The organism is Pseudomonas sp. NPDC088429 (genome assembly GCF_044753305.1).
Lineage (GTDB): Bacteria > Pseudomonadota > Gammaproteobacteria > Pseudomonadales > Pseudomonadaceae > Aquipseudomonas > Aquipseudomonas rustica.
In genome coordinates this window covers 115,029-228,312 of sequence record NZ_JBIVMX010000004.1, presented here as the reverse complement: position 1 = coordinate 228,312, position 113,284 = coordinate 115,029, and the positions used below count along the sequence as shown (strand labels likewise).

The window sequence follows — 113,284 nt, the reverse complement described above, 5'->3', positions numbered from 1 at the left end:
CCTGTTCAAGTCGGATGCTATCCATTGATCGAGATTGGCCGCGGTGCAATCAGCAAAATGTCGGCGCGCCTCGACGGGCCGAACGTGCAATACGCGTTTCGTCTGGATGACGTCGAGGTGCCGGTCAATCCCATGATCGGCACCACGGTGCGCCTGGAGTACCTGGGGGCGATCCACTGCACCCATTGCGGGCGCAAGACTAAAACCAGTTTCAGTCAGGGCTATTGCTACCCGTGCATGACCAAACTGGCGCAATGCGACCTGTGCATCATGAGCCCGGAGCGTTGCCACTATGACGCCGGCACCTGCCGCGATCCAGCGTGGGGCGAGCAGTTCTGCATGACCGATCACGTCGTGTATTTGTCCAATTCGTCGGGCATCAAGGTGGGCATCACCCGCGCGACGCAACTGCCAACGCGCTGGATCGATCAGGGCGCGTGTCAGGCGTTGCCGATCATGCGCGTGTCGACGCGGCAGCAGTCGGGCTTCGTGGAGGACTTGTTCCGCAGCCAGGTCGCAGACAAAACCAACTGGCGCGCGTTGCTCAAGGGCGATGCGGCAACGGTGGATCTGGCGCAGGTGCGCGATCAGCTATTTGAAAGCTGCGCCGAAGGCCTGCAGGGTTTGCAGGAGCGATTCGGCCTACAAGCTATTCAGACGATTGCCGATGTAGAACCTCTCGAAATCCGCTATCCGGTCGAGCAATACCCGGCCAAAATCGTCAGCTTCAACCTGGACAAGAACCCGATTGCCGAAGGCACGTTGTTGGGCATCAAAGGCCAGTACCTGATCTTCGATACCGGCGTGATCAATATTCGCAAGTACACGGCTTATCAGCTCGCCGTGCATCAATAAGGACTCCAGCATGCGCACCGAACAACCGAAGATGATTTACCTCAAGGACTATCAGGCACCCGAGTACCTGATCGACGAAACACACCTGACCTTCGAGTTGTTCGAGGATCACAGCCTGGTGCACGCGCAGTTGGTCATGCGCCGCAACCCGGCGCGTGGCCCGGGCCTGCCGCCGCTGGTGCTCGATGGCCAGCAACTGGAACTGCTCTCGGTGACCCTGGCCGATAAAGAGCTGGGCGCTGCTGACTATCAATTGTCCGAAAACCATCTGACCCTGCAGCCGACCGCCGAAACCTTCACCGTCGACACCAGCGTCAAGATCCACCCGGAAACCAACACCGCACTGGAAGGCTTGTACAAGTCCGGCACGATGTTCTGCACCCAGTGCGAGGCCGAGGGTTTCCGCAAGATCACTTATTACCTCGACCGCCCGGACGTGATGAGCAAGTTCACCACCACCGTGGTCGCCGAACAGCACAGCTATCCGGTGCTGCTCTCCAACGGCAACCCGATTGCCTCGGGCCCGGGCGAAGACGGCCGGCACTGGGCAACGTGGGAAGACCCGTTCATGAAACCGGCGTACCTGTTCGCGCTGGTGGCCGGTGATTTGTGGTGCGTTGAAGACACCTTCACCACCATGACTGATCGCACCGTCGCGCTGCGCATTTACGTCGAGCCGGAAAATATCGACAAGTGCCAGCACGCGATGAACAGCTTGAAGAAGTCGATGCGCTGGGACGAAGAGGTTTACGGTCGCGAGTACGATCTGGACATCTTCATGATCGTCGCCGTCAACGACTTCAACATGGGCGCGATGGAGAACAAGGGCCTCAACATCTTCAACTCCAGCGCCGTGCTCGCTCGCGCCGAAACTGCGACCGATGCTGCGCATCAGCGCGTTGAAGCGATCGTCGCTCACGAATACTTCCACAACTGGTCGGGCAACCGCGTGACCTGCCGCGACTGGTTCCAGTTGTCGCTGAAAGAAGGCTTCACCGTGTTCCGCGATTCCGGCTTCTCCGCCGACATGAACTCGGCCACGGTCAAACGTATTCAGGACGTGGCTTACCTGCGAACCCACCAGTTCGCCGAAGATGCCGGCCCGATGGCTCACGCCGTGCGCCCGGACAGCTTCATCGAAATCTCCAACTTCTACACCCTGACCGTGTACGAAAAGGGCTCGGAAGTGGTCGGCATGATCCACACCCTGCTCGGCGCCGAAGGCTTCCGTAAGGGCAGTGATCTGTACTTCGATCGCCATGACGGCCAAGCCGTGACCTGCGACGACTTCATCAAAGCGATGGAAGATGCCAACGGCGTCGACCTGACTCAGTTCAAGCGCTGGTACAGCCAGGCCGGCACGCCGCGTCTGGCGGTGAGCGAGTCGTACGACGCCGCCGAGAAAACCTACAGCCTGACCTTCCGCCAGAGCTGCCCGGAAACCCCGGACAAAGTTGAAAAACTGCCGTTCGTGATTCCGGTCGAACTCGGCCTGCTCGACAGCAAAGGCAACGAAATTGCCCTGCGTCTGAGCGGCGAAGCGGCGGCGCAAGGCACCACTCGCGTGATCTCGGTGACCGAAGCTGAACAGACTTTCACCTTCGTCGACATCGCTGAACAGCCGCTGCCATCGCTGCTACGCGGTTTCTCGGCGCCGGTGAAACTGAGCTTCCCGTACAACCGCGATCAACTGATGTTCCTGATGCAGCACGACAGCGACGGTTTCAACCGCTGGGATGCCGGTCAGCAACTGTCGGTGCAAGTGCTGCAAGAACTGATTGGCCAACAGCAGAAGGGCGAAAGCCTCAAGCTCGACCCGCGTCTGGTGTCGGCGCTGCGTACCGTGCTGTCGGACGAATCGCTGGATCAGGCAATGGTCGCCGAAATGCTTTCGCTGCCGGGTGAGGCTTACCTCACTGAAATCAGCGAAGTGGCGGATGTCGATGCGATCCATATCGCCCGTGAGTTCGCGCGCAAGCAATTGGCCGAAGGCTTGTTCGAGGCGCTGTGGCTGCGTTATCAGGCCAACCGCGACCTGTCGAAGAAGACCCCGTACGTCGCCGAAGCCGAGCACTTCGCCCGTCGCGCGCTGCAGAACATTGCCCTGTCTTATCTGATGCTCAGCGGCAAGCCGGAAGTATTGGCGGCGGCACTGGAGCAGTTTGAAAACGCCGACAACATGACCGAGCGCCTGACTGCGCTGGCGGTGTTGGTCAACTCGCCGTTCGAAGAGCAGAAAACGCTGGCGCTGGCGAGTTTTGCCGAGCACTTCAAGGACAACCCGCTGGTTATGGATCAGTGGTTCAGCGTGCAGGCGGGCAGCACCTTGCCGGGCGGTCTGGAGCGCGTGAAGGCGCTGATGCAGCATCCGGCGTTCAACATCAAAAACCCGAACAAGGTGCGTGCGCTGGTCGGCGCGTTCGCCGGGCAGAACCTGATCAACTTCCATGCGGCGGATGGTTCCGGTTATCGCTTCCTCGCGGATCTGGTGATTGAGCTGAACGGCTTCAACCCGCAGATCGCTTCTCGCCAATTGGCACCGCTGACGCGCTGGCGCAAATACGACGATGCGCGCCAGGCGCTGATGAAAGGCGAGCTGGAGCGGATTCGGGCGTCGGGCCAGTTGTCGAGTGATGTGTTTGAGGTGGTGAGCAAAAGCCTGGCGTAACGCCGATCCCTGTAGGAGCTGCCGAAGGCTGCGATCTTTTGATCTTTAACATCAAGATCAAAGATCGCAGCCTTCGGCAGCTCCTACAGGGTTTAGATGGCCTGCGCGATAAAATGTGGGAACGGCCTTGCTCCCACATTTTTTTGCGTTCTGTAGGAGCTGACGAGTGAAACGAGGCTGCGATCTTTTGATCTTTAACATCAAGGTCAAAAGATCGCAGCGTGCCGCAGCTCCTACATATTTCAGTTTTTCAGGTCGAAACGGTCGAGGTTGGTGACTTTCGTCCAGGCTGCGACGAAGTCTTTGACGAACTGCTCCTTGGCATCCGAACTGGCATACACCTCAGCCAATGCCCGCAACTGCGCATTGGAACCAAACACCAGATCCACACGCGTCGCCGTCCACTTCACATTGCCGGTCTTGCGATCGCGCCCTTCAAACTCATCCGCATCCCGCGATGTCGGCTTCCACTCCACGCCCATGTCCAGCAGGTTGGTGAAGAAGTCATTGGTCAGCGCTTCAGTCTGCGCCGTAAACACCCCATGACGGCTCTGCCCGACGTTGGTGTTCAACACCCGCAAACCACCCAGCAACACGGTCATTTCCGGCGCGGTCAACGTCAGCAGTTGCGCCTTGTCGATCAACAGCGCCTCCGCCGATACCGTGTATTTGCCCTTGCTGTAGTTGCGGAAACCATCGGCAATCGGCTCAAGGAAACCAAACGACTCGACGTCGGTTTGCTCCTGCGTGGCATCGGTACGCCCCGGATGGAACGGCACGCTGACCGAGTGACCAGCGTTTTTCGCCGCTTGTTCGATGCCCGCATTGCCTGCCAGCACGATCAGATCCGCCAGCGAGACTTGCTTGCCGGCTGCGCCGCCGTTGAACTGGTTTTGAATCCCTTCAAGGGTGCTCAGCACTTTATCCAGTTGCTCGGGCTGGTTGGCCTGCCAGAACTTTTGCGGTGCCAGACGCAGACGACCACCGTTGGCGCCACCGCGTTTGTCCGAACCACGGAACGTCGACAGTGCCGCCCAAGCCGTCGAGACCAGTTGCGAAACCGATAGGCCCGACTCCAGGATTTTGCTTTTCAGTGCTGCGGCGTCGCCATCGTCGATCAGCGGGTGCGTGACATCTGGAATCGGATCCTGCCAAAGCAGTTCTTCGCTCGGCAGTTCCGGGCCGAGGTAGCGCGACAGCGGGCCCATGTCGCGGTGGATCAGTTTGTACCAGGCGCGGGCGAAGGCGTCGGCCAGTTGCTCAGGATTGGCGAGGAAGCGCCGGGAGATTTGCTCGTAGGCCGGATCGAAACGCAGCGCCAGGTCAGACGTCAGCATGGTCGGCGAAAGTTTTTTGCTCGGGTCATGGGCATGTGGAACCGTGCCGGCACCGGCGCCGTTTTTCGGGATCCACTGGTGCGCACCGGCGGGGCTTTTACTCAGCTCCCACTCGAAGCCGAACAGGTTTTCCAGATAGTTGTTGCTCCACTTGGTCGGCGTGGTCGTCCAGGTCACTTCGAGGCCGCTGGTGATGGTGTCGGCGCCTTTGCCGGTGCCGAAAGCGTTGCGCCAACCGAGGCCTTGCTCTTCCAGCCCGGCCGCTTCCGGTTCCGGCCCGACATTGTCGGCAGGGCCGGCGCCGTGGGTTTTACCGAAGGCGTGACCGCCGGCGATCAGCGCCACGGTTTCTTCGTCGTTCATGGCCATGCGGCCGAAGGTTTCGCGGATATCGTGGGCGGAGGCGACGGGATCAGGATTGCCTTCAGGGCCTTCCGGGTTCACGTAGATCAACCCCATCTGCACGGCGGCGAGGGGATTTTCCAGATTGCGTTCGCCCTGATCGGTACGGCTTTCCTCTTTACCGTGCAAATCCGGCTCCGCCACCAGCGTGCCATCACCGGGCTCCTGCATCGGTGCGTTGTCTTTGCCATAGCGACTGTCGCCGCCGAGCCATTCGTGTTCCGAACCCCAGTAAACGTCCTCGTCCGGTTCCCAGACATCGGCGCGGCCACCGGAATAGCCGAAAGTTTTGAAGCCCATCGATTCCAGCGCGACATTTCCGGTGAGGACAATCAGATCCGCCCAGGAAATTTTGCGCCCGTATTTCTGTTTGATCGGCCATAGCAAGCGGCGGGCCTTGTCGAGGCTGACGTTGTCCGGCCAACTGTTGAGCGGGGCAAAACGCTGTTGACCCGAGCCAGCGCCACCACGGCCATCCGCGGTTCGATAGGTGCCCGCGCTGTGCCAGGCCATGCGCACAAAGAGCGGGCCGTAATGGCCGAAGTCTGCCGGCCACCAGTCCTGGGAGTCGGTCATCAGCGCGGTGAGGTCTTGTTTCAGGGCTTGAAAATCGAGGCTATTGAAGGCGCTGGCGTAGTCGAAGTCCTTGCCCAACGGATCGGACTTGGGCGAGTGCTGACTCAGAATTTTCAGGTTGAGTTGATTCGGCCACCAGTCACGGTTCGTCGTACCACCACCGGCGGCGTGGTTGAACGGGCATTTCGATTCGTTTGCCATGTTCGAGTCCTTATCAGGTCTGCTACGGCCGGCTCGTGCCGACTTCGGACTAGTAAGGCTAGACCCGACTGGGCAAGTCAGCTAATAGGCCGACTGATGGACACTAATAGGCAAAGTCTTTTATTGCCCTGCACATGTAGGAGCTGCCGAAGGCTGCGATCTTTTGATCTTTCCTCTAAAAGATCAGGATCAAAAGATCGCAGCCTTCGGCAGCTCCTGCATTGGCATTGAGACGAAAAATATTCAGGTGGATTGGGCGGTGTCGTCCTCTGGCACTTCGTCCAAGAGGTCTTCCTGGCCCGGCAGTTCAGTAATCACGCTGAAATCCGTGACCTCAACCGCGCCTTCCCCATATCCCAGCAGATGAAAAGAAAACGCCTTTCGCTGCTGCGGGTTATCAAAGCTGAAATCCATCTCCAGCGGTTGATCCGCCGTGGCGACCATTTCCGACGGCAGACCCAACTGCACGTCTTTCTCGAATTCCTTGGCCTTGAGCTGAATAAAAGCCGTTTGCTGCGGATCAACCGCACGCACGGTCAGGCGCACGCGGGTGTAAGAACCTTTGGGCATTTCCAGGTATTGCGCGCCGATCAGGTTGTCAGCCCAGTCGTCCTTGATCTGCGCTTGCAGCGGGATGACGTTGGTGCTGCCGAACTGATAGCGCTGATTGAGTGGGGTGCGCAGCAGTGACAGGTCGAGTGCGTTGGCACGCGCAGCGATTTGCCGGGCAGGGTGGCCGCTGTATTTACCTTTGTACGTGGCGCTTTCGGCAATGAACCCGGCGCTTTCGTAGTAGCGGCAGCGGCGCGGCATATCGCATTCGGAGAAGATGCCTTGGCCATTGTGGTAACGCAGTTTGCCGTTGGTGAAGGACATGATTTCGCGACCGGAATCGTAGTCGCGGAACAGCGAACGACCGCTGAGTGCCGTGGGTACCGGCAGGTCGAAATAGTCGAGGATCGACGTGCTCAGATCAACGTGGCCATAAACCCCTTTGTTCAGCCTTGGCAGTTGCGATTGCTCGGGCGCGAGGGTGAGATTGAATCCCCAAGAGGAGGCCAGGCGTACACCGTCGATGCCATGGGATTCATCCGAAGTAATCACTACCAGCGTATCTTTCAACACGCCTTGGCGTTCGAGACCGCTGAGGAACTGCTCCAGCGCGTCATCGAGATAACCAACGGCGGCTTGTTTGGGCGTTTCATAACGCTCCAGATATTCCTCCGGGGCGGAGTAGGGCTGGTGCGTGCCAACGGTCAGTAGCGTGAGCATCCACGGCTGTTTCTGCTTCTTTAATTCACCGACATAGTCCAGCGCGCCCTCGAAGAAAGCCTTGTCGTCCTTGCCCCAGGGGAATTCCAGGTAGTTGCTGTTGGTGAACCATTCCAGACCATGGGTCGCATCGAAACCGATGTGCGGCATGATCTTGTCTTTGGCCATGAAGCGCAGCCCGGCGCCTTGCAGGTAATGCGTGCTGAAACCGTGCTGGCGCAGTTGCGCCGGCAGACAGGCTTGATTGCGTTCGTTAAGGGTGAGCATTTCCACGCCTTTGGGCGTGCCGTTGTTGAGCTTGTCGTAATCGCCGCAGAGCATCGCGTACAGGCCGCGAATGGTCTGGTGCGTGTGCAGCACGTAATCCGGAGTGTTCATGCCGCGCTCGGCCCAGCGGCTGAGGTTGGGCATCAGGTCTTCCTGATAATGGCTGCCAATGGCTTCGCGGTTAGCGCGGAGGTAGGCGCCGGGAATGCCTTCCAGCGCGATGATCAGCACGTTGCGCGCCTGGCCCGGCGCGGCCAGCAATTTGTGGCCATTGAGGTCGACGTCGGTGAGCCCGGCCATCGCCGGCGCGGGTTCTTCAATATCGCCGTCGAGCCATTCTTCGCCCTGAATCTGCAGATCGGCGACTTCGCTGGCGAGCAGTTGGTGCGGCAAGTTGTACAGCCGCCACGGATCAGCTTCGTTCGGCCATAGATTCTGTGCGCCCCAATGCGCGGCGAACAACACCAGTGGCACGCTCCACACAGCGCGGGGCAGGGCTGGGCGAGGGTTGCCACGCCCGAGATACCGGGTCAGCAGCCAGACCATCAGCGCCAACAGCAAAACAATGCCCACCGCCGGATGCGCCAAACCGCCGCCGGTGGAGTTTTCGACAAATTGCGGATCGATCAGGTAATGAATGTCGGAAGGGGTCGGCAGGCGGCCGACTGCGCTCACCAGCTCAGCAGTCGCCACCGCCAGCAGGCCCCAGAACAACAGCACCGGCAGCGCCAGCCACCAGGCGCGGCGATGCAGCAAAACCACCAGCGAACTGCCAATGGCCAGATCCGACAGATACCCCAGCGGTGACGACCAGCCCAATACCGCACGCAGGCACACCGGCACGATCAGCACCAGAATGATCAACGAGACGAGGCGGGCATGCGGATGCCGCAAACGGTGAAAAAGAGCGCTCACAAAAAAAAGACCTTACCGTCATTAAAACGTCAAAAAAGTGTGGGCGATGATACCAAGGGTGGGCGGACTGATCGCCCTTTTAAACTATTGGGCGATCTGCTTTGGGCAGGTGCTGAATGGCTTGAAGCCCACAGCGGCTCTACAGTTGCCCAACAATCGTCGATATTTCTATCGGCGTGTTTATTGTTTCAGCCTGTTTAATAACTCCAGAACCCAATCAATTCCCCTGTGGGAAAGGGGCAACCTTGCGGTGCCCCTTTTTTCGTTACGCTGCGTCTTCTTCGCGCTTCACCACCAAGGTCAAAATGTCATAGCTGGCCACCAGCTCACCGAGCTGGTTGGTGACTTCCACATCCCACGCCACAACGCCTTGCGGAATGCCTTGCGGGCTCTTCTTGCCTTGGTCGATCTTGCGTTTGCAGGTCAGGCGCGCCTGAATGGTGTCGCCGATACCGACCGGGTTGATGAAACGCAACGTGTCGAGGCCGTAGTTGGCCAGCACCGGGCCGGGCGCAGCGGAGACGAACAGGCCAGCGGCCGCCGACAGCACGAAATAGCCGTGGGCAATGCGTTTGCCGAACTGCGATTCCTTGGCGGCGATGTCGTCGAAGTGCATGTAGAAGTGGTCACCGGACAGACAGCCGAAGTTGACCAGATCCGCTTCGGTGACAGTGCGACGGTGAGTCAGCAGCGACTCGCCGATCTGCAGATCCTGGAAGTGTCGACGGAATGGATGCACTTCGGTCTCGATGACTTTTGCGCCGCGCACGTGTTCACCGGTGACGGCAGCGAGCATGGTCGGCGAGCCCTGCACGGCGGCGCGTTGTAGGTAATGTTTTACTGCACGCAAGCCACCCAACTCTTCACCACCACCAGCGCGACCCGGGCCGCCGTGTTTCAGTTGTGGCAGTGGCGAACCATGGCCGGTGGATTCGGCCGCGGATTCGCGATCCAGTACCAACAAACGGCCGTGCCAGGCCGCGGCAACCGGAATGGCTTTGGCGGCGATTTTCGGATCTTTGGTGACGAGGCTGGCAACCAGACTGCCCTTGCCGCGCGCGGCCAGCACCAGCGCTTCATCGAGATCGTCGTAGGCCATCAGTGTGCTGACCGGGCCGAAGGCTTCGATGTCATGCGCGCCACCTTCGGCGTGCGGATCACGGGCCAGCAACAGCGTTGGAGCGAAGAATGCGCCTTGGCTGACGTTTGCGCCGCGCGGTTCGAAACCGTCCTCAGCGCCGAACAGTTGATCGCAGCTTTGCAGCAAGCTTTGCAAGCGTTCGCCGACGTCCTTCTGCTGATCATGGGAAGCCAATGCGCCCATGCGCACGCCTTCCACGGATGGATCGCCGACGACGACTTTCGCCAAACGATCGCGCAGACGTGTGGCGACGGCGTCGATGTGTTGTTTGGGCACGATGGCGCGGCGAATCGCGGTGCATTTCTGCCCGGCCTTGGTGGTCATCTCGCGGGCGACTTCTTTGATGAACAGCTCGAACTCTTCGTCGTCCGGGGTTACGTCAGGGGCGAGGATCGCGCAGTTCAGTGAGTCGGCCTCGGCGTTGAACGGCACCGAGTTGCGGATCAGGTTCGGGTTGACGCGCAGCTTGGCGGCGGTGTCGGCGGAACCGGTGAACGTCACCACGTCCTGGCCTTGCATGCGGTCGAGCAGGTCGCCGGTGCTGCCGATTACCAATTGCAGGCTGCCGGTCGGCAACAGGCCCGAGGCATCCATCATGCGTACCACGGCTTCGGTCAGATAACTGGTGGCGCTGGCCGGTTTGACAATGCACGGCATGCCCGCGAGGAAGCACGGCGCGAATTTTTCCAGCATGCCCCAGATCGGGAAGTTGAACGCGTTGATGTGCACCGCGACGCCGCCGCGCGGCACCAGAATATGTGTGCCGGCAAAGGTGCCGAGTTTGCCCAAGGGCAGCGCCGGGCCTTCGTGGACGATGTTGCCCGACGGCAACTCACGCGCGCCGAGGCCGGCGTAGGTGAACAGCGTGCCGTTGCCACCCTCGATGTCGATCCAGCTGTCGGCGCGGGTGGCGCCGCTGTGGTGCGAGAGCGCGTAAAGCTCTTCCTTGCGTTCGCTGAGGTACAGCGCCAGGGCTTTGAGGCGTTGCGCGCGTTGCTGGAAGTCGAGCTTCATCAGTTCGGTGACGCCTTGGCGGCGACCGAAGTCGATAGCTTCGGCGAAGTCCGGGCGTTCTTCATGCGTGCGCGCCAGCTCGTGGCCGTCGATGGCGCTGCGCAGGATTTGCGCGCCGTGTTGGCCGATCCAGCGGCCGGCGAGGAAGCTTTGCAGGGTAGGGGCGTGGGACATGAAATAAGCTCCTGTGCTTGAAATTAGTGTTGGTTGGCGCCGGACGCGCCGATGCCGGTCATCGAACGGATGAACTGAGCAAGCCCGCTCCCACATCGGTTCGTGTTGAGGCCTGGCTCATTGAGCACCACCATTCCCCTGTAGGAGTGAGCCTGCTCGCGAAAGCGGTGTGTCAGGCAACTTCAGTGTTGAATTTGATGACGCCTTCGCGAGCAGGCTCACTCCCACATGGTTTTGTGTTGATGCCTGGTTCATTGAGCACCACCATTCCCCTGTGGGAGCGAGCCTGCTCGCGAAAGCGGTGTGTCAGGCAACTTCAGTGTTGAATTTGATGACGCCTTCGCGAGCAAGCCCGCTCCCACATGGTTTTGTGTTGATGCCTGGCGCTGTGAGCACCGCCATCCTCTGTGGGAGCGAGCCTGCTCGCGAAAGCGGTGTGTCAGGCGACTTCATGTTGAATTTGATGACCCCTTCGCGAGCAGGCTCGCTCCTACAGGGGATGGGTGTGAATCCTTTAGAACTGGTCGAAATCGAGGACGACTTTGTCGCTCACTGGGTACGCCTGGCACGACAGCACATAGCCCGCCGCGACTTCGTAATCTTCCAGCGCATGGTTGCTGTCCATGTCGACTTCGCCTTCGATGACTTTGCACTTGCAGGTCGAGCACACGCCGGCCTTGCACGAGTACGGCAGCTCCAGGCCTTGCGCGTTGCCGGCATCGAGCAGGCTCTGGCTGTTGCGTGGCAGTTCGAACGCCACAGCGCGGCCGTCGCTGATCACGGTGATCTGGCTGACCCCGGCGTCGAGCATCTGCGCGGCGTCGCGGGCTTCGCGTTTGTGCTGGCTGCCGGCCGCGGCGAACAGTTCGAAGTGAATGCGCTCGGCGCCCATGCCTTTGGCCTTGAGGCTGTCGCGCACGGTTTCGGTCATCTCCTGCGGGCCACAGATAAACGCTGCGTCGAGGGCTTTGACGTCGAGCCAGCGGCTGAACAGTTGCTCGCATTTCTGCGCGTCGATGCGACCGTTGTAGAGGTCAACGTCCTGTTGCTCACGGCTGAACACGAAGATCAGATTCAGACGTTGCAGGTAACGGTTTTTCAGGTCTTCCAGCTGTTCACGGAACAACGCACCGGAGCTGGAACGGTTGCCGTACAGCAACGTGACGCGGCTGTGCGGTTCGTTCTCCAGCGTGGTTTTGATGATCGACAGAATCGGCGTGATACCCGAACCCGCTGCCACGGCGAGATAATTACCGTGCCGCGCCGGATCCAGATCAACATGAAAATGCCCGGCCGGAGGCATCACTTCCAGCGTGTGCCCAGCCTGCAATTGCTCATTGGCAAACGCCGAGAACCGCCCGCCGGCCACGCGTTTGATCGCAATGCGCAGTTCGCCGTCATTCACCCCGGTGCAGATCGAATACGAGCGGCGCACTTCTTCGCCGTCCATCTGCGTGCGCATCACCAGGTGCTGGCCTTGGGTGAACTGAAAACTGTCCTGCAGGTGCTGCGGAATGTCGAAGGCGATGGACACGGCGTCGCGGGTTTCGCTGCGCACGTCCTTGATGGTCAGGCTGTGAAATTTGCTCATTATTGTTCTCCCGACACGGCGCTGTGCCGTTCAGATGCACTTGAAATAGTCGAAGGGCTCGCGGCAATCGCAGCAGCGGTACAAGGCTTTACACGCGGTCGAACCGAACTCGCTGAGCACTTCGGTGTGGGCGCTGCCGCACTGCGGGCAGAGCACCGTCGGGCTCTCGCCGAGCAGCGTGCGTTTGCTTGCGCTGCCATCGGGCGGGGCGATGCCGTAAGCGCGCAGGCGTTCGCGGCCATCGGCGGTGATCCAGTCGGTCGACCATGCCGGGGTCAATTTGCGCTCCAGTTTCGGCGCATTGAATCCGGCCTGTTCCAGCGCGGTGCGGATGTCATCCTCGATCACTTCGGTGGCCGGGCAACCGGAGTAGGTCGGCGTGACCACCACGTGCAGATGCCCGGCCTGCCAGTCGAGATCGCGGACGATGCCCAGATCGACCACGCTGACCACCGGCACCTCCGGATCCATGACTTCGGCGAGGGTCGCCCAGGCCTTGTCCAGATCACCGAGCAGCGCCGGCCGGGCGCCGCGATCGCTGGTGATCAACTCACCAGGTTGCATCGGGATACGCTCGGGGCAGGAACTGCATTTCTGCGAGCAAAATGCCCAGGTGTTCGCTGTGCAGACCGCGACGGGCATTCAGATAGAAGTAGCTCGGCGCTGCCGGGACGGGCAGGGTGGCGCGGGCGAATACCTCGTTAACCGTGGCTTGCCATTGCGCAGCGACGCTGGCGATGTCCGGGGAAATACCGGCCGCGCACAGACGTTGTTCGCTGTCGTCAGCGGCGATCAGTTCGACGGTAAAACGCCAGACTTCCGGAATCGCCGCGAGCATGCGCCGATGGCTTTCTTCGGTGCCGTCGCCCAAGCGTTCGATCCACTCGCCGGAGCGGCGCAGGTGATAGGTGACTTCCTTGACCGCTTTGGCGGCGATCCCGGCAATGCGTTCGTCGCTCGACTGGCTCAGGCCCTGCAACACCGGCAGGTGCCAGGCGTCGTAGAGGAATTGCTTGAGCATGGTCACGGCGTAATCGCCATTCGGTTGCTCGACCAGCAGCAGATTGCGGTAGGCGCGCTCGTCGCGGCGGAAGGCCAGATCATCGGCATCGCGGCCGTCATCCAGCAACTCGGCAGCGTATTCCAGCCAGTGCCGCGCCTGGCCGACGAGGTCGAGGCCGACGTTCATCAGCGCCAGTTCTTCTTCCAGCGCCGGCGCCTTGCCGCACCATTGGCACAGACGCTGGCCCTGAATCAGGGCGCTGTCACCGAGGCGCAGCAGGTATTCGATCAGATCGGTTTTATCGTTCATGGTCGACCTCACATGTGCCCGACTTCGGCCGGCAGTTCGTAGAAACTGGCGTGGCGATAAACTTTGTCGTCAGCCGGATCGAACAGCGGATCCTTTTCATCCGGCGACGAGGCGGTGATCAGCGCCGAAGGCACCACCCACAGGCTCACACCCTCGCTGCGACGGGTGTAGAGCTCGCGGGCGTTTTCGATGGCCATGGTGGTGTCGGCGGCATGCACGCTGCCGACGTGTTTGTGATTGAGGCCGTGCTTGCTGCGCACGAAAACTTCGAAAAGGGTCCATTGGGACATGTCATTCACTCCACATCAGTGCTTTGGAACTGGTCGGGGCGAAGATCAAAAGATCGCAGCCTCCGGCAGCTCCTACATGGGATTGCGGGCTCCTGTAGGAGCTGGCGCAGCCTGCGATCTTTTGATCTTTTGGCGGCATCGAAACCGCTAAAGATCAAAAGACCAGGATCAAAAGATCGCAGCCTTCGGCAGCTCCTACAGGTGGATAGTCGTGCCTTGGGTCAGGCGGCGTTTTTGTTGTTTTTTTTACGGGCATGAGCGACGGCGGCTTCGCGTACCCAGGCGCCGTCTTCAATGGCTTTGCGGCGGGTGGCGACGCGTTCCTGATTGCACGGGCCGTTGCCCTTGAGCACTTCGTAGAACTCGTTCCACTGGATTTCGCCAAAGTCGTAGTGGCCGCGCTCGGCGTTCCACTTCAAGTCAGGATCGGGGCAGGTGCAGCCGAGCAGTTCGAGCTGCGGGATGGTCTGGTCGATAAAGCGCTGGCGCAGTTCGTCATTGCTCTGGCGTTTGATCTTCCAGGCCATCGATTGCGCACTGTTCGGCGAGTGCTCATCGCTCGGGCCGAACATCATCAGCGACGGCCACCACAGGCGATTGATCGCGTCCTGCACCATGTCTTTTTGCGCCTGAGTGCCGTGACGCATCATGGTCAGGAGAATTTCGTAGCCCTGGCGCTGATGGAAACTCTCTTCCTTGCAGATGCGCACCATGGCCCGCGAGTAAGGGCCGTACGAAGTGCGCTGCAGCACCACCTGATTGACGATCGCGGCGCCGTCGACCAGCCAGCCCACCGCGCCCATGTCGGCCCAGTTCAGCGTCGGGTAATTGAAGATGCTCGAATACTTGGCTTTGCCGCTGTGCAGCTTGGCGATCTCTTCATCGCGGTCGGCGCCGAGGGTTTCCATCGCGCTGTAGAGGTACAGCCCGTGGCCAGCCTCGTCCTGAATCTTCGCCATCAATTGCAATTTGCGCTTGAGTGACGGTGCGCGAGTCACCCAGTTGCCTTCCGGAAGCATGCCGACGATTTCGGAGTGGGCGTGCTGGGAGATCTGCCGGATCAGCGTCTGGCGATACGCATCGGGCATCCAGTTCTTCGCTTCGATCTTGATTTCTGAATCGATTTTTTCCTGGAAGGCGCGTTCCTCTTCGGACATCTCCGAAAGGTCTTTGATGCGTTTGACGCCGGTTTCTACAAGCTGTGCGTACATTATTGTTCTCCTGCCTCAGGTTTTTCGAAGGCATGTTCGAGGGCATGGATAACTTTATAAGTGATACGGAAATTAATATCAAACACAAAATAACGTGTCGTATGTTTTTTCTGTATCGCTTCGGATGAATGGTGAGCGGTGCCCCGCATTTGCAAAGCGGAAAAACGCGCACGGCGATGCTCGGCAGAGCATCGCCGTGGTTTTGCAGGGGGAGGGAGGGATTGCAGCGAGCAGCGAAGGCCTTGCACCTTCGCCGCTGTTATTGCTTTTAAGCTTTCACGCGTTTGTCGATCACATGGCAAGCCTTGCCTTCCGAGCGTTTGATCGAAAACGGCGGCTGCAGCAGCACCCGTGAACTGATACCGATGTAGGTTTTGATGTGCTTGCTCAGCTCGCCGCACAGGGCTTTCTGCTGTTCATCACTCAAGCCTTGATGCTCGGCCTTCAGCTCGACGTGGACATCGACGCTGTCGAGATTGCCGTTGCGATACAGGTGAATCTCGTATGACTCCGACAGCTGTTTGACTTTCAGCACCTGCTCTTCGACCTGGGTCGGGAACACGTTGACGCCACGGATGATCAGCATGTCGTCGCTGCGGCCGGTGATCTTGTCGATACGGCGCATCGGGCGTGCGGTGCCCGGCAGCAGGCGAGTAAGGTCGCGGGTGCGGTAGCGGATCATCGGCAGGGCTTCTTTGCTCAGCGAGGTGAACACCAGTTCGCCCATCTGTCCGTCCGGCAGCACTTCGCCGGTGATCGGGTCGATGATTTCCGGGTAGAAATGGTCTTCCCAGATCGTTGGGCCGTCACGGCTTTCCGCGCATTCCATGGCCACGCCCGGGCCCATGATTTCCGACAAGCCATAGATGTCGAGCGCAGTGATGCCCAAGCGTGCCTCGATGGCGCTGCGCAGTTCGGCAGTCCACGGCTCGGCGCCGAAGATGCCCAGGCGCAGGGCCAGTTTGTGCGGGTCGATGCCCTGACGTTCGATCTCGTCGGCGATGTTGAGCATGTACGACGGCGTGACCATGATGATGTCGGGCTGGAAATCCTTGATCAGCTGCACTTGTTTTTCGGTCTGGCCGCCGGACATCGGGATCACTGTGCAACCGAGGCGTTCGGCACCGTAATGCGCGCCGAGGCCGCCGGTAAACAGGCCGTAACCGTAAGAGATGTGCACCTTGTCACCGCGGCGGCCGCCGCCGGCACGAATCGAACGGGCAACGATGTTGGCCCAGGTGTCGATGTCGTTCTGCGTGTAACCGACCACGGTCGGTTTGCCGGTGGTGCCGCTGGACGCGTGCAGGCGCACGACGTCATGCATTGGCACGGCAAACATGCCGTAGGGGTAGTTGTCGCGCAGGTCGGATTTGGTGGTGAACGGAAATTTCGCCAGATCGTCCAGCGAGCGAATGTCGTCCGGGTGCACACCCAGCGCATCGAAGCGTTGACGGTACAGCGGCACATTGTTGTAGGCGTGGTTGAGGCTCCAGCGCAGGCGCTCGAGTTGATGCTGACGCAACTGGTCGACGCTGGCGGTTTCCAGCGGATCCAGTTCTGGGTTGAGCACGGCTTGGGCAATTGGCATGTTCATGACTTCACTCGAATTATTTTTGTGTTTCCGCCCCGGTGGCGCAGGGCTCTGAGTGCATGCCCCAAGGATACCTGTCGGCACCTCGGGAATCGCGGTTCTTTAGTCGGATAAACGCTCGATCACCAGCGCGATGCCTTGACCGACACCGATGCACATGGTGCACAGCGCATAGCGGCCCTGACGCTCTTCCAATTCCTGCAGGGCGGTGGTGACCAGTCGCGCGCCGCTCATCCCCAGCGGATGGCCGAGGGCAATGGCGCCGCCGTTCGGGTTGACGCGTGGGTCGTCATCGCCGAGACCGAGTTCACGCAGCACCGCCAGGCCTTGCGCGGCGAAGGCTTCGTTGAGTTCGATGACGTCCATGTCGGCGAGGCTGAGGTTGGCCAGTTCCAGCACCTTGCGCGTGGCCGGCACCGGGCCGATGCCCATGATCCGTGGCTCGACGCCAGCGGTGGCCATCGCCACGACCCGGCCGCGAGCCTTCAAACCGTAACGCTGTGCGGTTTGCGCATTGGCCAGCAGCAAGGCGCAGGCGCCGTCATTCACGCCCGAAGCATTGCCGGCGGTGATGCTGCCGCCCTCGCGGAAGGGTGTGCCGAGTTTCTGCAGTTGCTCCAGCGTGGTGTCGGCGCGCGGGTGTTCGTCATGCTCGACGACTTTGGCCGGGCCTTTGCGCTGGGGGATTTCCACGGCAACAATTTCTTTCGCCAAGCGTCCGCTGGCCTGCGCGGCCGAGGCGCGTTGCTGGCTGCGCAGGGCGAAGGCGTCCTGGTCGGCGCGGGAAATGTTGAACTGTGCGGCGACGTTTTCTGCGGTCTCGGGCATCGAATCAATGCCGAAGGTTTTCTTCATCAGCGGATTGACGAAACGCCAGCCGATGGTGGTGTCGTGCATCTCTGAGGAACGGGAAAACGCCGTTTCAGCCTTGCCCATCACCAGCGGCGCCCGCGACATCGATTCGACGCCGCCGACCAGCATCAGCCCGGCCTCACCGCTGCGAATCGCCCGTGCGGCAGTGCCGATCGCATCCAGTCCCGAGCCGCACAAGCGGTTGAGCGTGGTGCCCGGCACGCTGACCGGCAGCCCGGCCAACAGCGCCGACATGCGCGCGACGTTGCGGTTGTCTTCACCGGCCTGATTGGCGCAGCCGTAGATCACGTCGTCGACCTGGCTCCAGTCGACTTGCGGGTGGCGGCGCAACAGTTCACGCAGCGGCACGGCGCCGAGGTCGTCGGCGCGCACGCTGCTCAAGGCTCCGGCGTAGCGGCCGATCGGGGTGCGCACGGCGTCGATGATCAGAGCGTCATTCATGGGGAGTCTCCGGCGTCAGCACGGTGCCGCGCACTTTGTAGGATTTGCCGTGGAACAGGGCGATCAACTGGCCCTGCTGGTTTTCAATGCGCACGTCGTAGTTGCCAGTGCGGCCCGAGCGCGATTGCTCGGTGCAGCGTGCGGTGAGCGTGTCGCCCAACTGCGCGGGCGCGATGTAATCGATGCTGCAACCGATAGCCACGGTGGCGTCGTTGTAACTGTTGCAGGCAAAGGCAAACGCCGAGTCGGCGAGGGCGAAGAGGAAACCGCCGTGACAGGTGCCGTGGCCCTGAATCATGTCGGCGCGCACGCCCATGCCCAAGGTACAGCTGCCGGGCGCGGCGCTGATCAGGCGGATGCCCAAGCCTTGGGTGGCGGCATCGCGGTCAAACATGGTTTGCGCGCAACGGCTGGCGAGGCTCATGGCTTCAAGGCTGGTCATGGAATGTGCTCCCTTCGGCGACTTTGCGGCGCAACAGCAGCGATGGCCGATAGCGTTCTTCGCCGTAACTGGCTTGCAGGTGGTCGAGGACTTGGGTGATCTGCGCCAGGCCGATGCGCTCGGCCCAGGCCAATGGGCCTTGCGGATAATTGACCCCGGCGCGCATGGCCAGATCGATGTCCGCCGCCGAGGCAACGTCGTGCAGCACGGTGTCGGCGGCTTCGTTGGCGAGCATGGCAACGGTGCGCAGCACGGCCAGGCCCGGTGTGTCGCTGAGCAGGCTGACCTGCAGTCCGGCGCTTTGCAGCAGGGCGATGCCTTGTTCGCGGGCGTTAGTGCTGATGTCCGCCGAGCAACTGATGGCGATGCGTTTGGCGCTGGCGTAATCGAAAGCCAGGTCGATCAGGATCAGATTGCGCAGGCCATCTTCCTTCGCGCGTTGGCTGGCCATGCGCCCGTCGCTCAGGGCCAATACCGCGTCGCCGACCCTTAACAGGCCTTTGCCATCGCGCTTGATCACGCTGGTTTTCAGGCGTGGCAGCAAATCGTTGAGGACGCCGAGATCGCCTTCGACCACGCAGCTATCGAAGCTCGCATCGCTGCTGATCTGTTGCGGCTGCGGACGTTGCGCACCTTCGCTGTAATCGTAAAAACCACGACCGCTTTTGCGGCCGAAACGCCCGGCGTCGACCAGTTCTTTCTGGATCAGCGACGGCTGAAAACGGCTGTCGCCGTAATAGGCGTCGAACACCGAACAGGTCACTGCGTAATTCACATCGTGGCCGATCAGATCAGTGAGTTCGAAGGCGCCCATAGCGAAGCCGCCAGCCTCACGCATCAGCGCGTCGAGCGTCGCGCAATCGGCTGCGCCTTCTTGTAGCAGGCGCAGGCTTTCGGCGTAGAACGGCCGGGCCACGCGATTGACGATGAAACCCGGCGTCGAACGGGTGTGCACCGGTTGCTTGCCCCAGGCTTTGGCGGTGTCGAACAAGGTCTGGGCGAGGGCGGGATCGCTGGCCAGGCCGGAAACGATTTCCACCAGTGGCATCACCGGCGCCGGGTTGAAGAAGTGCAGCCCGAGCAGACGTTCCGGGCGTTGCAGCCCTGCAGCAATGCTGGTAATCGACAGTGAAGAAGTGTTGCTGGCGAGAATGCAGTCGTCGCCGCAAAGACTTTCCAGCTGTTTGAACAACCCGCGTTTGACTTCAAGGTTTTCGACAATCGCTTCGATGATCAACGTGCAGTCGGCCAGCGTTTCGATGGCTTCTACCGCGTGCAAGCGAGCGACGATGGCGCCGCGCTCATCCGCCGCGAGTTTGCCTTTCTCCACGCGTTTGCCGAGTTGGCGGTCGATACCGTCGATGGCTTGCGCGGCGGCGCCCGGACGATTATCCAGCAGCAACACCGAATGCCCGGCTTGCGCCGCGACTTGCGCAATGCCGGCGCCCATGGCGCCGGCACCGATCACGGCGATTTTTGCGTTGCGGTCGAGTGCGCTCATGTTCAGCGACCCTTGAACGCTGGGGTGCGTTTGTCCATGAAGGCGCTGACGCCTTCGCGGTAATCCTCGCTGCGCCCGGCCAGCCGTTGCAGGTCGCGCTCCAGCTCAAGCTGTTCATCGAAGGTGTTGCTGAGGCTGGCGTTGAGGCTGCGTTTGATCAGCGCCAGACCGTAAGTCGGTTGTGTGGCCAAGTGGCGGGCGAGGGTCAGCGCTTCGTCGCGCAATTGCGCATCGTCAACGCAGCGATAGATCAGCCCCCATTGCTCAGCCTGTTCGGCGCTCAAACGGTTGCCGAGCAAGGCCAAGGCTTTGGCGCGGGCCATGCCAACCAGTCGCGGCAACGTCCAGGTGCCGCCGGAATCCGGGATCAGGCCGATTTTGCAGAACGCTTGAATGAAGCTCGCCGAACGCGCCGCCAGCACCAGATCGCAGGCCAGCGGAATGTTCGCCCCGGCCCCGGCAGCGACGCCGTTGACCGCGCAAATCACCGGCATTGGCAGATCGCGTAACTGGCGGATCAACGGGTTGTAGAAGGTTTCGATCGACACGCCGAGATCCGGCGCTTCAGTGCCTGGCGCGACATTGCGGTCGCTGAGATCTTGACCGGCGCAGAAGCCGCGACCTTCACCGGTCAGCAGCAGCACGCGCACTTCCGGGTTCTGCCGCACCTGCTTCAGCGCTTCCTTGACCTCCAGGTGCATGGCGGTGTTGAAGCTGTTCAGTTGCTCGGGCCGGTTGAGGCTGAGCAGGGCGACGCCGGCCTCGATGGAAAACAGGATGTGTTCGAAGTTCATGGGCAAGGCTCTCCGGGAGATCGTTCGATTCGATTACTGGCCGCGAAACTGCGGCGCACGCTTGTCTTGAAAGGCGCGGATGCCTTCATCGCGGTCGGCGGTGCCGGCCAGCAAGGTGAAGGCGTGGCGCTCGAAACGCAGGCCGCTGGCCAAATCGGTGTCCATCGCCTTGAGCAGCGCTTCCTTGGCCAGACGCACGGCCAATGGCGCTTTCGCGGCGATGGCGTGGGCGATCTGCAGGGCGCGTTCGACGGTGAATTCCGGCTGGGTGATTTCGCTGACCAGGCCGGCGCGCAGGGCATGGCGGGCGTCGATGGCTTCGCCGGTGAGCACCATTTGCATCGCCAGGGATTTACCCACGGCACGCAGCAATCGCTGGGTGCCACCGGCGCCGGGCATGATCCCGAGGTTGATTTCCGGCTGACCGAAACGCGCGTCTTCACCGGCAATCAGGATGTCGGCGTGCATCGCCAATTCGCAGCCGCCGCCGAGGGCGAAGCCGTTGACGGCGGCGATCAGCGGCTTGCTGAAGCGGGTGATGGTTTGCCACGAGGCTTGGCGCGGGTCATTGAGGATGCCGACCAGATCGCGCTCGGCCATTTCCTTGATGTCGGCGCCGGCAGCGAAGGCTTTGCGGCTGCCGGTCAGCACCACGGCGCGGGTCTCGGGGTCGGCTTCGGCGGCGCTCAGTGCAGCGGCGAGTTCGCCGAGCAGTTCGGTGTTGAGGGCATTCAAGGCCTGCGGACGTTGCAGGGTGATCAGGCGCACAGCTTGCAGCTGTTCAACGGCCAGGGTTTGAGGCATGGCAAAGGCCCTCACGGAGCACGCTCGGCTAATGCCGGCTTGTTGTTGGTTCGACGTCAGGCGTCGGTTTTGCCGGAGTATAGGCTTAACGTGATACGTAAATGCAAGATTGAAATGTGATTAACGTGTCTTAAATGGAAGGTTGTGGAATTTGCTACAGCTCGTTGGTTCTTGGTTGGAGTTGAATAACTGATTGAAATAACTCAAATATTGGTAGGTTTTAAGGGATCGAGATTGTCGATGAACGGTGTTCGACAAAAGCGATACGCTTTTCTCTCTTCACTGCATCGAAATGATGTGATACAAATCAAGCCTGTTTACGCATCGCTTTGCGTATCTCACCGCACAACGTCCACCAAAGGAGCCTGCGATGACCTGTTACAGCCTTGATGGACTGACCCCGGTGGTTGACCCTTCGGCCTATGTGCATCCGTCAGCGGTGTTGATCGGCGACGTGATCATTGGCCCGCATTGTTATGTCGGGCCGCTGGCCAGTTTGCGCGGCGACTTCGGCCGCATCGTGCTGGAAGAGGGCGCTAACTTGCAGGACACCTGCGTGATGCACGGCTTTCCCGACAGCGACACGGTGGTCGAGCGCAATGGCCATATCGGCCACGGCGCGGTGTTGCACGGTTGCCGGATCGGCGCTGACGCGCTGGTCGGGATGAATGCGGTGGTGATGGATAACGCACGAATTGGCGCACGCTCGTTTGTCTCGGCGGCGGCGTTCGTCAAAGCGGGTTTTGAATGCCCGGAACAGTCATTGGTGATGGGCGCACCGGCGAGTATCAAGCGCGTATTGAGTGATCAGGAAGTGGCGTGGAAACAGGCCGGCACTCGCGAGTACCAGGCGTTGGCCCAGCGCTGCCTCACGCAGATGCAGGTGTGCGAACCGCTGAGCGAACCTGAAGCGGATCGGCCGCGGATAAGCGACAGCGGCTTGCGCCCAAAAGCATCTCAATCCCAGTGAGATCAGGTCTTTGTGTGGTTGCAGGACTTTGTGGTGAGGGGATTTATCCCCGACGGGCTGCGAAGCGGCCCCAAAAGCCGGGACTGCTGCGCAGTCCATCGGGGATAAATCCCCTCGCCACAGGGTTCACTCATAAAGGTTTTGATTCGGTATATTCCTTCCTTTTTCATTGTCCGGTACGCCCATGTCATCGCTGACACCTTTGAACCACCTCATCACCCGTTTCCAGGAGCAGACGCCCATCCGCGCCAGTTCCTTGATCATTACGCTGTACGGGGATGCCATCGAACCCCACGGCGGCACGGTGTGGCTGGGCAGTCTGATCCAGTTGCTCGAACCGATCGGCATCAACGAACGGCTGATCCGTACTTCGATTTTTCGCCTGACCAAAGAAGGCTGGCTGACCGCCGAAAAAGTCGGCCGCCGCAGCTACTACAGCCTCACCGGCACCGGGCGCCGGCGCTTCGATAAGGCCTTCAAGCGCGTGTACAGTTCAACCGTGCCGGCGTGGGACGGTTCGTGGTGCCTGGCGATGCTCACGCAATTGAGCCAGGACAAGCGCAAGCAAGTGCGCGAAGAACTCGAGTGGCAAGGTTTTGGTGCGATTTCGCCGGCCGTGCTGGCGTGCCCGCGCAGTGATCGCGCCGACGTCAACGCGACCCTGCAAGACCTCGGCGCGCTCGAAGACACCATCGTTTTCGAAACCACCGCGCAAGACGTATTGGCCTCCAAAGCCCTGCGTGCACAGGTGCGCGAGAGCTGGAACATCGAGGAACTGGCGGCGCATTACAGCGAGTTCATCCAATTGTTCCGACCGCTCTGGCAAGCACTGCGCGAGCAGGAAAACCTGCTGCCGGCCGACTGCTTCATGGCACGTCTTCTGCTTATTCATGAATACCGCAAACTGCTGCTGCGCGACCCGCAACTGCCTGACGAATTGCTCCCCGGCGATTGGGAAGGCCGTGCCGCCCGCCAGCTTTGCCGCAACATTTACCGATTGATCTACGCCAAGGCCGAAGAGTGGCTGAACACTGCGCTGGAAACCGCTGACGGGCCGTTGCCGGATGTCGGCGAGAGTTTCTATCGACGTTTTGGCGGCTTGAAATAAGCGCCACAACGAGGGAGCCGCACTGTTCAGGAAGAACGCTTGGATTGACGTAGATAATAAAAACAAGCCTGCGTGAGGCCAGACATGATTTCTTCAACTGCACAACGCCGTGACGGCTTCGATCAATGGATCCATCAGATCAACCAGATCTGTGGCGCCTTCAACGCGCAAACCCTCGGCGCCGATTTCTCCGGGCGCATTCGCGAGTACCAAAGCGGTGCGCTCAAACTGAGTTTTGTCGACGCCTGCCAGGCGCGCCTGTATCGCACGCCAACAGAAATCGCTGCCGGCGAGGGCGGTAAATATTTTGCCGTGTTCCAGCTCGAAGGCTCGGCGGGCATGGCCCAGGGCGACAACAAAGCCTTGCTCTCGGCGGGCGACATCACCCTGATCGACGCCTCGCGCCCGAGCGATTTCACCTACCACGAGAACTCGCGGCAACTGTCGCTGATCCTGCCGACGCATCTGGTCGAGAAGACCTTGCGCTTCAATCAGGTCAAGTGCGGCCACCGCATCCCGGCGAGTTCGCCGATGGCCATGCTCTCGCACCATTTGATTCTCGACGCGACGCGGCAGAAGAACCTCAGCCTGAGCGAAAGCGAAGCGACGCTGGAGGCGATTGTCAGCCTGCTGCGCCCGGCGATCAGCCACAGCGAAGATTGCAGCGATCTGCATGAACGGATCTTTCAGAAGACCTTGGCGTGCATCGACGAGCACATTCGCTGTGAAGAACTCTGTCCGGAGTGGCTGGCGCGGGAAGTCGGCATGTCGGTGCGCGGGCTGTACCGGATCTTTGCAAAAAAGGGTTTAGTGGTGGCGCGCTACATCAAGAATCGGCGACTGGATTTGTGTGCCGAATCGCTGCGCCAAGCCGGGGCTGAGCAGAAGCTCTCGGTGTTCGGTTATTCCTGGGGCTTTTCCGATTCGAGCCATTTTTCCACGGCATTCGAATCACGTTTCGGCATTGCGCCGGGGGAGTACCGCAGGCAGCACGCCTGAGGCTCAGTAGTGCATGCCGTCGTCGATGGCGATGCCTTGCGCGCGCATGGCCTTGATCAGCTCCGCGCGGGTGCCCGGCAGGTTGAGCATGGTTTCGTGGCGCAACTGCGCTATCTCGTCAGCGCTGTACGGCTGATAGTGAGCGGGTGTGCTTTTACCGGCCATGCCGTCCTCGCGAATCAGCCAGTTGAGCAGGTCGGCCAGTTGCGCGTTGTTCAGCGCTGATTGCGACATGCCCGGCACGCGCACCAGAAACTCCCGGCCACCGGGTACCTTCAGGAAGTTACCGACGAAACCGGTCAGGCGCGGCGTGTCGTTGGCGGCTGAGCCGCTACCGTCGGGCAAGTGGCAGCCGGCGCATTGCAATTGGTAATTCACGCCGACGCTGTAACCCGCCTGGGCGATGGGCGTTTGCGGCGATTCGTTACCCGGCGCATGCCGCTGATTGGGGTTGGGAATGGCCCGGGCGTAAACCGCTGGTGCGGCCAACACCAAAGCCAGCCCCATCACGAACAAATGACGCATAACAACATCCTCAAAATTCACACAAACCCTGTAGGAGCTGCCGAAGGCTGCGATCTTTTGATCTTGATCTTGAAAAGAAAAGTCAAAAGATCGCAGCCTGCGGCAGCTCCTACAGGGGTTTTTGGTGATCAAGTCAGACGGCGACGCCGCGAATAATCGAAACCGTGCAGTGGTAGATGTGCGATTTCGCCGCCAGGCACCAGTTCACGTCGTTGTTGTTGAACGGTCGATACGCCGGTTCTTCGCTGTCGTTGCGCGTACAGGCGCACTGCGCGCAGCTCTGCTTACCGCAGCAATCGTTGTACGAAATGATGTAATCCTTGCCGTCCGCCGGGTTGCGGCAGGTGCCGATCCAGGTCACTTGCGAGGCTTCGGTGCCGGGTGGGCACGAGGTCACCGAGCCGCCGCAGCAACTGCACAGAAAGCCGTCGATCGAGCAGTAGCGCCAGTAGTCGCAGCTGTTCGGATCACCGGGATCGCCGGCCTTGGGATTGTCCGCCGCCAGCGCCTTGCTGGTGCGATCCAGCGGCAACAGCAGCGGCAGTGCGGCGCCGGCGACCATCAGCGAGCCCATGCGCGCCAGCAATTTGCGTCGCGATGTGGTGTCGGCCACGCGGCGGGTCGAGCGCTCAAAGAGCAGATCCAGCAGTTTCATAAATGTCTCCCTGCTCAGTGGCTGTGGCTATGGCCGTGACCGTGGTCATGCGGCTGCGGCTGGCTGTTGAGGTATTCCTGCAGCGTGGCGCTGTGCAGGTGTTCGACCTCGAACAGGCTGTCGAGATGCTCACGGGAATTGACCAGACCTTTGGCACGCAAGGTGCCGGATTTGTCGATCAGCGCCGCGTACGGCAGCTTGCCGATCTGGTAGGTCATGCCGACTTCCGGGCCGACCACGTAGGTCATGTCATCGAGTTTGTGTTCGCGGATCAGCGCTTGTTGGGCGTCCATGTCGCCGTCGCTGATAAACACCACGTCGAGGCGATCAGCTTGTTGCTTGGCGATGGATTTGATCGCCGGCAGCAGCGATTTGCAGATCGGGCAGGTCGGCGAGAGGAAGAACAGCAACTGGTTCTTTTCCCCGGCATAACCAAAATTGACCGGACGACCATGACGATCAGCAGCGGTCACTTGCGGCGCCGCTTCGTTGACCGCCACACCCTTATCGACCATCAGCGCACCGGCCGGAGCAATGCGTCCGTGCAGCACGCCGATCTGCCGCACCAGGCCCATCACCGCGAACGCCAGCGCAATCAGCAGCACCCACAACAGCACGTTGGAAATCATCAGACCTTGCATAAATCACCTACCAATCAATTTGAGCAGAAGAGGGGAGTTGGCCAACAAACCGTCGGCGGCGGCGTAGATCAGCAGCGCAACAGCACTGGCGGCGACGGTGACAAAACCGTCGAACAAACCCAGGTCGCGAACGATCGGTGTGGTGCTCGCCAGTAACGCCAAAGCCACTAATACCGCGTTGCGCGCCAGCAGCACCGGGCGCAGTGGCTGTGCTTGATCCGGCCCGGCACAGCCGCAGTCGATGTCGCGGTGACCGCGCCACAGGTTGATGCCGATAGCCGCGGCGTACAGCGCGATCAACACCGCTGCGCTGACCGCTGCGATCGCGCGGCTGAATGGCACCAGCAACGCAAACGCGATGAGCAACTCCAGCAGCGGAATCACTCGGCCAATCGGCCGCACCAACGCTTCAGGCAGCAACTGATAGTCCGCCAGTTGCCGGGCAAACCGCCCCGGTGCACGCAGCTTGTGCGTCGCCGCGCTGGCCAGCAGCACGGCGACGGCCAGCGCACTGGCGATGATGAAAATCGGGTCAAGGGTCATGACTGAACCTCCTCAGTAGCTCATGACTTGCGTCGCGGTTTTCGCGACTTTCGGCATGCTCGATTGAAGCTTGTTGGTGCTCAGATCGAAGACCTGCAAACCGCCCTCGACGTCAGCGCCGAGCAGCAACGGTTTGTCGTCGCCGGTGGCTTGCAGGCTCCAGACCGGTGTCGGTGCTTCGAGGGTCGCAACCTTCTTGCCGGTCTTGATATCGAAGGCCCAGATCAGCGTGCTCGGGTCTTCCCACTTCATTGCTTCGTGGGCGTCATGCATCAGCACGTACAGGCGATCGAGCTTCGGTGCGACCGCCATCAACTGCCAGCCGCCGGGGGCCCAACCGGTTTTCTTTTCGGCGTCATTGACCAGCGACCACGCCGGCAGAATCTTCGGCGCGTCGCTGGCGAAATCGACCGGGCGCACAGTGCCGGTGGTGGTGACGAAGTAGTAGGTGTCGCCGACGTTGACCGCGCGCTCGTTGAGCTTCTCGGCGTTCGGGTCGAAGAACGGCGTGCGGCTGCGCGCGGTTTCCTGGCCCTGATCATTGAGGGTGACCACTTGCAGGCTGCCGTCGCCGCACAACGAGGCGAAACGGCGGTTGCCAACCGGGTAATTGAGCACGCAACCGGGGATGGCGATTTCGCTGCTGACCGCGTGGGACTGGGTGTCGACCACGGTCACCGAAGTCGATGGGGTGAAGTTGTAGACGTACACGAAGCGGTCATCGCCGCTCGGTTTCAGGCCGTAGCGCTGGGTCAGGGATTCGGCGCGTTTGCTTGGAATCACCACTTCCCACGAGGGCGACAGCGTCGAGGTGTCCCACGCGGTGAGCACGTCGGTGCGGGTGCCGCGAGTGCCGCGCGAGTAGAACAAGTCGGCGCTGTACAGGGTTTTGCGGTCGTGGCTCAGAGCCGATGGCGCGGCAAAACCGGTCGGCACCATGCCGAGGATTTTCTTCTTGTCGGGATCGACCACGGTGACGCGGCCCATCACGAAACTTTCGAATTCGACGTCGACCACATAAGCGCGGTGCGCTTCGGGCGGGAACGCCAGCGTGGTCTGGCCGATGGTGTCGGGCGGCAGATCGGCATGGGCGCTGTTCAAGCCGAGCATCAGCAGGCTCAAGCCCAGCGCTGACGGTACGGTGATCCGGTTGGTTCGCATTGAAGGGGGACTCCCTGACTGGTGCCCTGAAAAGTGGGTGCCAGTGGATTCTGCCTCTGCGGCGAAACCGGGGAATTGCTGTGTCTGCCAAGTGCTTGTGTGTCTGTGCCAGTCGCAATTGGCAGCCTTGCCAACACGACTGGCAGGCAGGGCAAAACCTGCTTTGGCGGCAGGCCAGACAATTCCCATCAGCTCCCGTCGCCACCAATCCCTGTAGGAGCTGAGCTTGCTCGCGAAAGCGGTGTGTCAGGCAACCCCTGTTCTGAATGTGCTGACGTCTTCGCGAGCAAGCTCGGCTCCTACAGGGATTGGTGTGTATTCACTGTTTTTTTGGATGTGTCTTCTATGTCCCTGCTCAAATTCGCCTGTGCTTCGTTGTTTTCTCTGACACTCGCCCAAGCCGCTGTCGCCGCCGATTGCGCGGCGGATTCATCCCACGGCGCACAAATTTTCAACACCGAATGCGGCGTCTGCCACGCGGTTAAAAAAGACGTCACCGGCATGATGGGTCCCAACCTTAACGGCGTGATCGGGCGCAAATCCGGCTCGCTGGCAGGCTTCAGCTATTCCCAGGCGATGCGCAACAAAGACGTCACCTGGCAGGCCGAGACCATCGCCGAACTGATCACCCAACCCCAGGCCTACGTGCCCGGCACCTACATGCCCTACATGGGCCTGGCCTCGAAAGATGACCGTGAGGCCGTGGTGTGTTTCCTCAAATCCAAGGAGGCTTTATGAGCAACGTTGCAATGCTGTCGCAAGTCGCGGCGTTCATTGATCGTCGACATGGCTGCTTTATCGATGGCCAGTGGCAATTCGCTGACGGGCCGACGATTGCCGTGGTCGATCCGGCCACCGGCCAGACCTTGTGCGAAACCCTCGATGCGCCCGCCGAATTGGTCGAGCGCGCGGTGCAGTCTTCGCACGCGGCGTTCAAGTCTGGCGTGTGGTCGGGGCTGCGCCCGGCCGATCGCGAGCGCATCCTGCTGAATTTCACCCGCCTGGTCGAGGAGCACGGCGAAGAGCTGGCGCAACTGGAAACCCTCAGCCAGGGCAAGTCGATCAACATGGCCCGCGCGCTGGACGTCAACGCCACGGTGGAATTCATGCGCTATATGTCGGGCTGGGCGACCAAGATCGAAGGGCAGACCTTCGACGTGTCGATTCCGCTGCCGCCGGGAACAAAATTCACCACGTTCACCAAACGCGAACCGGTGGGTGTGGTGGTCGGCATCGTGCCGTGGAATTTTCCATTGATGATCGCCGCGTGGAAGTTAATGCCGGCGCTGGCCACCGGTTGCACGGTGCTGATCAAACCGGCGATGGAAACCCCGCTGACCGCGATGCGTCTGGCTGAACTGGCACTGGAGGCAGGTATTCCGGCAGGCGTGTTCAACGTGGTCACGGGCGGCGGCGCTTCGGTCGGCGGCGCGCTGACGGCGCATCCACTGGTGAGCAAGGTGTCGTTCACCGGTTCGACGGCGGTGGGCAAAACCGTTGGTGTCGCGTGCATGGCCAACATGACCCGTTTTGCGCTGGAACTGGGCGGCAAGAACCCGATGATTCTGCTGGCGGATGCCGATGTTGAAAAAGCCATTCAAGGCGCGATTCTCGGTGGCTTGCTGAACAACGGTCAGGTGTGCGCGGCGGCGTCGCGCTTCTATATGCATCGTTCGATTCACGACCAGTTTGTCGAAGGTCTCGCGGCAGTGGTTTCGGCCATGTCGATTGGCGCGGGGATGAACTGCGAGGCAGCGATTAATCCGCTGGTGTCACGCAAGCAGCAACAGAGCGTGCTCAAGCACATCGAACTGGCCAAGCGTGAAGGCGCGCGGGTGGTGTGTGGCGGTGAGCTGCTGGAAGGCGAGGGTTTCTACGTGCAGCCGACGGTGCTGGCGGATGTCGATCACAGCATGGCCGTGGCCCGTGAAGAAGTGTTCGGCCCGGTGTTGGCGGTGATTGCGTTTGATGATGAAGACGCGATGATCGAGTTGGCCAATGACAATCCGTATGGTTTGGCCGCGAGTTTGTGGACGAACGATTTGAGCAAGGCGATGAACCTGGTGCCGCGTATCGAAGCGGGCACGGTGTGGGTGAATGCGCATGTGCTGCTGGATCCGGCGATGCCGTTTGGCGGGGTCAAGCAATCGGGGATGGGGCGCGAGTTTGGCAGAACGGTGATCGAGGCCTACACCGAACTAAAATCCGTGTGCATCGCCCACTGACATCAAACCCTGTAGGAGCTGCGGCACGCTGCGATCTTTTGATCCTGCTTCTTGAAAATCAAAATCAAGAGATCGCAGCGTGCCGCAGCTCCTACAGGGGGATCGGGTCAGGCTTCACCGTCGTTGAAGATGCTTTCTATGGGCATTTCGAATGCGCGGGCAATCTGGAATGCCAGCGGCAAACTCGGATCGTAGCGTTCGTTTTCGATCGCATTGATGGTCTGCCGCGACACGTTCAAGCGTTCTGCCAGATCAACCTGCGACCACTTGCGCTCGGCGCGCAGTGCCTTCAGACGGTTTTTCATTGGTAACGACGCCGCGCAATCTGCAGCCCAACAATCCACATCAGCCCCATCACCGGCCACACGCATGTCCACGGAATGTGCGGCGCGCCGACGTTTTCCAGAAACCCGTAACTGAAGGTCAGCAGTGCCGAGGCGGCGAAGGCAAAACCGAGGGCTTCAAACTGGATGCGCAGATGCATTTCATCCATGCGCCGCATGTTGCGCACGATGGCCCAGCACATCAGACCTGCCGGAATGATCGGGGTCAGGGCCACCAAGGATCGCAGAAAAATGTTGGCGTCCAGCAGGGATTGGCTGGCGATCAGGGAAAGGCTCAACACCAGCACGTAGAGAACCGATGCGGCGCCCATTTCGAGGTAGTAGCGGTTCATTATTCACTTCCTATGTAAAAGACCCTTTACATCCTCGCCGAAGAATTTGCCGATGTAAAGCACGCTTTCCATTAGCTCAAAAAAAACGGGACGGCATGATCGTTGATCAGGCCGCCCCGCAGGTGTTTCAGTCAGTCAGATCAGTGCATTTTGCTGTGATCGTGACCTTCCATGTTGGTCAGCGAGCGAACCGGTGCTTTGACCTCGAGGGTTTCTTTCTCGCCCTTGGCGTTCTCGACGGTCAGGGTCAGCGGCACGGTTTCGCCTTCTTTCAGCTGCGCGCTCAGGCCCATCAGCATCACGTGGTAGCCGTTCGGATCAAGCTTTACGGCTTTGCCGGCCGGCAGTTCGACGAACTTCACCGGGCCCATGCTCATGACGTCATTCTTCATGGTCATTTCGTGGATCTGCACGTCTTTGGCGATCGGTGTGGCGACGCTGAGCAGCTTGCTGTCGCTGTCGGCGGTAACGGTCATGAACGCGCCGCTGGCGGTCTGGGTCGGCACGGTGGCGCGAACCCAGGCATCGTCGACTTTGGTCTGCGCGGAGGCCTGAAACGCCAGGCCCATCAGCGACAGGGCAATCGCAGCACGTTTGATGTTGTTCAGAACAGGGTGCATCAGCAAACCTCCATAACGGTAAGCAAGTCTTCCGTGCATTCTTCTGCCGAAAGCGAGGTGGACAGGCCCAGGCGCAGGCCGCCACGGGAGTCGTAGACGTAACTGGTCGACGTGTGCGAGATGGTGTAGGTGTCGCCGGCCGGGACTTTCTCGTAGAACACGTCGAATTCCTTGGCCGTGGCCTTGGTTTCTTCAACGGTGCCGTACAGCGCGACGAAGCTCGGGTCGAAGGCTTTCATGTAGGCGTCGAGGATTTCTGGCGTGTCACGTTCGGGGTCGAGGGTGATGAAGATCACCTGCAAGCGATCGCCGTCCTTGCCCATCAGTTTCTTGATTTTCGCCGCGCGGGCGAGGGTGGTGGGGCAGACCGCCGGGCATTGAGTGAAGCCGAAGAAGATCATCGGCATCATGCCGCGAAAGCTCGACAGCGACATGGTTTCGCCGTCGGTGTTCTTCAGCTTGAAAGTGCGTCCCAGGATCTTGTCGCTCAGATCTTTGCCGTACTTGTACGACAGTTCGCCGCGGGTGTCGCAGCCGGCGAGCAGGCCGAGCCCGAGTACGCCCATTCCCGCAAGCACCTTGCGGCGAGTCAACAAAGCCGTCATCTAATACCGCCTTTTGCAGCCCGCCCGTCGACAGGACGGGCGGTGGTTAACCGTAAAAGCGGCGCATGATACCAAACTGACGGCAACGACCGGCTCCGGATCGCCGTACGGCGTAGGATCTGGCGACAAAAGGTGTAAGAAAAAGTGACCGGTAGCGCGTGAGCGTCAGAGAGGGCGGCCCGTCGGACGCCTGTTTGTCTTGCCACCCGTTGTCATCAAATGAAAAGCCATTGTCGCCTGATGCGAAGCGATTGCCTGGCGCGCGACCTAGAGTCAGGTCAACGCCAATCGAGCGATACGCCCAACCTTGCAGGGAGAATAAGAAAAATGGCCAAAGCAGTGCGCTTCTACGAATCCGGTGATCCCGACGTGCTTCGCTATGAAGATGTCGACGTTGGCGATCCCGGCCCCGGCCAGGTGCGTCTTCGTCATGTAGCAGTGGGCCTCAATTACGCCGACACCTACTTTCGCAACGGCACTTACCCGATCCCGCTGCCTAACGGCATGGGCGTTGAAGCCTCCGGCGTGGTGCAGGCCATCGGCGAGGGCGTGAGCAATGTGCGGGTGGGCGATCGTGTCACTTACACCGGGTTTCTCAACACCCTCGGCGCCTACAGCACTGAGCGTCTGATATCCGCCGCTCCGCTGATCAAACTGCCGGAAACCATCAGTTTCGAGACGGCTGCCGCGATGACCATGCGCGGGCTGACCTCGGCTTACTTGATGCGGCGTATCCACAATTTCAAAGCGGGCGACAGTATCTTGCTCCACGCTGCTGCCGGTGGCGTCGGTCTGATCGTTTCGCAGTGGGCCAAGTTGCTCGGGCTCACGGTCATCGGCACCGTCTCCACCGAGGCCAAAGGCGAAATCGCCCGTGCCCATGGCTGCGACCATGTGATCAATTACAGCCACCAAGACGTCGCGCAACAGGTTCGCGAATTGACCGACGGCGTTGGCGTCAACGTGGTGTTCGACAGTGTTGGCAAGAACACCTTCATGGGCTCGCTGGACTCGCTCAAACGTCGCGGTCTGATGGTGTGCGTCGGTACGGCTTCCGGGCCGATTCCGCCGGTCGATCCGATGTTGCTGGCAATGAAGGGCTCGCTGTTCATGACCCGCCCGGCATTGGCTGACTACATCGCCGACCCTGAGGAAAAAGCCGCGCTCGCTGGCGAGCTGTTCGACCTGGTCGGCAGTGGCCGGATCAAGATCGAAATCAACCAGCACTACGCGTTGCAGGATGCCGTTCAGGCCCACCGTGACCTGGAATCGCGCAAGACCACCGGCTCATCGATTTTCGTCATCTGAAGGAGTCGTCAGCCATGAGAGTCGAACAACTGACGTGCAGCATTGGCGCCGAGCTTGAGGGCATCAGCCTTGCCGACGCGGTACATGACGACGGTCTTTTTGCCGAAATTCGCGCGCAATTGCTCAAGCACCGCGTGTTGTTCCTGCGTAATCAGGACATCAGCCGTGCCGATCACGTGGCCTTTGCCCGGCGCTTCGGTGAGCTTGAAGATCACCCGATGGTTGGCAGCGATCCGGATCATCCCGGGCTGGTGCGGATCTACAAGAGCCCGGAGCATCCGCCGGAACGCTATGAAAACTCGTGGCACACCGACGCCACTTGGCGTGAGGCGCCGCCGATGGGTTGTGTCTTGCGCTGTGTCGAATGTCCGCCGGTGGGCGGCGACACCATGTGGGCCAATATGGTCGAGGCGTATGCGCGCTTGCCGGAAGACGTGAAGATCAAGATTGCCGATCTGCGTGCCCGGCACAGCATCGAAGCCAGCTTCGGTGCCGCGCTGCCGATCGAAAGACGCCTGGCGCTTAGAGCGACATACCCCGATGCCGAGCATCCGGTGGTGCGCACGCATCCGGACACGCTGGAAAAAGTGCTGTTCGTCAACGCCTTCACCACACACTTCAGCAATTACCACACCCCCGCTCGGGTGCGATTCGGCCAGGACGCCAACCCCGGCGCAAGTGAGTTGCTGCGCTACCTGATCAGCCAGGCGTACATCCCGGAGTACCAGGTGCGCTGGCGCTGGAAACCCAACAGCATTGCGATCTGGGACAACCGCAGCACCCAGCATTACGCCGTGATGGATTACCCGTTGTGCCATCGCAAGATGGAGCGTGCCGGGATCGTCGGCGACAAGACTTACTGATCGACCCTTACTGCATTCGCACTCGAAAACGCCAGCCAGGTGCGAACCCGGCTGCGCGGACAATCATAAAAAAGGAGTACCCCATGCAATTTCTCGACGATTCCCTGCACCCGGAAAACATGGAAAAAGTGGTGATCACCGTGGCCCCGTATGGCCCCGAGTGGATGCCGGAAGATTTCCCCGAAGACATCCCGCTGACCATGGATGAACAGGTGCAGAAAGCGGTCGATTGCTACGAGGCGGGCGCCACTGTCTTGCACCTGCATGTGCGTGAACTCGACGGCAAGGGTTCCAAGCGTCTGTCGAAATTCAATGAGCTGATTGCCGGTGTGCGCGAAGCGGTGCCGGACATGATTATCCAGGTCGGCGGTTCGATTTCCTTCGCCCCGGAAAGCGATGGTGAAGCTGCCAAGTGGCTGTCCGATGACACCCGGCATATGCTCGCGGAACTGACACCGAAACCGGATCAGGTCACGGTGGCGATCAACACCACCCAGATGAACATCATGGAGTTGCTGTACCCGGAATACCTTGCAGGCACCTCGCTGGACAACCCGGCCATTCATGCCGCATACAGCGAAATGACCGTGCCGGCCGGCCCGGCCTGGGTCGCCGAACATTTGCGCCGGTTGATGGCCGCAGGCGTCCAGCCACACTTTCAACTGACCGGCATGCATGCCTTGGAAACCCTGATGCGTCTGGTGCGCAGCGGTGTGTACATGGGCCCGCTGAACCTCACCTGGATCGGCATCGGCGGTGGTTTCGACGGGCCGAACCCGTTCAACTTCTTCAACTTTATCCATCGCGTGCCGGACGCTTGCACCCTGACGTCCGAGTCGTTACTCAAGAACGTGCTGCCGTTCAACACCATGGCGTTGGCGATGGGCTTGCATCCGCGGGTCGGCAATGAAGACACGATCATTGATCACAAGGGCGATCGCTTCGGGTCGGTGCAACAGATTCAGCAGACCGTGCGCATTGCCCATGAACTGGGGCGCGAGATTGCTACCGGCAAGGAAGCCCGCGAGATTTATCGCATTGGCGTGGCGTATCAGAGCATCGAAGAAACCTTGTTGGCCAACGGCATGGCGCCCAACCGCAAGGCCGGGCAAAAAGGTCTGCCGCAACGCGGCTGACTGAACCGGGCGAGGGGCCGCTGGCCTCTCGTTCGTTGCGTTACCCCAACAGCTCGATAACAACAAATACAACAAAGTTTCGAGGAGGCTGCATGGCCTATCACCCCAGCGCCAGCGATGACGACGATAACGACGTCGGTGTTGCGCGCACATATGCCTGGATCGTTTTTGCCCTGACGTTCGGCTTGTTGATTTCCGATTACATGTCGCGTCAGGTACTCAACGCGGTGTTTCCGATGCTCAAGGTCGAGTGGGCCTTGAGCGACAGTCAACTGGGCTTGCTCAGTGGCATCGTCGCGTTGATGGTCGGGTTGCTGACCTTTCCGCTGTCGCTGCTGGCCGACCGTTTTGGTCGGGTGAGAAGTCTGGCCTTTATGGCTTTTCTGTGGAGCGTGGCCACACTGGGTTGCGCGGTGGCGCAGGACTATCCGCAGATGTTCATTGCGCGGTTTATGGTCGGTGTCGGCGAGGCGGCTTACGGCAGCGTCGGCATCGCCGTGGTGATTTCGGTGTTTCCCAAACACATGCGCGCCACCCTCGCCAGCGCGTTTATGGCCGGTGGTATGTTCGGCTCGGTGCTGGGCATGGCGTTGGGTGGGGTGATCGCTGCGAAGATGGGGTGGCGCTGGTCGTTCGCCGGCATGGCGTTGTTCGGTCTGGTGCTGGCGCTGCTGTACCCGCTGATCGTCAAGCAGGCGCGGATTGCGCCGCAGTGCGCAACCCGTGCGGCGAGTAAAGCCGCGGCGGCGATCAAGCGTCCGCTGAGCACCTTGTATTCCAGTCGCTCGGTGGTGGCGACGTACATCGGCAGTGGTTTGCAGTTGTTCGTCTGCGGCACGGTGATCGTCTGGATGCCCAGTTACCTCAACCGTTATTACGCCATGGGCACCGACAAGGCCGGTGCGGTGGCGGCGGTCATTGTGTTGTGCAGCGGCGCGGGAATGATTGTCTGCGGGATGATCAGTGATCGGCTGTGCCGTCATGCGCCTGAGCGCAAAGTCGCATTGGCCATCGCTTATTGCCTGGGCAGTTGCTTGCTGCTTTCGGCGGCCTTCGCCTTGCCGGCTGGGCCCGCGCAATTGCTGCTGATCGGCCTGGGCATGTTGATCGCCACGGGCACCACCGGACCTGCCGGGGCGATGGTTGCCAACCTGACGCATTACTCGGTGCACGGCACAGCTTTCGCCACACTGACCCTGGCCAATAACCTGCTGGGGCTGGCGCCCGGGCCCTTCATCACCGGCAAATTGTCCGATCTGATCGGCCTGCACGCAGCTTTTCAATTCGTACCGCTGGTGAGTATCGCGGCCGCCGCAGTGTTCTTCTACGCGCGCAGTCATTACCTCAAAGACATTGCCCGGCTGACGGGCGAACGCGTCAGCGACCCGGTCAATGAAATCGCCTGCGAGGTGAAAGTATGAGTCGTCTTCCTGCATTGCGCGTTGCTGTACCAGACAACAAGTGCCCGCCGAGAGGAGGGCGGTCACTGTTTGAGTTCGCCGATAAAAGCCTGGCACTGTTCAACGTCGACGGTGAGTTGCTGGCCATCGACGACAGCTGTCCCCATCAGGGTGCATCGCTGTGTGGCGGTCGGCTGGAGGGCCAGGTCATTCAGTGTTGCGCGCATGGTTTGCGCTTCGATCTGCGCAGCGGCTATTTGCTCAATTCGAAGCAGGTCAAAGTCACACGCTACCCGGTTGAAGTCATTGATGGTCAGGCGTTTATCGTCCTCGCTTCCGAGGAGTCTATGGCATGAGTACCGTTGCGCTTATCCGTATTCATAGCCAGACACGCGAGTTGGCACCGGGGTTTATCGTCAGCCTGATCGTCGCCGCAGCCGCTTCGTTTTTGTCCGAGCATTACGGTGCGCCGGTGATGCTGTTCGCGTTGCTGCTGGGCATGGCGCTGAATTTTCTGGCCGGTGATGGCGTGTGCAAGGCCGGCATCGAATTCACTGCGCGCACGGTGTTGCGCATTGGCGTGGCGTTGCTGGGTATGCGCATCACCCTTGAGCAAATTGCCGCGCTGGGCTGGAAGCCTGTGGCACTGGTGGTGTTTTTGGTGGTGGTGACCATTGGCGTGTCAGTGGTGGCCGCGAAGGCGTTGGGCTTTCAGCGCTTGTTCGGCATGCTCACCGGCGGCGCCACGGCAATTTGTGGCGCCTCGGCGGCGTTGGCGCTGGCGGCGGCGCTGCCGCATCACCCGCAGAAAGAGCGGGCCACGCTGTTCACGGTCATCGGCGTTTCGGCGTTGTCGACCACGGCGATGATTGTCTACCCGATGATTGCCAAGTGGCTGGAACTCTCGCCGCAAGTGGCGGGCGTGTTTTTGGGCGCGACCATTCATGACGTCGCCCAGGTGGTGGGTGCCGGTTACAGCTTGTCGACGGAAACCGGTGACACCGCCACGGTGGTGAAATTGATGCGCGTGGCCATGCTGTTGCCGGTGATTGTCTGCGCGGCGATGGTCACGCGTTTGCAGGGGGCTGATACGTCAGGGAAACGCCCGCCATTGCTGCCTTGGTTTGCCGTCGGTTTTCTGCTGCTGGCCTGTATCAACAGCACCGGTTGGGTAGCGCCGGCAGTGCAAGGCGCGGTCAATGAGCTGTCGCGCTGGAGCCTGGTGATTTCCATCAGCGCACTGGGCATGAAGACACAGCTCAAGGAGCTGGCCGCCGTTGGCATCAAACCGATTTTGCTGATGGTCGGGGAGACCGTGTTTCTCGCGGTGCTGGTGCTTCTGGTGATGCACTGGGGTTTCTAAGGTAAGGCAGGCCGCACCGTGCTGACTCGTCGGCCCGGTGCGGTAGTTAAACCGGTGCCAATTACACCGGTTTTTTCGCGGCGACTGTACCAGCAGTCGCCGTTTTTTTTGCCCGCCAGGTGGCGGGCGGCATGTCGAACTGGGTAATGAACCAGCGGGTGAAGGAGCTGGCCATCGAGTAGCCGAGCAAGTCGGCGATGCGGCTCAGCGAGTAGTTGGGATTTTCCAAGTAGCGCAACACCAGATCACGTCGCACTTCATTGATCACATCGTTGAAAGCACAGCCGTCGTCCTTGAGGCGACGTTGCAGCGTGCGCACGTTCATGCCTTGGGTCTGAGCAATTTGCTCGATGGTGGCGCGGCCCATCGGCAACAACAGATAGATAGCCTTGCGCACTTCAAGCAGCAGCGAATGGCTTTCATGGCCTTGCAGAGAATCCAGATAACTCTGCGCATAGCGCGCCATGGCCGGGTCGGCGTTAGGGTTGGTGACGTCGAGGCTGGCATCGGAACAGACGATGCCGTTGAACTCGCTGCCGAACTCCAGCGTGCAGCCGAACAGGCGTCGATGCAGTTGCAGATTATCGGGCGCCTGATGCGTGAAGTTGACGCTGTAGGGATGCCAGTGCGTACCGAGCAACGCCGAGCACAGACGGAACATCACGCCGATGGCCAACTCGGTGGCCTGTCGGCTGGGCATCGGCGTTTGCGTGACCACTTCTTCGCGAATGATCACCATCTTGCCGGCCTCTTCAACAAAGATCGCCAGTGAGTCATTCATCAAGTGCCGGTATTGCACAACCACCTGCAGGGCGTCACGCAGCGTGCGCTGATGGCTGAGCAGCAAACTGACCACGCCGAAATCTGAAAGCTGACGGGATTCGGCCATGCTCAGGCCGAACGTCTGGCAGCCGCTGGCGGCCGCCGAGTCTTCCAGCAGCCGCACCGCCGAATCAATCGGAATGCGCTGCTCGGGCGCCAGCAGCTGTGCTTTGCTCAGGCCGACCGCCGCCAGTACATCACGCGGATTGAAGCCAAGGTATTGCGTGACCTCCAGGTAGTTGGTCAGGACAGCGGCGCGAACAAGCGTGGGCATGCTGGGTTCTTTCCTGGTTCGATAACGATAAGGAAGTACTGGGTGACTATATCCAGAGCATCTGCAATTGAACAGTTGCGACAGCGGCTGTGTTAACGCTGTCGCAAAGTCGTGAACAGCGATCCGTGTAGGAGCTGCCGAAGGCTGCGATCTTTTGATGTTGTCTTTCAAAAACAAGATCAAAAGATCGCAGCCTGCGGCAGCTCCTACGGGGGCGGCATCCGTCCGGCGGAGGAAATTCTGTCATCAAAAGAAAAGTGCCTGACGTCCAATGAAAAGCACCCCGGCCGAGCGCTCTTTAATGTCGACACAACAAAAAGATTCTGGCGATACAGCCAGTCGAGTCATCGAGACAGCGAAGGTGTTGACGTGGACAAATTGCAGACTGCCGCAACCGTTCTGATCGTACCCGGCCTGCGCGAGCATGTGGCCGAACATTGGCAGACGCTGCTTGAGGCGCGCCTGGAAAAAGTCCGCAGTGTGCCGCCGCTGACCACCGACAAACTCGACCTCGCTGCGCGCATTCGAGCGATTCAACAGACACTGGAGCAGATCGACGGCCCGGTGATTCTGGTCGCCCACAGCGCCGGCGTGTTGATGGTGGCGCACTGGGCGGCGCAGCACTCGCGTGCAATCAAAGGTGCATTGCTGGCGACGCCACCGGATCTCGATGCTCACTGGCCGGCGGGCTACCCGTCGCCCCAGACCCTGCAAGCGCAGGGCTGGAACCCTCTACCCCGTGGCCCATTACCGTTTCGCAGTGTGGTCGCCGCCAGCACTAACGATCACCTCGCCAGCCTCGAAGCCGTCACCCACCTCGCCGAAGGCTGGGGCGCTGAGCTGCGCTCGTTGGGAGCTGTGGGTCATCTCAACCCGGCCGCCGGTTTTGGCGCGTGGCCGGACGCCGAACTGTTGATCCAGGAACTGGATCGTTGATTCAGACGCCGGCTGGCTGAACGCCTGCCGGCACTTGCCCTCATTTCTGAAAACGTCTTCCCGCACACCGGGAAAGCGCGAGGGCGGCTGCGCTTAAAAACAACTACAAAAAAGCGGAGAAGACACGATGCACATCACCAAGCGCCATGGGCTTGCGCCTTCGCGTTACACCTTGCTGGCCTCGGCCATGCTGGCCGCAGCGCTACCGAGCGCCCATGCGGTCGAGATCGATACGGGCAACCCGGACTGGACGGCGCGGCTGGATAACACCGTCAAATACAACTACGGCGTACGCACCGAAAGTGCCGACAAACGGATGTTGGCCACGCCGAACAACAACGACGGCGATTACAACTTCCGCAAGGCCGGCACCAACATCAGCAACCGTATCGACCTGCTGACCGAGATGGACGTGGTCTACAAAAACTCGATGGGCTTTCGCGTCAGTGCGGCCAGTTGGTACGACCAGGCCTATGAAAATACCGGCTCCAATTCCAATCCTTTCGTCAATGGCAACGACGCACGATCGGGTCTGGTCGCCAATGACCCACGCCTGGCCGGTGTGACTCAAGACAACGTCGGCAACGGCAGCCCGCACCTGAGTCGCTACGCCCAGCGTTATTACACCGGGCCTTCCGGGGAAATTCTCGATGCTTTTGTGTTTTACAACACGGAAGTCGGCGAGCAATCGCTGCTGAGCCTCAAGGCCGGGCAACACAACGTGTTCTGGGGCGAAACGCTGCTCAACCCGGTGCATTCGGTCAGCTACGGCCAGTCCGGGCTGGATCTGGCGAAACTGTCGGCGTCGCCCGGCACTGAAGCCAAGGAGCTGTTCGTCCCGCGCAAGCAATTATCGACGTCGTTCACCGTCAACCCTGAGCTGACGCTGGGTGCTCAGTACTTTCTTGATTGGGACGCTGCTCGCTTGCCGGAGGCCGGCACTTATTACGGCGGCTCCGATCTGGTTGGTTTCGGTGCGCAGTCTTTTCTGCTCGGCAACACCAATGGCGTGGTGCCCGGCAGCCCGCTGGGCTGCGGCGTCGCTCCGTGCAACGGCCTGACCAATGTGCGTCGCGGGCATGACCTGACGCCGGGCAGCAGTGGTGACTGGGGCGTTATGGCCAAGTGGTCGCCTGCGTGGCTCGATGGCACGCTCGGCTTTTACTACCGCAAGACCTCCGACATTCTCCCTCAAGCCTGGTTGAACGCCACCGGCCTGACATCGCTGAATGCCAACGGCAGCCGCCCGGCGGGGCAGGTGCCGGGCGTCGTCAACATCCTCAACTCATTGAGCACCAGCAGTTACCAACTGGCGTACGCCGACAACATTCAGATTTTCGGCCTGAGTTTGTCCAAGGACGTGGGCGGAGTGAGCGTCGGCTCGGATCTCAATATCCGGCACAACATGCCACTGGCGAGCATTCCGGCGATTGTCAGCTCGACCAGTCCTGCGGGGTTGGGCGCAGGTTTAGGGCTGTTGCCGGCACGCACCGCCGAGACAGGCGTGATCTACGACACGCCAAGCCGTGGCGACAGCATGAGCGCCACGGGTGACACGCTGCACTGGACGCTGAATGGTTTGATGTCACTGCCGAAGACGCCGCTGTTCGATTCGGCAACCCTGCTCTCCGAGCTGTACTACAGCAATCTGCTCAAGCTCGATGACAAGAACAAAGCGCTCTACAAAGGCGAGGACAGTTATCGCGGCATCGACGCGCCCACCCGGGATAACTGGGGCATCGCGATCAACTTTACGCCGACCTGGTACCAGGTGCTGCCGGGTGTTGATTTGAATATGCCGCTGTCGATCAACGCCGGTCTGGCCGGGGTGTCGCCGGTGTCCGGTGGCGGTGCGAAAAACACCGGTAACTATGCGGTCGGCCTCGGTGCCGTGGCGTACAACAAATACTTCATCGACCTCAAATACGTCGACGCTTTCGGCAAGACCGACAAGTGCGACACCAGCGGCCTGAGCACCGGCGCCGACCAGGCCGGCAAAGGCGATGGTTCGACACCCAACGCGTTCAGTGGCAACCAGAACTACGCCTGTTACGGCGGCGGCTACTCGGCGTTTTCTGGTGGCGGCGCGACCACGGCTGACCGTGGCGCCGTGTACCTGACGATGAAAACCACCTTCTGATTCAACCTTGGCTCAAGTCTCACAGACAGGAGAACCACACAATGAAATTCGTCCATACAATGCTCGCCGTTTCACTGACCATGGCGATCGCCGCGCAAGCGCAGGCCGCCGTTTCGGCGCAGGATGCGGCCAAACTGGGCAATAACCTCACCCTGGTCGGCGCGGAAAAAGCCGCCAATGCCGACGGTTCGATACCCGCTTATACAGGCGGGCTGACCACACCGCCGGCCACCTACAAAACCGGCGACAGCATGCGCCCGGATCCTTTCGCTGACGAGAAACCGCTGCTGGTGATCGATGGCAAGAACGTGGATCAGTACAAGGGTGAGCTCTCGGCGACGGCGGTCGAACTGGCCAAGCGTTTTGCCACGTTTCACATCAATGTCTACCCGACGCACCGCACCGTCTCGCTGCCTAAAGCGGTGCTGGACAACGGTGTGAAAAATGCCACGGGCGCCAAGTCGCTCGAAGGTGGTCTGGCCATCGACAATGTTCTGCCGGGTGTACCGTTTCCGATTCCGCAATCGGGCAACGAAGCGATGTGGAATTTCCTGCTGCGCTATCAGGGCGTCAACATCAGCTCAAAATACGACTCATGGAATGTCGACGCTGCCGGGGTTGCCAGTCTGGCTATCACCGGGCAGGCGTTCATCTCCTACCCGATCTATGAAAACCTCGCGCAACCGATCAGCAGCGCTGACGTGTATTACCAGATGAAGCTGACGTACACCGGCCCGGCGCGCCGTGCGGGTGAAGCGATGATGCTCAAGGACGCCGCCAACCCGTTGCAACAACCGCGTCGCGCCTGGCAATACCTGCCGGGGCAGCGCAGGGTCAAACTGGCGCCGAACCTGGCGTACGACACGCCGAACCCGGGCACTGCCGGTGCGGGTACCTATGACGATGTGTTCGTGTTCAACGGTGCACTGGATCGCTACGACTGGAAGCTGGTCGGCAAGCAGGAAATGATCGTGCCGTACAACACCTACAAACTGACCTATGCCCAGGATCCCAAGGCGTTGACCACCGCCAATCATGTGGCGCCTGACTACGTGCGTTGGGAGAAGCACCGGGTCTGGGTGGTGGAAGGCAATCTCAAGCCCGGCGCCCGGCACATCTATCAGAAACGCCGCTTCTATCTCGATGAGGACAGCTGGACAGCGCTGGCCTCCGACCAATATGACGCCCGTGGACAGCTTTATCGCGGCTCGTTTGCCTTTCTCAGCCAGAGCTACGACAAACAGGTGCCGGACTCGACCCCTTTCATGATCTACGACCTGGTCGGCGGCACCTACAACATCAACGGCGTCGTAGGGCCTTACGGCGGCATCAAGTACATCGATCCGCTTTCGAAGGCGCAATGGTCGTCGGAGTCGTTGGCCGGCAGCGGTATTCGCTAGAGGGCGCGGTATGCATTGGCAGAAAAAGTACGGCGGTGTGACGCTCGGCATGTGCCTGCTGCTGTTGCAGGGCGTCGCCCGCGCGGACGGCTATTTCGATGTGCTGGATCAGCCTGCCAGGGTCAGTGCCCTGGCAGCCAGCAGTGCGCTGTCCGGCGTGGCCCGGGCAGGGGCACGACTGGTTGCTGTCGGCCAGCGCGGGCACATCGTTTACTCCGATGACGGCGGCCAGCATTGGCAACAGGCCGCCGTGCCGGTGAGCTGCGACCTCACGGCGGTGAATTTTTCTTCGCCGTCACAAGGCTGGGCGGTCGGTAACGACGGGGTGATTTTGCACAGCAGCGACGGCGGGGTGACGTGGCGCAAACAGCTCGACGGGCGCCAGATCGGCCCGTTGCTGATCGAGCACTATCAGGCACTGGCCCGCGCTGAACCGGCTAACGAGCAATGGCCGTTGCTGGTTGCTGAAGGCCGGCGGCAGGTGGAGCAGGGCGCGGATAAACCGTTGCTCGACGTCTGGTTTGCCAATGATCAACTCGGCTATGCGGTCGGTGTCTTCAACCTGATCCTGCGCACCACGGACGGTGGCAAACACTGGATGCCGTTTCAGGATCGCACCGACAACCCGCAGGGTTTTCACCTCAATGCGATTGCCGCCACGGGGGATGCTTTGTACATCGCCGGCGAGCAGGGGCTGTTGCGTAAATGGGACGCAGCGCAACAGCGCTTCGTCGCCGTGCCCACACCCTATCAGGGCAGTTTTTTCGGCGTGCTTGGCAAGCCGGGTGAAGTGATTGCTTACGGACTGCGCGGCAACCTTTTGCGCAGTACCGATGGCGGACGCAACTGGATCGCGCAGGACAGTGGCTTGCACACGAGCATTACCGCCGGGCTTGTCGACACTGACGGGCATTACCGGTTGTTCACTCAGGGCGGGCAGATGCTGGTCAGCCAGGGCAATGGTGCGCAGTTGCAATGGCGGCATGAGCCCGAACCGTTACCGGTGACCGGCGCAGCACAGACGGCCGATGGCGCGATGCTGGTCGTTGGTACCCGTGGTGCTTCGACACTGCGCAAAGAATAAGAAAACAACCCTAAAGGCGAGAACCCGGATATGGGCAATATCGAACAAGACAGCATGCCGGTGATCCGTGATGTACGTGATTTTGAGTGCAACTCCGGCAGTCGGCTGGAGCGCATGGTGTTCAATTTTCGCCCGCTGTTCATGTTGCTGATGGCCATGATCACCGTGGTGCTCGGTTACATGGCCGTCACCCGTCTGGAGCTGAAACCGAGCTTCGAAAAAATGATCCCGCAGAGTCAGCCGTACATTCAGAACTACCTCGAGAATCGGCAGGCGCTGCGTGGTCTTGGCAACTCGGTGCGGGTAGTGGTCGAGAACACCCGGGGCGATATTTTCGATCCTGCCTATCTGGACGTGCTCAAACAGGTCAACGATCAGTTGTTCCTCACGGCAGGCGTCGACCGCGCCTGGATGAAGTCGTTGTGGAGCCCGGCGGTACGCTGGACGGAGGTCACCGAAGAAGGCTTTCAGGGCGGCCCGGTGATGCCCGACGCCTATCAGGGCACCCCCGAGCAAATCGAGCAGTTGCGCCAGAACATCTCCCGCGCCGGCATCATCGGCAGTCTGGTGGCGAGTGATTTGAAGTCGAGCATGCTCGTGGTGCCGTTGCTGGACAAGGCTGGCGCCGGTGCTCAGCCAATCAACTACCGTGACTTCTCGCAGATGCTGGAAGAGCAATTGCGCGACAAGATCGAATTCGCCGGTGACAGCGCCGCGCGTAAGGCCGGCAAGGAGGGCGATGGCCCTTACAAAGTGCGCGTAATCGGCTTTGCCAAGCTGATGGGCGACCTGATCGATGGCCTGATTCAGGTGATGATGTTCTTCGCGCTAGCGGTAGTCACATCGCTGTTCATCATTTATCTCTACACCCGGTGTGTGCGCAGTACTTTGCTGGTGGTGGGTTGCTCGTTGGTCGCAGTGGTCTGGCAACTGGGCCTTGTCGCGTGGCTGGGTTATGCCATCGATCCATACTCGGTGCTGGTGCCGTTTCTGATCTTTGCCATCGGCGTATCCCACGCCGCGCAAAAAATGAACGGCATCATGCAGGACATCGCCCGGGGCACGCACAAACTGGTCGCCGCGCGCTATACCTTTCGCCGCTTGTTCATCGCCGGCGTCACTGCGTTGTTGGCGGATGCTGTCGGGTTTGCCGTGCTGATGCTGATCGACATTCCGGTGATCAAGGATCTGGCGATCACCGCCAGCATCGGTGTCGCGGTGTTGATCTTTACCTCGTTGCTGCTGATGCCGGTGGCGCTGTCCTATGTCGGCGTGGGCGCGAAGGCTGCCGAACGTGCGCTGAAAATCGATACCCGCGCTGACCGCCACAAAGGTTTCGGCAGGTTATGGGACTGTCTCGACCGCTTCACCAGCGCCAAGTGGGCGACGGGCGCGGTGCTGGTGGCGGTGCTGATGGGGATCGGCGGATTCGCGATCAGCCTGCACCTGAAAGTCGGTGACCTGGAAAGCGGTGCGCCTGAACTGCGTGCCGACTCCCGCTACAACCGCGATAACGCCTGGATCACTGCGCATTACGCACTGTCCAGCGACCTGTTCGCGGTGATGATCAAGACCCCGCCCGAGGGCTGCCTGAGTTACAAAACACTGATCCTCGCCGATCGGCTGGCGTGGGAACTGCAACAGTCTTCGGGGGTACAGGCCACTGTTTCGCTGGTCAACGCGGTTCGGCAGATCACCGCCGGTACCTATGAGGGCAACCCGAAACTCAGCAGCATCCAGCGCAATCAAGATGTCCTCAACTATGCCGCGCAGCAGGCTTCGGTTAACTCGCCAGAACTGTTCAACACCGATTGCTCGGTGATGCCGGTGATTGCTTTTCTCAAGGATCACAAGGCCGAGACCCTCGACGAGGTGGTCGCGATTGCCGACCGCTTTGCCCGCGAGAACAGCAGCGTCGAGCGTCAGTTTTTGCTGGCAGCGGGCAGTGCCGGCATCGAGGCGGCGACCAATATCGTCGTGCGCGAAGCCAATCGCACCATGCTGCTGTACGTGTACGCCGCCGTCACATTGTTCTGTCTGGTGACCTTCCGCAGTTGGCGCGCGACGCTGGTGGCGTTGTTGCCGCTGGTGCTGACGTCGATTTTGTGTGAAGCGCTGATGGTGGTCATGGGCATTGGCGTGAAAGTCGCGACGTTGCCAGTGATCGCTTTGGGCGTGGGCATTGGCGTCGATTACGCGCTGTACCTGCTCAGCGTGCAGTTGCACTATCAGCGTCAAGGTCTGCCGTTATCCGCAGCATATCGCAACGCCGTGGCGTTCACCGGGCGCGTGGTGGGCCTGGTCGGGATCACCTTGGCGGCAGGCGTGGTGTGCTGGGTCTGGTCGCCGATCAAGTTTCAGGCGGACATGGGGATTTTGCTGACGTTCATGTTTCTGTGGAACATGCTCGGAGCACTGGTGTTGATTCCAGCGTTGTCGCATTTTCTGTTGCGCGGCGTGACGGTCAAGCAATGGGTTCAGCCGCCAACCGCTGAACCCATTGAGTGCCTTAAAACTCAGGCGTGTACTTCACGCTGAACATCACATTGCGCGGGTCGCCGAAGTTGTTGTTGCCGTTGAGCTGGTTATACGCGGAGGTGTAGTAGCGTTTGTCGAACAGGTTGTTGGCGTTCACTGCCAGGCCAATTTCCTTGCTCAACTGGTAGCCGAGGCGAGCGCTCCACACGGTGTAACCGGCCACGTCGTAGGTGTGTTCGTAACCCAGCGTATGGCTTTGCGTGGTGAAACCGAGGCCGGTGCTGACGCGTTCCCAATCGCCGCTGAACTGGTAGTCGCCCCACACGCGCAGCATGTGTTTCGGCGTCCATGTGCTGAAGACTTTGCCTTCGTTGTCCGGGTCATCGAGGTACTTGGTGGTGTTATAGGTGTAGCCGGCGAACAGTTGCAGATTGGTCAGCACTTCGCCGCTGATCTCGGCTTCAATGCCCTGGCTGCGGACTTTGCCGGCGGCGTTGGAGCAATACCAACCGTCGCAGATCATGCCCGACGCGAGGTCGTTGACGGCGCGGTTTTCCTGGTCGTAGCGGAACACGGCCAGCGAGGTGTTGACCCGGCCGTCCATCAATTCGCCTTTGAGGCCAACTTCGTAGTTGCTGCCGATCACCGGTTTCAGCATCGTGCCGCCGGCATCGCGGTTGGTCTGTGGCTCGAACACGTCGGTATAGCTGGCGTAGACCGCCCATTCGCGGCTCAGGTCATAGACGATGCCGGCGTACGGAGTGACTTCGCCGGTTTCGTTCGCGGTGCTTTCCGGCTGCTCGACCGCCGCACCGAAGGCTCTCTGTGTCGCGTACTTGTAGCTGTAGTCGTACCAACTGACGCGCGAACCGAGCACCAGGGTCAGCGAGTCGATCGGTTTGACCCGCCAACTGCCATACAAACCCTTCTGGCGAATGTCGTACTTACTCGGCGTGGCTTGGCCGCCCGGCGTATTGAGGATGCCTTCGTAGCTGATGTCCGGGCGATCGTGATCGATGTCGAAGATCGTGTCGGTGGTGTTGTTGTTAAAGGTTCGGGCGTATTTATCGTCGGAGGTGTATTTGGAATAGTTGCCGCCGAGCATCACTTCGTGGGCCATGGACAAGGCGTCGAAGTGGCCGGTGACGTTCATGTCGAGACCGAGTTTGGTCGCGTCGAAATCGGTGGCGAAATCGGCGTACTGAATGCCGCTGCCATCGGGATTGATCCCGTCGCCGCTGGTTTGCAGACGTTGACTTTTGCCCTTGTTGGTTTCGTCCCTGCGCACCGCGCCGACCTTGAACGCCCAATCGTCGTTGAAGCTGTGCTCGAGATCGGCGTACAGCGTGGTGACGTCGATGTCCAGATGGTTCCAGCGCGCGCCGCCGTAAGTCGAGCGCGGCACATTCAGCGGCTTGCCGTCGGAGTAGCGGGGCAGGCCACGGATCATCGGGCGCGACTCGCCATCGGAGTTGCTGATCGCCAGCCCAAGGGTGGTGTCGTCACGCAGGTCGAAGTCCAGTGCGCCGTACAGCGAGTGGGTTTTGCTCCATTCGTAATCGACGAACGATTGGCTCTGGTCTTCGTCGGCAACGAAGCGACCGCGCACGCTGCCCGTCGAATTCAACGGGCCACCGGCGTCCAGTTGCAGGCCGTAGTGATCCCACGAACCGGCCTTGCCGGTGATGGTCACGGTCGGCGCATTTTGCCCGCGTTTGCGCACCAGATTGATCGCGCCGCCGGGGCTGCCGGTGCCTTGCAGCAGGCCGGAAGCACCACGGAGGATTTCCACGCGGTCGAAGAAAATCAGATCCTGGGTCGCCCAGTTGCCCAAAGCGTAAGTGTTGCGTGGGATCGGCACGCCGTCGTACTGCCAGTCATCGATCTGAAAGCCGCGCGAGGTAATGATCATGCCTTTACCCACGCCCTGAACGCCGACCAGACCGGTGGTTTTGTTGACCGCGTCTTTCAGATCAACCAGATCCTGATCATCCAGCTGCTTGCGCGTCATCACGGTGATCGACTGCGGAATTTCCTTGAGCGTGTGCGTGCCTTTGCCGATGGTTACGGCGCGTGCAGCGTAAGAACCGGAGCCTTCAGTCGTGGTGCTGTCGAGGCTGCGTTCAACGATGTTGGTGGCGTCCAGTTGCAGCGAAGCGCTGTTGTCGCTGGCCGGCTCGACACTGAAGTTGCCTTGCCCCGTGACGCGCAGCTGCAAACCGCTGCCCGCGAGTGCCTTTTGCAGCGCTTGCTCGGCTGGCATCTGCCCGATCACCGCCGGCGCGCGCTTGCCCTGCACCAGCGCGGGTTCCAGCGAAATGATCTGCCCGCTCTGGCCGGCAATCGCGTTTAGCGTACTGGCGAGTGGGCCGGCCGGCAGGTTGAACGATAAGTCTTGCGCCAGCGCTGAGGTGCTCAGTGTCGCCAGAGCAACGGCTGCAGAAAGGTTACGGGGCCATGTGTTGAACACAACAATCTCCTGTTTTTGTTAAAGCGTCAGGAGATAGGTCGGATGAGAAATGAAAACCGGACACAAACAAGAATGATTTCCATAAAATATTTTTTCGCATTCATCTTTTGCTGATCATGGTCAGCCACGGGCTGTAGCGATTGATGCGGATTGGCAGGGTTTCGGCCAAGGCGTCCAGGGTTCGATCGGGGGCGTCGAGCGGGAACACGCCTTGCACGCGCAAGCCGCGCACTTCGGGGGCGACGCGCAGGAATCCGCGATGATAAGGGCGCAGTGCGTCGATCACTTGTTCGAGGGATTCATCGAGCACGTTCAAGCGGCCGTTCAACCATTCGGCGCGACCGCGTTCATCGTCGCTGGCCGAGGTGATGTTGCGCGTGGAGAGCAGCGCTGCCTGACCTTCCTTGACCACTTGCGTGGTGCCATCGAACAACCGCGCTTCGACCGAATGCTGCAACACCACCAGGCGGCTGGCGTCCGCTTCCTGAGCGACGAGGAAGCGAGTGCCCAACGCGCGCATTTCGCCCTCGGCGGTGCGTACGATCAGTGGGCGATTCGCATCCGGCGCGACATCGATCACCAGCTCGCCCCGGCGCAGGATGACCAGGCGCTGGCGGTCATTGAAACGCAGATCCACCGCGCTCTCGGCATTCAGGCTCAAGCGGCTGCCATCGGCCAGATTGAAGTTCTGCCGCTGACCGCGGGCGGTTTGCAAATCGGCCAGCAGCGATTCGCCGAGCTGAGTTTTGCTGCCCAGCAACAGACCGCCGCCAAGCAGGCCGAGACCGGCGATTACGCGCAAGGCGTCGCGCCGCGAAGCCTGTGGCTTCAACAAGACCTGACGAGCTTCGCCGGCCTGACCGGGTAAACGTTGATCCAGTGTGCGAAACGGTTTGAACGTATCGCCGAGGCGTTCCTGCAATGTGTCCCAAGCCTGACGGTGCGCGCGATCCATCAACAACCAGGCGTTGAAGCGTTCCTGCAGTCTGGCGTCGGGCGTGCCGGCGCGCAGTTTGACCATCCAGTCGATGGCCTGCTCGGTGACCGGGTCGATGCGCCGTTTGCTCATGGCGCCACCTCGCACAGATAGCACTGCAGCAAAGCCTGTTTCATGTAGCGACTGACCGTGCGCTCCGACAACCCGAGTTTCTGCGCAATCGCCACATAGCTGAGGCCATCGAGTTGGCTATAGAGGAACGTGGTTTTGACGATCAGCGGCAAGCCATCAATGGCGCGGTCAATCGCGACCAGCGCTTCGATCAGTTGCAATTGTTCTTCAGGGGAGGGCGCCAGTGCTTCGGGCAGCGTCGACAAACGCTCAAGGTAGGCCAACTCCAGCTTGCGCCGGCGATGACGATCAAACACCAGACGACGGGCAATGGTCGACAGGTAAGCGCGCGGCTGTTCGATACTGTCCGGATCAACGCGCGCCACCAGCAATTGGCAAAACGTATCGGCAACGGTGTCCTCGGCGTCCGCGTGGTTGCGCACCTGGCGATTGATATGTTGCAGCAGCCAACGGTGATGATCGCTGAAGAAAAATCCCAGCTTGCTGGACGGAGGAGAGTGCACTGGTGGGCTTTTCCAGATGTTAGTGAGAATCTCTCTCAATATTACCTGTGCCGCCAGAGACTGCGCAATGTTCCTGAAGGGCCACAAATGGGCTCTCGCACACTTCACGCTTCATTCAAGAGGTTTTGCTCTGTAAGTCTTGTAGAGTTTCTGGACTTCGGGATTATCCAGTTTTTCATAGGTGATGCCTTCCTTGTCCAAACCATCCAGTCCCTTTATCCCACCAATCATTTCCGGCCATTCGTCTCGGCTGGTGATATCCATTACGAATGGTCGAAGGTATTCATCGAGATGACCTTCGCAAGGGGCGCCAATTTCGTCACTGAGCGCGCGCAGGTAAACGTCTTTGTTTGTTTTTGACCAGTCGATTGCGAATCTGGCGCGGTAGCTCAACTCCATGTAGATGAGCAAAATCGTGCGGCCATTGCCATCAAGGAACGGGTGGGCGGACGCAAGCTGTCCCATCACCTCGCCTGGGCGATCGCGGAAGCGTTTTTTGTTTGCGGCGAGCTCCAATGCGTATTCGACTGACCTTTTGATCAGCTCGGGGCGTTCGAATACGGTATGGCGAGGATCGTCCGGTGATCCCTTGAAAACAGCCAGGTGGGGCACGAGTTCGTTCCTGTCTTTACCTGCCCAAGGGTAAAAACCGGAGAAAAGGGTTTCGTGTGTTTTAAGTACGGCTTTGTAGTCGATGGGCTTTTTCTTGGCCAGATAGGCTAGCGCGTCATCGATGCTTGCTTCAAAGGCGAGATGTTCAGATTCTTTGACTTCGAGAGGGTCTTTCAACTTAAGCGAGTTTTGTAGATAGCCTTCAGTGTCGAAATCGCCGAAGGGATCGAAAGTCATGCGCTGAGCTGCTTTTTGCTGCGCCTTTTTTCCTGAAGGTACCGGCCCTGAAGGGCCATGATTTCAGACTTGCTCAGCACGCCTTTCCTTTTCAGATTGACGAGCAATTGTTCAACGCCATCGAGTTCGACGGCATCACCTGCCAGACGCGTAATCGTCACTGCCATGCGGCTCAGGCTATCGCGATCGCCGGTAACCTTATGCGCTTTGGCGAGCTTACGAACTTCAGTGGCGACACTGTCGGTCATTTTCAACGTCCTCAATTTTTCTCCCTCAAATCATAGCATGGTGTCTGATCTGCAAATTTGCCAGACAGCGCCTGACCCGTCAGCAAGCAGATTGATATGGCGAATGTACAAATGCTTATTGTCCCATTTGAGTTGACGGTGAAACGCTTTTCAGCCGATTTATCCTTTTTCAATGCGTCAGTAATCTGTACCCAACTTGAACGCAACAACAAATCCAACATTGAAAAAGGACGCACACCATGACCACTCCAACCTACAACCGCTTGAACAAAGACGACGCTATCGTGCTGCTGGTTGATCACCAGACCGGTTTGATTTCGCTGGTGCAGGACTTCTCGCCGAACGAGTTCAAGAACAACGTGCTGGCACTCGCTGACCTGGCGAAGTTCTTCAACCTGCCGACCATCCTCACCACCAGTTTCGAACAAGGCCCGAACGGCCCGCTGGTGCCGGAGTTGAAAGAGATGTTCCCGGATGCGCCGTACATTGCTCGCCCAGGTCAGATCAACGCTTGGGATAACGAAGACTTTGTTAAGGCGATCAAGGCGACGGGTCGCAAGCAGATCATCATTGCCGGTGTAGTGACGGATGTGTGTGTGGCGTTCCCGACTCTGTCGGCGCTGGCGGAAGGGTTTGAGGTGTTTGTGGTGACGGATGCTTCCGGTACTTTTAATACCACCGTGCAGCAAGCGGCGTGGAGCCGCATGACGCAGGCCGGTGCGCAGTTGATGAACTGGTTCTCGGTGGCGTGTGAGCTGCATCGCGACTGGCGCAACGATATCGAAGGGTTGGGTAACTTGCTGTCGCAGCGGATTCCTAACTATCGCAACCTGATGAATGGCTACTCGGCGCTGACGGCTCAGAAAAAATAAACTGACCCGCTAAACCAAAGCCTGCCCTGAAAAGCAGGCTTTGTCGCACCGACGATTCACTTGTGGCGAGGGGATAAATCCCCTCGCCACAGTTACGGCATCATCCTATTCACCGGTGGTCGCCATCAGGCCACTGACCCGCGATATCAGCGTCTCAATAGCAAACGGCTTGGTCAGCACTTGCATCCCCGGGCCGAGTTGGCCGTTGCCGATCACCGAATGTTCCGCATAACCGGTAATGAACAACGTCTTCAACTGCGGGCGGATTTCCCGGCCGGCATCGGCCATTTGCCGGCCGTTCATCCCGCCCGGCAAGCCGACGTCGGTAACCAGCAAATCGATCCGCGCATTGGAGCGCAGTGCCGCCAGCCCTTCAACGCTGTCGGCGGCGACGAGCACGTCATAGCCGAGGTCGCACAGCACATCCGCCAGCAGCAGGCGCACTGTGGGTTCGTCATCGACAATCAAAATGGTCTCGCCCACAGCGGTCACCGCAATCGATGTGCTTTGCGTGTCGTCGTGATTTTGCGGCGCCTGGCCGTGATAGCGGGGCAGGTAGATCGACATCGTGGTGCCTTGGCCCACTTGCGAATGGGCGCGCACCTGGCCACCTGATTGCTTGGTGAACCCGTAAATCATCGACAACCCCAGGCCCGTGCCCTGACCCAAAGGCTTGGTGGTGAAAAACGGGTCAAAGGCTTTGGCGATGATTTCGGCGGACATCCCGGTGCCCGTGTCGGCCACACTCAGGCAAAGGTACTGCCCGGCGGGCATCTCCAACGCCTGAGCAGATTCGTCATCCAATGTTCGATTGGCTGTTTGCACGGTGATGCGTCCGCCATCGGGCATCGCATCACGGGCGTTAATGCATAAATTCAACAGTGCATTTTCCAGCTGACTCCCATCGACCAACGCTGGCCAGAGGTCGCTTGCGCCTTCGGTTTTCAGCAGGATGCTCGGGCCGACGGTGCGCTGGATCAATTCAGTCATGCCGACGATCAAGATATTGACGTCGGTGGGCCGTGGATCGAGTGTTTGCCTTCTGGAGAACGCCAGCAAGCGATGGGTCAGAGCAGCCGCGCGTTTGGTCGCCCCCTGCGCCGTGACCATGTACTTGTCGACGTCCTCCAGGCGACCTTGGGCGATGCGTCTTTCCATCAGCTCAAGCGCTGCGGAAATGCCGGCCAGCAGGTTATTGAAATCATGCGCCAGCCCACCAGTAAGTTGCCCGACGGCTTCCATTTTTTGCGATTGGCGCAGCTTCTCTTCGGCCTGCATGAGGTCAGCCGTACGCGCCGTCACCCGTTGTTCCAAGGTGTCGTTGAGCGCACGCAGTGCCGAAATCGCGCGGTCTCGGTCAGCCTCGACATTGCGCCGGTCTTCGACATCAATGAGTACGCCGGGAAAGCGCAACGGGGAACCATCATCGTCACATTCGACGCGTCCGTTAGCCTCAATCCAAGTGTATTTGCCATCCGCACCGCACACGCGATATTGGTGGGAATAGGGGCCGCCACGGGCGATGACTTCGTTGATCGCGCGGGTGAGTCCGTCCCTGTCATCGGGGTGCACGGTTTGCACCACTTGCTCCAGACTCAAACCGTCGCGACCCAGCGTCGGATCAAGGTTGAACACCCGGGCAAAGGCTTCATCGACGGTGAAGCGATCAGTCGGCAGATGCCAGTGCCAAGTGCCGATAATTGCACCGGCGGCGAGGGCCAGTTGCACACGCTCGACGTTCTCGCGGGCGACGGCCTCGCTGACCCGCAGACGCTCCTCGGCGTCGCGACGCGCGGTCACGTCGCTGAAAAAAATCGCAATCTGTCGATCGGCAGGATCGCCAACGCGCACGGCGCGCACATCAAACCAGCGCTCAAAGGTATTCGCGTAATTCTCGAAATTCGCCGGCTCGCCGGTTTTGGCCACGTGCCCGTAAGTCTCGAACCAGAAACTCTCCAGATTGGGCGCAAACTCGGTGACCCATTTACCCCGCAAGTTGACCCCGGCCTGCCGTTCGAACGCCGGGTTGGCCTCAACAAAGCAGTAATCCACCGGGCGGTCGTCAGCATCGAATTTGACTTTGACGATGGCGAACGCCGCTTCAATGGTTTCCAGAATCGTGCGGAAGCGTTCTTCGCTGAGGCGCAAGGCGTTTTCGGCATGGCGTGAGCGCGTCAGGTCGAGCATGGCGCCGATCATGCGTACGGCGCGACCTTCGGCATCGCGCATCAGATACCCGCGATCGACGACCTCGGCGTAGGAGCCGTCTTCGCAGCGAAACCGGTATTCGGCGCTCCAGTCGGTAGACGTGCCATCAATGACGGCGCGGATCGAGGCTTCGACACGCGGCCGATCCTGCGGGTGAATCCGCGCAAAACACCAGTCACTGTTGGTCTCGGTGGCGGTTGCCGTGTAGCCGTAAGCCTTTTGCAGGGCTTCGTTCCAGGTGATCCGGTCAGCGGTCAGATCCCAATCCCAGATCGCATCGCTGGTCGCCTTGACGGCCAATCGATAGCGCTCCTTTGTTTCGGCAACCGCACGGCTCGCCAAATGCAATTGATCAGCCAGATCCTGCGCGCTGTCCTGCTTGGCGGCTCCGGTGTGGCCCAACGCCAGACGCAGCCGCGTGACCTCGGCCTCAAGCTCCTCGCGAGTAAGATGTTCCAGGATGTCACCCTTCGTGCGTTATTGGTTTTGGGGTCTGACTGCCATTGCTCACGCAGGCGCATCACTCATTGACACGATTGACCTGCCGCACAGAGGTTAAGTTGCACCGGGAAAGAAGGGCAATCCCCGGTGCGTTGTTTGATGCTGGCCGCCGTCAGCCGTGCACGGGGTAATCGGTATACCCTTCGCCGTTGCCGCCATACACGGTGGCCGGGTTCAGCGCATTGAGGGGCCAGTCATTGGCGATACGCGCGGGCAGATCCGGGTTGGCCATAAACGGGCGTCCGAAGGCGACAAAATCAGCCATTCCGGATTCGAGCAAGCGGGCCCCGGACTCAGCGTTATAGCGTCCGGCATAAATGATCGCGCCACTGAAAGTTTCGCGTACGGCCTGACGAAACGACAACGGCATCGCCGGGGCATCGTCCCAATCGGCTTCGGCGATGGACAGGTAGGCGATGCCGACGTCTTGCAAAACTTTGATCGCTTCGATGTAAGTGGTGTGTGGATCTTCTTCGACCATGCCGAGGTAAGTTCGCGCTTCATCGGTGGTGGTGAACAACGGCGCGAAACGCACACCGACTTTTTCCTTGCCGATGCACTCGGCGACACCCGCCACCACTTCACGCAAAAAGCGCAGGCGATTGTGCAGCGAACCGCCGTATTGATCGTCGCGAAGATTGCTGTGCGCGGAGATGAACTGGTTGACCAGATAACCGTTGGCGCAGTGCAGTTCGATGCCGTCGAAACCGGCGTCCATCGCATTGCGCGCGGCTTGAATGTACAGCTGAATCAATTCCTGAACTTCATCGGTGCTCAATGCACGCGGGGCCGACGGGGCGACCAGTTCACCCACGCCCGGCGCGGTTTCGATGAACACGCTGACACGCTCGGTGGCCAGCGCCGAGGCCGATACCGGCGCTGCGCCATTCGGTTGCAGTGCAGTGTGGGAGACGCGGCCGACATGCCACAGTTGCGCGAAAATCACACCGTCAACGGCGTGCACCGCTTCCGTGACTTTGCGCCATCCAGCGATTTGCTCCGGGGTATGAATGCCGGGTGTCCAGGCGTAACCCTGGCCGCGTGGTTCGATCTGCGTGCCTTCGGTCACCAGCAGACCGGCGCCGGCCCGTTGCTGGTAATACTCGGCCATCAACTCATTGGCAATATTGCCCGGTTGCGTGCTGCGCTGGCGGGTGAGGGGCGGCAGGACGATACGGTTTTTCAGGGTGTGCAGGCCAAGCGTCGCGGGTTGGAAATAAGGGCTGTTGTGCATGGAGGTACCTTGTTCGACTGGTCTTATTAGACCAGTCGACTATTTCGAGGATAAAAATAAAACCGCGTAGCACGGTGATGAGGTTGAGCGATGAATCAGCCGAGCATTTTCAACAGTTTCTCGGCGACAGCGGCAGAGCTGGCGGGATTCTGGCCGGTGACCAATTGGCCGTCCGCAACCACATGCACCTGCCAGTCAGCGACTTTGGAGTAACGCCCGCCGAGACGCTGAAACTCGTCTTCGATCAGGAACGGCACCACGTCGGTCAGGCCGACGGCAGCTTCTTCCGAATTGGTGAAACCGGTCACCTGGCGATCCTGAATCAGCGGTTTGCCTGCCGCATCGACGACGTGACGCAACACGCCCGGCGCATGGCAGACAAAGCCGTGGGGCTTGTTGCTGCGGGCAAAGGCTTCGATCAACGCGATCGAGTGCGAGTCTTCGGCCAGATCCCACAGCGGGCCATGGCCGCCGGGATAAAACACAGCATCGAAATCCTCTGCGCTGACCTCAGCCAGAAGCCCGGTGCTGGCCAGTGCCTGCTGCGCTGCCGGGTCGTTGCGAAAGCGATCGGTTTCAGCAGTTTGCGCGCCGGGCTCATCGCTTTTCGGATCGAGCGGCGGCTGGCCACCGGACGGCGACACCAAAGTGATCTGCGCACCGGCATCCTTGAAGGCGTAGTAGGGCGCGGCAAACTCTTCGAGCCAGAAGCCGGTTTTACGGCCGGTGTTGCCGAGTTGATCGTGGGAAGTCAAAACCATCAGAATTTTCATAGAGCACCCTGGTTTGATCGGTGACGTCGTGGCGCAAAGGATTCGCGTCACGCTGATACCCGCAAATGCGGTTGACGGGGCGCAGCATAGTTTCCAATTAGACCAGTCGTCTAGTAATTTTTTCTCAACAGGTTTTTACTCGGCAGGTATGGCAAACTCGCCATCCTCTGAAATAAACGACTGGTCTATTGCCTGGTAATCTGCGCCCCATGAAACCGACCTACGACGACACCCGCCAGCACTTGCTCGACACCGGCCACCGGATGATGGCCGAGAAGGGCTTCACCAGTGTCGGCCTCAATGAAATCCTGCAAACCGCCGGTGTGCCCAAGGGCTCGTTCTATCACTACTTCAAATCCAAAGAGCTTTACGGCCAGGCCTTGCTCGAGGATTACTTCGTCGGTTATCTGGCCGACATGGAGCGGCGCCTGACCCTGCCGGGGCTGACCGCCTATGAACGGCTGATGGATTACTGGCAGGGCTGGCAAGACCGCTGCACCCTCGAAGGCCATGGCGATGAGTGCCTGGTGGTAAAACTCAGCGCCGAAGTTGCCGACCTCTCCGAATCGATGCGCCTGACCCTGCGCGACGGCGCCGAGCAAGTGGTCTCGCGCATCACGCTGTGCATCGAGCAAGGCCAGGCCGAAAAGACCCTGCCGACCGGTGATGCCCGGCATCTGGCGGAAACCCTGTATCAGCTGTGGCTGGGCGCCAGTTTGCTGAACAAACTGCAGCGTACGGGGCAGTCGCTGAACACCTCGATGGCAATGACCAAAGCACTGTTGGCCAGCTAATTTGCTGGTGAGCACGAGCGCCGTTCGTCCAGTACCCGGCACTTGCGCGGTGCCGTTGTCTCTCACCTGTAAGCGCGGATTTTCCGTGCGGCCAAGCGGAGAGCCAGTCATGGACATCGATGAAAATGCACCGGGCAACAAGTCGCAGCAAGACGTGACGCGCACCACGGACAATGAAACGGGACACGACCCGAAACGCGATCAACCAGAGGTTCCGTTGCCTGCCGATGACGAGTCACCGCTCGACGAGGACATGACGGATGTGGACGCCGCCAACTCGGTATCGAGTGAGCATCCGCCAGCGCAGTGAGGGGATTGCCATGAGCACGTCATTCAAGGTCGGCGACGCGGTGCGCTGGAACAGCGAGGCCGGCGAGATTCGCGGCACGGTGGTCAAAGTGCATACGCGGGATATCGAGTTCATGGGACGGCATCGACCGGCATCAAAGGACGAGCCGCAATACGAAGTGAAAAGTGCCAAGACCGGGCATCTGGCGATGCATCATGCGGCGGCATTGCACCCCGTCAAAGCTGAGTAAACACTACCCTGTGGTGAGGGGATAAATCCCCTCACCACAGGTTTTGTGATCATCAGTGATGAAGTGGGTTAACCCGCCAACGTCGCGTTATCGATCACAAACCGGTACTTCACATCACCCTTGAGCATCCGCTCATACGACGCATTGATCTGATCCGCGCGGATCAATTCGATATCCGAAACGATGCCGTGCTCGGCACAGAAATCCAGCATCTCCTGAGTTTCAGCAATACCGCCAATCATCGAACCCGCAATCGTGCGGCGCTTCATGATCAGGTTGAACACATTCGGCGATGGATGCGACGTTGCCGGCGCACCAACCAAGGTCAAGGCACCGTCACGTTTGAGCAGCACCAGAAACGCATCGAGATCATGCGGCGCCGCGACAGCGTTGAGGATCAAATCGAAACTCTTCGCGTGCGCAGCCATTTCCTCAGGATTGCGAGAAACCACCACTTCATCGGCACCCAGCGCCAACGCCGCTTCGCGCTTGGATTCCGAAGTAGTGAAGGCCACAACGTGCGCGCCCAAGGCATGCGCCAGTTTGATGCCCATGTGGCCCAAACCGCCGATGCCAACCACGCCGACTTTTTTGCCAGGCCCGGCGTTCCAGTGGCGCAGCGGTGAATAATTGGTGATACCCGCGCACAGCAGCGGCGCGACGGCGGCCAGTTGCGCTTCGGGATGGCGGATGCGCAACACGTAGCGTTCATGCACGACGATGTTTTGCGCGTAACCGCCCATCGTCCAGCCCGGCGCGTCCGGGGTCGGGAAGTTGTAGGTGCCGATCATGCCGTCGCAGTAGTTTTCCAGCCCGGACTCACAGTCATCGCAGTGTTTGCAGCTGTCGACGATGCAACCGACGCCGACCAGATCGCCCACCTTGTAATCGCCGACATGCGCGCCCACCGCCGACACACGACCGACAATTTCATGTCCCGGCACGCAAGGGAATTGCGTGCCGGCCCATTCCGCGCGCACCTGGTGCAGGTCTGAATGGCAGATGCCGCAGAAGGCGATATCGATCTGCACGTCATGGGCCGCCGGGGCGCGGCGGTTGATCTGCATTGGCTCAAGGGGTTTGTCGCCAGCGTGGGCGCCGTAGGCTTGTACAAGCATGGGAACATCCTCAATCGGTTTGTCGTGGTGACATTCTTCGCTTTTCGGTGGGCCGGGAAGTAGTGCATTCCTGTGCGATCCTTGCCTGATCCTGTGCGCCGTTGTGACTTTGCGGTGACAGACGCTCGCGGCGTTTGCGGGTAATCTGCCGGTTCGCTGCATAAAACAAAAAACTCAAGCAGGAGTCATTGATGCAACCAATCCGTCTCGGTCTGGTGGGCTACGGCAAGATTGCTCAGGATCAACACGTCCCGGCGATCAACGCCAACCGCGCATTCCAGTTGGTGTCTGTCGCCACCCAAGGCAAACCTTGCGCCGGCGTAGAGAATTTTCAGTCACTGAGCGAGTTGCTCGAAAACGGCCCGCCGGTCGATGCAATTGCCTTCTGCACGCCGCCGCAAGGTCGCTTCGCCCTGGTGCAGCAAGCGCTGGCGGCGGGCAAACATGTGCTGGTGGAAAAGCCGCCGTGCGCAACGTTGGGCGAGGCCATGGCCTTGGTCGATCAGGCAAAAGAGCAGGGCGTCAGTGCCTTGTTTGCCTGGCATTCACGCTTTGCGCCGGGCATCGAAATCGCCCGTGACTGGCTCGCCACGCGCACTTTGCAAAGCGTGCAGATCGACTGGAAAGAAGATGTGCGCAAGTGGCACCCCGGCCAGACGTGGATCTGGCAACCCGGCGGCCTCGGCGTATTCGATCCGGGCATCAATGCCTTGTCGATCGTCACTCACCTTTTGGCGCTGCCGCTGTTTGTCGAATCCGCAGAACTGCGCGTGCCGGAAAACTGCCAATCGCCGATTGCCGCTTCGATCAAAATGTCGGATGCGCAGCAGCTCGATGTGCGAGCGGAGTTTGATTTTGATCATGGGCATGATGAGTTGTGGAGTATTGAGATTCGTTGCAAGGAAGGCGTGCTGCGACTGGATAACGGTGGGGCGCTGTTGAGTATTGATGGCGTGCGTCAGGCCGTATCGGAAGAGGGTGAGTACGCGGCGGTGTATCGGCATTTTCAACAGTTGATTGCCGAGAAGGGCAGTGATCTGGATTTGCAACCGTTGCGGTTGGTGGCGGACAGTTTCTTTGTCGGTAGCCGGGTATCGGTCGCCCCTTTCTACGACGCCTAAATACAAAGCCCTGTAGGAGCTGCGGCACGCTGCGATCTTTTGATCTTAAAAAATCAAGATCAAAGGATCGCAGCGTGCCGCAGCTCCTACAGGGCGGTTTTTAGAAACGGTCAAGCCTGTATGGCTCGTTTCTCGGCATCTCACGCAACGCCATCCCGACAACCATCTCCGCCGTCACCGCCGCCTGCGTCAGCCCCAAATGCTGATGACCAAACGCAAGCAACACCTTGCCCCCGCACACCTGATCAATCACCGGCAGCGAGTCCGGCAACGACGGCCGCAATCCCATCCACGGTGTCGCCGCTTCAGCACTCAGATCCTTGCGAAACAAGCCCTGACTCAACCGATGCAACTGCCATGCGCGCTCCATGCTCGGCGGTTTCTCCAGCCCCGCAAATTCAACCGTACCCGCCAGCCGCAACCCTTCGGTCATCGGCGTCATGATGAACTTGCGTTCCAGCGAGGTGACCGGGAAGGGCAGTCGACCCTGTTCCTGCGGCAACATCAGGTGATAACCGCGCTCGGTGTCCAGCGGTACTTTTTTGCCGGTCAGCGCAGCGGTCAGTTTCGCCGAGTGCGCGCCGCAGGCAATCAGCACGCGGCTTGCGGTCAAGCCACCATTTCCGGTAATCAGCGAAACGCCGTTTTCCTGAACATGGCCTCCCTGCACCTGCTGCTGCAGAAAACTCACGCCGCAGGCTTTTGCCGCTTCAACCAATTCGCACACCACCCGGTACGGGTCAATGAAATGCCCGGTGCGCGGAAAGAACAAACCGCCCTGAATCTGCTCGCTGAGTTGCGGCGCCGTGTCCTGAATCGCCTTGGCCTGCCAATAATCGACAGGCACTTCCTGCTGTCGCAATCGAGCTTGCAACGCGCCGATGGCCTGACGTGATTCCGGGCGTTCGAACACCAGCAACGAGCCGTCGACTTTGAGCAAGTCCGGCCGCTGGATGTCGGCGAGCAAGCGCTGCCAGGCATCCAGACTGCTTTCATTCAGCGCGCGTAATCCGGCCACGGTTTTCTGAAACGGTTCCGCCCGCAGGTTCAGCAGCAGCCGCGTGAACCACGGCAAGGCGCGGGGCAGGTATTTCCAGTCCAGCCGCAACGGCCCCATCGGGTCGAGCAGCATGGCCGGCAGGCGTTTGAGGATCGACGCATCGGCAATCGGGAACACCTGTTCGGTCGCCAGATGCCCGGCGTTGCCGAAAGAAGCGCCGTGGCCCGGTAGCTGTTGATCGATGACGACCACGCGCAAACCCTCGCGGGCAAAACGCAAGGCGCAGGCGACGCCGATGATGCCGGCGCCGACCACGGCGATGTCGTGGGAGACGTTATTCGTCATTGGTCAGTGCTTCCCTGTGCCCATCGAGCAGGCGACTCAGGTGCAACGGATTGGCGTGTTTCAGTGCTGTCGGCAACAAGCTGTCGGGGAAATCCTGATAACAGACCGGGCGCAGAAAACGCAGGATCGCCGCCGTGCCCACCGACGTTGTGCGCGAGTCTGACGTCGCCGGGAAGGGCCCGCCGTGCACCATTGCATCGCAGACTTCGACGCCGGTCGGCCAGCCATTCACCAGCAAGCGTCCGGCCTTGCGCTCCAGTGTCGGCAGCAGCGCGCGGGCGTGATCAAGGTCTTCATCATCCAGGTGCAGCGTCGCAGTCAACTGACCTTCCAGACGCTCGGTGACCTGACGCATTTCATCCACGCTGGCGCATTGCACGATCAACGATGCGGCGCCAAAGGCTTCTCCCTGCAGATTGTGATCAGCGAGGAAGTCAGCGGCGTCGCTGACAAACACCTGCGCCTGACCCTGATTCGGGCCGCTGCCGATCTGGCCGATGGCGGCGACGTTTGCCCGAGCGTTTTCGGCCAGCGCATTCACCGCCGATTCATAGGCATTGAAGATCCCCGGGGTGAGCATCGTCTGCGCCGGACTGTTTTTAATCCGTTCGGCCGTAGCGGCGATAAAACTGACCAGCGCTGCACTTTTCAGGGCAATCACCAATCCCGGATTGGTACAAAACTGCCCGGCGCCCAATGTCAGCGAAGCCACAAACCCATCGGCCAATGCCTGAGTGCGCTTCTGTAATGCCGCCGGAAACAGCAGCACCGGGTTGATCGAACTCATTTCCGCATACACCGGAATCGGCTCGGGCCGCGCCTGTGCCGCTTGAATCAGCGCCAGACCACCGCTGCGCGAACCCGTAAAACCCACAGCTTTGATGCGTGGATCGCGGACCAACGCAATGCCCACTTCGCGCCCGGAACCGTACAACAGCGAAAACACACCGTCCGGCAAACCACAGGTTTTCACCGCCCGCGCCACCGCGCGGCCAACCAGTTCACTGGTGCCGGGATGCGCACTGTGCGCCTTGACGATCACCGGGCAGCCGGCCGCCAGCGCCGATGCCGTATCGCCGCCCGCCACCGAAAACGCCAAGGGAAAATTGCTCGCGCCGAACACCGCCACCGGCCCCAGCGCAATCTGCCGTTGACGCAGATCCGAACGCGGCATCGGTTGACGATCCGGCTGCGCGTTATCGACGCGCACATCCAGCCATTCGCCCGCGCGCACGGTGCGCGCGAACATTCGCAATTGTTGGCAAGTGCGCCCGCGTTCACCCAACAGGCGAGGGCGCGGCAGGCCGGTTTCAGCCATGGCGCGGTCGATCAATTCATCACCGAGGGCTTCGATTTCCGCGGCAATGCTTTCAAGAAATTCGGCGCGGACATTCAGGGTTGTCTCGCGATAAGCGTCGAACGCCGCCCAGGCCAGCGCGCAAGCCTGCTCGACATGTTCCGCCGAACCGCCGGCATACGCCGGTTCCAGCGTGGCGTTCGTGGCCGGGTTGATGCCCCGAATGGCTTCGCGATTACCCGCGACAATGTGCTGCCCGATCAGCATGTGGCCCGTCAGCGTCATGGTGTTTTCCCGATAAAAAAGTGATGCCCGCCGTGAGCTAAAAACTTCACGGCAGGCGAAAGCAAGGATCAGGCGAAGTTCTGTTCTGCCGACCAGTTCTCGTACCAGTGACGGAACAGCGCGTACTGCTTCTCGGCATAACGCCGCTGCGAGTCGCTCAACGCATCGGTTTCGTTGAAGTGCAGGGTGTATTCCTTGTCGCCGTTGAGCACCATCAGATGCTTGTAATACAGCACCAGATCGCAGCCTTCATCGAACGACGACAGCACCGCCAATGCCGATTCCAGCTCCCGCGCCTGACGCCGCGCCTGCGCATCTCCTTGGGCAGCCTTTTTGCTCAGCGCAACCAGTTGCAGCACTTCGCGGGGCAGGGCGTTGCCGATCCCGGTGATCGCGCCGGTGGCGTTGCAGTTGACGAAACCGTGCACCACTTGCGTGTCGACGCCGACCATCAGCGTCACGTTTTCATCTTTGGAGGTGATGTTTTCAGCGGCGTAGCGCAGGTCGGCGCCGCCGCCAAATTCCTTGAAGCCGATCAGGTTCGGGTACTCGCGGCGCAGTTCGAAGAACAGATCGGCGCGGGTGGCAAAGCCGTAGTAAGGGCTGTTGTAGATCACCGCCGGCAGGTTCGGCGCCGCTTGCAAAATGGCCGCGAAGTGGGCTTTTTGTGCAGTCGCTGAAGCGCCACGGGACAGTACGCGCGGAATCACCATCAAACCTTGCGCGCCGACTTTTGCCGCATGCGCCGCGTGGGCGACTGCTTCACGGGAATTCACCGCGCCGGTGCCGACAATCGTAGGAATGCCTGCTGCCACCAGACGCGCCACGCCTTCCTGACGTTCAGCCTCGGTGAGCAGCGGCCAGTCACCCATCGAGCCGCAATACACCACCGCGCTCATGCCGATATCGATTAGCTCGCGACCCTTGGCCACCAGCGCGTCGAAGTCCGGTTTGCGCTGCGCGGTGCACGGGGTCATCAGGGCCGGCATGCAACCGGTGAAGATGTTGTCGCTCATTGTTTTAACTCCTTGGCACATCGTTCAAATTGAGGTGAAAAGTCTGCGCGGCGGCTTAAATGCCCCACGCGAACGGGTCTGTTTCGTCGATCAGCAAGGTGCTGTCGGCGGTCATGTAGGCGCGGCCGGTGATGTACGGGCGAATGCGCTCGCCCTCCCATTCGAAGCGGCCTTCGAACTGGCTGCCGGTGATGCTCGCCTGCACCCAGATCGCGCCGGGTTGCAGCTTGTCGTCGGCGGCGAGGCAGGCGAGTTTGGCGCTGGTGCCAGTGCCGCATGGGGAGCGGTCGTAGGCTTTGCCGGGGCACATGACGAAGTTGCGGCTGTCGGCGTTGGCGTCATCGGCGAACAGTTCGATGTGGTCGATCACCGCATCGTCTTCGCCGTAAATACCTTGGTCTTCGAGGGCCTTGAGCATCGCCCAGGTGTAGGCGGTGAGGTGTTCGACGTTGTCCATCGTCAGCGTCTGGCCGTGTTCGGAAACGAGGAAGAACCAGTTGCCGCCATAGGCGATATCGCCGAAGACGCGACCGAATCCCGGCACATCCACCGGCACCTGTTTGCGATGACGGTAAGCGGGGACGTTGCCCAGCGTGACCGAGCCGTCGTCATGCAACGTGGCGCTGACCGGGCCGACCGGTGTGTCGATCTTGTGCACGCCCGGCTGGATTTTTCCCAGGTACTGCAACGAGTTGATCAGGCCGATGGTGCCGTGGCCGCACATGCCGAGGTAACCGGCGTTGTTGAAGAAAATCACCCCGCACGTGGCGTCCGGCGACACCGGTTGGCAATACAGCGCGCCGACCAGCACATCGTTGCCGCGCGGTTCCAGCAGGCAGGCGCGGCGCCAGACGTCATGCTGATTGCGCAGGGCATCGCGCTTTTCCACCATGCTGTTGCCGGGCAGATCGGGGAAACCGCTCATCACCAGACGCGTGGGTTCACCGCCGGTGTGGGAATCAATGACGTGTACTTCTTTCATGAATAGATCCCGTTGGATGATTTCAGTAGGCGCCGGCAGGGCGCACGGTCACGGTCGAGGCAGGGGCGGCGACTTCGCTTTCTTCATCGTCTTCTTCCAGACGCAGCAGGTGCGCCGGTACGCCCGTCGCGGCGCCCCAGTAATAAATACCGGTGGCGCAAACGGCGACGACAATGGTGTCGAACGGATGAGCGAGGATGCCGAGGCCACCAAAGGTGCCGAGTTTCGACAGGACGATGGTTACTGCGTAGAAGGCTATCAACCACGCCGAGGAGCGCACCTGGCTGGCCAGATTGAGGTGCGCGGTCGGCACGAAACGGCCGCACAGCAGATACACAACGAACATCAGAATTTGCAGGCCAAGCAGCCACGACACGGTGTTCCAGCCCGACCAGTAAACGATCAGCGCGGCGATGATGAACGACACCGGCCCGAGCACGCCCATGCACTTGACCCGGAACGGACGCGGCATGTTCGGCGCATTGCGGCGCAGTGCAGCCACCGAAACCGGTGCCACGGCGTAGCTCAACACTAGCGCGGCGGAGACCACGTTGATCAGCGCTTCCCACGACGGAAATGGCAGCGTCCAGAACACCGACAGGGCGAAGGTCAGCCACAGCGCCGGACGTGGGATGCCGGACTTCTCGTCGATGTGGGTGAAGACTTTGAAGAAGGTGCCGGTCTGCGCCCAACCGTAGATCACGCGCGGCGTGGCGTTCATGTAGATGTTGCCGCAACCGCTTGGCGAGATCACCGCATCGGCGACCACCAGATACGCCAGCCAACCCACGCCTAGCGCCAGAGCGATGTCGCGATACGGCAGGGAAAACTCTTTGCTGATCCCGGCCCAGCCATTGGCGAGCATTTCTGTCGGGATGCTGCCGAGAAAGGCCATTTGCAGCAGCACATAAATCAGCGTCGACAGCAACACCGAGAGAATCAACGCGATAGGAATGGTGCGCTGCGGATTCTTCACTTCACTGGCCACCGAGATGATCGGTGTCAGCCCCAGATAGGCGAAAATCACGCCGCCCGCCGACACTGCCATTTCGATACCGGACAAGCCGAACGGCGCAAAACCTTGCACCTGGAAGTTGGCCGGTTTGAAGAAGGTGAACAGCACGCCGATCACCAGCAGCGGCACGATGAACTTGAACACGCTGACCAGATTGTTGGCCTTGGCGAAGGTCTTCACGCTGCGGTAGTTGAGCAGGAAAAACACGCAGAGCAGGCCGAACTGCACCATCCAGCCGAGGATCGTCGGGTTGCCGCTGCCCGTCTGGGTCAGCTCGGGAAACCATGCCGCCGCGTATTGGCGCGAAGCAACCACTTCGATCGCCACCAGACTGGAAAACGCGATCAGGGTGATGAAGCCCATCAGGTAGCCGAGCAGCGGCCCGTGGGAGTAAACCGGGTAACGCACCACGCCGCCGGCACGCGGTAAGGCCGCGCCCAGTTCGCAGTAAACGATGCCCAGCAACAACACGGCAAAACCGCCCAGCAACCAGGAGAAAATCCCCGCCGGCCCGGCAATCGCGGACACGTGACTGGCCGCGAACAACCAGCCAGAACCGAAGATCGCTCCGAGCCCGATAAATGTGAGGTCGATCAGTGAAAGCTGTTTTTTGAACTTGCCTTGGCCTGACATGGCATCGCCTTCTTGTGAGTTATTGGATAGGCAGTTGTGTCACTGGGACGGCCAGACTTTGAACTCATCGACGGCATGGCGATTGATGTTTTGCGGCGGGTTGGATGACGAAATCAGCACAATGGCGCAGATTAATCGCGGCCCTCGACAGGCCTGCATTGATCCTGCAATCTGCACGCGAACGCCGCAGGGCGGGCACTTGGCCGATCCGCGTTTGAAGAGGAATCCGTAATGCAGCAAGCGTTTTCGATCCTGTCCCAAGGCATCGGCGGCCATCGTCCGCAGACCCTGGAGGAGTTACTGGCCGGTGCGGCGCTGCTGTTGCCGATGCTCGACGTGATCCCCAATGCGGCGATTTTCATCAAGGACACGCAGGCGCGTTACGTGCTCGCCAACCGCACGTTGGTGCAGCGTTGTGGCTTGAAGGATTTGCGTCCGTTGCTCGGTAAAACCAGTGCGCAGGTATTCCCGGCGCAACTAGGCCCGGGCTATACCGAGCAGGATCGCAAAGTGCTGGAGGAGGGCTTTGTGCTGGAGGATCAGCTTGAGCTACACCTGTACGGCAGTCGCGAACCGGGCTGGTGCCTGACGCACAAGCAGCCGCTGTACAACCGTGACGGGGTGATTATCGGGCTGGCGGGGATTTCGGTGGATCTGCAATCGGCCAGTGAAACGCATCCGGCGTTTGAACGATTGGCGGCTGTCGATGAGCACATTCGGGCGAATTTCAATCGTCGGGTGACTTTGGTGGAATTGACCCGGATTGCTGGTATTTCCGTTGCGCAACTGGAGCGTTACTGTAAGCGCGTGTTCCATTTGACGCCTCGGCAGATGATCCAGAAGGTGCGGCTGGAGCATGCGCATCGCCTGCTGCATAGTGATTTGCCGATCACTGACGTTGCGCTGCAATGCGGTTACACCGATCACAGTGCGTTCACTCGCCAATTCAAGGGTTCTACCGGTTTCACCCCTCGCCAGTATCGACAGGCCACTTTTCAGTGAACGACCGTAATCCCCTGTGGGAGCGGGCTTGCTCGCGAAGGGCTGGATTTTTGTTGGCTGGGTACATATCCATTGCTGCGGTAACGGCGGCTTAAGGTTCCGCCCTTACGGCGGGTCACCTTTTCCAAACGCCGAAAAGGTAACCCAAAAGGCTTTGCCCCAGCGTTCGGCCCGCTCGCTGGGGCTCGGGGTTCCTTCGTTACGGAATTCATCCGGGCGCATCGCCTCCGGTTTGCTGCGCTGCACCTCCTCTCGATGTGTTTGGCTGCGCCAAACGGTCGCTGCGCTCCCACCCCCGGATAAATCCCTCCACTCAGCCTTCCGACGGGGCGGGTAGCGCAAGATCAAAAGCTGCAGCCGAGCTTGCGCTCATCCTGTGTAGGAGCTGCCGAAGGCTGCGATCTTTTGATGTTGCTTGTGCTTTTGTAGGAGCAGAGCTTGCTCGCGAAAGCGGTGTACCTGCAACGTGGATGCTGAGCCTGCCGCCGCCTTCGCGAGCAAGCCCGCTCCCACAGGTTCTGGGCTCATCCCAAATCCTGGTCACACCCAAAACACTGTGGGAACTGGCTTGCCAGCGATGGCGGTATTAGAGCCGACTAGTCTTTTTTTTAATGTACTCGGTTCCAACTGTGTGCGGGCTTGCTCGCGAAGGCGTCGGGTTGGGCGGCTGGATTTTTGGTGACTGAGTACATATCCATTGCTGCGGTAACGGCGGCTTAGGGTTCCGCCCTTACGGCGGGTCACCTTTTCCAAACGCCGAAAAGGTAACCCAAAAGGCTTTGCCCCAGCGTTCGGCCCGCTCGCTGGGGCTCGGGGTTCCTTCGTTACGGAATTCATCCGGGCGCATCGCCTCCGGTTTGCTGCGCTGCACCTCCTCTCGATGTGTTTGGCTGCGCCAAACGGTCGCTGCGCTCCCACCCCCGGATAAATCCCTCCACTCAGCCTTCCGACGGGGCGGGTAGAGCAAGATCAAAAGCTGCAGCCGAGCTTGCGCTCATCCTGTGTAGGAGCTGCCGAAGGCTGCGATTTTTTGATGTTGCTTGTGCTTTTGTAGGAGCAGAGCTTGCTCGCGAAAGCGGTCGTTCGTTTAACAATTCGGTACCTGACACACCGCTTTCGCGAGCAAGCCGGCTCCCACAGTTTGGCTGCGTTGGCCAGAGGTAACGGGCTAATCGGATTACTGTAGGAGCTGCCGAAGGCTGCGATCTTTTCATCTTGATCTTAAAAACAGATCAAAAGATCGCAGCCTTCGGCAGCTCCTACATGACCCTGTGGCATACCGGCTAGACTCATGCCATTCGCGGCTCTCTCGCAGCAGGTGAAACGGGATGATCGGATTACAGAGGTGCCGGAGTCCGTTATGGGCCTGGCTCACGTTGGTAGCGATCAGCCTGACGTTGATCTCAGGCTGCTCGAGCCGAAAGCACTATCCGCCATCAGGCGTCGGCGACAGTTGTTACGCCAAGGCATTACCAACGGTCGGCGAGGGCGGTCTCGCGTGGGGCTCCAGCCTGAACATGGCTCGCCAAAAATCCTTGAACAACTGCATCCGCTATGCCGGTCGTTCCGGTGGCACGCCGAACACCTGTCAGGTGGTGTTGGCCAAGTGCAAGTAATCCCGGCCCACCTCTGCGCAGTGGGCCAGGCGGCAAATTACAGGCAGCTTTCCACAGTGTCCAAGTGCTTCCTGGATATCCAGCGATAGGTCGATGCGTAATATTTCGCCACCGAACCGGACGCATCAGGCTGAATATCAACGAAGTATGCCGAGCCCGTTGTGGCCACCGTAATCGCGCCTTTCTTGCCCGGTTCCTGAGTGGCCCCGGATCGGCCCTCGAACACCGAAAGGTTCTCCCAGCCATGCTGTACGCAGTCGGCAATCACCTTGACGGCTTTTTTCGAATGCAGCACTTGGCGCGGTTCTTCCTGGCGCAGTTCATTCATCGAGGGTGCCGCACAGCCTGCCAGTGACGCCAGCGTCAACACCCATAGGGCTGCCTTCATATGTTCTTCTCCCTGAATAATGGGGCTTTCTCCAGGCGCGACATACGGGATGCCGCGTCTGGAGAAAGCTTTGCGATGCCGCTCTCAGGCGCTCGTCTTACTGTTTTGCTTCGGCCTTCATTTTTTCAGCGATTTTTGCATCGACCGCCGCGCGGATCTGGTCAACGCTGAAGCTCGCCGGTTTCTGGCTAGGCGGGTAATCGACGAAGGTCTGCAGGAACGCTGCGGACTTGCCGACGGCCATTTCGGTCAGATAAACGTTTTTGGTCGTCCAGTCGTAGTACTGGTCGGAAACGATATCGGCACGTTCATACGGGTCCATGCGCAGGTTGAAGATTTTCGGTACGCGCAGGCACACGAACGGTTCGCTCCAGACCTTGAAACCGCCCGGTGCGCGTTGTTCGCAGAACACGGCTTTCCAGTTGCCGAAACGCATCGACACCAGCACGCCATCGTCGTTGAAGTAGTAGAACTCCTTGCGCTCACCTTTAGGGCTTTGGCCGGTCAGGTACGGCAGTTGGTTGTAGCCATCCAGATGCACTTTGAAACTGGTGCCACCGGAAGTCGGCGCCCAGCCTTTGAGCAGCTTGTTGGTGACATCGGTATCACCCGCAGCGGCGAGCAGTGTCGGGAACCAGTCCAGACCCGAGAACAGCTCGTTGGACACTTCACCCGGTTTGATCTTGCCCGGCCAGCGAACCATTGCTGGCACACGGTATGCGCCTTCCCAGTTGGAGTTCTTCTCGTTGCGGAACGGTGTGGTTGCCGCATCGGGCCACGACCACTGGTTCGGGCCGTTGTCGGTGGTGTAAACCACGATGGTGTTGTCGGTGATTTTCAGGTCATCGAGGGTTTTCAGCAGTTTACCGACGTCACCGTCGTGCTCGATCATGCCGTCGGCGTAATCGTTGCCCGGCATGCCGCTTTGGCCCTGCATTGAGTCACGAATGTGCGTAAACGCGTGCATGCGGGTGGTGTTCATCCAGACAAAAAACGGTTTGTCCGCTTTCGCCTGTTTCTCGATGAAAGCCTGTGCGGCGGCGGTGGTTTCGTCGTCGATGGTTTCCATGCGTTTTTTAGTCAACGCACCGGTGTCTTCGATTTTGCCATCGGCAAAGCTGTGAATGACGCCGCGAGGGGAGGTGGCTTTGACGAATTCCGGGTCATCCTTCGGCCAGTACGGACGCTCAGGTTCTTCTTCGGCATTGAGGTGATACAGGTTGCCAAAGAACTCGTCGAAACCGTGGTTGGTCGGCAGGTATTCATCCTTGTCGCCCAAGTGGTTCTTGCCGAACTGACCGGTCGCATAACCCTGGGATTTGAGCGCCTGAGCGATGGTGATATCGCGTTTTTGCAGGCCGACCGGTGCGCCGGGGATGCCGACTTTCGACAGGCCGGTACGCAGTGGCGTCTGGCCAGTGATGAAAGAAGATCGACCTGCCGTGCAGCTGTTCTCCGCGTAGTAGTCGGTGAACATCATGCCTTCTTTGGCAATCCGGTCGATGTTTGGCGTTTTGTAACCCACCACGCCCATTGAATAGGCGCTGATATTGGTCTGGCCGATGTCGTCACCAAAAATCACCAATATGTTGGGTTTCTCCGCAGCCATGGCCGAGGCTGAGATGACCGACGCTGCAACTAACGCAAACGTAGGTAACCACTTACTTAAATCAGTCATACCTACAACTCCTTTAGACAGGTAGTCCTTACGGACTTATGACGTGCTATCACTTTGCCCTCGTGCAAACTTTACGGAATGCCCGTTTCACCTTAGATGGCGTGGGTGTTTTCGCCTCCAGTGCGCGTGTCTAAATATGACATTTGCCCTCTGACGAACCTCTGAAATCAAACCAAGTACTTGATGTCACGACAATTAATGCAGCCAATTAAGTTGCGACTTTTCTGACAGATAAAACTTCTCATCGACGCTTAACGTGCATTGATAATCCAGTCAGCGGCACGTTCGGCAATCATGATCGAGGCTGCATTGGTGTTACCGCCCACCAGGGTCGGCATGATCGATGCGTCAACGACGCGGAGCCCTTCGATCCCGTGCACGCGTAACTGACTGTCGACCACGGCGAGTTCATCGTTGCCCATCTTGCAGGTGCCGACCGGGTGGTAGATGGAGTCTGCACGCTGGCGCAGTAGCTGGATCAGTTGCTCGTCCCCGTACAAGCCTTCGCTGAGCACATCTTTCAGACCGAAACGTGCCATGGGCGCTTGCTGGATGATCTCGCGGGCCATGCGGTATCCCGTCAGCAATGTCTCGACGTCATCGTCATGGCCTAGAAGATTTGGGTCGATGCGAGGCGGGGCGGTAGGGTCAATCGACTGCAAACCGACGCTGCCTCTGCTTTTTGGGCGCAGCACGCAGACGTGACAACTGAAACCGTGCCCCCAGTGCAATTTGCGGTTGTGGTCGTCGATCATCGCGATCACTGAATGCAACTGGATGTCCGGACGCGTCAGGCTGCTGTCGGTTTTCAGAAAAGCACCGCCTTCAGCGAAGTTGCTGATGAACGGCCCCCGACGATGCCTGACGTAATCAAGCCAGGCCTTGCCCATGTTGATGCCGCCGCTTACAGAGATGCCCATCAATGACGTATCGGGGCTTTTGTACTGGAGCACGACATCCGGATGATCCTGCAGATTCTGGCCGACGCCCGTAAGTTCGTGCAGAACCGCGATGCCTTGAGGTTTGAGCTCCTCTTGCGGGCCAATCCCCGACAGCATCAGCAACTGCGGGCTGCCAAAGGCGCCGGCACTGAGCAGAACCTCGCGCCGGGCCTTGATGGTTTGCCGGTCACCGTTGCGGCAAAGCGTGACACCGACGGCTTTTTTGTCCTCTAGCACAATGCGCTCGGCGACCGCCGACGTCAGCACGGTGAGGTTTTTGCGCGTGTGTCGAATCGGTTTGAGAAACGCGGTGGCCGTGCTCCAGCGTCGCCCCTCGCGGATCGTCACGTCGTACTGGCCGATGCCTTCCTGATCGACACCGTTGAAATCCGCGTTGTAGCGGTGCCCGGCCATCTGACCCGCGTCGATAAAGGCCTGAGTCGCTGGATGTATCGGGTTTTTGCCGACGTACAGTTCACCGAGCGCGCCGTGCAGATCGCAGGCACCGCGGTAGTTCATCTCGCTCTTGCGAAAGTACGGCAGCACCTCAGCAAACGACCAGCCCGGATTGCCCTGCGCCTGCCAATCGTCAAAGTCCGTGTGATGGCCACGAATATAAATCATGCCGTTGATCGAACTGCTACCGCCCAGCGTCTTGCCCCGTGGTTGATAGCCGTAACGCCCGTTCAAGCCTGGCTGCGCAACGGTCTTGAACGCCCAATTGACATGCCGCGTCGGCACTATCGCTGCGACGCCCACCGGTGCGTGGATCAGTGGTGAGCGGTCTTCAGGGCCTGACTCCAGCAAACACACCGTGACGTGCGGGTCTGCACTCAGGCGATTGGCCAGAACGCAACCGGCTGAGCCGGCACCGATGATTACGTAATCGAATTCCATTACAGAGCAATCCCGAGCGAGTGAGCAGTGGCAGCGTCGCGATGACGCAGCGGTAAGTACCCCGGGTTGATTGTTGGCTTGTAGGACAAGAAAATTATTGATCTCTCATGACATTTATTTGATATTTGGTGACATGACTTCATTAATAAGAACAACCTCGTTCACCGGTTTTCGGCAAGTCACCAGCCAGCTCGGCGGCGATGCAGACCGCATGCTCGAACGCTTTCGGATCAATCCGCAGTTGCTGGAGGACGAAGAGGCGCGCGTGCCTTTACGCTCTTTGGTGGGCCTGCTGGAGTTTGCCGCGCGCGAGCTGAACTGCGCCGATTTCGGCCTGCGCATGGCCGAATATCAGGATTTGCATGTACTCGGGCCGATAGCAGTGATCGCCCGAACCTGCGCCACGGCGGGGGAGGCGCTGGCGCAAATCATCCGCTTCATCGGTTACCACAGCCCGGGCATTCAGCTCGATCTGGATCACAGCGAGGCCGGCTCTCCACGACTGGTCATCGACATCCGGCTCTCGGGCCCGGCTCCCCGCCGGCAAATGATCGAACTGGCGATGGGCGTGGCGCATAACGGTATGAAGCTGCTGTATGGCGACCATTTCGTCGCGCAGTCGGTACTTTTTTCCAGCACACATTTGACTGGCAAAACCTACCGGCGCTATTTCAAAACGACGGTGCAAACCGGCCAGCCCTGCAATGCGCTGGTGTTAAGCAACGAGCAGCTGAATCAGCCGATCGAACAGCAGGCGCCTTATCTGCATCAGGCGCTTGAGCAGTATTTCGATCAGTTCGATTTGCAGGCCACCTCGGATGTAGTCAAGCAGGTGGAACGTCTGGTGCTGCGCATGATGCCGATCCAGCGTTGCCGCTTGCCTTTGATCGCAGAACAACTCGGGATGCACGTGCGTATGTTGCAGCGAAGGCTGGCCGAGCAGGGTCGCAGTTTCGATGACGTTGTCGAGACACTCCGTAAAGAGCGCAGCGAACACTATCTGGGGCAGAGGCACATGCCGATGTCGCAGGTCGCCGGGCTTCTCGGCTACAGCGAGCAAAGCGTGTTCAATCGCGCGTGTCAGCGTTGGTTTGCGATGTCGCCGGGTGCGATGCGGCGCCAGTTGCTGGAGTGAGACACAATCATTGACGCTATCAATAACAACCATTAACCCAATGAAGTTCTCATATTGATCGCGCGGCGTAAGATCGGCTCCATACCCAACCACTGCACCACGGAGCACACACCATGAAACGCCAAACCCTGCTCGGCATTGCTTTCTCGATCTTCGCCCTGAACGCTTTTGCTGCGACTGAAACCGATCCGCTGTTCAGTGACGCGGTCGCCGCAACGGAAACCGACCGGTTGTTCAGCGACTCGGTCGCCGCGAACGAAACCGATCCTCTGTTCAGTGACGCCGTTGCCGCCGACGGTTCGGATCATCTGAAAGGCAACCTGGTTGCCGAGGGTGGTGCTGATCGACTGCTCGAACGCCGTAACGCCTGAATGCGTAGTTTTACCGCAGGCCTTAATGAAAAAACCCGGCTTGATCAGCCGGGTTTTTTTTCATCTGCCGTTTGGTCAGGCGATATTCAATGCCCTGAGCGTCACCAGTGAACCGGCGGCGAATGCGTGTGCCTGCTCCGTCAATTCGGCAATGTTTTCTTCGGCCGTGTTCAGTGGCTGGTTGTTTTTAACCAGGACAACATCTTGCTCGGCCAGCACCGCCCATGCCAGTTGTGCCCAATCCGCCGGGTGTTTTTTGCCCTGCATGAGCGAGATCAGGAATAACTGATGAAAGCGACTGACCACGATGCCACCGCCCGTCACCGGGCTGGCCAGTACCTGGATTTTGTCGCTCAGCAACGAACGTTTGCACAATTGCAGATTGAGCGTGCTGCAACGCGCTTGCACCAGTCGCTCGGCGGCTTCGCTTTGGCACGGTGCGGCAGCGCTCATCCCGATCAGTACGCTGAGGGCCTGCAGCAGATCGTCAAAAGGTATTTCGGGCAACGCGCTTGAGAGCTGGCGCAGAGTCTTCGCGACATACGCATCGGCCGCCAGTGCTTCAAGCACCGGGCCGTACACTTCGGCTTGCAACGACGCTTCGCCGGCCGGGCCCTTGACGCTGGCGGCGACGCTTTCCGCCGGCTGCAACAGAATAAAGCGCGTATTCAGCAGCCCCTGGCGTTGTTCTGCCGCAGACAATCGGTTGGCGCCGCGCACGTACAGGTCTCGGCGGAAATTCTGATTGACGAAATAGTCCCGCGCTTGCTCGCGCATGATCGGGTGATCGATGCCTTCGAGGAAATCCATCCCTTCGGCGCTCAGGTTGAGCGGATCGACCGTGTCCAGTGGTACAGCGGTCGCGGCGTAGTCGAGTTTGGCCGGAGCGAAGGCGTCGACCACGTCGGTGAAGTACATACAGTTCCACTCACGATTGAAGTATTCGTGGGCGACGTATTGGCGATTCTGACCTTTGATGCTCTGCAGTTGGGCATTGAGGCCAGGGGCTGTGCCGGCGTAGTTCGGGTTGGCTGCCAGCAACGCTTCGGAGAATTGCAGCGCGGCGTCTATGCGCTGATCAGGGCGAGCGGAGCTGCTCGTGGCAAAGCGGTCGTGCAGGCGGAACAGATTGCGCAGTGGCGCCGAAGGCGACCAGCCGGGAAGACAGTTGTAGCTGACGTACAACAGGCCACCGGGCTTGAGGTGACGACGGGCAAATTCGACGATCAGTTGCTGATTGTCACGGCTGACCCACGTCCAGATGCCATGCAGGCTGATGCTGTCGAATTGCGGCAGATCATTACGCGCGAGCAGCTGTTCGAAACTGTCGTCATACAGCCGCGCATCGCTGTTCCAGCTGTTCGCCAGAGCTATGGCGTGGCCAGCCTGACCCGGATGGAAATCGGTGCCCACATAGGAACCGGGGTTGGCCGCCGCATGGATATTGATCGACACGCCTTGACCAAAACCGAGTTCACAGTGATAGCCGTCAGTGGTCTCCAGGCCGGCAAAACCGCGCAGCAGCAAACAGTAACGCTGGAAGACCGGATTGATTTCGCGGCTATAGCTGTAGGTGTAGCCTTCGTCGGTGAAATATCCTTCGTTCCAGGCGTCGCTCATGCGGGTGTCCTTTAATTTCGACAGGGAAAGTTGCTTTTGCTTATTCGCGTTATCGGCACGCCGTTCAAAAACTGAACACAAAGTGTTCGATTAGCGGATACCCGACCTTTCGTCCAATTGCCGGTTTTTGCACGCAAGCGTACTGTGACCGGTGAGTCTGAGAACCGTGCACCCCATAACGACAAGATCGAGCACCGCCTAATGGACAGTCATCTGCTGAGTGATCGCAGCAGCGTGTTTCGTCACGCTGACCCCTATGCCGTCTCCGACTACGTCAATCAGCACGTTGGCCAGCACTTCATTGGCCTGTCCAAAACCGCCCATCCGCAAGCCAGCCTCAACCATCGCAAACTCGCCGATCTCGATCTGTGCCGCATCAGTTATGGCGGCAGTGTCCGGGTGACGTCGCTGGCGCTGGAAACCGTGTATCACCTGCAAGTGCTGCTGCAAGGCAATTGCCTGTGGCGCGGGCATAAACGTGAACATCATTTGGTGCCGGGCGAGTTGTTATTGATCAATCCGGATGATCCGGTTGATCTGACTTACTCCGACGACTGCGAAAAATTCATCCTCAAAGTGCCGGTCAGCGTGCTCGAGTCGGTGTGCGACGAGCAGCGCTGGTTGCGACCTTCGAGCGGTATCCGCTTTCTGCGCAATCACTATCAGTTGAGCGAACTGGAGGGCTTCACCAATCTGCTCGCGATGATTTGCCAGGAGGCCGAGGCCAGCGATCCGTTGCTGCGGGTGCAAGAGCACTACGCACAGATCATCGGCAGCAAACTGATCTCGCTGATGAACACCAATGTCAGCCGTGAGAATCTCAGTTCGCCGAGCGTCAGTTTCGAGCGCATCCTCGATTACATCGAGCGCAACCTGAAACTCGATCTGCCCGCCGAACACCTGGCCGCGCAGGCAAGCATGAGCCCGCGTTCGCTGTACACCTTGTTCGAACGCCAACTCGGCATCACGCCGATGCAATACATCCGTCAGCGCAAACTTGCGCGTATTCACGCCTGCCTCAACGACCCGAGCTGCCCGGTGCGCAACCTCACGGAGCTGGCGCTGGATTACGGCTTCCTGCACTTGGGCCGTTTCGCCGAAAACTATCGCCAACAGTTCGGCGAACTGCCGTCGCACACCCTCAAACGCCGCCACTGATCGCCCTTCGAAACAGTCCGAATCATCTGCCGCGCCGTCCTGCACAAAACGGATAGCGATCTGCAGGATTCGGCTATTGCCCCGCGCTGCGCCTCCCTAATCTGACCTGGCCTGAACAATAACAATGGAGGCCCTGGCCATGTCCCTGGGAATCGACTACCTCAATGCCATGCTTGAAGAAGACCAAGAGAAGGGCGCCTACCGCTGCAAGCGGGAGATGTTCACCGATCCACGTCTTTTCGAACTGGAGATGGCGCACATCTTCGAAGGCAACTGGATTTACCTCGCCCACGAAAGCCAACTGCCCAACAACAACGATTTTCTGACCACCACCATGGGGCGCCAGCCGATCTTCATCGCGCGCAACAAGGACGGCGTGCTCAACGCTTTTCTCAACGCCTGCAGCCATCGCGGCGCCATGCTTTGCCGGCACAAATCCGGCAACCGTTCCAGCTACACCTGCCCGTTCCACGGCTGGACGTTCAACAACAGCGGCAAACTGCTCAAGGTCAAAGACCCGAGTGAGGCCGGGTATCCGCAAAGCTTCAACTGCGAAGGCTCCCATGACCTGACCAAAGTCGCGCGTTTCGAGTCCTACCGCGGCTTTCTGTTTGGCAGCCTGAATGCCGATGTGAAATCCCTCTCCGAGCACTTGGGCGAGTCAGCGAAGATCATCGACATGATCGTCGACCAGTCGCCGGAAGGTCTCGAAGTACTCCGCGGTTCCAGTTCCTATATCTATGAAGGCAACTGGAAACTCACCGCCGAAAACGGTGCCGACGGTTATCACGTCAGCTCCGTGCACTGGAATTACGCCGCGACGCAGAACCAGCGCCAGCAACGCGAAGCAGGCGAGGCGATCAAGACCATGAGCGCCGGCAGTTGGGCGAAGAAGGGCGGCGGTTTCTACTCCTTCGATCACGGCCATCTGCTGCTCTGGACGCGCTGGGCCAACCCTGAAGACCGCCCGGCCTACGAGCGTCGTGACGAACTGGCGCGTGATTTCGGTCAGGCTCGCGCCGACTGGATGATCGAAAACTCGCGCAACCTGTGCCTGTACCCGAACGTGTATCTGATGGATCAGTTCAGTTCGCAGATCCGCATCGCCCGGCCAATCTCGGTCGACAAGACTGAAATCACCATCTACTGCATCGCCCCCAAAGGCGAGAGCGCCGAAGCGCGCGCGAAACGCATCCGGCAGTACGAAGATTTTTTCAACGTCAGCGGCATGGCCACACCGGATGATCTGGAAGAGTTCCGTTCGTGCCAGACCGGCTACGGCGCTGGTCGAGGCTGGAACGACATGTCCCGAGGCGCGACCCACTGGGTGGAAGGCGCCGACGCAGCGGCCGAAGAAATCGACCTGAAACCGCTGCTCTCCGGTATGCGCACCGAGGACGAAGGCCTGTTCGTGCTGCAACACAAGTATTGGCAGGAAACCATGCTCAAAGCCGCTGCCGCCGAACCACAACTGATCCCCGTGGAGGCTGTGTGATGAGCAACCTCTACGACAATGTGCGCGACTTTCTCTACCGCGAAGCGCGTTATCTCGATGACGGCCAGTGGGATCAATGGCTGGAACTGTACGCCGCCGACGCGACTTTCTGGATGCCGGCCTGGGACGATAACGACACGCTCACCGAAGACCCGCAAAGCGAAATCTCGCTGATCTGGTACGGCAACCGTGGCGGCCTCGAAGACCGCATCTTCCGGATCAAGACCGAGCGCTCCAGCGCGACGATTCCCGACACCCGCACCTCGCACAATCTGAGCAACATCGAGATCGTCGAGCACAGCGCCGACCAGTGCCAGGTGCGCTTCAACTGGCACACCCTGAGCTTTCGTTATCAGGTCACCGACAGCTACTTCGGCAGCAGTTTCTACACCCTCGATCTGCGTGGCGAGCAGCCGCTGATCAAGGCCAAGAAAGTCGTGCTGAAAAACGATTACGTCCGTCAGGTCATCGACATCTATCACATCTAGTCGACACGACGAGGTGCACCATGAATTTCCAGATCGCCCTTAATTTTGAAGACGGCGTCACTCGTTTCATCGAGGCCGGCAGCCATGAAACCGTCGCCGACGCGGCGTATCGCCAAGGCATCAACATCCCGCTGGACTGCCGCGACGGCGCCTGCGGCACGTGCAAATGTTTCGCTGAAGCCGGGCGTTACGAGATGGGCGACAACTTCATCGAAGACGCCTTGAGCGCCGACGAACTCGCACAAGGTTATGTGCTGACATGCCAGATGCGCGCCGCAAGCGATTGCGTGGTGCGCGTGCCGGTTGGATCGCAGGTGTGCAAAACCGAACAGGCCAATTTTCAGGCGGCGATCAGCGCTGTCCGGCAGTTGTCCGAGAGCACCATCGCGCTGTCGATCAAGAGCGAAGCGCTGAGCAAACTGGCATTCCTGCCGGGGCAATACGTCAACCTGCAAGTGCCGGGCAGTGAACACAGTCGTGCGTATTCCTTCAGCTCGTTGCAGAGGAATGGCGAGGTCAGTTTTCTGATTCGCAACGTGCCCGGCGGTTTGATGAGCAGTTTCCTCACCGGTCTGGCCAAGGCCGGCGACAGCATGAATCTGGCCGGGCCGCTGGGCAGTTTTTACCTGCGCGAAATCAAGCGGCCGCTGCTGTTGCTCGCCGGTGGTACCGGTCTGGCGCCGTTCACCGCGATGCTGGAAAAGATCGCCGAGCAGGGCAGTGCGCATCCGGTGCATTTGATCTATGGCGTGACCAATGACTTTGATCTGGTTGAACTCGATCGCCTGGAAGCCTTTGCCGCACGCATCGCCAATTTCAGCTTCGGCGCCTGCGTCGCCAATCCGCAAAGTGCACACCCGCTCAAGGGTTATGTCACCCAGCACATCGAACCGCGCCACCTCAATGACGGCGATGTCGACGTCTACCTGTGCGGTCCGCCGCCGATGGTCGAAGCGGTCAGCCAATACATCCGCGAGCAGGGCATCACTCCGGCGAATTTCTACTACGAAAAATTCGCCGCTGCCTGACCCTATTAACCGAGCCCGCAGTCACCTGTGGCGAGGGAGCTTGCTCCCGCTGGGGCGCGCAGCGGCCCTCGCTTTTGCCTCATGAAAAGATGGGCCTGCTGCGCAGTCCAGCGGGAGCAAGCTCCCTCGCCACAAAGGGCTGTGTGTGCTTAAGCAACTGTTTCAGTCGAGGTTGTCATGAACAACAGATTCTCCAACAAAGTCGCGCTGGTCACCGGCGCGGCGCAAGGCATCGGCCGCCGCGTCTGCGAGCGCCTGCTCAGCGAAGGCGCGCAAGTGGTCGCCGTCGACCGCTCCGAACTGGTTCACGAACTGCAAGGCGAGGGCGTTCTGGCACTGACCGCCGACCTCGAACAATACGCCGATTGCGCCCGGGTCATGGCCGAAGCGATCAACACTTTCGATCGACTCGACATCCTGATCAACAACGTTGGCGGCACCATTTGGGCCAAGCCGTTCGAGCACTACCAGGTCGAACAAATCGAGGCGGAAGTGCGCCGCTCGCTGTTCCCGACCTTGTGGTGCTGCCACGCCGCGCTGCCGTACATGCTCAAACAAGGCAGCGGCGCCATCGTCAACGTCTCGTCCATAGCCACCCGCAGCATCAATCGCGTGCCGTATGGCGCGGCCAAGGGCGGCATCAACGCACTCACCGCGTGCCTGGCCTTCGAAAACGCCGAGCGTGGCATTCGCGTCAACGCTACTGCACCCGGCGGTACCGAAGCGCCACCTCGGCGCATCCCGCGCAACGACGCCGAACAGTCGGCGCAAGAACAAACCTGGTACCAGCAAATCGTCACGCAAACCCTCGACAGCAGCCTGATGAAACGCTACGGCAGCCTCGATGAACAGGTCGGCGCGATCCGCTTTCTCGCCTCTGACGACGCTTCGTACATCACCGGCGTGACCTTGCCGGTCGGTGGCGGCGATCTCGGCTGAGCACTTCTCACGGAGCATTGATATGCCGCGAATCCTGATTGAAAACTTGACGACGATCATCGTCGACCTGCCGACCATTCGCCCGCACAAACTGGCGATGCACACCATGCAGAAGCAGACCCTGGTGATCTTGCGTTTGCGCTGCAGCGATGGCGTTGAAGGCATCGGTGAAGCCACCACCATCGGTGGCCTTGCGTACGGCTATGAAAGCCCGGAAAGCATCAAGGCCAACATCGACGCGCATCTCGCGCCAGCGTTGATTGGCATGGACGCCAACAACATCAACGCGGCGATGCAGCGGCTCGACAAGATCGCCAAGGGCAACACCTTCGCCAAATCCGGCATCGAAAGCGCGCTGCTCGACGCGCAGGGCAAACGCCTCGGCCTGCCCGTCAGCGAACTGCTCGGCGGCCGTGTGCGCGACAGCCTCGAAGTCGCGTGGACGCTGGCCAGCGGCGACACCGCGCGCGACATTGCCGAGGCCGAGCAGATGCTTGAAGTACGGCGTCATCGCATCTTCAAATTGAAGATCGGCGCCAATCCGTTGGAGCAGGATCTCAAGCACGTCGTGGCGATCAAAAAAGCTTTGGGTGATCGCGCCAGTGTGCGGGTCGACGTCAATCAATATTGGGATGAGTCCCAGGCCATTCGTGGTTGCCAGGTGCTCGGAGACAACGGCATCGACCTGATCGAGCAGCCGATTTCTCGAGTCAACCGCTCGGGGCAGATTCGCCTGAATCAGCGCAGCCCGTCGCCGATCATGGCCGATGAATCAATTGAAAGTGTCGAGGACGCCTTCAGCCTCGCCGCTGACGGCGCGGCCAGTGTGTTCGCCCTGAAAATCGCCAAGAACGGTGGCCCGCGTGCCGTGCTCAGAACCGCGCAAATCGCCGAGGCCGCGGGCATCGCGCTCTACGGCGGCACCATGCTCGAAGGCTCCATCGGCACGCTGGCCTCGGCCCACGCCTTCCTCACGCTCAAGCAACTGACCTGGGACACCGAGCTGTTCGGGCCGTTGCTGCTGACCGAAGACATCGTCACCGAACGGCCCGAGTACCGCGATTTTCACCTGCACATCCCGCGAACCCCGGGCCTTGGCCTGACGCTGGACGAAGAGCGGCTGGCGCGTTTTCGCCGTTCCTGAACCGATCACAACAAGAGGAAAGCCACCATGCTGTTCCACGTAAAAATGACCGTGAAATTGCCTGTCGACATGGATCCGGCCATCGCCACCCGGCTCAAGGCTGACGAAAAAGAACTGGCGCAACGGCTGCAACGCGAAGGCCAGTGGCGTCATCTGTGGCGCATCGCCGGGCATTACGCCAATTACAGCGTGTTTGATTTGCCAAGCGTCGAAGCGCTGCACGACACGCTGATGCAATTGCCGTTGTTCCCCTACATGGACATCGAGATCGACGGGCTCTGTCGACATCCGTCGTCGATCCACGCCGACGATCGCTGAGCCCCCAACCCTTGTAGGAGTGAGCCTGCTCGCGATAGCGGTCTATCAGTCGCCATGGATGCTGAATAAACGACCGCGATCGCGAGCAGGCTCACTCCTACAAGGGAAAAGGGTGTGAATTAAAAACTGCGTCAACACAACAACAAGATGAGGTAACCCACCATGTCCGTGAAAATTGCCCACACGCCTGAGCTGCAAACCTTCTTCAAAGAAGCCGCCGGCTTCACCAACGACGACGGCAGTTCGCGTTTGAAAACCATCGTTCTGCGCGTACTGCAGGACACCGCGAAAATCATCGAAGATCTCGAAATCAGCGAAGACGAATTCTGGAAAGCCGTCGACTATCTGAATCGTTTGGGCGGTCGCTCGGAGGCGGGGTTGTTGGTCGCCGGTCTTGGTATCGAACACTTCCTTGACCTGCTCCAGGACGCCAAAGACGCACAAATCGGCCTGACCGGCGGCACGCCGCGCACCATCGAAGGGCCGCTCTACGTCGCGGGTGCGCCGCTGTGTGAAGGCGGGTGCCGCATGGACGATGGCAGCGAGGACGGCGTTGCCACGGTGATGTTTCTCCAAGGCCAGGTGCTTGACCTCCACGGCCAGCCGCTGGCCGGCGCCACAGTCGACGTGTGGCACGCCAATACCAAAGGCACCTACTCGTTTTTTGATCCGAGCCAGTCTGAATACAACCTGCGCCGCCGGATCATCACCGATGCCGAAGGCCGTTACCGCGCACGCAGCATCGTCCCCTCCGGATATGGCTGCGACCCGCAAGGCCCGACGCAGGAATGTCTGAACTTGCTCGGCCGCCACGGCCAGCGTCCGGCGCATGTGCACTTTTTTATCAGCGCACCGGGGCATCGGCACCTGACCACTCAGATCAATCTGTCGGGCGATCAATATTTGTGGGATGACTTTGCTTACGCGACCCGCGAAGGGTTGGTCGGCGAGGTGGTGTTCCATGAGCACGAAACGTTGGGACGCCACGCCAAACTCAAGTTCGACTTCCAGCTGCAACCCGCGCCAGATGCCAGCGCCGAACAGCGCAGTCAACGCCCGCGCGCGTTGCAAACGGATTGATACCGCGTCGTATGTGGCCCTCACCCTAACCCTCTCCCGGAGGGAGAGGGGACTGAATGGGGGATGCTCGCGAGATACGCCGACCTGAACGGTTTCTGCCGAATCCATAATCGCCACGATCTTTCAGGTCGATGTATCACGCCAGACACCACGGTCGGCCCCCTCTACCTGAGGGTGAGAGAGCGCTGAATAGAGATTCGACCTGAACGATTTCAGCCGAATCCATAATCGCCACGATCTTTCAGGTCGATGTATCACGTCAGACACCACGGTCGGCCCCCTCTACCTCTGGGAGAGGGCTGGGGTGAGGGGAAAACAGGCCTAAGGTAATGCAAAAAAGATATTGGCCCAGCGTTTTTAAGATCGTTTAGTTTTGTCCTCAACGACGAATAAACGCATCAAACCGATAGACCCCCGATTGCCATGACGGCACACGCTGAATCGATCAAAGGTTCTTCAGGTTTGGTTCACCCAGGAGTGAATCATGCCGCATACCTTGGATATCACCACACTGCCAACCCTCGACCTGTCCCTGTTCGAGGGCACCGCGCAACAGCGTTACCAATTTCTGGAAAGCCTGCGCCACGCCGCCCGTGATGTCGGTTTCTTCTACCTCACCGGCCACGGCATCGACAGCTCGCTGCTCGAGCAAGTGCAGGCCCACGCCCGACAATTCTTCGCCTTGCCCGACAGCGAAAAAGCCGCCGTCGGCATGATCAATTCGCCGCATTTTCGCGGCTACAACCGTGCGGCTTCCGAGATCACTCGCGGGCAACCCGATCAACGCGAACAGTTTGATCTCGGCGCCGAGCGTGAAGCCATGCCGTTAAACGAAGACAGTCCATTGTGGGCGCGGCTGCAAGGCCCCAACCAATGGCCAGCGGCACTCCCCGAACTGAAACCGTTGCTGCTCGAATGGCAACAGGCGATGACGCGCATGTCGTTGCGCTTGCTGCGTGCCTTCGCTCAGGCGCTGTCACTGCGCGCCGATGCCTTCGATCAGCTCTACGGTGACAAACCCAACGAACACATCAAGCTGATGCGCTATCCCGGGCAGTTGAGCGAGGCCAGCCATCAAGGCGTCGGCGCGCACAAGGATTCCGGGTTCTTGAGTTTTCTGCTGCAAGACCAACAGGCCGGGCTGCAAGTCGAGATCGAAGAGGGCCGCTGGATCGACGCATTACCCCGCGAAAACACCTTGGTGGTGAACATCGGCGAGCTGCTCGAACTGGCCACCAACGGTTATCTGCGCGCCACGGTGCACCGCGTGGTTTCGCCACCGGCGGGCAGCGAACGCCTGTCGATCGCGTTCTTCCTCGGCGCGCAACTCGATGCGGTGGTGCCGCTGTACCCGTTGCCCACCGTGCTGTTGCGCGAGGCGCGCGGGCCGGCGAGTGATCCGCTCAATCCGCTGTTTCGTGATGTCGGCTGGAACTACCTCAAGGGTCGTTTGCGCTCACATCCGGACGTTGCGCAGCGCTTCTACGGCGACGCGTTGCTGCCGCCAGTACCTGTTCGTAAAACCGCCTGATTCATCATTCGCTCAAGGACTCCGCACATGATTAAAAAAGCAGGTTTGACCCTGGCCGTCCTCGGCGCACTGGTGAGCTCTTTCGGCGCGCAGGCGCTGGAACCGTTACGCGTTGCCGCCGACCCGGTGCCCCACGCGCAGATCCTCGCGTACATCCAGAAAATCGATCCGCAACTCAACCTCAAAGTCATCGAAATTCCCAACGGCGTGAACTCCAATGAGCTGCTGGTACACGGTGATGTCGACGCCAATTACTTCCAGCACCTGCCGTATCTGAAATCTCAGGAGCAGGCGCTCGGCGAGAAACTCGCGGTGGCGGCCACGGTGCATATCGAGCCATTGGGGATTTATTCACGTCTGCACAAAAGCTTCGCCGACGTGCCGGAAAAAGGCACCGTCGCCGTACCCAACAACGTCACCAACCTGAGCCGCGCGCTGTACCTGTTGCAGGACAACGGCCTGATCAAGCTCAAACCCGGTTTCAACGATCCGGCCGCCGATCAGGCAACGCCCAAGGACATCGCCGAAAACCCGAAACAACTGAAAATTCTCGAAATCGAATCACCGCAGATTCCACGTTCGCTCGACGACGTCGATCTGGCAGTGATCAACGGCAACTACGCGCTCGACGCAGGCCTGGTGCCGGCCAAAGACGCCTTGGGCCTCGAGAAGGCCGAGCACAATCCTTACGCCAACATTCTGGTGACCACACCGAAGCTGGAGCACGATCCACGCATCGCACAACTGGCCAAGGATCTGACTTCGCCGGAAGTCGCCAAATACATCACCGATAACTTTGCCGGCTCGGTGATTCCGGTGGCGGGCGGCAAGCCATGATCGCCGTCGAGCAGTTGAGCAAAACCTACCCGTCGGCCACGCAACCGGCGCTGGATCAGGTCTCGCTGAGCATTCCTGACGGCGCGGTCTACGGGATTCTCGGGCGTAGCGGGGCGGGCAAGTCGACGCTGCTGCGTTGCCTCAACCTGCTTGAACGACCAGACAGCGGCAAGATTCTGATTGATGGTGTGGATCTGCTGGCGCTGTCCGACAGTGAACTGCGCAAACAACGTCAGCGCATCGGCATGATCTTTCAGGGCTTCAACCTGCTGCACTCGCGCAACGTGTTCGACAACATCGCCGTGCCGCTGGAAATCGCCAACGTCGGCAAACCGTGGCGCCATGTGCGGGTTCGCGAACTGCTGGAACTGGTCGGTTTGAGCGACAAGGCGCAAGCCTTTCCTTCGCAACTGTCCGGCGGACAAAAGCAGCGAGTGGGGATTGCCCGCGCCTTGGCTGCGGAGCCTGCGTATCTGTTGTCGGACGAAGCCACCAGCGCCCTCGACCCGGAAACCACCGCTTCAATTCTTGATCTGCTGCGCGACATCAATCGGCAATTGGGCCTGACCATCGTGCTGATCACCCACGAACTCGACGTGGTCAAGTCGATCTGCGATCACGCCGCATTTATGGCCAACGGACGGCTGGTCGAGGCCGGGCCGGTGCCACGTCTGCTCGCTGATCCACAGTCGGCGCTCGGCAGTTCACTGCGTCCGACTTGCGGATTACCGCTGGGCCATGATGCCCCGGGCCTGACCTTCCTCAAGCAATACGGCGTAAGGGCGGCGCAGTCATGAACCGTTCGATCAATTGGGATGAAATCCTGCAACTGGTGTTCAACGCCACCGGCGAAACCCTGTACATGGTGTTGCTCGCGGGGCTGTTCACGCTGCTGATCGGTTTGCCGCTGGGTGTGCTGCTGTTTATCAGTCGCCGTGACGGATTGCGGCCGATGCCGCGTTTCAACGCGGCCCTCAGCAGTCTGGTCAATCTCGGCCGTTCGCTGCCGTTCGTGGTGATGCTGATTGCCTTGATTCCGCTGACCCGTCTGGTCGTCGGCACCACGCTGGGCAGCACCGCTGCGGTGGTGCCGATCACCATTGGCGCGTTTCCGTTCTTCGCGCGTATCGTCGAAAACGCGCTGGACGAAGTCGACAAGGGCCGTATCGAAGCGATCCTCGCCATGGGTGGCGACATCGGCCATGTGATTTTCAAAGTGCTGCTGCCCGAAGCCCTGCCAGCGTTGCTCGCGGGCATCACCCTGACGCTGGTGATGTTGATCGGTTTTTCCTCGATGGCCGGGGTCATCGGTGGCGGCGGGCTCGGCGATCTGGCGATCCGTTATGGCTATCAGCGTTTCAACAATGAAGTGATGGTCGCCACCGTGGTGGTGTTGGTCATCCTCGTTCAGGGCGTGCAAAGCCTGGGCGATCGGCTCGTGCGTTCGCTGGCTCATCGCCGCTAAGGAAATTTATGAGTGCGCCTGTCGCCGTGGCACCTGAGCCACTGATTCGGGTACGTGAACTGAGCAAAACGTTTGGCTCGAACCGGGCGCTGGATCGGGTCAGTCTTGAGATTTATCCCGCCGAAGTGGTCGCGTTACTCGGCGCCAATGGCGCCGGTAAATCGACGTTGGTGAAAATTTTGGCGGGCAGTCAAAACGCGGATGCTGGCGAGATTCTCGTCGAGGGCCAGCCGCGCCATTTCAGCTCGCCACTGTCGGCGCGCAGGGTCGGGATTGTCGCGGTGCATCAGCAGATCAACGAGGGTATCGCGCCGGGTTTGAGCGTGGCCGAAAACCTCTTGCTCGATGAGCTGTGCAAGCCCGATGCGAACTTCTGGCTTAACCGTAAGCGCCTGCTGGAGCGTGCCGCGAGTATCGCCGCCGGTCTCGGCCTGAGCTTGCCGCTGGAGCAACCCATCGAACATCTTGGCCAGGCTGAGCGGCAATTGGTCGTGCTTGCTCGCGCCTTTGCCTTGCAACCGCGTTTGCTGATTCTCGACGAGCCGACGGCGGCATTATCCGATGCCGAAGCGCAGCGCCTGTTTGGTTTGATCGATACGTTGCGCAGCCGTGGTGTGGCGATTTTGTACATCTCGCATCGCTTGTCCGATCTGCAACGGGTGGCTGATCGCGCGATCGTTTTGCGTGACGGGCGGTTGGCCGGCGAATTCAGCGCTCGGCAGTTGCCCGAGGCGGTTCACGCAATGCTTGGGCAATCACTGGCCGCGCATGTTTACACGCCGCAAGTGGCAGGGCGGGAAGTGCTGAAGCTCAGCGCGATAAAAGTGCTGCCGCGTTCGAAGGCTTTCGATTTGACCTTGCACGAAAACGAAGTGGTGGTGCTGACCGGGTTGCTCGGCGCCGGCAAAACCGAGATCGCCGAAGTGCTGTTCGCTTTACGCTCATTGGCGGAGGGCAGCGTGCAATTGGCTGGCGTTGACTGGCAGCCAGGTTCGCCTCGGGAGGCGATTCGCAGCGGGGTTTTCTACGCCGCCGAAGATCGCGCCAGTCATTCGCTGGTGCCGGATTTCTCTCTGCGTCGCACGCTGACCTTGCCGTTTCTGGAACGCTTCACCCGTGGCGGTTTTATTCGCAATCGCGCCGAAGCGGCGGCGGTCGAGGCGCAGGTCGCCGCGCTGGGCATCAAGACTGCCGGCATCGATGTGCCGATGACTGCGCTGTCCGGCGGCAATCAGCAAAAGGTTGTGCTCGGCCGCTGGCTGCTCGGGGAAGGGCGGGTGTTGATCCTCGATGAACCGTTCCAGGGTGTCGACGTCCGCGCCCGTCGCGAAATCGGCCAACTGCTGCGCGACAGTGCCAAGGGCCGGGCGACGCTGGTGATTTGCGCCGATGTCGATGAAGCACTGGAAATTGCCGATCGAATTCTCCTGGTGCGCGATCACGCCGTCGTCGCCGAATACCCGCGCGCGGGTCTGAACCGTACCGAACTGGTCGCGGCATTGGCCGGCAGCGACGTTACCGAACATCCCCCTCACGCCACGCCAAGGAGCAGAGCGAGTGCCTGATTCGAGTTCACTGTCATCGAGCGCACCGGCACCTGCCGAGCGGCTGCTGCAAGCGTTGATCCGTTATGGGCTGTTGTGGCTGCTGGCGGCCATCGTGGTGTTTTTCAGCTTCGCAGAGCCGGCGTTTCTGCGCGTCGGCAATCTGTTCAGCATTCTGCAATCGGTGTCGATTGTCGCGCTGCTGGCTTTGGGCGTGACCTTGACCATGGCCGTCGGTGGCCTCGATTTGTCGATTGGCGCGGTCGCGGCGATGAGCCTGATGATTGCCAGTTACGTCATGGTCGTGCTCGGTTGGGGCGCGGTGCCGGCGGTGTTGATCAGCCTGGCGGGCGGCGCGCTGGTCGGGCTGCTCAATGGCTGGCTGATCGTCAAACTGCGGGTGCCGGACATTCTCGCCACGTTGGGCAGCATGTTTCTGGTGATCGGCGTGCAGTTGATTCCTACCGGTGGCCGCTCGATTGCGGTGGGCATGACGCTGCCCAATGGCGAGGAAACCGAGGGCACCTTCAGTGCCGCGTTTCTTGCGTTGGGCCGTGGGCGGCTGTGGGAAGTCGTACCAATTCCGGTGTTGATCACTGCGGTGGTTGCGGTGGCGGTGTGGCTGTTTCTCGAACGTACGCGCATCGGTCGGCTGTTCTACGCGATCGGCGGCAACGAGCAGGCCGCGCGACTGGCCGGGGCGCCGGTGCAGCGCTTCAAACTGTTGGCTTACGTGCTGTCGTCGTTGCTGGCGTCGCTCGGCGGATTGTTGCTCGCGGCGCGGTTGGGCCGTGGCGATGTCAGCTCCGGCAACGGTCTGGTGCTCGACGCGCTCGGCGCCGCGCTGATCGGTTTTGCCGTGCTCGGCGCGAAGAAACCCAACGCCTTTGGCACGCTGATCGGCGCGCTGTTGGTCGCCTCGCTGCTCAATGGCCTGACCATGCTCAATGCGCCGTATTACGCGCAGGATTTCGTCAAGGGACTGGTGTTGGTGCTGGCCCTGATGTTCACCTTCGGCCTCGCGCATCGGGCGCGCTGAGCTGCTTTTATTCAAGGATGTTGTATGCACGGTTCAATCAAACAGTTCGCGCGCCATTGCCTCACCGGCGCGGTGCTCTCGATATTGGCGCTGAACGCGCAGGCCAAGGCATTGCCTGGCGCGCCGGCACCGTTCGACAAGGGTCAGGTGCAGATTGCGTTGGTGGGCTATCTGTTTTCCGGGGATTTTCCCGAAGCGTATTTGCGTGGCGTAGAGAAACAGACCGAAGCGCTCGGCGCCAATCTGCGGGTGTTTGATGCGCGGCAGCAGGCGGCGAGTCAGGGCGAGATGATCGATCAGGCGGCTGACCTCGGTGTCGACGGCATCATCGTGCAGCTCGGTCTGGCGGAAACCCTCAAAGGCCCGATCGACCGGGCGCTCGCCAAGGGCATCAAAGTCGTTGCTTTCGACGTTGATCTGAACACGCCACAAGTCACCCAAGTTGAACAGGATCATCATGCACTGGCGCGTCTGGCGCTGGATCAGGCAGTGAAGGACAACGGCACGCGCTTCGACGCCGGTTACGTGTACATCAGCGGTTTCACCCCGATGGAGCGACGTGACGAGATCTGGAGTCAGGTGAAAAAGGCCAATCCCGGGATCATCGAAAAAGCGCGATTCGGCACGCTCAACCCGCCAATCGCCAACTCCGTCGCCGATCAGGCCAGCGCCGTGCTGCGCGCCAACCCCGGCATCAGCGTGATCTTCGCGCCCTTCGACGAGTTCGCCAAAGGCGCAAAAATCGCCGTCGACGAAGCCGGGCTGGCGAGCAAAGTGAAAATCTACAGCGCCGACATCTCCACCGCCGATATCCAGATCATGAAAGAACCGAACAGCGCCTGGGCCGCGACGGCAGCGGTCAATCCACAAGTCGCCGGTGCGATCAGCGTGCGCAGCTTGGCAATGCTGATTGCCGGGGAAAACCCGGGGCAGCAAGTGCTGGTACCACCGACCTTGATCACGCGGCAGCAGTTGCTGGATCTCGACGTGAAGAACGTGCGCGACCTGGCGCAGAAACTGCCAGCGTTTGGCGATACGGCAGATGTGGCGCGGGCGGCTTGGATTCCGGTGGTGAATTAAGCCGCTTGTTTACGCAGTAGAAATGCTCGCATGAACACCGCAAGTCCGTAGGAGCCGAGCTTGCTCGCGAAGGCGTAGTGTCAGGCGACACCTCTAATACCTGACATGCCGCCTTCGCGAGCAAGCTCTGCTCCTACAGGTTTATCGTTAGGCACTTAAACCGTAGCGCGTCGATTTTTGCGCCTCTCTTCTATCATTCGATCGAGAAGAACCATGGCTTCATCATGAGGAATGCCTGGGCGCGGGTCATCCAGTGCGGCTTGTACTTTGGCACGATACCAACGGTCGTAGCTCGCTGCTTCTTCGTCGGTTTCGAACAGGGGGGAAATATCGGAACTCATCAGAACCTCCAAGAGGATGCAGCTAGTTATAGTTACTGGCTAGACGAAGTACCGAGTATCCCCAAGCTCAAGCGCCAAAGATGTCAGACGATTCCTCCGATCAGCAGGGGATTTCGGAGGCTTTTGTAGGAGCCGAGCTTGCTCGCGAAGAGGCTGGCACATTCAACATTGGAGGTGCCTGACACAACGCCTTCGCGAGCAAGCTCGGCTCCTACAGGTTTACGCGTCAGAAGGCGTAGGGGATGCTGACCTTGGCCCAGAGCATTTCGCCTTCCGGGCGATTTTCCACGTCGAATTCCTTGGCCCAGCGGATCTCTGCGCTGGCGTATTTGAGGAACGTCCAGTGCAGCGCCGGGCCGATGGCGAACACTTTGCCGCGCACGCCGTCGTCGACATCCTGCCCGGCGAACTGCACGGTGTGGCCGAACTGTTTGTCGTCGGTGGTTTGCTGGAGGAAGTAGCCGTTGATCCCGAGCATCAGGTCGTCGGTGAGCTTGTAGCTGGCCGAATAATCGAAGTGGAAGATCTGCCCGGACTTGTAGTCGGTGTCTTTGTTCTTCTCGTTGAAGCTGTAAGTGGTCTTCATCGACACCTCGGTTTTATCCGTCGGCAACCAGGTGAAGGAGAACAGCGGCTTGTAGGTGTAGAAATTGTTGCTGGTGTTGGCCAGCCGATCGACGCTGTATTCGCCGGTCGGCACAGTGATTTCCAGAGCCGCGCCGAGGGTCAGGTTTTTGCCCATGTCCCACAAAATGATCGGCGCAACGGTGGTGTCGCCCATGCCTTCGCGCGTGTCGCTGAGGCCGAACACCGAGACTTCCTGTTTCAACCACGGCTGTGCGATGTAGCCGGCCAGACGCCCGCCGAACACGCGCACCGGGCTCAGGTAGTCGAGGCGCGGTATCACTGCCGTGGATTCGATCTCGACATTAGGCACCTTGCCGCCCAGCGAACTGATGTTGAGTTTGGTCGACTTGTAATGGTTGTAGTAGACGTTGAACGCGACCATGTTCTCCGGAAGGCTGTCGACTTCCAGCGGCAGCATGAAGAAACCGTCGGTGCCGGGGCCGATGTTGTCGACGCCGGCTTCGGTGGCCAGCGCCGGTACAGTCGCGGCGCAGCCCAGCAAGGAAAGGGCCAGGCGCAAGGGGAATGTCGCGCGGTTCGGGTGCATATCCGTCCTCATTATTATTGTGTTTTGACGCAACGCCGGTACGCAGCACGCCCGGCACTATAGAAATAAGCCGTTGGCGCCTGTCAGGGCAGGGTATTGGCGGACACTGAGGGGGACTTCTGCGGACAGTCCGTCAAGCCTGTGCTAACTTCCTTCGACATAACCGGTTACAAAAATAACAATCAAGCGTGATCCGGAAAGTCAGCCCCCATGAATGTAAAAGTCCAAGACCCCACTTTCGAACTGGCGCTAGTGTCGCCGTTCCTCCTGCAAACCCTCGCCGAAGTCGCGCAGAACAAGGGCGTCGAGCCCGAGAGCCTGTGCCGTGGCCTGGGTTTTACCCTTGAAGACCTGCAGGATCCGGCGCAGCGGATTTCCTATCGCCAGGCCGTGGCGATGATTCAGCGCGCGCTCAAAGTGCTGCCCAATCAGGGCCTCGGCTTGTGGGTGGGGGCACAGAATGTGCTGGGCACGTTGGGCTTGCTCGGGCATGTGTTGTCGCTGTGCAAGACGTTGCGTGATGCGTTTGCCTTGGGCATTCGTCATCAGCACACGTCGGGCGGGATTGTGGTGTCGAGTGTCGATGTGGTTGGCGACCAGGTGCACCTTGATGCTGATTGTCGGTTGCCGTTCGCCGAAGTGCAGGTGTTCGCGGTCGAGGAGTTTTTTGCCAGTTTGCTGGTGTATGGCCGGGCGCTAGCCGGGGCTGATTTTGCGCCGATTGCGGTGGAGTTTGTGCATGCCGCGCCGGATTACCTCAGTGAATATCACCGACTGCTCGGGCCGAATGTGCGCTTCGGTTGCCTGCACAATCGCATGTTGATCGATGTGCGCTGGCTCGATGTGAACCTGCCCAATCACCATTCGCTGGCGCTGCGTCAGGCAGTGAAACTGCTGGAGCTGGAAGCGGCGCAGGTGCATCAGAAGCTTGATCTGATTCAGGCGGTGGAGCGGGCGATTGCGCGGGATTTGAGCAGCGGCAGTCATATCGAAAAGATTGCCGGCGATTTGAACATGAGCAGCCGCACCTTGCGCCGACGGTTGACTGAGCATGCGCTGACGTTTGAGGCGTTGCTGGAGCAAGTGCGGCAGGCGCGGACGATGAGTCTGCTGGCGAACCCGGACATGCCGATAGAGCGGATTACCGAAGAGGTCGGATACAGCGATGTGCGCAGTTTTCGCCGGGCGTTCAAACGCTGGACGGGGATGAGCCCGAGTGCGTGGCGCCAGGAAAGCGTTACAGCTGTTTAAAAGATCAAAAGATCGCAGCCTTCGGCAGCTCCTACCCTGATCCCTGTAGGAGCTGCCGAAGGCTGCGATCTTTTGATCTTGCTTCAACCCCACAAACTGTCTGGCTACAGGTAAACTCCGCGCACTTTTTCGAGGAGTTCACATGAGTTACTACCAGCCGGGCATTCTCGCCACCCCCGTTCCTGCGCAAGCACGTCACCTGTTTTTCGCGCTTCAGTCAGTTGAAGCGCTGCCACAGGCGATCGACAATCTGCTGAATCAGGTGGACGGCAAGTCGGCGGTGGTCGGTTTCGGTGAATCCCTGGCCAAGGCCCTCAACGTCCAGATTGACGGCCTGCGCAGCTTCCCGGCGATGTCCGGCGTCGGCGTGGAAAACCCGTCGACCCAACACGCGCTGTGGGTCTGGCTGCACGGCGTCGACCGTGGTGAATTGCTCAACCGCTGCAACGCCGTCGAAGCCGCGCTGGCCCCGGCCCTGCGCCTGGTTGAGATGCAGGAAGCCTTCCGCCACAAGGACGGCCACGACCTGACCGGCTACGAAGACGGCACTGAAAACCCGCACGACGAAGCCGCCATCGCCGCTGCCCTGCAAAGCGCTGGCACTGACGGCATGGTCGGCGGCAGCTTCGCCGCAATCCAGCAGTGGCAGCACGATCTCAAGGGTTTCCACAAACTCTCCGCCGATGACAAAGACAACATCATGGGCCGTCGCCTCAGCGACAACGAAGAGATCGACGACGCGCCAGTCTCCGCCCACGTCAAACGCACCGCACAGGAAAGCTTCGCGCCGGAAGCATTCGTCGTGCGCCGTTCGATGCCGTGGATTGAAGGCGATCGTGCGGGCCTGATGTTCCTCGCGTTCGGCTTCTCGCTGGATGCCTTCGAAGCACAACTGCGACGCATGAGCGGTCTGGAAGACGGCATCACCGACGGTCTGTATCGCATCAGCCGGCCGATCACCGGTGGCTACTACTGGTGCCCGCCGTTGAAGGACGGTCACCTCGATCTGCGCGCCTTGCGCATCGGCTAAAGGAGTAAAAAATGAACGTGGTGCGTTGGGGCATGATCGGGTGCGGCAGCGTCGCTGAACGCAAGAGCGGGCCGGCCTTCTACAAGGCGCCCGGTTCTGCGCTGGTGGCGGTGATGGGGCGACGCCTTGAAGCGGTGACTGACTACGCTGCGCGCCACGGCATCGCGCGGGTCTACACCGATGTCGATGCGCTGATCAACGATCCCGAGGTCGACGCGGTGTACATCGCCACGCCACCCGACAGCCACCATGCCTACAGCCTGAAAGTCGCTGCCGCCGGCAAACATTGCTGCGTCGAAAAACCCATGGCATTGAATGCCGGGCAAAGCCGCGAGATGCAGCAGGCGTTTGCCGACGCTGGTTTGCACCTGTTCGTTTCCTACTATCGCCGTTCGTTGCCGCGCTTTGCGCAGGTGCGGCAGTGGCTGGAGGAGGGGCGCATCGGTGAGGTTCGGCATCTGAGCTGGACGCTGACCAAAGCGCCGTCGCCGGTTGATCTCGATGGCCGCGACAACTGGCGCACCGATCCTGCGGTGGCCGGTGGCGGTTATTTTGCCGATCTGGCCAGCCACGGTTTTGACCTGTTCCAGTATCTGCTCGGCGATATCGTTGAAGTGGCCGGATTCACGGCGCGGCAGGCGGGTTTGTATGCGGCGGAAGATGCCGTCAGCGCCAGTTGGCGATTCGCCTCCGGGGCGTTGGGCATGGGCTGCTGGAGCTTTGTCGCGGATCGGCGCGAGGACCGCGTCGAGATCATCGGCAGCCTGGGGCGGATCAGTTTTTCGGTGTTTGATGAACTTCCTGTGCAGTTGCATGCCGATGAAAACATCAGCCTGGAAATCCCGCATCACGAACACATTCAGTGGCATCACCTGCTGGGTATGAATGCGCATATTCGGGGTGATTCACAACACCCTGCAGTCGCCGAGCAAGCGCTCAAGACTGATTGGGTCATGGATCAGATCCTCAAACGTTAAGATCAAAAGATCGCAGCCTTCGGCAGCTCCTACGGGGATCGCGGTCTCATGTAGGAGCTGCCGAAGGCTGCGATCTTTTGATTTTCAACACCGAATCTAAGGTTATGCCCAAACAATATTTCTAACCTTGTCATAACAACTCTAAGATCACGTCATAACTCGTTATAACAAGTGATCCCGCGATGACCGATAACGTTCTCTCCCTCAGTAGCGTTCCTCTGCACACCCAATTACGCGACGTCCTCCGTGCGCGCATTCTCGACGGCGAATACCCGCAAGACAGCCAGATGCCGTCCGAAAGCGAACTCGGTGCACTGTTCAAAGTCAGCCGCATCACCGTGCGCCAGGCCTTGGGCGATCTGCAAAAAGAAGGCCTGATCTTCAAGATCCACGGCAAAGGCACCTTCGTCGCCAAGCCGAAAACCTTTCAAAACGTCAGCAGCCTGCAAGGCCTCGCCGAGTCCATGACCGGGCGTGGCTACGAGGTGATCAACCGCCTGCGCAGCTTCAAATTCATCCCGGCCGACAAGCGCGTGGCCGAGCGTTTGCAGGTCGCCGAAGGCGAGATCGTCGCGCAGATCAAGCGTGTACGCCTGATTAATCGCGAACCAATCTCGCTGGAAATCACCTACCTGCCCAAAGCCGTCGGCGAACGGTTGGAGAAGGCCGATCTGGTCACCCGCGACATCTTTCTGATCCTCGAAAACGACTGCGGCATCGCTCTCGGCCACGCCGATCTGGCCATCGACGCGGTGCTGGCTGACAGCGACCTGACCCAGGCGCTGAACGTCGAAGCTGGCTCGCCGATCATGCGCATCGAACGTCTGACCCACGACGCCCAGGGCCAACCGCTGGACTTCGAACACCTTTACTACCGTGGCGATGCATTCCAGTACCGCCTGCGGATCGACCGGCAAAAAGGGGAGCAGGCATGACCCGCAACGTTCTCGAACAGGAATACGACATCGTCGTCATCGGCGGCGGCACTGCCGGGCCGATGGCCGCCATCAAGGCCAAAGAAAAGAACCGCGACTTGCGCGTATTGCTGGTCGACAAGGCCAACGTCAAACGCAGCGGCGCGATCAGCATGGGCATGGACGGCCTGAACAACGCGATCATCCCCGGGCACTCGACGCCGGAGCAGTACACCAAGGAAATCACCATCGCCAATGACGGCATCGTCAACCAAGCTGCGGTGTACGCCTACGCGACCCACAGCTTCGAAACCATCGAACAGTTGGATCGCTGGGGTGTGAAGTTCGAGAAGGACGAAACCGGCGATTACGCAGTGAAAAAAGTCCACCACATGGGCGCCTACGTGCTGCCGATGCCGGAAGGGCACGACATCAAAAAAGTCCTCTACCGCCAGTTGAAACGTGCACGAGTGAGCATCACCAATCGCCTCGTCTGCACGCGGTTGCTGACCGACGAGGAGGGCACCGTCAACGGGGTGATGGGCTTCGACTGCCGCACCGCCGACTTTCATGTGATCAAAGCCAAAGCGGTGATCCTCGCCTGCGGCGCCGCCGGACGACTCGGCCTGCCATCGTCGGGCTACCTGATGGGCACCTACGAAAACCCGACCAATGCCGGCGACGGCTACGCGATGGCCTATCACGCCGGCGCCGAACTGGCCAACCTCGAGTGCTTTCAGATCAACCCGCTGATCAAAGATTACAACGGCCCGGCCTGCGCTTACGTCACCGGCCCGCTGGGCGGCTACACCGCGAACAACAAGGGCGAACGCTTCATCGAGTGCGACTACTGGAGCGGGCAGATGATGTGGGAATTCCACCAGGAACTGGAGAGCGGTAACGGCCCGGTGTTCCTCAAACTCGATCACCTGGCCGAGGAAACCATCCAGAACATCGAGGAGATTCTGCACAGCAACGAGCGCCCGAGTCGCGGCCAGTTTCACGCCAATCGCGGCACCGATTACCGCACGCAAATGGTTGAAATGCACATCTCCGAAATCGGTTTTTGCAGTGGTCACTCGGCGTCCGGTGTATGGGTCAACGAGCGTGCCGAGACCTCGGTGAAAGGTCTGTACTCGGCGGGTGACATGGCTGCCGTACCGCACAACTACATGCTCGGCGCGTTCACTTACGGCTGGTTCGCCGGGCACAACGCCGCCGATTTTGTCGCCGGGCGCGAGTTTTCTGCGCTGGATGCCGAGCAGATTGAAAAGGAAAAAGCCCGGGTCTACGCGCCGCTGGATCGCGAACACGGTCTGCCGCCGGCGCAGGTCGAATACAAGCTGCGGCGCTTCGTCAACGATTACCTGCAACCGCCGAAAGTGACCAAGAAAATGCAGATCGGCTTGCAACGCTTCAGCGACATCGAACGCGATCTTGATCAGATGAAAGCCAACAACGCCCACGAACTGATGCGCGCCATGGAAACCAGCGTGATTCGCGACTGCGCCGAAATGGCTGCGCGCGCCTCGTTGTTCCGTGCGGAAAGCCGCTGGGGTCTTTATCACTATCGTGTCGATCACCCGCAGCGCAACGACAGCGAGTGGTTCTGCCATTGCCACTTGAAGAAGGGCGATGACGGTCAGATGACCAGTTTCAAGAAAGCCGTCGAGCCTTACATCATCCCGCTCGATGCCGAGGAAATGCAGGCCTACGACCGTTTGCGGGTCGGCGCATTTGCCGCTTGATGCACACCTGAAAGAGAGTCCGAACCATGGCCTATCAAGCTCAAGAAATCTTCTTCCGCTCCAACGCCCCCGTCACCGTCGACGAGGACAAATGCATCGCCGAAAAGGGCTGCACCGTGTGTGTCGACGTTTGCCCGATGGACTTGCTGGCGATTAATCCGGCGACGCAGAAGGCCTACATGGCGTTCGATGAATGCTGGTACTGCATGCCGTGCGAGAAGGATTGCCCGACGGGTGCCGTGAAAGTCGACATTCCCTATCTCCTGCGTTGAAACCCGATCCCTGTAGGAGTGAGCCTGCTCGCGATAGCGGTGTGTCAGATGTAGATGTGCTGGCTGACACACCGCTATCGCGAGCAGGCTCACTCCTACAGTAGATCTACGACACCCCAAAGCCATCCGGCAAACCCCGGACGCTGGATTCACCGAAAACCCCTCGTTTCCCACCGCGCCCTGATCGCGGCGGAGACGAACTCAAATAAATGATTCGAGGGGAAACAACCATGTTGCGTGCAGCAATCGCCGGTCTGGTACTGGCTTCGTTCACCGTGTCGGCCTCGGCTGAAACCATCCGCATCGCCATCGGCACCCAGGACACCACCATCAACTGCGCCGCTGGCGGGTTGTTGATTCGTGAACTCGGACTGCTCGACAAATACCTGCCCCACGACGGCGCCTACAAAGACGCCAAGTACGACGTGCAGTGGAAGAACTTCACCAGCGGCGCACCGCTAACCAACGAGATGGTCGCCGGCAAACTCGACTTCGGCGCCATGGCCGATTTCCCCGGTGCGTTCAACGGTGTCGCGTTTGAGACCGCCGGCAAACACAGCCTATTTATCAGCGTGTTGTCGGGCAGCATCAAGGGCAGCGGCAACGGCATTGTCGTGCCGAGCGCATCGGGTGTGCAGTCGCTGAGCGAGCTCAAGGGCAAGACCATTTCCGTGCCGTTCGCTTCCACCGCGCACGGCATGTTGCTGCGTGCCGTCGCGGCGCAGGGCTGGGATCCACTGAAAGATGTGAACATCATCGCCCAGCCGCCGGAAGTCGCCGGCTCCGCGTTGCAGGCCGGCAAAATCGACGCTCACGCTGATTTTGTGCCGTTCGCCGAACTGTTCCCGAGCCGTGGTTTCGCGCGCAAGATTTATGACGGCGCCCAGGCCAATGCGCCGACGTTCCATGGTGCGCTGGTGGATCAGGCATATGCGAAGAAATACCCGGAAGTCGTCGTCGCTTACCTGCGTGCGAGTATCGAGGCCAATCAGTTGCTCGCGGCGGAGCCTGAGAAGTACAGCGAGCTGATCGCCAAAGTCACTGGTGTTGATGCCGAGGTGAATTACCTGTTCCATGGCCCGCTCGGTGTGCAGACCCGCGACCTGAGCTGGAAGCCTGAATATCGTCAGGCGGTGGGAACGGCGATCGATACGCTGAAGCTGCTGAAGAAGGCTGATCGTGGGCTCGATCTGAACAACTTCATTGACGATCAATATATTCGTGCGGCGTTCAAGGCGTCGGGTCTGGATTACACGGCGCAACTGGCGGATTACGCGCAGACGGCGTTGAAAGCCACGGATGCCGCAACGGGTAAGGCAATTACCGACTTCAGTCATGTCGCCGAAATCTGGGTGCGCGGTGAGGACAAGGTGCGCCAGTACGCCTCGGCGGAAGAGGCGTTTACTGCGCTGGCGGCGTTGAAGCAAGAAGGTAAAAACGTTCGGGCGGTGTATGCGCAGGCCAGTGATAGCGGGATCAAGTTGCTCGCCGAACAGGCCTGGTTTGCCAGTGATGCCAAGGGGCGCTTGAGCGCCTTCCTGCTCAAAGGCCAGGCTCAGCAATTTGCCTCGGCGCAGGGCGGCAAAGTCTTTGACTTCACCGATGCCACCACCCAAGCCGTTGCCTCGCGTTGATGAAGATCAAGAGCCCCTCACCCTAGCCCTCTCCCGGAGGGAGAGGGGACTGATCGAGGTGTTTGGGCGAAGTACGCCGACTTGAAATACCGAGCCGGGCTCGGGTTTTGAACAGCTTGAAGATCGGCTCCCTTTCCCCCTCGCCCCCCTGGGGGAGAGGGCTGGGGTGAGGGGGTAAATATCAGCCACACCACAGCTCCACAACCGGAAACCCGATCCATGAAATCACCCACCCTACGCTGGACATCCAGAGCCGCATCACTGCTGCTCTGCCTGCTGTTCTGGCAACTCGCCGCCAGCCACCACTGGAACCTCGGCCTCGTCACCTTCGCCAACGTGCCGACACCCATCGCGGTGATCGAAGCCGCGCTGGGCCTCGGCGACTCCGGCAAGCTCCTGCAACACCTGACCGCCAGCCTCAGCCGCGTCTTCGCCGGCTACCTCGCAGCGCTCGTCATCGGCATCGCCCTGGGCCTCGCCATCGGCCGTTCAAAATGGGCCGAAGACCTGCTGCTGCCACCGCTGGAAGTCCTGCGCCCAATCCCCGCCGTCGCGTGGATTCCGCTGGCGATTCTGATGTTCCCGTCCTCCGAATTGTCGATGGTCTTCATCACCTTCACCGGCGCGTTGTTCCCGATCCTGCTCAACACCGTGCACGGCGTCGAAGGCGTCGACCCACGCCTGATCGCCTCAGCGAAAAGCCTCGGGGCAGGGCGCCGCGCGATCCTGCTGGAAGTGATCCTGCCCGGCGCTGCGCCAAGCATCATCACCGGTTTGGCGATCGGCATGGGCACTTCATGGTTCTGCCTCGTCACGGCGGAAATGATCTCCGGCCAGTTCGGCATCGGTTACTACACCTGGGAGTCCTACACCATTCAGAACTACGCCGACATCGTCGTCGGCATGCTCTTGATCGGGGTGTTGGGCATGGGCAGCAGTCTGTTGATCAAACGTCTGGGCGGCTTGTTCACGCCTTGGCATCGACCGCGAGGAAAAGCCTGATGAGCGCGATGCAAACCCCGGAAGGGCGGATCGACATTCGCCAATTGTCCATCGTCCTCGGCGAAGGTCGCGAAGCCTTTGAAGCGGTGCAAGGCCTCGATTGCCAGATCGAGCCCGGCCAGTTCGTGTGCATTCTCGGCCCGTCCGGTTGCGGCAAATCGACGTTGCTCGGTGCATTGGCCGGGCATTTGAGCGCTCACGCCGGCAGCCTGAAAGTCGATGGCGGCGAAGTGTCTGGCCCATCACCACAGCGCGGCATGGTGTTCCAGCATCACACGCTGTTTCCGTGGCGCACGGTGCGCGACAACGTCGCTTTCGGCCTGAAGATGCGCGGCATCGGCAAGGCTGAACGGCATCGCGCTGCTGACGATATTCTCAAACTGGTCGGTCTCGAAGGCTTCGCCGAACGCTGGCCCAATCAGCTCTCTGGCGGCATGCAGCAACGCGTGGAAATCGCCCGTGTGCTGGTCAATCGCCCGCGCCTGTTGCTGATGGACGAGCCGTTCGGCGCGCTGGATGCGCTGACCCGCCTGAACATGCAAGAGCTGTTGCTGGACATCTGGACGCGCATCCGCACCACCGTGGTGTTCGTCACCCACGACATCGACGAAGCGCTATTTCTTGCCGACCGCTTGCTGGTGATGAGCGCGCGGCCGGGGCGCATCATCGAAGATCTGCGCCTCGACTTCGCCCGACCACGCACCAGCGAGCTGGTCACCAGCCCTGAGTTCTCGCGCCTCAAACGTCACTGCCTCGACCTGCTGCGCCACGACGACGACCGACCGCTGCCGCGCCTCAACCCGCTCGGTCTGCCTCCCGAAAACCCTTTGCCGCGATTTGCCCTATGACCTCTATTTTTGCTGTGACCGATAACGATGACATCCTCGCCCTGCAACCGCGCCTGACTGCTGAAGACGCCGGGGTGCGGCGCATTGCCCTGATTGATCTGGCCGATCTCGAAGAGCCGGATGGCCTGCTCTGGCTGGTTGATCGCTTGGGCCAGGATCCCGCCGAAGAAGTCCGCGCTGAAGCCGCGCGATTGCTGGAGGCCTGGGAAGATGAAGACGTCGTGCAAGCCTTGTGTGAGGCGCTGACTGATCCCGCGCCTTCGGTGCAATCGGCTGCCGCGCAGAGCCTGAGCTTGCTGAAAACGGAAGCGGCGGGACGAGTGATTCTGCCGTGGACTGATCACGCTGATGTCAGCGTTCGTATTGCGGCGTTCCGTGCATTGCGTGAACTGCGTTTCGCCGATGCCGCACCCGCTGCGCTCTCGGCGCTGAACGATGCCGATGCCAGCGTTCGCCGCGAAGCGGTGGGCGTACTCGGCTGGCTCAAGCAACTCGACGCGTTACCGGCATTAGCAAGACTGGCCAGTGACGATCCCGACACCGAAGTTCGCCGCGCCGCCACCGGTGCATTGGGCCTGGCCTCCAGCGCCGACGTTCTGCCAGCCCTGCGCCAGGCCTTGCAGGACAACGCCTGGCAAGTGCGCGAAGAAGCCGCGACGACTTTGGGCAAGATCGGCCACATTGACGCCGGCGCAGCACTGGTTGACGCCTTGAACGATGACTATTGGCAGGTACGTTTGCGTGCCACGCGCAGCCTCGGTCGCCTGCGTTTCGCTCCGGCGCTGGACGCATTGATCGACACCCTCGGCCATCGCATTAGCAACCTGCGCAAAGAAGCCGCACTGGCCTTGGGTGAACTGAATGATCGCGGTGCCGTCGCCGCGTTGCAGGCCGCGCAGGATGACGGCGACCCGGAAGTGCGCAAAGCCGTGCGTATCGCCTTGAGTCAGCTGCAATGAACCCATTGTCCGTCGGTAATTCACAAAGTGAACGAACGCTGCGCCTGAACTGGCCGGATGGCCGTGAACAGCAACTCAACCACGCCGAACTGCGCCGCCAGTGCCCCTGCTCGCAATGCCGCGCGTTTCGCCTGAAAGGCATGGTGCCGCTGGTAGATGAGCGCATTCGCCTGATCGAACTCAACCCCCAGGGCTACGGCGTGCAACTGATCTTCAGCGACGGCCACCAACGCGGCATCTACCCGTGGGCCTATCTGGCAAACCTCATCCCTTAGGCTCACCACATCCCCCTTGTAGGAGCAGAGCTTGCTCGCGAAGGCGCCAGTTCAGCCACCACAGATATTGGCAAATACACCGCCTTCGCGAGCAAGCTCTGCTCCTACAAGAGATCGTGCTCAGGGTTATTGCGCGGCTGTCATTGAGGGCCGGCAGCCGTGGAAAATATCCAGCCCCGGTTGATACAGCGACGTCTTCACTTCAAACAACCCGAGCACCGAATGAAACAGGTTGTCGTGGCTCAAACCGGCTTCCCCGGTCTTACCCTGCAGGCAACCGCGATCAATCCCTTCATTGGCCAGTGTGTGATCACCAAACCACATCACCATCGGCACATGGGTCTGCGCTTCCGGCGCCAATGCATACGGCGCCGCATGCAGATACAGGCCGTTCTCACCCAGTGATTCGCCGTGATCGGACACGTAGATCATCGACGTATCCAGCGTCGCCTGATTGCGTTTGAGCAACTCGATCACCTTGGCGAGGAAATGGTCGGTGTACAGAATCGTGTTGTCGTAGACATTCACCAGTTCATCGCGACTGCAACTGCCCAACTGATTGGTGTGGCAGATCGGTTTAAAGTGCTCCAGCGCTTGCGGATAGCGCTCGTAGTATTCCGGGCCGTGGCTGCCGTCGGCGTGCAGGACGATGATCGCGTGGCCCTTGAGGCTGTCGATGTAGCTTTGCAGATCCTGCAGCAACGCTTCGTCGAGGCAGTTATTGCCGTCGCAGAATGGCCCCGGCTGGTTCTTCGCGATGTCGCGGTGCGGCACGCGCAGGCAGGTGCCTTTGCAGTCGCTGTTGTTGTCCAGCCACAACACTTGCACGCCAACCCGTTGAAGAATATCGAGCAGGCCTTCGTAGGTTTTGCCTTTCTTGTCGCTGTAATCCTCACGCGGGAACATCGAGAACATGCACGGCACCGACACCGCCGTCGATGTGCCGCAGGAATGCACCTGAGTGAAATTGAGGATGTCGAGTTTGCTCAGCTCGGGGTTGGTCTCGCGTTCATAACCGTTCAGCGAGAAATGATCGGCCCGGGCGGTTTCCCCGACCACAAACACCATCAGCGATTTTTTCTCGCGGCTGGCCGCTTTGGTGTTCATCACCGCGTCCTCACCGATGGCTTGCACCACGAAGTGCTTTTTGATGCCCAGGCGTTGCTTGGTGTATTTGCTGATTGCGTAGATGTAGTTGGTCGGGTTAATGAAGTGGGTGAGCTTGTCTTCTTCGCGAAAGATCGGCGCGTAAGTCGAATAGAACATGCCCACCGATGCGGCGATTACCAGCACGCAACCGACGATCACCAGAACCTTGTTGAGCAACCCGCGAAAGAACGGTCGATAACTCACCGGCCAACGCCAGATCAACACCGCCGGCAGCACGCCGAGCAGCAGCACATAGGTCAGCAATTTGCCGTTGAACAGCGCGGTGGCTTCGGACGGGTTGGTTTCGAAGACGTTCTGGATCATTACCGTGTCGATGGTGATCCCGTATTCATTCATGAAATACGCGGCGCAGGCCGAGAGCAGGGCGATAACCGTGAGCGCCGGTTTCAATGTCCAGCGGAATGAAACCAAGGTCAGCAGCAGGGTGATGGCGGCCCACAGAAACAGCCCGAAGGAGGCGAAAAACGCCAGTTTGTGCGCGCCTTGCAGGGTGATCAGCGTGCCCAGCGCCTTCCAGGTCGCCAGGTTGTACAGCGCGACCAGTGCCAAGGAAAACAACAGCACCAGTCGGGTAGAAGTGATGGACGGTAAACGCAGTCCGTTGCCCAAAGCCATTCGTATTTTTCCTCTACTCAATAGAAAACACACACGGTTGCGCGTGTAACTGTAGAAGACCAATAGTAAAAATTCCGTAAACATCCTGTAACAACTACAGAAAACACCGCCGCCCCTGTAGGAGCAGAGCTTGCTCGCGAAGGCGTCGTATCAGTGAGCAAAAATGTCGGCTGACATGACGCCTTCGCGAGCAAGCTTTGCTCCTACAGCGGATCGATTTGTCAGAAGGATTTGCTGACGCTCGCGACGACGGTCGCGGTGCAGACGTCCTTGAAGCCCCAGTTACTCAGGCATTGGCTCTGTGAGAGGTCCGTGTCGATGTAACTCAGGCCCAACACCACGCCGGCCAGATTGTGGGTGAGTTTCACCTCCCATTCGCGGTACGAGTCTTCAGCGCTGCCGGACGCCGAATACAAATGCGGATCCTTGAAATCCATATTGCCGTAGCGCAGCTTCAATCCCGAGTCGTACGGCAGTTCAGTTTCATAACCGATGTAGGTGTACAGCGAGTTCTGCTTGCTATCGATCCCCGGCGCATCGTTGGAGTAATACGCCGCCAGTTTCACTCCGTACAACCCGAGAATCCCGTAGACCTCACCTTGATTGAACTGGCTTTCCTTGGGGTAGGCGTACTTGATGTAGCCCAGATCGAGGCTGACCGCTTCGGTCGCTTGCCACAGCCAACCGGCGTAGTAATCGACTTCCTGACGGGTTTTCAGACCGCCGCCGAAATCGACGTTTGAACTCCAGGCACCGAGGTACAGACCGCTGCTGTGAGCGAGGGTCAGACCGGCCTGCACGGCAGGGTCATTCTGGGTTTGCGAGATGCCACGGGTGCGGTAGTCGCTGGCTAAAGTGAGATCCACCAACACAGCAAAGTCATCGTTCAAAGGGATCGCTTGGCTGCTCAAGGGCAGCGCGCTCAATAAACTCAGGGCGAACAGGGGCAAGGCTTTCATGTGAAGTCCCGATGTTGTGATTATTTTTGGGCAATACGAACCCCTGTAGGAGCTGCCGCAGGCTGCGATCTTTTGATCTTGGTTTTTAAAATCAAAGTCAAAAGATCGCAGCCTGCGGCAGCTCCTACAGGGGAGAGATTTTTTGTTATTGGGTGGCGGTGTAGACCTGACGGCCGCCGAACCAGGTCTGCAGCACTTTGGTGTCATGCAGGGCTTTGTTGTCGACGCTGAATACGTCGCGATCCAGCACGATAAAGTCCGCCTGCTTGCCCGGCGTCAGCGAGCCGATCTGTTTCTCCAGGCCAATCGTGCGCGCCGCGTTGACGGTGTAGGCGTAGAACATGGTGTCGCGGTCCAGACGCTCATCAGCATTGAGCACGCCCAACGGGCCGACGCGGGTGATCGCCTGCGCCATGGCGTTGAACGGGTTCGGCGACGACACCGGCCAGTCGCTCGCGCCGGCAATCGTCGCGCCTTGCTTGAGCAGCGAATGCGCCGGGTACTGATAGCGGAAGGCGAGGGCGCTGACGTAGGGCTTGATCATGTCGGTGGTGTAGTCGTCGGCGCTGGCCCACAGCAGTTGCATCGAGGCGATGACGTTGAGCGGTTTGAAACGGGCGAACTCTTTCGGGTTGACCATTTGCAGGTGAGTGATCGAGTGAGTCACGCCGCTCTGGCGATCCTTGCGCGCCTGCGCGATGCCGTTCAGCGATTCACGCACCGCGCGGTCGCCGATCGCGTGGATGTGTACCAGCCAGCCGCGTTGGTCGATGGCGCTGACCAGTTCGCCGAAATGCTGCGGGTCGATCAGCAATTCGCCCTGTTTGTGCGAGTTGCTGTAGGGATCGATCATCGCCGCGCTCTGCGCCGGGAATTCGATCACGCCGTCGGCGAAGATCTTGATCCCGGGTAACGTCAGATTCGGGATGCCTTGGAATTGCTGGCGCACCTTGTCCAGCGTGTCGAGATCGGCGGGCACGCTTTTCGGGTTGGCCACCAGCAGCGCCGCGACGTGCACGCTCATGTCGCCGCTTTCCGACAGGGCTTTGTAGGCCGGTAGCACGCCGACGGTTTTTTCGGTGGGTTTGAGGGCGAACACCGCTTCACCCGGTGCGGCGTTGGCGGCCGGATCCATCCACGCGGTGATGCCGAGGCTGTTGTTGTAGCGCACCGCTGATTTTGCGGCCTTCAACATGTCGGCGGGGCTTGGCACCGGCATTTTCGAGGCGACCCGATCCCAACCGGCATCGACCACAAAACCGTTCGGCTCGCCGCTGGCCAATTTGCCGATGGTGTCTTTTTCCGCGGCGGGCAGGGTTTTCAGCAGGGCCGCATCAATCCCGGCACGCTTGAGCATCACATTGTTGGCCCACGCCGTGTGGTGGTCGCTGCCGATAAACACCACGGGCACATCGGCCCATTCGCCGCTGTTGAAGGTTTTGCCCAAGGCCTCTGCCTGTGCCCAATAAACCGAACTCATGCCGGCAATGCTCAGCACGTCGCCGTGTTTCGCCTTGCCGTCTGCACGCCAGTCGCGCAGACGCTTTTGCAGTTCGTCGAGCTCAACGACTTCGTCTTCCATGTTCGCCGAAGTCATTTCCAATCCACCGAAAATTGCGTGGGAATGGCTGTCGATCAGCCCGGGCATCAACGCTTTGCCCTTGAGGTCGATGACTTGAGTGCCGGGTTCGATCAGGGCTTTGATCTGCGCATCGGTGCCGACTTTCAGCACTTTACCGTTCTCTACGGCGAGGGCCTGAACCTTGGGTTGCGCGCGGTCGGCGGTGAAAATCTTGCCGTTGAGCAGGATTAGATCAGGGCCGGCCATGGCTTCCATCGAGGCAAAACTTACAGCGGCTACCAACAGACTCGGGATGAATCTTTTCATTGAAGATTTCCTTGTTATTGCGTCTGATGGCGAGATTAGTGGCTGTCAGCGGCTGACAGAACGCCTCCCTCACGAAAAACGTTTTTGCCTGAATGGAAAAAGCATGGACAAGTTGGGCGCATTAAAGATGTTCGTGGTCACCGCGCAGCTCGGCAGTTTCAGCCGCGCCGCCGAGCAGTTGGGCAAGACCCCGTCGGCGCTGACCAAAGCGGTCAATCATCTGGAGTCGGAGTTGGGCGCGCGGCTGTTCGAGCGCAGCACGCGGCGGATTTTGCTCACGGAAATCGGCCGTGTGTACCTGGAAACCGCGCGACTGGTGTTGCAGCGCCTCGACGAGGCCAGTGAAGAAATCGAGCAGTTGCAGCACGGCTTGCGCGGTAGCCTGAAAATCACCGCGCCGCTGGCCTATGGGCGGGCGTTTCTCGATCAAGTGTGTGACGGCTTTTTGCAGCAATACCCGCAAATCAGCCTGCAGGTGGATCTGTGCGATGCGTTCGTCAATCTGCTGGAAAGTGGTTATGACCTGGCGTTGCGCGAGGGCCACGATGATTTGCCGGGGCTGATCGCGCGGGTGGTCGGCAGCAATCGCCTGGCCCTGTGCGGCAGCCCCGAGTATCTGGCGCGCAAGGGCTTGCCGGTAAATCCGCAGACCCTTGAACAGCATGAGTGGCTGCTTTATCAGCATCCGTTGCTTAGCCGCGAATTCTGGTGGGCCGAGCGTGACGGCCAGCGTTTGAGTCTGGCGCAACCCACCGCGCCGTTGTTGCGCAGTGACAATTACGATTTGTTGCTGGCCAGTGCGTTGGCCGGACGAGGATTGCTGCACACGCCGCTGTGGAGCGCCGCGCCGTACATTGCCGACGGGCGATTGGTGCGGGTCATGGCGGATTACGAAATCGATCCCGACACCTTTGGCCCGCACATTCTGGCGGTGTACCCGAGCCATCGGCGGGCCACGGCCAAGGTCGTTGCTTTCATTGATTACATCGCCGAATTCCTAGCCGAACGCGGCTTAAGCTGACTGATCGTTCCCACGCTCTGCGTGGGAATGCCTCTGGGGACGCTCTGCGTCCAGTGACGCGGAGCGTCACGGGCTGCATTCCCACGCGGAGCGTGGGAACGATCAATGGATTTCCGGGGATCCGGACTGGCGGCGCTTGTCAGGAAAAAGCCAAAAGAGTACAAATGTACTCCATGACGAACCTCACTCCCCGCCGTACCGCCATCCTGACCTTTATCCGCGATCGAATCGCCGAACACGGTCAGCCCCCAAGCCTCGCTGAAATCAGCGAGGCTTTTGGTTTTGCCTCGCGCAGCGTGGCGCGTAAGCATGTGCTTGCGCTCACTGAAGCCGGTTTTATCGAGGTCAATCCCAATCAGGCCCGGGGCATTCGTTTGCTCGGTCAGCCGCCGCGGCCCGAACTGCTCGACATTCCCGTGCTCGGCCGCGTCGCTGCCGGTGCGCCGATTGGTGCCGATGCCGACATCCATAGCCGCTTGATGCTCGACCCGGCGCTGTTCTCGCGCACACCCGATTACATGCTGCGGGTACAGGGCGATTCGATGATCGAGGACGGCATTCTCGACGGTGATCTGGTCGGCGTGCGACGTAATCCCGAAGCGCTTAACGGCCAGATTGTCGTGGCGCGCCTCGACGGTGAAGTCACCATCAAACGCTTCGAACGGGTTGGCGATGAAGTGCGCTTGTTGCCGCGCAACCCGGCCTATCGGCCGATTGTCGTGCGCGACGATCAGGATCTGGCCATCGAAGGGGTGTTCTGCGGTCTGGTGAGGCAAGGCTGATGGGCGCCGTCGTTGCGTTGGATACGCTGTTCAATGGCGGCCAGGTCTGGAAGGGCCGGCCTGCGCCACCGGCGGCCAGCCCGCAACCGACCGGGCACGCCGCGCTGGACGCGGCACTGCCCAGCGGTGGCTGGCCGGAAGCGGCGCTGAGCGAAATCCTCTTGGCCGGCCCCGGTGTCGGCGAACTGCAACTGGTCTGGCCGACGCTGGCGCGATTGTCGGCGGCGGGTGAGCGCATTGTGCTGGTGGCGCCGCCGTTCGTGCCGTACCCGCAGGCATGGGAAAACGCCGGGGTCGATCTGCGTCAATTGTCGGTGATCCAAGCCAGTGAGCGCGATGCCTTGTGGGCAGCCGAACAGTGTTTGCGTTCAGGCAGTTGCGGCGCGGTGCTGTGTTGGCCGCACAAGGCCGATGATCGTGCGTTGCGGCGTTTGCAGGTGGCGGCGGAAACCGGTCAGACCCTCGCATTCGCTTGGCGTCCATTGAGCGAAGCGGTCAACCCGTCACCGGCGGCGTTGCGCATCGCCATCGACGCCAAACCCGCACAATTGCGCGTGCTCAAGTGCCGTGGCGGCTTGGCGCGTACGACGCCGATTGCCTTTGCCGTGGGTCATTGAGGTCAGCATGCGCTGGGTCTGTATTCTTTTTCCGCAATTGGCCTTGGACGCGGTGCTGCGTCAGCGCGCTGATCCGGATGAACCGTTAGTGCTGCTCAGCGGCCCGGCTCAGCGGCGAGTCCTGCAAGCAGTCAACCCGGCCGCGCGCAAACTTGGCTTGCGTGCCGGACAGTCGATGACCGCCGCTCAGGCGATGAGCAAAGGTTTTGCCACCGCTGATTACGAGGCCGCCGAAGTCGAACACTGGCAGCAGTTTCTCGCGGCGTGGGCTTACGGTTTCAGCGCGCAGGTCAGCGTGCATTACTCGCGCACTGTGGTGTTCGAGATCGAGTCCAGCCTTGGTTTGTTTGGTTCCTGGGCACAGTTAGAAGCGCGCTTGCGCAAGGAACTGACCGAGTTGGGTTTCCGCCATCGCATCGTCGCCGCCCCCAACCCGGTGGCCGCGCGAGTGCTGGCCAATGCTTACGACGGTTTAGTGGTGCCCGACGGCGAAGCTTTGCAGCATCACCTCGGCCAGTTGCCGGTTGACCGCGTCGG

105 protein-coding genes (2 of these 105 only partly in view) are annotated in these 113,284 nt (G+C 60.0%); 58 read left to right on the top strand and 47 right to left on the bottom strand.

The genetic code is table 11. The features are described 5' to 3' along the window. The 3 genes in view from ACIP66_RS04930 to pepN are tightly spaced (at most 10 nt apart) and all read left to right on the top strand, a layout consistent with a single transcriptional unit that may run on beyond the window. Positions 1–28, top strand: partial view of a YeaC family protein gene (locus tag ACIP66_RS04930; protein WP_007919229.1) — the final stretch only. Its footprint begins 233 nt before the window's first position; 28 of the gene's 261 nt are visible here — the last part of the coding sequence; the start codon falls outside the window, past its left edge; it ends in the stop codon at positions 26–28. Next, the gene (locus ACIP66_RS04925; RefSeq protein WP_053119411.1) at positions 25–855 is read left to right on the top strand and encodes a DUF2797 domain-containing protein; all 831 of its coding nucleotides are present in this window, start codon (positions 25–27) and stop codon (positions 853–855) included. Before ACIP66_RS04930 ends, ACIP66_RS04925 begins: the two co-directional genes overlap by 4 nt. A gap of 10 nt (positions 856–865) precedes the next feature. Continuing rightward, the gene (gene pepN / locus ACIP66_RS04920; RefSeq protein WP_400645943.1) at positions 866–3,523 is read left to right on the top strand and encodes an aminopeptidase N; all 2,658 of its coding nucleotides are present in this window, start codon (positions 866–868) and stop codon (positions 3,521–3,523) included. Between the two features lie 242 nt (positions 3,524–3,765). Here the strand turns inward: pepN and katG are convergent, their stop codons facing one another. The 14 genes from katG to paaF form a co-directional block, all read right to left on the bottom strand. Next, complete coding sequence (gene katG, locus ACIP66_RS04915) at positions 3,766–6,039, bottom strand: catalase/peroxidase HPI (RefSeq protein WP_400645941.1); 2,274 nt, start codon at positions 6,037–6,039, stop codon at positions 3,766–3,768. Positions 6,040–6,282: 243 nt separating this feature from the next. Beyond that, positions 6,283–8,493: an LTA synthase family protein gene (locus ACIP66_RS04910; protein ID WP_400645938.1), complete on the bottom strand. Its 2,211-nt coding sequence runs from the start codon at positions 8,491–8,493 to the stop codon at positions 6,283–6,285. A 265-nt stretch (positions 8,494–8,758) separates the two neighbouring features. Further along, positions 8,759–10,822 carry a phenylacetic acid degradation bifunctional protein PaaZ gene (gene paaZ / locus ACIP66_RS04905; protein WP_400645936.1) on the bottom strand — a complete coding sequence of 688 codons (2,064 nt, stop codon included), beginning with the start codon at positions 10,820–10,822 and terminating at the stop codon, positions 8,759–8,761. A 514-nt stretch (positions 10,823–11,336) separates the two neighbouring features. Continuing rightward, positions 11,337–12,413 (bottom strand): 1,2-phenylacetyl-CoA epoxidase subunit PaaE, encoded by a 1,077-nt coding sequence (gene paaE / locus ACIP66_RS04900; RefSeq protein ID WP_400645933.1) that lies wholly within the window; start codon positions 12,411–12,413, stop codon positions 11,337–11,339. Between the two features lie 30 nt (positions 12,414–12,443). Beyond that, positions 12,444–12,977, bottom strand: a complete 534-nt coding sequence (gene paaD / locus ACIP66_RS04895) for a 1,2-phenylacetyl-CoA epoxidase subunit PaaD (protein ID WP_159815308.1) — start codon at positions 12,975–12,977, stop codon at positions 12,444–12,446. Beyond that, positions 12,964–13,725, bottom strand: coding sequence for a 1,2-phenylacetyl-CoA epoxidase subunit PaaC (paaC, locus tag ACIP66_RS04890; protein ID WP_400645930.1), 762 nt, complete (start codon positions 13,723–13,725; stop codon positions 12,964–12,966). Before paaC ends, paaD begins: the two co-directional genes overlap by 14 nt. Positions 13,726–13,733: 8 nt before the next feature. Beyond that, a complete protein-coding gene (gene paaB, locus ACIP66_RS04885) occupies positions 13,734–14,015 on the bottom strand; it encodes a 1,2-phenylacetyl-CoA epoxidase subunit PaaB (protein WP_008079627.1) in 282 nt (93 codons plus the stop codon). Positions 14,016–14,236: 221 nt separating this feature from the next. After that, a complete protein-coding gene (gene paaA, locus ACIP66_RS04880) occupies positions 14,237–15,226 on the bottom strand; it encodes a 1,2-phenylacetyl-CoA epoxidase subunit PaaA (protein WP_282357861.1) in 990 nt (329 codons plus the stop codon). A 268-nt stretch (positions 15,227–15,494) separates the two neighbouring features. Next, on the bottom strand, positions 15,495–16,820 hold the full coding sequence (gene paaK, locus ACIP66_RS04875) for a phenylacetate--CoA ligase PaaK (protein WP_053119429.1): 1,326 nt from the start codon (positions 16,818–16,820) through the stop codon (positions 15,495–15,497). A gap of 99 nt (positions 16,821–16,919) precedes the next feature. Further along, positions 16,920–18,131 carry a 3-oxoadipyl-CoA thiolase gene (pcaF, locus tag ACIP66_RS04870; RefSeq protein WP_400645926.1) on the bottom strand — a complete coding sequence of 404 codons (1,212 nt, stop codon included), beginning with the start codon at positions 18,129–18,131 and terminating at the stop codon, positions 16,920–16,922. Continuing rightward, positions 18,124–18,573 (bottom strand): hydroxyphenylacetyl-CoA thioesterase PaaI, encoded by a 450-nt coding sequence (paaI, locus tag ACIP66_RS04865; protein WP_053119433.1) that lies wholly within the window; start codon positions 18,571–18,573, stop codon positions 18,124–18,126. Before paaI ends, pcaF begins: the two co-directional genes overlap by 8 nt. Further along, entirely contained in the window at positions 18,560–20,074 is a 1,515-nt protein-coding gene (gene paaH / locus ACIP66_RS04860) for a 3-hydroxyacyl-CoA dehydrogenase PaaH (protein WP_400645923.1), read from the bottom strand. Before paaH ends, paaI begins: the two co-directional genes overlap by 14 nt. A gap of 2 nt (positions 20,075–20,076) precedes the next feature. Further along, complete coding sequence (gene paaG / locus ACIP66_RS04855; RefSeq protein WP_008079634.1) at positions 20,077–20,868, bottom strand: 2-(1,2-epoxy-1,2-dihydrophenyl)acetyl-CoA isomerase PaaG; 792 nt, start codon at positions 20,866–20,868, stop codon at positions 20,077–20,079. A gap of 33 nt (positions 20,869–20,901) precedes the next feature. After that, a complete protein-coding gene (paaF, locus tag ACIP66_RS04850; RefSeq protein ID WP_159815303.1) occupies positions 20,902–21,672 on the bottom strand; it encodes a 2,3-dehydroadipyl-CoA hydratase PaaF in 771 nt (256 codons plus the stop codon). A 370-nt stretch (positions 21,673–22,042) separates the two neighbouring features. Here paaF and paaY point away from each other — a divergent pair, with 370 nt between their 5' ends. From paaY to feaR, 3 genes are all read left to right on the top strand, one after another. Next, the gene (gene paaY / locus ACIP66_RS04845; protein WP_212545869.1) at positions 22,043–22,642 is read left to right on the top strand and encodes a phenylacetic acid degradation protein PaaY; all 600 of its coding nucleotides are present in this window, start codon (positions 22,043–22,045) and stop codon (positions 22,640–22,642) included. A gap of 184 nt (positions 22,643–22,826) precedes the next feature. Beyond that, positions 22,827–23,750, top strand: a complete 924-nt coding sequence (gene paaX / locus ACIP66_RS04840; RefSeq protein ID WP_008079637.1) for a phenylacetic acid degradation operon negative regulatory protein PaaX — start codon at positions 22,827–22,829, stop codon at positions 23,748–23,750. 84 nt (positions 23,751–23,834) lie between these two features. Beyond that, positions 23,835–24,749: a transcriptional regulator FeaR gene (gene feaR, locus ACIP66_RS04835; protein ID WP_400645917.1), complete on the top strand. Its 915-nt coding sequence runs from the start codon at positions 23,835–23,837 to the stop codon at positions 24,747–24,749. Positions 24,750–24,752: 3 nt separating this feature from the next. Here the strand turns inward: feaR and ACIP66_RS04830 are convergent, their stop codons facing one another. The 5 genes from ACIP66_RS04830 to ACIP66_RS04810 all read right to left on the bottom strand — a co-directional run bounded on the left by ACIP66_RS04830 (position 24,753) and on the right by ACIP66_RS04810 (position 28,274). Next, complete coding sequence (locus ACIP66_RS04830; protein ID WP_282357852.1) at positions 24,753–25,274, bottom strand: cytochrome C; 522 nt, start codon at positions 25,272–25,274, stop codon at positions 24,753–24,755. 133 nt (positions 25,275–25,407) lie between these two features. Next, positions 25,408–25,929, bottom strand: coding sequence for a methylamine dehydrogenase light chain (locus ACIP66_RS04825; protein ID WP_008079640.1), 522 nt, complete (start codon positions 25,927–25,929; stop codon positions 25,408–25,410). A 14-nt stretch (positions 25,930–25,943) separates the two neighbouring features. Beyond that, entirely contained in the window at positions 25,944–26,570 is a 627-nt protein-coding gene (gene mauD, locus ACIP66_RS04820) for a methylamine dehydrogenase accessory protein MauD (protein ID WP_053119452.1), read from the bottom strand. 3 nt (positions 26,571–26,573) lie between these two features. Then, positions 26,574–27,113, bottom strand: a complete 540-nt coding sequence (locus tag ACIP66_RS04815) for a MauE/DoxX family redox-associated membrane protein (RefSeq protein WP_400645912.1) — start codon at positions 27,111–27,113, stop codon at positions 26,574–26,576. Positions 27,114–27,125: 12 nt separating this feature from the next. Continuing rightward, positions 27,126–28,274, bottom strand: coding sequence for an amine dehydrogenase large subunit (locus tag ACIP66_RS04810; protein WP_400645909.1), 1,149 nt, complete (start codon positions 28,272–28,274; stop codon positions 27,126–27,128). 345 nt (positions 28,275–28,619) lie between these two features. Here ACIP66_RS04810 and ACIP66_RS04805 point away from each other — a divergent pair, with 345 nt between their 5' ends. Then, positions 28,620–29,012, top strand: coding sequence for a c-type cytochrome (locus tag ACIP66_RS04805; RefSeq protein WP_400645906.1), 393 nt, complete (start codon positions 28,620–28,622; stop codon positions 29,010–29,012). Beyond that, positions 29,009–30,499, top strand: coding sequence for an aldehyde dehydrogenase family protein (locus ACIP66_RS04800; protein ID WP_400645903.1), 1,491 nt, complete (start codon positions 29,009–29,011; stop codon positions 30,497–30,499). Before ACIP66_RS04805 ends, ACIP66_RS04800 begins: the two co-directional genes overlap by 4 nt. A gap of 107 nt (positions 30,500–30,606) precedes the next feature. Here ACIP66_RS04800 and ACIP66_RS04795 read toward each other — a convergent pair whose 3' ends face one another. The 4 genes from ACIP66_RS04795 to ACIP66_RS04780 form a co-directional block, all read right to left on the bottom strand. Further along, positions 30,607–30,804 (bottom strand): helix-turn-helix transcriptional regulator, encoded by a 198-nt coding sequence (locus ACIP66_RS04795; protein ID WP_053119463.1) that lies wholly within the window; start codon positions 30,802–30,804, stop codon positions 30,607–30,609. After that, positions 30,801–31,175, bottom strand: a complete 375-nt coding sequence (locus ACIP66_RS04790) for a hypothetical protein (RefSeq protein WP_400645900.1) — start codon at positions 31,173–31,175, stop codon at positions 30,801–30,803. The genes ACIP66_RS04795 and ACIP66_RS04790 overlap by 4 nt, the downstream gene beginning before the upstream one ends. Positions 31,176–31,315: 140 nt before the next feature. Then, positions 31,316–31,795 (bottom strand): copper chaperone PCu(A)C, encoded by a 480-nt coding sequence (locus tag ACIP66_RS04785; RefSeq protein ID WP_159814508.1) that lies wholly within the window; start codon positions 31,793–31,795, stop codon positions 31,316–31,318. After that, on the bottom strand, positions 31,795–32,400 hold the full coding sequence (locus ACIP66_RS04780; protein ID WP_053119469.1) for an SCO family protein: 606 nt from the start codon (positions 32,398–32,400) through the stop codon (positions 31,795–31,797). The genes ACIP66_RS04785 and ACIP66_RS04780 overlap by 1 nt, the downstream gene beginning before the upstream one ends. Before the next feature lie 327 nt (positions 32,401–32,727). Here ACIP66_RS04780 and ACIP66_RS04775 point away from each other — a divergent pair, with 327 nt between their 5' ends. The 6 genes from ACIP66_RS04775 (at position 32,728) to ACIP66_RS04750 (ending at position 38,470) form a co-directional block, all read left to right on the top strand. Further along, the gene (locus tag ACIP66_RS04775; RefSeq protein WP_212549286.1) at positions 32,728–33,708 is read left to right on the top strand and encodes a quinone oxidoreductase; all 981 of its coding nucleotides are present in this window, start codon (positions 32,728–32,730) and stop codon (positions 33,706–33,708) included. A 14-nt stretch (positions 33,709–33,722) separates the two neighbouring features. Then, complete coding sequence (locus ACIP66_RS04770) at positions 33,723–34,571, top strand: TauD/TfdA dioxygenase family protein (protein ID WP_400645896.1); 849 nt, start codon at positions 33,723–33,725, stop codon at positions 34,569–34,571. 83 nt (positions 34,572–34,654) lie between these two features. Continuing rightward, positions 34,655–35,707, top strand: coding sequence for a 3-keto-5-aminohexanoate cleavage protein (locus ACIP66_RS04765; protein ID WP_053119475.1), 1,053 nt, complete (start codon positions 34,655–34,657; stop codon positions 35,705–35,707). A gap of 92 nt (positions 35,708–35,799) precedes the next feature. Beyond that, on the top strand, positions 35,800–37,128 hold the full coding sequence (locus tag ACIP66_RS04760) for an MFS transporter (protein WP_400645893.1): 1,329 nt from the start codon (positions 35,800–35,802) through the stop codon (positions 37,126–37,128). After that, on the top strand, positions 37,125–37,463 hold the full coding sequence (locus ACIP66_RS04755) for a Rieske (2Fe-2S) protein (RefSeq protein WP_400645891.1): 339 nt from the start codon (positions 37,125–37,127) through the stop codon (positions 37,461–37,463). Before ACIP66_RS04760 ends, ACIP66_RS04755 begins: the two co-directional genes overlap by 4 nt. Then, positions 37,460–38,470: a YeiH family protein gene (locus ACIP66_RS04750; protein WP_400645888.1), complete on the top strand. Its 1,011-nt coding sequence runs from the start codon at positions 37,460–37,462 to the stop codon at positions 38,468–38,470. The genes ACIP66_RS04755 and ACIP66_RS04750 overlap by 4 nt, the downstream gene beginning before the upstream one ends. 61 nt (positions 38,471–38,531) lie before the next feature. Here ACIP66_RS04750 and ACIP66_RS04745 read toward each other — a convergent pair whose 3' ends face one another. Continuing rightward, entirely contained in the window at positions 38,532–39,566 is a 1,035-nt protein-coding gene (locus ACIP66_RS04745; protein WP_053119483.1) for an AraC family transcriptional regulator, read from the bottom strand. Between the two features lie 369 nt (positions 39,567–39,935). On the opposite strand from ACIP66_RS04745, the gene ACIP66_RS04740 reads away from it, so the two are divergent. The 5 genes from ACIP66_RS04740 (at position 39,936) to ACIP66_RS04720 (ending at position 47,664) form a co-directional block, all read left to right on the top strand. After that, positions 39,936–40,502: an alpha/beta hydrolase gene (locus ACIP66_RS04740; protein WP_053119485.1), complete on the top strand. Its 567-nt coding sequence runs from the start codon at positions 39,936–39,938 to the stop codon at positions 40,500–40,502. A 127-nt stretch (positions 40,503–40,629) separates the two neighbouring features. After that, entirely contained in the window at positions 40,630–42,642 is a 2,013-nt protein-coding gene (locus tag ACIP66_RS04735; RefSeq protein WP_400645884.1) for a DUF1302 domain-containing protein, read from the top strand. A gap of 41 nt (positions 42,643–42,683) precedes the next feature. Beyond that, positions 42,684–44,042, top strand: a complete 1,359-nt coding sequence (locus ACIP66_RS04730) for a DUF1329 domain-containing protein (RefSeq protein WP_400645881.1) — start codon at positions 42,684–42,686, stop codon at positions 44,040–44,042. Positions 44,043–44,052: 10 nt separating this feature from the next. Then, positions 44,053–45,126 (top strand): WD40/YVTN/BNR-like repeat-containing protein, encoded by a 1,074-nt coding sequence (locus ACIP66_RS04725; RefSeq protein ID WP_400645878.1) that lies wholly within the window; start codon positions 44,053–44,055, stop codon positions 45,124–45,126. Between the two features lie 30 nt (positions 45,127–45,156). After that, positions 45,157–47,664, top strand: a complete 2,508-nt coding sequence (locus ACIP66_RS04720; protein ID WP_400645872.1) for an RND family transporter — start codon at positions 45,157–45,159, stop codon at positions 47,662–47,664. Here ACIP66_RS04720 and ACIP66_RS04715 read toward each other — a convergent pair. The 5 genes from ACIP66_RS04715 to ACIP66_RS04695 form a co-directional block, all read right to left on the bottom strand. Beyond that, on the bottom strand, positions 47,636–50,074 hold the full coding sequence (locus ACIP66_RS04715) for a TonB-dependent siderophore receptor (RefSeq protein ID WP_400645870.1): 2,439 nt from the start codon (positions 50,072–50,074) through the stop codon (positions 47,636–47,638). The two genes, ACIP66_RS04720 and ACIP66_RS04715, sit on opposite strands and share 29 nt — an antisense overlap. A 100-nt stretch (positions 50,075–50,174) precedes the next feature. Next, complete coding sequence (locus ACIP66_RS04710; protein WP_400645867.1) at positions 50,175–51,143, bottom strand: FecR domain-containing protein; 969 nt, start codon at positions 51,141–51,143, stop codon at positions 50,175–50,177. Beyond that, positions 51,140–51,646, bottom strand: coding sequence for a sigma-70 family RNA polymerase sigma factor (locus ACIP66_RS04705; RefSeq protein ID WP_053119498.1), 507 nt, complete (start codon positions 51,644–51,646; stop codon positions 51,140–51,142). Before ACIP66_RS04705 ends, ACIP66_RS04710 begins: the two co-directional genes overlap by 4 nt. Before the next feature lie 111 nt (positions 51,647–51,757). After that, on the bottom strand, positions 51,758–52,495 hold the full coding sequence (locus ACIP66_RS04700; RefSeq protein WP_212549295.1) for a Fic family protein: 738 nt from the start codon (positions 52,493–52,495) through the stop codon (positions 51,758–51,760). Further along, positions 52,492–52,743: a hypothetical protein gene (locus tag ACIP66_RS04695; RefSeq protein ID WP_159814535.1), complete on the bottom strand. Its 252-nt coding sequence runs from the start codon at positions 52,741–52,743 to the stop codon at positions 52,492–52,494. Before ACIP66_RS04695 ends, ACIP66_RS04700 begins: the two co-directional genes overlap by 4 nt. Before the next feature lie 239 nt (positions 52,744–52,982). Here ACIP66_RS04695 and ycaC point away from each other — a divergent pair, with 239 nt between their 5' ends. Next, positions 52,983–53,615 carry an isochorismate family cysteine hydrolase YcaC gene (gene ycaC, locus ACIP66_RS04690; RefSeq protein WP_053119500.1) on the top strand — a complete coding sequence of 211 codons (633 nt, stop codon included), beginning with the start codon at positions 52,983–52,985 and terminating at the stop codon, positions 53,613–53,615. Between the two features lie 105 nt (positions 53,616–53,720). On the opposite strand, the gene ACIP66_RS04685 is transcribed toward ycaC, so the two are convergent. The 3 genes from ACIP66_RS04685 to ACIP66_RS04675 all read right to left on the bottom strand — a co-directional run bounded on the left by ACIP66_RS04685 (position 53,721) and on the right by ACIP66_RS04675 (position 58,331). Beyond that, positions 53,721–56,231, bottom strand: coding sequence for a PAS domain-containing protein (locus ACIP66_RS04685; RefSeq protein ID WP_400645981.1), 2,511 nt, complete (start codon positions 56,229–56,231; stop codon positions 53,721–53,723). A gap of 205 nt (positions 56,232–56,436) precedes the next feature. Continuing rightward, complete coding sequence (locus ACIP66_RS04680; RefSeq protein ID WP_400645863.1) at positions 56,437–57,558, bottom strand: alkene reductase; 1,122 nt, start codon at positions 57,556–57,558, stop codon at positions 56,437–56,439. 95 nt (positions 57,559–57,653) lie between these two features. Next, positions 57,654–58,331, bottom strand: coding sequence for a type 1 glutamine amidotransferase domain-containing protein (locus ACIP66_RS04675; RefSeq protein WP_400645860.1), 678 nt, complete (start codon positions 58,329–58,331; stop codon positions 57,654–57,656). A 209-nt stretch (positions 58,332–58,540) separates the two neighbouring features. Here ACIP66_RS04675 and ACIP66_RS04670 point away from each other — a divergent pair, with 209 nt between their 5' ends. The 3 genes from ACIP66_RS04670 to ACIP66_RS04660 all read left to right on the top strand — a co-directional run bounded on the left by ACIP66_RS04670 (position 58,541) and on the right by ACIP66_RS04660 (position 59,664). After that, positions 58,541–59,125 (top strand): TetR/AcrR family transcriptional regulator, encoded by a 585-nt coding sequence (locus ACIP66_RS04670; protein WP_053119504.1) that lies wholly within the window; start codon positions 58,541–58,543, stop codon positions 59,123–59,125. A gap of 109 nt (positions 59,126–59,234) precedes the next feature. Then, positions 59,235–59,435, top strand: a complete 201-nt coding sequence (locus tag ACIP66_RS04665; protein WP_053119506.1) for a hypothetical protein — start codon at positions 59,235–59,237, stop codon at positions 59,433–59,435. A gap of 10 nt (positions 59,436–59,445) precedes the next feature. Then, positions 59,446–59,664, top strand: coding sequence for a DUF2945 domain-containing protein (locus ACIP66_RS04660; RefSeq protein ID WP_400645857.1), 219 nt, complete (start codon positions 59,446–59,448; stop codon positions 59,662–59,664). A gap of 68 nt (positions 59,665–59,732) precedes the next feature. On the opposite strand, the gene ACIP66_RS04655 is transcribed toward ACIP66_RS04660, so the two are convergent. Further along, positions 59,733–60,782 carry an NAD(P)-dependent alcohol dehydrogenase gene (locus ACIP66_RS04655; RefSeq protein WP_400645855.1) on the bottom strand — a complete coding sequence of 350 codons (1,050 nt, stop codon included), beginning with the start codon at positions 60,780–60,782 and terminating at the stop codon, positions 59,733–59,735. A 191-nt stretch (positions 60,783–60,973) separates the two neighbouring features. On the opposite strand from ACIP66_RS04655, the gene ACIP66_RS04650 reads away from it, so the two are divergent. Further along, positions 60,974–61,903 carry a Gfo/Idh/MocA family protein gene (locus ACIP66_RS04650; protein WP_400645853.1) on the top strand — a complete coding sequence of 310 codons (930 nt, stop codon included), beginning with the start codon at positions 60,974–60,976 and terminating at the stop codon, positions 61,901–61,903. 100 nt (positions 61,904–62,003) lie between these two features. On the opposite strand, the gene ACIP66_RS04645 is transcribed toward ACIP66_RS04650, so the two are convergent. From ACIP66_RS04645 to ACIP66_RS04625, 5 genes are all read right to left on the bottom strand, one after another. Next, positions 62,004–63,248, bottom strand: coding sequence for an FAD-dependent oxidoreductase (locus ACIP66_RS04645; protein ID WP_400645850.1), 1,245 nt, complete (start codon positions 63,246–63,248; stop codon positions 62,004–62,006). Next, positions 63,238–64,830: an aldehyde dehydrogenase (NADP(+)) gene (locus ACIP66_RS04640; protein WP_400645847.1), complete on the bottom strand. Its 1,593-nt coding sequence runs from the start codon at positions 64,828–64,830 to the stop codon at positions 63,238–63,240. The genes ACIP66_RS04645 and ACIP66_RS04640 overlap by 11 nt, the downstream gene beginning before the upstream one ends. Before the next feature lie 68 nt (positions 64,831–64,898). Next, the gene (locus tag ACIP66_RS04635; RefSeq protein WP_400645845.1) at positions 64,899–65,846 is read right to left on the bottom strand and encodes a dihydrodipicolinate synthase family protein; all 948 of its coding nucleotides are present in this window, start codon (positions 65,844–65,846) and stop codon (positions 64,899–64,901) included. Positions 65,847–65,901: 55 nt separating this feature from the next. Beyond that, positions 65,902–66,828 carry a 4-hydroxyproline epimerase gene (locus tag ACIP66_RS04630; protein WP_400645842.1) on the bottom strand — a complete coding sequence of 309 codons (927 nt, stop codon included), beginning with the start codon at positions 66,826–66,828 and terminating at the stop codon, positions 65,902–65,904. 22 nt (positions 66,829–66,850) lie between these two features. Beyond that, entirely contained in the window at positions 66,851–68,476 is a 1,626-nt protein-coding gene (locus ACIP66_RS04625) for an APC family permease (RefSeq protein ID WP_400645839.1), read from the bottom strand. Between the two features lie 231 nt (positions 68,477–68,707). Here ACIP66_RS04625 and ACIP66_RS04620 point away from each other — a divergent pair, with 231 nt between their 5' ends. Next, positions 68,708–69,478, top strand: coding sequence for a helix-turn-helix domain-containing protein (locus tag ACIP66_RS04620; protein ID WP_400645837.1), 771 nt, complete (start codon positions 68,708–68,710; stop codon positions 69,476–69,478). Between the two features lie 1,328 nt (positions 69,479–70,806). Next, positions 70,807–71,094 (top strand): hypothetical protein, encoded by a 288-nt coding sequence (locus tag ACIP66_RS04615; protein WP_159814828.1) that lies wholly within the window; start codon positions 70,807–70,809, stop codon positions 71,092–71,094. 37 nt (positions 71,095–71,131) lie between these two features. On the opposite strand, the gene ACIP66_RS04610 is transcribed toward ACIP66_RS04615, so the two are convergent. The 3 genes from ACIP66_RS04610 to ACIP66_RS04600 all read right to left on the bottom strand — a co-directional run bounded on the left by ACIP66_RS04610 (position 71,132) and on the right by ACIP66_RS04600 (position 74,998). Beyond that, positions 71,132–71,482, bottom strand: coding sequence for a hypothetical protein (locus ACIP66_RS04610; protein WP_400645834.1), 351 nt, complete (start codon positions 71,480–71,482; stop codon positions 71,132–71,134). Positions 71,483–71,579: 97 nt separating this feature from the next. Continuing rightward, positions 71,580–73,160 carry an arylsulfatase gene (locus ACIP66_RS04605; RefSeq protein ID WP_053119536.1) on the bottom strand — a complete coding sequence of 527 codons (1,581 nt, stop codon included), beginning with the start codon at positions 73,158–73,160 and terminating at the stop codon, positions 71,580–71,582. 251 nt (positions 73,161–73,411) lie between these two features. After that, positions 73,412–74,998: a GMC family oxidoreductase gene (locus ACIP66_RS04600; protein ID WP_053119538.1), complete on the bottom strand. Its 1,587-nt coding sequence runs from the start codon at positions 74,996–74,998 to the stop codon at positions 73,412–73,414. 133 nt (positions 74,999–75,131) lie between these two features. Here ACIP66_RS04600 and ACIP66_RS04595 point away from each other — a divergent pair, with 133 nt between their 5' ends. Continuing rightward, complete coding sequence (locus tag ACIP66_RS04595; RefSeq protein ID WP_400645831.1) at positions 75,132–76,133, top strand: AraC family transcriptional regulator; 1,002 nt, start codon at positions 75,132–75,134, stop codon at positions 76,131–76,133. Between the two features lie 113 nt (positions 76,134–76,246). Beyond that, a complete protein-coding gene (locus ACIP66_RS04590; protein ID WP_053119542.1) occupies positions 76,247–76,504 on the top strand; it encodes a hypothetical protein in 258 nt (85 codons plus the stop codon). Between the two features lie 75 nt (positions 76,505–76,579). Here the strand turns inward: ACIP66_RS04590 and ACIP66_RS04585 are convergent, their stop codons facing one another. Next, on the bottom strand, positions 76,580–78,124 hold the full coding sequence (locus ACIP66_RS04585) for a class I SAM-dependent methyltransferase (protein ID WP_400645829.1): 1,545 nt from the start codon (positions 78,122–78,124) through the stop codon (positions 76,580–76,582). A gap of 201 nt (positions 78,125–78,325) precedes the next feature. Here ACIP66_RS04585 and ACIP66_RS04580 point away from each other — a divergent pair, with 201 nt between their 5' ends. The 15 genes from ACIP66_RS04580 to ACIP66_RS04510 all read left to right on the top strand — a co-directional run bounded on the left by ACIP66_RS04580 (position 78,326) and on the right by ACIP66_RS04510 (position 93,270). Next, positions 78,326–79,282: an AraC family transcriptional regulator gene (locus ACIP66_RS04580; RefSeq protein WP_400645826.1), complete on the top strand. Its 957-nt coding sequence runs from the start codon at positions 78,326–78,328 to the stop codon at positions 79,280–79,282. Between the two features lie 139 nt (positions 79,283–79,421). Continuing rightward, positions 79,422–80,777 (top strand): benzoate 1,2-dioxygenase large subunit, encoded by a 1,356-nt coding sequence (gene benA, locus ACIP66_RS04575; protein WP_400645824.1) that lies wholly within the window; start codon positions 79,422–79,424, stop codon positions 80,775–80,777. Then, positions 80,777–81,265: a benzoate 1,2-dioxygenase small subunit gene (gene benB / locus ACIP66_RS04570; RefSeq protein ID WP_053119548.1), complete on the top strand. Its 489-nt coding sequence runs from the start codon at positions 80,777–80,779 to the stop codon at positions 81,263–81,265. The genes benA and benB overlap by 1 nt, the downstream gene beginning before the upstream one ends. Positions 81,266–81,285: 20 nt before the next feature. Then, entirely contained in the window at positions 81,286–82,293 is a 1,008-nt protein-coding gene (benC, locus tag ACIP66_RS04565; protein ID WP_400645821.1) for a benzoate 1,2-dioxygenase electron transfer component BenC, read from the top strand. 177 nt (positions 82,294–82,470) lie between these two features. After that, positions 82,471–83,232, top strand: coding sequence for a 1,6-dihydroxycyclohexa-2,4-diene-1-carboxylate dehydrogenase (locus ACIP66_RS04560; RefSeq protein WP_400645820.1), 762 nt, complete (start codon positions 82,471–82,473; stop codon positions 83,230–83,232). Between the two features lie 22 nt (positions 83,233–83,254). After that, positions 83,255–84,376 (top strand): muconate cycloisomerase family protein, encoded by a 1,122-nt coding sequence (locus ACIP66_RS04555; protein ID WP_400645817.1) that lies wholly within the window; start codon positions 83,255–83,257, stop codon positions 84,374–84,376. A 27-nt stretch (positions 84,377–84,403) separates the two neighbouring features. Continuing rightward, on the top strand, positions 84,404–84,694 hold the full coding sequence (gene catC / locus ACIP66_RS04550) for a muconolactone Delta-isomerase (protein ID WP_159814816.1): 291 nt from the start codon (positions 84,404–84,406) through the stop codon (positions 84,692–84,694). Between the two features lie 162 nt (positions 84,695–84,856). Further along, positions 84,857–85,774: a catechol 1,2-dioxygenase gene (gene catA / locus ACIP66_RS04545; protein ID WP_400645814.1), complete on the top strand. Its 918-nt coding sequence runs from the start codon at positions 84,857–84,859 to the stop codon at positions 85,772–85,774. A gap of 484 nt (positions 85,775–86,258) precedes the next feature. After that, the gene (locus ACIP66_RS04540) at positions 86,259–87,305 is read left to right on the top strand and encodes an isopenicillin N synthase family dioxygenase (protein ID WP_400645812.1); all 1,047 of its coding nucleotides are present in this window, start codon (positions 86,259–86,261) and stop codon (positions 87,303–87,305) included. A 27-nt stretch (positions 87,306–87,332) separates the two neighbouring features. Further along, positions 87,333–88,142, top strand: coding sequence for a MetQ/NlpA family ABC transporter substrate-binding protein (locus ACIP66_RS04535; protein ID WP_400645809.1), 810 nt, complete (start codon positions 87,333–87,335; stop codon positions 88,140–88,142). Then, positions 88,139–88,939, top strand: a complete 801-nt coding sequence (locus ACIP66_RS04530; RefSeq protein ID WP_082341423.1) for a methionine ABC transporter ATP-binding protein — start codon at positions 88,139–88,141, stop codon at positions 88,937–88,939. Before ACIP66_RS04535 ends, ACIP66_RS04530 begins: the two co-directional genes overlap by 4 nt. Further along, positions 88,936–89,607 carry a methionine ABC transporter permease gene (locus tag ACIP66_RS04525; protein WP_159814813.1) on the top strand — a complete coding sequence of 224 codons (672 nt, stop codon included), beginning with the start codon at positions 88,936–88,938 and terminating at the stop codon, positions 89,605–89,607. The genes ACIP66_RS04530 and ACIP66_RS04525 overlap by 4 nt, the downstream gene beginning before the upstream one ends. Positions 89,608–89,615: 8 nt before the next feature. Continuing rightward, entirely contained in the window at positions 89,616–91,172 is a 1,557-nt protein-coding gene (locus ACIP66_RS04520; RefSeq protein ID WP_400645805.1) for a sugar ABC transporter ATP-binding protein, read from the top strand. Beyond that, positions 91,165–92,190 (top strand): ABC transporter permease, encoded by a 1,026-nt coding sequence (locus ACIP66_RS04515; RefSeq protein ID WP_400645803.1) that lies wholly within the window; start codon positions 91,165–91,167, stop codon positions 92,188–92,190. Before ACIP66_RS04520 ends, ACIP66_RS04515 begins: the two co-directional genes overlap by 8 nt. A gap of 24 nt (positions 92,191–92,214) precedes the next feature. After that, entirely contained in the window at positions 92,215–93,270 is a 1,056-nt protein-coding gene (locus tag ACIP66_RS04510) for a substrate-binding domain-containing protein (protein WP_400645801.1), read from the top strand. Between the two features lie 155 nt (positions 93,271–93,425). Here the strand turns inward: ACIP66_RS04510 and ACIP66_RS04505 are convergent, their stop codons facing one another. Next, the gene (locus ACIP66_RS04505; RefSeq protein ID WP_400645799.1) at positions 93,426–93,611 is read right to left on the bottom strand and encodes a stability determinant; all 186 of its coding nucleotides are present in this window, start codon (positions 93,609–93,611) and stop codon (positions 93,426–93,428) included. A 226-nt stretch (positions 93,612–93,837) separates the two neighbouring features. After that, positions 93,838–94,785, bottom strand: coding sequence for a transporter (locus tag ACIP66_RS04500; RefSeq protein ID WP_212544548.1), 948 nt, complete (start codon positions 94,783–94,785; stop codon positions 93,838–93,840). A 210-nt stretch (positions 94,786–94,995) separates the two neighbouring features. On the opposite strand from ACIP66_RS04500, the gene ACIP66_RS04495 reads away from it, so the two are divergent. The 11 genes from ACIP66_RS04495 to ACIP66_RS04445 all read left to right on the top strand — a co-directional run bounded on the left by ACIP66_RS04495 (position 94,996) and on the right by ACIP66_RS04445 (position 105,695). Further along, the gene (locus ACIP66_RS04495; RefSeq protein WP_282358331.1) at positions 94,996–96,036 is read left to right on the top strand and encodes an AraC family transcriptional regulator; all 1,041 of its coding nucleotides are present in this window, start codon (positions 94,996–94,998) and stop codon (positions 96,034–96,036) included. Between the two features lie 142 nt (positions 96,037–96,178). Beyond that, positions 96,179–97,066, top strand: coding sequence for a Dyp-type peroxidase (locus tag ACIP66_RS04490; protein WP_400645796.1), 888 nt, complete (start codon positions 96,179–96,181; stop codon positions 97,064–97,066). Positions 97,067–97,077: 11 nt separating this feature from the next. Beyond that, complete coding sequence (locus ACIP66_RS04485) at positions 97,078–98,043, top strand: Gfo/Idh/MocA family protein (protein WP_400645794.1); 966 nt, start codon at positions 97,078–97,080, stop codon at positions 98,041–98,043. A 182-nt stretch (positions 98,044–98,225) separates the two neighbouring features. Then, on the top strand, positions 98,226–98,978 hold the full coding sequence (locus ACIP66_RS04480) for a GntR family transcriptional regulator (RefSeq protein WP_016774450.1): 753 nt from the start codon (positions 98,226–98,228) through the stop codon (positions 98,976–98,978). Continuing rightward, positions 98,975–100,705, top strand: coding sequence for a fumarate reductase/succinate dehydrogenase flavoprotein subunit (locus ACIP66_RS04475; RefSeq protein WP_053120932.1), 1,731 nt, complete (start codon positions 98,975–98,977; stop codon positions 100,703–100,705). Before ACIP66_RS04480 ends, ACIP66_RS04475 begins: the two co-directional genes overlap by 4 nt. A gap of 26 nt (positions 100,706–100,731) precedes the next feature. Next, positions 100,732–100,977 carry a ferredoxin family protein gene (locus ACIP66_RS04470; protein WP_003225615.1) on the top strand — a complete coding sequence of 82 codons (246 nt, stop codon included), beginning with the start codon at positions 100,732–100,734 and terminating at the stop codon, positions 100,975–100,977. Between the two features lie 230 nt (positions 100,978–101,207). Next, positions 101,208–102,611: an ABC transporter substrate-binding protein gene (locus ACIP66_RS04465; protein WP_400645791.1), complete on the top strand. Its 1,404-nt coding sequence runs from the start codon at positions 101,208–101,210 to the stop codon at positions 102,609–102,611. Between the two features lie 219 nt (positions 102,612–102,830). Beyond that, on the top strand, positions 102,831–103,613 hold the full coding sequence (locus ACIP66_RS04460) for an ABC transporter permease (protein WP_282359134.1): 783 nt from the start codon (positions 102,831–102,833) through the stop codon (positions 103,611–103,613). After that, a complete protein-coding gene (locus ACIP66_RS04455) occupies positions 103,613–104,461 on the top strand; it encodes an ABC transporter ATP-binding protein (RefSeq protein WP_400645788.1) in 849 nt (282 codons plus the stop codon). The genes ACIP66_RS04460 and ACIP66_RS04455 overlap by 1 nt, the downstream gene beginning before the upstream one ends. Then, positions 104,458–105,420: a HEAT repeat domain-containing protein gene (locus ACIP66_RS04450; protein WP_400645785.1), complete on the top strand. Its 963-nt coding sequence runs from the start codon at positions 104,458–104,460 to the stop codon at positions 105,418–105,420. The genes ACIP66_RS04455 and ACIP66_RS04450 overlap by 4 nt, the downstream gene beginning before the upstream one ends. Then, positions 105,417–105,695, top strand: a complete 279-nt coding sequence (locus ACIP66_RS04445) for a DUF971 domain-containing protein (RefSeq protein WP_400645782.1) — start codon at positions 105,417–105,419, stop codon at positions 105,693–105,695. The genes ACIP66_RS04450 and ACIP66_RS04445 overlap by 4 nt, the downstream gene beginning before the upstream one ends. Positions 105,696–105,821: 126 nt before the next feature. Here ACIP66_RS04445 and ACIP66_RS04440 read toward each other — a convergent pair whose 3' ends face one another. The 3 genes from ACIP66_RS04440 to ACIP66_RS04430 all read right to left on the bottom strand — a co-directional run bounded on the left by ACIP66_RS04440 (position 105,822) and on the right by ACIP66_RS04430 (position 110,327). Further along, positions 105,822–107,480, bottom strand: a complete 1,659-nt coding sequence (locus ACIP66_RS04440; protein ID WP_400645780.1) for a phosphoethanolamine transferase — start codon at positions 107,478–107,480, stop codon at positions 105,822–105,824. 221 nt (positions 107,481–107,701) lie between these two features. Beyond that, positions 107,702–108,439 carry a TorF family putative porin gene (locus ACIP66_RS04435; protein ID WP_400645777.1) on the bottom strand — a complete coding sequence of 246 codons (738 nt, stop codon included), beginning with the start codon at positions 108,437–108,439 and terminating at the stop codon, positions 107,702–107,704. Between the two features lie 145 nt (positions 108,440–108,584). Then, positions 108,585–110,327 (bottom strand): amidohydrolase, encoded by a 1,743-nt coding sequence (locus ACIP66_RS04430; protein ID WP_400645774.1) that lies wholly within the window; start codon positions 110,325–110,327, stop codon positions 108,585–108,587. Between the two features lie 103 nt (positions 110,328–110,430). Between ACIP66_RS04430 and ACIP66_RS04425 the strand changes: the two genes are divergently transcribed. From ACIP66_RS04425 to ACIP66_RS04410, 4 genes are all read left to right on the top strand, one after another. Beyond that, entirely contained in the window at positions 110,431–111,348 is a 918-nt protein-coding gene (locus ACIP66_RS04425) for a LysR family transcriptional regulator (RefSeq protein WP_053120915.1), read from the top strand. Positions 111,349–111,512: 164 nt separating this feature from the next. Beyond that, the gene (gene lexA, locus ACIP66_RS04420) at positions 111,513–112,130 is read left to right on the top strand and encodes a transcriptional repressor LexA (RefSeq protein ID WP_212551261.1); all 618 of its coding nucleotides are present in this window, start codon (positions 111,513–111,515) and stop codon (positions 112,128–112,130) included. Beyond that, the gene (gene imuA, locus ACIP66_RS04415; protein WP_159814797.1) at positions 112,130–112,747 is read left to right on the top strand and encodes a translesion DNA synthesis-associated protein ImuA; all 618 of its coding nucleotides are present in this window, start codon (positions 112,130–112,132) and stop codon (positions 112,745–112,747) included. Before lexA ends, imuA begins: the two co-directional genes overlap by 1 nt. Positions 112,748–112,754: 7 nt before the next feature. Beyond that, positions 112,755–113,284 carry the start of a Y-family DNA polymerase gene (locus ACIP66_RS04410; RefSeq protein WP_400645769.1) on the top strand. It continues 886 nt past the right edge of the window, so 530 of the gene's 1,416 nt are visible here — the first part of the coding sequence; the start codon lies at positions 112,755–112,757; the stop codon falls past the right edge of the window.

Bases quoted from the DNA above. Each gene is read 5' to 3' on its own strand.
- ACIP66_RS04470 (WP_003225615.1), top strand. From the start codon at position 100,732: ATGGCCTATCAAGCTCAAGAAATCTTCTTCCGCTCCAACGCCCCCGTC.
- ACIP66_RS04795 (WP_053119463.1), bottom strand. From the start codon at position 30,804: ATGAAAAACCGTCTGAAGGCACTGCGCGCCGAGCGCAAGTGGTCGCAG.
- ACIP66_RS04765 (WP_053119475.1), top strand. From the start codon at position 34,655: ATGCAATTTCTCGACGATTCCCTGCACCCGGAAAACATGGAAAAAGTG.
- katG (WP_400645941.1), bottom strand. From the start codon at position 6,039: ATGGCAAACGAATCGAAATGCCCGTTCAACCACGCCGCCGGTGGTGGT.
- ACIP66_RS04505 (WP_400645799.1), bottom strand. From the start codon at position 93,611: ATGAGTTCCGATATTTCCCCCCTGTTCGAAACCGACGAAGAAGCAGCG.
- catA (WP_400645814.1), top strand. From the start codon at position 84,857: ATGTCCGTGAAAATTGCCCACACGCCTGAGCTGCAAACCTTCTTCAAA.
- ACIP66_RS04785 (WP_159814508.1), bottom strand. From the start codon at position 31,795: ATGCACCCTGTTCTGAACAACATCAAACGTGCTGCGATTGCCCTGTCG.
- ACIP66_RS04580 (WP_400645826.1), top strand. From the start codon at position 78,326: ATGGACAGTCATCTGCTGAGTGATCGCAGCAGCGTGTTTCGTCACGCT.
- ACIP66_RS04555 (WP_400645817.1), top strand. From the start codon at position 83,255: ATGCCGCGAATCCTGATTGAAAACTTGACGACGATCATCGTCGACCTG.
- paaB (WP_008079627.1), bottom strand. From the start codon at position 14,015: ATGTCCCAATGGACCCTTTTCGAAGTTTTCGTGCGCAGCAAGCACGGC.
- ACIP66_RS04495 (WP_282358331.1), top strand. From the start codon at position 94,996: ATGAATGTAAAAGTCCAAGACCCCACTTTCGAACTGGCGCTAGTGTCG.
- ACIP66_RS04790 (WP_400645900.1), bottom strand. From the start codon at position 31,175: ATGAACCGCTACTACCTCGAAATGGGCGCCGCATCGGTTCTCTACGTG.
- ACIP66_RS04590 (WP_053119542.1), top strand. From the start codon at position 76,247: ATGAAACGCCAAACCCTGCTCGGCATTGCTTTCTCGATCTTCGCCCTG.
- ACIP66_RS04745 (WP_053119483.1), bottom strand. From the start codon at position 39,566: ATGCCCACGCTTGTTCGCGCCGCTGTCCTGACCAACTACCTGGAGGTC.
- ACIP66_RS04825 (WP_008079640.1), bottom strand. From the start codon at position 25,929: ATGAAACTGCTGGATCTGCTCTTTGAGCGCTCGACCCGCCGCGTGGCC.
- ACIP66_RS04460 (WP_282359134.1), top strand. From the start codon at position 102,831: ATGAAATCACCCACCCTACGCTGGACATCCAGAGCCGCATCACTGCTG.
- paaH (WP_400645923.1), bottom strand. From the start codon at position 20,074: ATGAGCGCACTCGACCGCAACGCAAAAATCGCCGTGATCGGTGCCGGC.
- mauD (WP_053119452.1), bottom strand. From the start codon at position 26,570: ATGCAAGGTCTGATGATTTCCAACGTGCTGTTGTGGGTGCTGCTGATT.
- ACIP66_RS04635 (WP_400645845.1), bottom strand. From the start codon at position 65,846: ATGAGCGACAACATCTTCACCGGTTGCATGCCGGCCCTGATGACCCCG.
- ACIP66_RS04700 (WP_212549295.1), bottom strand. From the start codon at position 52,495: ATGACTTTCGATCCCTTCGGCGATTTCGACACTGAAGGCTATCTACAA.
- ACIP66_RS04435 (WP_400645777.1), bottom strand. From the start codon at position 108,439: ATGAAAGCCTTGCCCCTGTTCGCCCTGAGTTTATTGAGCGCGCTGCCC.
- paaA (WP_282357861.1), bottom strand. From the start codon at position 15,226: ATGTACGCACAGCTTGTAGAAACCGGCGTCAAACGCATCAAAGACCTT.
- ACIP66_RS04660 (WP_400645857.1), top strand. From the start codon at position 59,446: ATGAGCACGTCATTCAAGGTCGGCGACGCGGTGCGCTGGAACAGCGAG.
- ACIP66_RS04530 (WP_082341423.1), top strand. From the start codon at position 88,139: ATGATCGCCGTCGAGCAGTTGAGCAAAACCTACCCGTCGGCCACGCAA.
- ACIP66_RS04730 (WP_400645881.1), top strand. From the start codon at position 42,684: ATGAAATTCGTCCATACAATGCTCGCCGTTTCACTGACCATGGCGATC.
- ACIP66_RS04780 (WP_053119469.1), bottom strand. From the start codon at position 32,400: ATGACGGCTTTGTTGACTCGCCGCAAGGTGCTTGCGGGAATGGGCGTA.
- ACIP66_RS04480 (WP_016774450.1), top strand. From the start codon at position 98,226: ATGACCGATAACGTTCTCTCCCTCAGTAGCGTTCCTCTGCACACCCAA.
- paaF (WP_159815303.1), bottom strand. From the start codon at position 21,672: ATGCCTCAAACCCTGGCCGTTGAACAGCTGCAAGCTGTGCGCCTGATC.
- benB (WP_053119548.1), top strand. From the start codon at position 80,777: ATGAGCAACCTCTACGACAATGTGCGCGACTTTCTCTACCGCGAAGCG.
- ACIP66_RS04815 (WP_400645912.1), bottom strand. From the start codon at position 27,113: ATGACCCTTGACCCGATTTTCATCATCGCCAGTGCGCTGGCCGTCGCC.
- ACIP66_RS04800 (WP_400645903.1), top strand. From the start codon at position 29,009: ATGAGCAACGTTGCAATGCTGTCGCAAGTCGCGGCGTTCATTGATCGT.
- ACIP66_RS04475 (WP_053120932.1), top strand. From the start codon at position 98,975: ATGACCCGCAACGTTCTCGAACAGGAATACGACATCGTCGTCATCGGC.
- ACIP66_RS04810 (WP_400645909.1), bottom strand. From the start codon at position 28,274: ATGCGAACCAACCGGATCACCGTACCGTCAGCGCTGGGCTTGAGCCTG.
- paaZ (WP_400645936.1), bottom strand. From the start codon at position 10,822: ATGTCCCACGCCCCTACCCTGCAAAGCTTCCTCGCCGGCCGCTGGATC.
- ACIP66_RS04750 (WP_400645888.1), top strand. From the start codon at position 37,460: ATGAGTACCGTTGCGCTTATCCGTATTCATAGCCAGACACGCGAGTTG.
- ACIP66_RS04760 (WP_400645893.1), top strand. From the start codon at position 35,800: ATGGCCTATCACCCCAGCGCCAGCGATGACGACGATAACGACGTCGGT.
- paaX (WP_008079637.1), top strand. From the start codon at position 22,827: ATGTCATCGCTGACACCTTTGAACCACCTCATCACCCGTTTCCAGGAG.
- lexA (WP_212551261.1), top strand. From the start codon at position 111,513: ATGTACTCCATGACGAACCTCACTCCCCGCCGTACCGCCATCCTGACC.
- ACIP66_RS04535 (WP_400645809.1), top strand. From the start codon at position 87,333: ATGATTAAAAAAGCAGGTTTGACCCTGGCCGTCCTCGGCGCACTGGTG.
- ACIP66_RS04830 (WP_282357852.1), bottom strand. From the start codon at position 25,274: ATGCGTCATTTGTTCGTGATGGGGCTGGCTTTGGTGTTGGCCGCACCA.
- ACIP66_RS04670 (WP_053119504.1), top strand. From the start codon at position 58,541: ATGAAACCGACCTACGACGACACCCGCCAGCACTTGCTCGACACCGGC.
- paaC (WP_400645930.1), bottom strand. From the start codon at position 13,725: ATGAACGATAAAACCGATCTGATCGAATACCTGCTGCGCCTCGGTGAC.
- ACIP66_RS04450 (WP_400645785.1), top strand. From the start codon at position 104,458: ATGACCTCTATTTTTGCTGTGACCGATAACGATGACATCCTCGCCCTG.
- ACIP66_RS04650 (WP_400645853.1), top strand. From the start codon at position 60,974: ATGCAACCAATCCGTCTCGGTCTGGTGGGCTACGGCAAGATTGCTCAG.
- catC (WP_159814816.1), top strand. From the start codon at position 84,404: ATGCTGTTCCACGTAAAAATGACCGTGAAATTGCCTGTCGACATGGAT.
- ACIP66_RS04725 (WP_400645878.1), top strand. From the start codon at position 44,053: ATGCATTGGCAGAAAAAGTACGGCGGTGTGACGCTCGGCATGTGCCTG.
- ACIP66_RS04695 (WP_159814535.1), bottom strand. From the start codon at position 52,743: ATGACCGACAGTGTCGCCACTGAAGTTCGTAAGCTCGCCAAAGCGCAT.
- ACIP66_RS04805 (WP_400645906.1), top strand. From the start codon at position 28,620: ATGTCCCTGCTCAAATTCGCCTGTGCTTCGTTGTTTTCTCTGACACTC.
- paaG (WP_008079634.1), bottom strand. From the start codon at position 20,868: ATGAACTTCGAACACATCCTGTTTTCCATCGAGGCCGGCGTCGCCCTG.
- ACIP66_RS04720 (WP_400645872.1), top strand. From the start codon at position 45,157: ATGGGCAATATCGAACAAGACAGCATGCCGGTGATCCGTGATGTACGT.
- ACIP66_RS04540 (WP_400645812.1), top strand. From the start codon at position 86,259: ATGCCGCATACCTTGGATATCACCACACTGCCAACCCTCGACCTGTCC.
- ACIP66_RS04645 (WP_400645850.1), bottom strand. From the start codon at position 63,248: ATGACGAATAACGTCTCCCACGACATCGCCGTGGTCGGCGCCGGCATC.
- ACIP66_RS04665 (WP_053119506.1), top strand. From the start codon at position 59,235: ATGGACATCGATGAAAATGCACCGGGCAACAAGTCGCAGCAAGACGTG.
- ACIP66_RS04520 (WP_400645805.1), top strand. From the start codon at position 89,616: ATGAGTGCGCCTGTCGCCGTGGCACCTGAGCCACTGATTCGGGTACGT.
- ACIP66_RS04585 (WP_400645829.1), bottom strand. From the start codon at position 78,124: ATGAGCGACGCCTGGAACGAAGGATATTTCACCGACGAAGGCTACACC.
- ACIP66_RS04605 (WP_053119536.1), bottom strand. From the start codon at position 73,160: ATGACTGATTTAAGTAAGTGGTTACCTACGTTTGCGTTAGTTGCAGCG.
- ACIP66_RS04625 (WP_400645839.1), bottom strand. From the start codon at position 68,476: ATGTCAGGCCAAGGCAAGTTCAAAAAACAGCTTTCACTGATCGACCTC.
- ACIP66_RS04440 (WP_400645780.1), bottom strand. From the start codon at position 107,480: ATGGCTTTGGGCAACGGACTGCGTTTACCGTCCATCACTTCTACCCGA.
- ACIP66_RS04500 (WP_212544548.1), bottom strand. From the start codon at position 94,785: ATGCACCCGAACCGCGCGACATTCCCCTTGCGCCTGGCCCTTTCCTTG.
- ACIP66_RS04680 (WP_400645863.1), bottom strand. From the start codon at position 57,558: ATGCACAACAGCCCTTATTTCCAACCCGCGACGCTTGGCCTGCACACC.
- pepN (WP_400645943.1), top strand. From the start codon at position 866: ATGCGCACCGAACAACCGAAGATGATTTACCTCAAGGACTATCAGGCA.
- benC (WP_400645821.1), top strand. From the start codon at position 81,286: ATGAATTTCCAGATCGCCCTTAATTTTGAAGACGGCGTCACTCGTTTC.
- ACIP66_RS04510 (WP_400645801.1), top strand. From the start codon at position 92,215: ATGCACGGTTCAATCAAACAGTTCGCGCGCCATTGCCTCACCGGCGCG.
- paaI (WP_053119433.1), bottom strand. From the start codon at position 18,573: ATGACCAGCCTTGAAGCCATGAGCCTCGCCAGCCGTTGCGCGCAAACC.
- ACIP66_RS04610 (WP_400645834.1), bottom strand. From the start codon at position 71,482: ATGAAGGCAGCCCTATGGGTGTTGACGCTGGCGTCACTGGCAGGCTGT.
- paaY (WP_212545869.1), top strand. From the start codon at position 22,043: ATGACCTGTTACAGCCTTGATGGACTGACCCCGGTGGTTGACCCTTCG.
- ACIP66_RS04615 (WP_159814828.1), top strand. From the start codon at position 70,807: ATGATCGGATTACAGAGGTGCCGGAGTCCGTTATGGGCCTGGCTCACG.
- ACIP66_RS04755 (WP_400645891.1), top strand. From the start codon at position 37,125: ATGAGTCGTCTTCCTGCATTGCGCGTTGCTGTACCAGACAACAAGTGC.
- ACIP66_RS04560 (WP_400645820.1), top strand. From the start codon at position 82,471: ATGAACAACAGATTCTCCAACAAAGTCGCGCTGGTCACCGGCGCGGCG.
- ACIP66_RS04710 (WP_400645867.1), bottom strand. From the start codon at position 51,143: ATGAGCAAACGGCGCATCGACCCGGTCACCGAGCAGGCCATCGACTGG.
- ACIP66_RS04620 (WP_400645837.1), top strand. From the start codon at position 68,708: ATGCAGCAAGCGTTTTCGATCCTGTCCCAAGGCATCGGCGGCCATCGT.
- paaK (WP_053119429.1), bottom strand. From the start codon at position 16,820: ATGAACATGCCAATTGCCCAAGCCGTGCTCAACCCAGAACTGGATCCG.
- ACIP66_RS04655 (WP_400645855.1), bottom strand. From the start codon at position 60,782: ATGCTTGTACAAGCCTACGGCGCCCACGCTGGCGACAAACCCCTTGAG.
- paaD (WP_159815308.1), bottom strand. From the start codon at position 12,977: ATGCAACCTGGTGAGTTGATCACCAGCGATCGCGGCGCCCGGCCGGCG.
- ACIP66_RS04430 (WP_400645774.1), bottom strand. From the start codon at position 110,327: ATGAAAAGATTCATCCCGAGTCTGTTGGTAGCCGCTGTAAGTTTTGCC.
- ycaC (WP_053119500.1), top strand. From the start codon at position 52,983: ATGACCACTCCAACCTACAACCGCTTGAACAAAGACGACGCTATCGTG.
- pcaF (WP_400645926.1), bottom strand. From the start codon at position 18,131: ATGAATGACGCTCTGATCATCGACGCCGTGCGCACCCCGATCGGCCGC.
- ACIP66_RS04735 (WP_400645884.1), top strand. From the start codon at position 40,630: ATGCACATCACCAAGCGCCATGGGCTTGCGCCTTCGCGTTACACCTTG.
- ACIP66_RS04775 (WP_212549286.1), top strand. From the start codon at position 32,728: ATGGCCAAAGCAGTGCGCTTCTACGAATCCGGTGATCCCGACGTGCTT.
- ACIP66_RS04425 (WP_053120915.1), top strand. From the start codon at position 110,431: ATGGACAAGTTGGGCGCATTAAAGATGTTCGTGGTCACCGCGCAGCTC.
- ACIP66_RS04485 (WP_400645794.1), top strand. From the start codon at position 97,078: ATGAACGTGGTGCGTTGGGGCATGATCGGGTGCGGCAGCGTCGCTGAA.
- ACIP66_RS04525 (WP_159814813.1), top strand. From the start codon at position 88,936: ATGAACCGTTCGATCAATTGGGATGAAATCCTGCAACTGGTGTTCAAC.
- ACIP66_RS04465 (WP_400645791.1), top strand. From the start codon at position 101,208: ATGTTGCGTGCAGCAATCGCCGGTCTGGTACTGGCTTCGTTCACCGTG.
- ACIP66_RS04490 (WP_400645796.1), top strand. From the start codon at position 96,179: ATGAGTTACTACCAGCCGGGCATTCTCGCCACCCCCGTTCCTGCGCAA.
- feaR (WP_400645917.1), top strand. From the start codon at position 23,835: ATGATTTCTTCAACTGCACAACGCCGTGACGGCTTCGATCAATGGATC.
- ACIP66_RS04640 (WP_400645847.1), bottom strand. From the start codon at position 64,830: ATGACGCTGACGGGCCACATGCTGATCGGGCAGCACATTGTCGCGGGT.
- ACIP66_RS04595 (WP_400645831.1), top strand. From the start codon at position 75,132: ATGACTTCATTAATAAGAACAACCTCGTTCACCGGTTTTCGGCAAGTC.
- ACIP66_RS04455 (WP_400645788.1), top strand. From the start codon at position 103,613: ATGAGCGCGATGCAAACCCCGGAAGGGCGGATCGACATTCGCCAATTG.
- benA (WP_400645824.1), top strand. From the start codon at position 79,422: ATGTCCCTGGGAATCGACTACCTCAATGCCATGCTTGAAGAAGACCAA.
- ACIP66_RS04630 (WP_400645842.1), bottom strand. From the start codon at position 66,828: ATGAAAGAAGTACACGTCATTGATTCCCACACCGGCGGTGAACCCACG.
- ACIP66_RS04600 (WP_053119538.1), bottom strand. From the start codon at position 74,998: ATGGAATTCGATTACGTAATCATCGGTGCCGGCTCAGCCGGTTGCGTT.
- ACIP66_RS04770 (WP_400645896.1), top strand. From the start codon at position 33,723: ATGAGAGTCGAACAACTGACGTGCAGCATTGGCGCCGAGCTTGAGGGC.
- ACIP66_RS04445 (WP_400645782.1), top strand. From the start codon at position 105,417: ATGAACCCATTGTCCGTCGGTAATTCACAAAGTGAACGAACGCTGCGC.
- paaE (WP_400645933.1), bottom strand. From the start codon at position 12,413: ATGAGCAAATTTCACAGCCTGACCATCAAGGACGTGCGCAGCGAAACC.
- ACIP66_RS04675 (WP_400645860.1), bottom strand. From the start codon at position 58,331: ATGAAAATTCTGATGGTTTTGACTTCCCACGATCAACTCGGCAACACC.
- imuA (WP_159814797.1), top strand. From the start codon at position 112,130: ATGGGCGCCGTCGTTGCGTTGGATACGCTGTTCAATGGCGGCCAGGTC.